The following is a 110,324-nucleotide window of genomic DNA, read 5'->3' as shown; positions in this document are numbered from 1 at the left end:
AGCGGATCGGGATCGGTCTTGGCCTTGCGGATCTTCTTGGCGATGGCGTCGGCGTCGTCGGTCAGGTTGATCCGGCTCATGTCCGAGGGGTCCGATTTCGACATCTTCTTGGTGCCGTCGCGGAACGACATCACGCGGGTCGCCGCGCCCTCGATCACCGGTTCGGTGATGGGGAAGAAATCGACGCCGTAGTCGTGATTGAACTTGGTGGCGATGTCGCGGGTTAGTTCAAGATGCTGTTTCTGGTCCTCGCCCACGGGCACGTGGGTGGCGTGGTAGACCAGGATGTCGGCGGCCATCAGCGCCGGGTAGGCGAACAGGCCCAGCGAGGCGTTCTGCGCGTTCTTGCCGGCCTTGTCCTTGAACTGAGTCATACGCTGCATCCAGCCCATCCGGGCGACGCAGTTGAAGATCCACGCCATCTGGGTGTGTTCGGGCACCTGGCTCTGGTTGAACAGGATCGATTTTTCCGGATCGACGCCGGCGGCGATGAACCCGGCGCAAAGCTCGCGGGTGGCGCGGGCCAGGTCGGCGGGGTCTTGCCAGACGGTGATCGCGTGCAGGTCGACCATGCAGTAGATCGATTCGATGCCCTGTTCCTGGGCGTCGGCAAAGCGCTTGAGTGCGCCGAGATAGTTGCCCAGGTGCAGGTTGCCTGAGGGCTGGATGCCCGAAAACACGCGCGGGGTGAAAGCGGCGTTCGGGGTGGATTGCGTTTGGACCGCATCCGACATGGGTGTATCTCCGTCTGGATTTATCAGTGCGGCTGGCTTACCCATGCCCCAATGCCCCGTCAAGGAGAGCCCGATGAGCAGTGACAATATGAGCCCCGTGAATCCCCTGCCGCCCGTCGTGACGGCACTGTTCCTGGTGATCATCGGGATCGAGGCGGTTCTCCAGCTGGGCGCGCGCGGCATCCTGGGCGGTGCCGACGCGGTGGGCTGGCGGCTTGAGGCGGTGCAGCGCTATGCGTTTTCCGGCGAGATCTTCGATTGGATGGTGGCGAATGGGCGCTGGCCGGCCGAACACGTGATCCGGCTCCTGTCCTACGCCTTGATCCATGTCAGTTTCACCCAGGCGCTTTTCGCCGGGGTGATGGTGCTGGCCCTGGGCAAGATGGTCGGCGAGGTGTTCAGCCAGTTGGCGGTTCTGGCGGTGTTCGTGCTTTCTGCCGTGACCGGGGCGCTGGCCTATGGGCTGCTGGTGGATTCGCGGGTTCCTCTGATCGGGGCGTTTCCCGGCGCCTATGGTCTGATCGGGGCCTTCACTTACCTGCTGTGGCTGCGGCTGGGGCAGCTGGGCGAGACGCAGACACGGGCGTTTTCCCTGATCGGATTTCTGATGGGGATCCAGTTGGTTTTCGGGCTGCTGTTCGGCAGTCAGCCGGATTGGGTCGCCGATATCGGCGGTTTCGTGTCAGGTTTCACGCTGTCGGTCTTCGTCATCCCGGGCGGTTGGCGGCGCATGCGCGACCGGCTGCGCCACCGCTGAGGATCACGATCTGCCGCCCCGGCGCATGGCGCGTTTGAATTCGCCCAGCTGGAAGGCGCCGATGAGGTGGCCGATGGCGAAATAGCCGACGATGCCGAGGACGACCAGAACGGCCAGCGCCGCGTAGCGGATGCCGGCCATGCCGAGAAACGGCGTGAGCAGCACGATGCCCGCCCACAGCAGCGCGCCCATCGCCAGGGAGGCCGCGATGATACGCAGGATCCGGGCGTGGAACCGCGCGTCGAACCGCGCCACGTCGCCGAAACCGCGTGCGCCCATCGACAGCAGTCCGACCATCACCCAGCCGGCAACGGTGGTGGCGATGGCCGCGGCGAGCCAGCCGATGGAGAAGGCCAGCCCGATGGCGATACCCGCATTCACCACCATGGCGACAAGCGCGTACCGGAACGGTGTGCGGGTGTCTTCGCGCGCGAAATAGAGCGGTTGCAGGATTTTCTGCATCACGAAGGCGGGCAAGCCCAGCCCGTAGATCGCCACCGCTTGCGCAATGGCGGCGCTGTCATCGGCGGTGGCCTTGCCGCGTTCGAACAGCACCGACACCAGCGGCAGCGGGATGACGATCAGCGCGACGGCGGCGGGGATGGTCAGGGACAGCGATATTTCGGCGGCGCGGCTCAGCGCGTCGCGCGATCCTTCCTCGTCGTTTTCCTTCAGCCGCCGCGACAGATCGGGCAGCAGCACGATGCCGATGGCGATGCCGACCACGCCCAGCGGCAGCTGGTACAGCCGGTCGGCGGTATAGAGCCAGCCCACCGCGCGGTCGAAGTAGCTCGCCACCTGCTGCCCCACCAGCAGGTTGACCTGCACCACGCCCCCGGCCAGAGCGGCGGGCACCGCGACCCGTACCAGGCGGCGCATGTCCGGCGACCAGCGCGGCCGCATCGGGGTCAGGATGAACCCGGCCCGCTTGGCGGCGATCCAGACCAGCACCATCTGTGCCACCCCGGCGACCGGGATCGTCCAGATTAGTGCCCAGGCGATATCCCACCCGGACACCACCGCCAGGGTCATCGCCCCGATCACCAGCATGTTCAGCAGCACAGGCGCTGCGGCAGCGGCGGCAAACCGGCCATGGGCGTTCAGCACCCCCGACAGCAGCGCGGCCAGCGATATGAACAGGATGTAGGGAAAGGCGATCCGCCCGAACACCACCGCCAGGTCAAACTGGTCCTGTCCGGCAAAGCCCGACGCCAGCCCGAAGATCAGCCAAGGCATGGTCAGCTGCGCCAGCAGCGTCAGCAGGATCAGGATCGACGCCAGCCCGGCAAAGGCTTGGCTGGCGAAAGCGTCGGCATCCTGTTCGCCCTCGCCCGCCAGCCGCTTGGAATATTGCGGGATGAAGGCCATGTTGAACGCCCCTTCGGCAAAGAAGCGGCGGAACATGTTGGGCAGCCGGAAGGCCACGACATAGGCCTCATAGGCCGGGCCGGTGCCGAGAAAGCTCAGGATCATCGCGTCGCGGACGAATCCCAAGATCCGGCTGGCCATGGTCCACATGCCCACGGTCAGGAAGCCGGATACCAGACGGATCGGTTTCACGATCTGGCCCTTTCCGCGCCTTTGTCGATGGCGGCACGGAGTTTCTTTTCGAGCGTCTTGCGGCGCGGTTCGGAATGGAACTTCAGCCCGAACATGTCCTTGACATAGAAGCTGTCCACCACCTGTTCTCCATAGGTTGCGATCACCGCGCTGGCGATATAGACGTTGTTGGCGGCCAGCGTCCGGGTCAGGTCGAACAGCAGGCCGGGCCGGTCGCGGGTATCGACCTCAATGATGGTGTAGATATCCGATCCTTCATTGTCGAAGGTGATCGAGGTCGGCACCCGGAAGGCGCGTTCGCGTTTCTTGATCTTGTCGCGGGACCGCATCGCTTCGGAGGTCTTGATTTCGCCCAGCAGGGTCTTGTGGATCATCTGGGTCAGGCGCGGCAGGCGCGATTCCTCGAACGGATGGCCGTCGGCGTCCTGGATCCAGAACACAGCGGTCGCGTAGCCGTCCTTCGACGTATAGGTGCGGGCGTCGACGACATTGGCCCCGACCAGCGCCAGCGCGCCGGCCAGGCGCGAAAAGATGCCCGGATGGTCGACCAGCGCGAAACAGGCGCGGGTGGCGTCCCGGTCTTCGTCCGGGTGCAGGTCGATGCGCACCTCGTCGGTGGGGATGTCGCGCAGCAGGTTGGCGAAGATCACATGGGTGTTGGTGTCGAGCCCCTGCCAATAGGGCGGGTAATGCCGCCCGGTTTCGGCCCGAAGCGCCGCCGGGTCCCAGCCATCCAGCGCTTCGCGCAGGAGCTTGCGCGCCTCAGCGCCGCGGGTCTTACGGTTAAGCTCCTCAAGCCCGTGTTCCAACGCCACCGCGGTGTCGCGGTGCAGCTGGCGCAGCAGCACGGCTTTCCAGTTGTTCCAGGTGCCGGGACCGACGCCGCGGATGTCGCAGACGGTCAGCACGGTCAGCAGGTCGAGCCGCTTGCGCGTCTTCACCAGCTTGGCGAAATCGCGCACCGTGCGCGGGTCGGAAATATCGCGTTTCTGCGCCATGTCCGACATCAGCAGGTGATAGCGCACCAGCCATTCCACCGTTTCGCATTCGGATTTGTTCAGCCCCAGGCGGGGGGCGACCTTGCGCGCGATCCGGGCGCCGAGGATCGAATGATCCTCGGTCCGGCCCTTGCCGATGTCGTGCAGCAGCAGCGCGACATAGATCACCTTGCGGTTGACGCCTTCCTTCAGGATGCCGCTGACCAGCGGCAGCGATTCCACCAACTCGCCATGTTCGATTTCCGACAGGTTGCGGATGCATTGGATCGTGTGTTCGTCCACCGTGTAATGGTGGTACATGTTGAACTGCATCATCGCCACGATCGGTTCGAATTCGGGAATGAAGGCGGCCAGAACACCCAGTTCGTTCATCCGCCGCAGCGCCCGTTCCGGGTTGCCGTGTTTCAGCATCAGGTCAAGGAAGATGCGGCGCGCTTCCTTGTCGCCCCGCATCTCGTCGTCGATCAGGTGCAGGTTGGCCTTCACCAGCCGCATCGCGTCGGGATGGATCAGCATGCCGGTGCGCAGGCCCTCTTCGAACACCCGCAGCAGGTTCATCTTGTCGGCCAGGAAGGCGTCTTCGTCCTCGACCGCCAGGCGGCCATGGACGACCTTGTAGCCCTTCTTGACCCGCCGGGTGCGGCGGAAAATGCGTTCCAGCAGCGGTTCGCTTTTGACATGCATCGCTTCCAGCTTGGTCAGGAAGATGCGGGTCAGGTCGCCGGTTTCGGTGGCGTGGCGGAAATAGTCCTGCATGAAATGCTCGACCGCGCGGCGCCCGCCCTTGTCCTCGTAGCCCATTCGTTCGGCGACTTCGACCTGCAGGTCAAAGGTCAACTGGTCCGAGGCGCGGTTGGTTAGCAGATGCAGATGGCAGCGCACCGCCCAGAGGAAATCCTCGGCGTCCTTGAAGGTTTCGAATTCCTCCTCGGTGAAAACGTCCAGTTTCACCAGGTCTTCGACTTTCTGCACGTTGTGCAGGTATTTCGCGATCCAGAACAGCGATTGCAGGTCGCGCAATCCGCCCTTGCCTTCCTTCACGTTGGGTTCGACCACGTAACGCTGGCCGCCCTGGCGTTCATGGCGCTGATCGCGTTCGGCCAGCTTCGCCTCGATGAATTCCGGCGCGGTATTGCGGAACAGGTCGGAAGACAACCGGGCCGCCAGTTCGCCTGCCAGCGCCGCGTCGCCGGCCAGGAACCGGTGCTCCAAGAGCGCGGTGCGGATGGTGAAATCCTCGCGCCCGAGCTTCAGGCAGTCGCGGACCGTGCGCGAGGCATGGCCGACCTTCAGCCGCAGGTCCCACAGCAGGTAGAGCATGCTTTCGATCACCTTCTCGGCCCAGTCGGTGATCTTGGTCGGAGTCAGGAACAGTAGGTCCACATCCGAATAGGGCGCCATTTCCCCACGCCCGTAGCCGCCGACCGCGACGAGGCTGAGCCGGTCTTCGGCATCGCCGTCGGGGCGCGGGTGCATGTGCCGCGTCGCCACGTCCAAAGTGGCGATGACGATGCAGTCGGTCAGCCAGGTATAGGCGCGGGTGGTGGGACGGGCGGCAAAGGGATCGGCGCCGAAGGCCTCGGCGATGCGTTTCATGCCGGTTTTTCGCGCGTCCATCAGGATCGGCATCACGGCGGCGCGGATCGCGGCTTCGTCGCCGGCGCTTGCTGCTGCGGCGGCGATCCGCTGCATCACGGCGTCGATATCGAAGATGGCGTTCGCCGGACAGATCATCCTGTCCGGCGGATTTGGAAAGTTGGGCATGTACGATCTTCTGTTCGTTTAGAAGCCGGTTCCGGCGAAGCTGCGGGGGGCCGGATCGATCACCACCACCCGCTTGTTCTGGATTTGAGCGACCGCGAGGCCGCGTTCGTTGGTGCCGTCGCCGAGTAGGCGGAAAATGCCGTTGACGCCCTGGAAACCGGCGCCCTGGGTCAGGGCGCCTGCGGTCAGCGCATCGCTCTGGCCGGACTGGACAAGCGCGCCGATGGCGGCGATGCCGTCATAGGACAGCCCGCCGATCGCATGCGGCGCGGTGCCGAAGGCGGCGGTGTAGCGGCTGGAAAAGCGCTGGGTCATGGTCGGGTCGGGCAGTGCGAACCAGCCGCCCTGAACGCCGGGCAATTCCAGCGTCTGCGGCGGTATATCCCAGCGGGTCAGGCCGATATATTGCGTGGTTTCGGGATCGACGCCGGATTCGTCCAGCAACTGGGTCAGCAGCGGCAGCGCGCCTTCGGTCAGGGCGGTCAGGAATACCGAATCCGCCCCGCCGCGCACCGCGTCGCGGATCGCCGGGATCGCGTCGATGACGCCCTTCTGCGACCGTTCGTAGGGCACCGCGTTGACGAGTGTGGCACCGCTGCGGATGGCCGCGTTTTCGACGGCATTGCGGCCCAGTTGGCCGGCAACGCCATTGTCATGGGCGACCACGATACGGCCCTTGCCCTGCGCGGCGGCAAAGGACACCAGCCGGTCGGCGGTGTTCTGGAAGGTCGGCCCGAGGATGAACAGGTTGCCGCCGGCGATGGTGGTGTTGTTGGAGAAGGACAGCACGTTGACCCCGCGCGAGGCAACGGCGACGGCCGCCGCGTTGGCGGATTCACCGTAAACCGGGCCGAGAATGATCTTGGCGCCGTCATTTACCGCTTTGATCGCCATCGCCCGGGCCTGCGCCGGTTCGCCGGCGGTCGCATAGACCCGCAGGTCGATATTGACCCCGTCGAGGTCCGAGATCGCCAGTCGGGCCGCGTTTTCAAGGCTTTGCGCCAGCAGGTCGTCGCCGCTGTTCTGGCTGCCGCTGGGCACCAGCAGCGCCACCGGCACCGGTGCCGAGGTGTTGATCGAGGGACCGGTGCCGAACCCGGTCGGTTCACATGCGGCAAGAACGATTACGGACAGGAAAACGGCAAGCTGGGCGATTGCCTTGCGGGCGGCTTTGAAAACGGCGAACATAAATGAAATGACTCCTTGGTGACCGGCGGTGAAACCGCCTTGGGTCTTTGCCGGGAATAATAAACACAGTGAGGTTAGGGTCCAGTGGTGAATCTGCAACAGACAAAACTTGCGCCCGGGCTCTACCTGCTGGCGACGCCGATCGGCACCGCCCGCGATATCACGCTCAGGGCGCTTGATATTCTGGCCTCCGCGGATGTTCTGGTGGCCGAGGACACCCGCAGCCTGCGCAAGCTGATGGACATCCATGGCGTGCCCTTGGGCGACCGCCCGGTGCTGTCCTATCACGACCATAACGGCGCCCAGATGCGTCCGCGCCTGCTGACGCTCCTGGAGGAGGGCAAATCGATGGCCTATGCCTCCGAAGCGGGCACGCCGATGGTCGCCGATCCCGGTTTCGATCTGGCCCGCGCCGCGCGCGAGGCAGGCCATCCGGTGACCAGCGCGCCGGGGCCTTCGGCGGTGATCACCGCGCTGACCCTGGCCGGGCTGCCCACCGACCGGTTCTTCTTCGCGGGCTTCCTGCCCAATGCGAAGGGCCAGCGGCGCAGCGCGCTGGAAGCGGTCCGGGACGTGCCGGGAACGCTGGCCTTCTACGAATCCCCGAAACGGGTCGCGGCGATGCTGGCCGATGCGGCCGAGGTCCTGGGCCCCGACCGCGAAGCGGCCGTCTGCCGCGAACTGACCAAGAAGTTCGAAGAGGTGTTGCGCGGCACTCTCGGCGAATTGGCCGAAACCTGCAGGGAACGCAGCCTCAAGGGTGAAATCGTGGTGCTGGTGGACCGTCCGCGTTTACCGAATATTGGCGAATCTGACCTAGAAGTCATGTTGCATACGTTGCTGCAGGACCTCAGCGTGCGCGATGCGTCGGACCGGCTGGCGGCTGAAACCGGGCTGCCGCGGCGCAAGATCTATCAAATGGCCCTGAAGCTGGATCGCAGCTGACAGGAAAGGGTTTCAGATGGCGGTAGATTACGGACGGGAGCCTTTTTCGCCGTCTGCGCAAAAGGCGATGCGCGGGCAGGTGGCCTGTCTTTCGGGCCGGGCGGCCGAAGACCAGGTGGCTTCGGATTACCTGCGGCGCGGATATGTATTGGCAGAAACGCGCTGGCGCGGGCGCAGCGGCGAGGTGGATCTGATTTTTGCCGATGGCGACGGATTTATCTTTGTCGAAGTGAAGAAAAGCCGGTCCTTCGCCCGTGCCGCCGAACGCTTGTCCCCGGCGCAGATGCAGCGGGGACAAGCGTTCGGCGGCCGAGGAATACCTGGCCCATCGCGAACTGTCGCAGATGACCGACCTGCGTTTCGACGTCGCCCTGGTCGATGGCGCAGGCGCGATCGAGGTCCTTGAAAACGCTTTTGGGCATTTCTGATTTGCCCTTTGCGGATGGTTGCGCCATGTAAGTGGCGACATCGACGCGAGGGATGAAGATGAAAATCGCTTTTCAGATGGACCCGATCGGGCCGATCGACATCAATGCAGACAGCACTTTCCGGATCGCCGAGGAAGCGCAGGCGCGTGGACATGAATTGTTCTATTACACCCCCGACTGCCTGTCCTATCAGGAAGGACGGGTGATCGCGCGCGGCTGGCCGCTGACGGTGCGCCGGGTCGAGGGAGATCATTTCTCCCTGGGGGAAGAACAAGAGGTCGACCTGTCCGATTTCGACGTGGTCTGGCTGCGTCAGGATCCGCCCTTCGACATGTTCTACATCACCACCACGCATCTGCTGGAGCGGGTGCACCCGCACACGATGGTGGTCAACGATCCGTTCTGGGTGCGCAACTATCCCGAAAAGCTGCTGGTGCTGGATTTCCCCGACCTGACCCCGCCGACCACCATCGCGCGCGATCTGTTTACCATCCGTGCCTTCAAGGAAAAGCACGGCGACATCATCCTCAAACCGCTTTACGGTAATGGCGGTGCAGGGGTGTTCCGGCTGACCGAAAGCGACCGCAACCTGGCCTCTCTGCACGAGATGTTCACCGGGTTCAGCCGCGAACCGCTGATCGTGCAAAAATTCCTGCCCGATGTCAGCGCCGGCGACAAGCGGGTGATCCTTGTCGACGGTGAACCGGTGGGCGCGATCAACCGGGTTCCGGCGGAAGGCGAAACGCGGTCGAACATGCATGTCGGCGGCCGGCCTGAAAAGATCGGCCTGACCGAGCGCGATCTGGAAATCTGCGCCCGGATCGGGCCGCTTTTGCGTGAGAAGGGACAGATTTTCGTTGGTATCGACGTGATCGGCGATTACCTGACCGAAATCAACGTGACCTCGCCCACCGGTATCCAAGAACTGGAACGGTTCGACGGCACCAACACGGCGCAGAAGATCTGGGAAGCGATCGAGGCCAAGCGCGGTTGATCCACGGCGGCATGGCCGCGAGGATCACCCATCCTGCAGCGACAGGATGCGGTAGCTGATCGCCTCGGCCACGTGATGCCGCCGCACGGTTTCCGACGCTTCGAGATCGGCGATGGTGCGGGCCACCCGCAGCACCCGGTGATAGCCGCGCGCGGATAGGCCGAACCGTTCGGCCACCTTGCCCAGCAGGTCCTTGCCCTCGGCATCCGGGGTTGCGATGCGTTCCAGAAGTTCGCCCTCGGCCTCGGCATTGAGCGTCACGCCCTCGATATCCGTGAAACGGTCGGCCTGCAGCTGCCGGGTGGCGGCGACGCGATCCGCCACCTGCGCCGAACTGTCACCCGAGGGCGGCAGGTCGAGATCGGTATAGGCGACCGGGGGCACCTCGATCCGCAGGTCGAACCGGTCCAGGAGCGGGCCGCTGATCTTTCCCATGTAATCCTCGCCGCAATTGGGGGCACGGTTGCAGGCGCGTCCCGGGTCGGTCAGGTGGCCGCATTTGCACGGATTGGCGGCGGCGACCAGCATGAAGCGGCAGGGGTATTGCACATGGGCATTGGCACGCGACACCATGACGGTGCCGGTCTCGATCGGTTGGCGCAGGGTTTCCAGGACGGTGCGGGGAAATTCGGGAAATTCGTCCATGAACAGAACACCGTTGTGGGCCAGCGAAATTTCCCCCGGTTTCGCGCCGCGCCCGCCACCGACAATGGCCGCCATCGACGCGGTGTGATGCGGTTCGCGGAATGGGCGCACCCGGGAAATCCCGCCCTCGTCCAGCAGCCCGGCCAGAGAATGCACCATCGAGGTTTCCAGCGCCTCGGCGGCGGTCAGCGGCGGCAGCATGCCGGGAATGCGCGCGGCCAGCATCGACTTGCCCGATCCCGGCGGCGGCGATTTCCAGCGCCCGCTTGGCGCGTTCCTGTCCCTTCACATCGCGCAGGCAACGCCCGGTCCGGTCCGGCACCACCTCGCCCGGTTGCGCCGGGGTCAGGGGCGATTGCCCGGTATAGTGGCGTACAACGTCGGCCAGCCCCGGCGCCGCGATCACCTGGCAGGCGCCGACCCACGCGGCCTCGGCGCCCGACGCCTTGGGGCACAACAGCGTTCTGTCTTCCTCGGCCGCGGACATCGCGGCGGGCAGGGCGCCGATCACCGGGATCAGGGTCCCGTCCAGAGACAGTTCGCCCAAGGCGGTGGTGGTTTCGGCGGCATCGGCGGGAATGATTTCCAGCGCCGCCAGCAGCGCCAGCGCGATCGGCAGGTCGAAATGACTGCCCTCCTTGGGCAGGTCGGCGGGCGACAGGTTGATGGTGATCCGCTTCGACGGCAGCGCGATGGCCAGCGATCCGAGCGCGCTGCGCACCCGGTCGCGGGCTTCCGACACCGCCTTGTCCGGCAGGCCGACGATGGCGAAGGCGGGCAGCCCCGGCGTGACGGCGCATTGCACCTCGACCGGGCGGGCAGAAACCCCTTCGAACGCCACCGTGTAGGCCCGTGCAACCATGTAACCCCCGCCTTGAACCGGAAAATCAACGGTAACGGGGCAGCGCTTTAGGATTGGTTAATACGGATTTACCCTGTTCAGGCGCCGGGCCAGACCTTCGTCGGAAGGTCCATCGCGTAGGGCACCGGGTCGTAGGATTTCTCCAGCCCCGCCGCGCGCCAGCTTTGGAACGCGGGATCGGCAAGGGTGGTGGCGACATAGTAGCTGGCAACATCGCCGACCGGCAGGTCATAGCCGGCGATCCGCGCCGCAACCGGCGCATAGAAACAGTCGGCCAGCGAATAGCGCCCGAACAGCCACGGGCCTTCGGCGCCGAAATCCTCGCGCGCCTTGGTCCACAGTAGTTCCAGCCGGTCCAGATCGGCGCGCAGCGTGTCGGACACCGCGAAGCCCGCGTATTGATGCAAAAGCTGCATCGGGCATTCGGCACGCAGGACGGCGAAACCGGCATGCATTTCGGCCGAAATCCAGCGGGCGAAGGCGCGGGCGGCGGGGTCTTCGGGCCACATCTGCAATTCGGGATGGCGGCTGTTCAGTTCTTCCGCGATGGCCTGGGTTTCGCCGATCACCGTGCCCTCGGGGGTTTTCAGAACCGGCACCAGATGGGCCGGCGACAGCCCGGCGAGGTCCTGCTGAAACGTGCTGCTGTAAAGCCCGGCAAGATGGGTCTCATAGGGCAGGCCGAATTTTTCCAGCATCAGCCAGCCGCGCAAGGACCAGCTGGAAAAGCTCTGGTCACCGATATAGAGTTGATAGGACATTCCGTGATCTCCGATAAATGCGGTTCGATCCAGAATAGCCTTTAAAAATATATCACTAAATAAAATATTTGTTCGCGTATTAATCACAAATTTTGATTGAATCTCCGGGCCTGCCAACCCGTCCCGTCCCAGTGCAATTCCGTCAGGGACAGGTTGTCGATCCGGTGAGAAAACGCTTCGTAAGCGCCGATTTTCAGCGCTTGCTGCAACTGTGTCAGGATCACGCCGAAATGGGCGACGGCGACGATGTCACGGCCGGGATTGTCGTTGATCAGCCGTGATACGGCACGATCGACACGCGCGGTCACTTCGTGCCAGCTTTCGCCGCCGGGGGGGCGCACATCGCCGGGGTTTTCCCAGAACGACCGGATATGGGCGGTGTCCTCGACTTCGTCGAACCGCTTCAGTTCCCAGTCGCCGAAATGGATTTCCCGCAGGTCGGGATCGTGCGGCAGCCGTGAACGGTTGCCGGCGATGGCGTCGGCGGTTGCCACGGCCCGGATCAGGTCCGAGGACACCACCAGCGCGTCGCTCGGCAAGGCGGCATCAAGCCGGGCCAGTTGCGCGCTGTTGCTGAGGTCGGCGGGCAGGTCCGACCAGCCGACCATGGTCTTGGCATGGGTAGGGCCGTGGCGGACCCAGAAAAACCGGCTCATGGCAATTGTCCCTTCAGCGCCAGCGGCAGGCCGGCCATCACCGCGACGACAAGATCGGCCTTTTCGGCAATCCGGCGGTTCACCCGGCCCTGCGCATCACGGAACAGACGGGCAAGGGCGTTTTCGGGCACCACCGACATGCCGACTTCGTTCGTGACCACCACGATCGGGGCGCGGCAGGCGGTCAGGGCGGCGATCAAACGGTCCTCTTCCTGTGCCAGTTCCGACTCCGCCAGCAGGTGATTGGACAGCCACATGGTGGCGCAATCAAGCAGAACGATCTGATCGGGACGGGCCTCGGACAGGGGGGCGGCGACGTCCATCGGCGCCTCGACCGTATGCCAATTTTGGCCGCGCTGTCGTTGATGGGCCTGAATCTTGGCCTGCATCTCGTCATCCCAGGGCTGTGCGGTGGCGATGTAGATTCTGTCGTAACCGCTTTGAAACACGAAGTTTTCCGCCCAGGAAGATTTTCCGGACCCAGCCCCGCCAATCACCAAGGTCAGTTTATTCTGCATTTTCCGCACACCTTATTGTGATCTGGCGCATATTGCCGTGCGTATCATTCCCACATGTAATGAAACAAGACGTGGCGCCAAAGCGCCCGATAGATTTGTGGGGGAATTGGAATGGCACTTGATGCACCAAATGACGTCTCCCTGTCCCGCAAGGCCATGAAGGCCGAGCTACTGGACGCGGAAACTGAACGGCAACTGGCCTGTGCTTGGCGGGATCACCGGGACGAACAGGCGCTGCACCGCCTGATCAATGCCTATATGCGGCTGGCGATTTCCATGGCATCGAAGTTCAAGCGCTATGGCGCGCCGATGAATGACCTGATCCAGGAAGCGGGTCTGGGGCTGATGAAGGCGGCGGACAAATTCGACCCCGATCGCGGCGTGCGCTTTTCCACCTATGCCGTCTGGTGGATCAAGGCATCGATCCAGGATTACGTGATGCGCAACTGGTCGATGGTGCGTACCGGGTCGACCTCGTCGCAGAAAACATTGTTTTTCAACATGCGCCGGGTTCAGGCCCAGCTGGAGCGCGAAGCGCAGTCTCGGGGCGAGGAGCTTGACCGGCATCAGTTGCGGCAGGCGATTTCGATGGAAGTCGGCGTGCCCCTGCGTGATGTCGAAATGATGGAAGGCCGCCTGGCGGGATCGGACTTTTCCCTCAACGCGACGCAAAGCGCTGAGGACGAAGGCCGCGAATGGATCGACACGCTGGAAGACGACGGCGCCGACGCGGCCGAAATCATCGAGGATCAGCATGATATCCGGACGCTGCGGCAATGGCTGGTCGACGCGATCGGCAGCCTGAACGAACGCGAGCAATTCATCATCCGCGAACGCAAGCTGAAGGAACCGCCACGGACCTTGGAATCGCTGGGGATCGAACTTGGCCTGAGCAAGGAACGGGTGCGGCAGCTGGAAGCGGCGGCCCTGACGAAGATGAAGAAACGGCTGGAACAGGAAAGCCGCGAGGTGCAAGACTTTCTTCTATGAAGAAACCTTTGCTGTTTGCATTGACCCTGGCCGCGGTATCGGTGCTGCCGGGGACGGCTCCCGCCGGTCCTGTCGAGGACCTGCTGCGGTGGCGTGACGTCGTCATTCTTGGCGAAGTGCATGACAATCCCGCACATCACGAAACTCAGGCGCGTCTGGCCCGAGCGGTTGCCCCCAAAGCGCTTGTCTTCGAAATGCTGAGCCCCGACCAGGCGGGGCGTATCACCGATGACCTGCGCGCCGATCGGGAGGCGCTGGCCGACACGCTTGACTGGGAAAACAGCGGCTGGCCCGATTTCTCCATGTATTATCAGATCATGCAGGCCGCCCCGGAGGCCGCAATCTATGGCGCCGGGGTGCCGCGCGATGCGGCGCGGGCGGCGTTCGAGGCCGGCATCGTGGAAAGCTTCGGGGCCGACGCTGCGTCCTACGGGCTGGACCGGCCATTGCCCGACGATCAGCTTGAGGCAAGGCATGACCTGCAAAGGAAAGCACATTGCGATGCCCTGCCCGAAGACCTGCTGCCGAAGATGGTGGCGCTGCAGCGGCTGCGCGACGCCGAAATCGCCCGCACGACGCTTCGGGCACTGACCGAAACCGGCGGCCCGGTGGTGGTGATCACCGGCAACGGCCATGCCCGGACCGATTGGGCGGTGCCCGCCTATCTGAAACAGCTGCAGCCCGGCCTCGCTCTCTCCTCCATCGGACAGTCCGAGGATGGCAACGATCCCGAAGGCAGTTTCGACGCGGTGATCGACGCACCCTCCGTGGATCGTCCCGATCCTTGCGCTGCGTTCCGTTAAGCCGCTCTTGTCTCTCTTCCGCGACATGCATACTGTCCCGGACAAACGGGATTTGGGGGGATGAAATGCTGAGCGGAAAGCGCATTTTGTTGATCGTCGGCGGCGGTATCGCGGCCTTCAAGGTGCCGGAACTGATCCGCCGGCTGCGCGAACGCGGCGCGGCGGTCACCCCGGTCCTGACCCGCGCGGCGCAGGAATTCGTCACGCCCTTGACCGTGTCTTCGCTGGCGGGGGAAAAGGCCTATACCGACCTGTTCGACCTGACGGACGAGGCCGAGATGGGCCATATCCAGCTGTCGCGCGTGGCCGATCTGGTCGTGGTGGTCCCGGCCACCGCCGACCTGATGGCGAAGATGGCGGGCGGTCATGCCGATGACATGGCCTCGACCCTGCTGATGGCGACCGACACGCCGGTGATGATCGCGCCCGCGATGAATGTGCGGATGTGGCAGCACCCGGCGACGCAGCGTAACCTGGCGGCCCTGCGACAGGACGGCATCACCGTTCTGGGGCCGGACAATGGCGACATGGCCTGCGGCGAATACGGGCCGGGCCGGATGGTCGAACCGATGCAGATCGTCGATGCCATTGCCGGGGCGCTGTCCGCCGGACCGCTGAGCGGCAAGCGGGTGCTGGTGACCTCGGGGCCGACCCACGAACCGATCGACCCGGTGCGTTACATCGCCAACCGGTCCTCGGGCGCGCAGGGCACCGCGATCGCGGCGGCGCTCGCCGCGCTCGGGGCCGAGGTGGTCTTCGTCTCCGGTCCGGCCGACGTGCCGCCGCCCGCCGGTGTCACCGTGGTGCCGGTGGAAACCGCGAACGAAATGCTGGCGGCGGTACAGGACGCGCTGCCCGTCGACGCGGCGGTGTTCGCCGCGGCTGTGGCGGATTGGCGCGTCACGTCCTCCTCCGCGTCGAAGATCAAGAAACAGAACGGTCAATTGCCGGTGCTGGAATTCGCCGAAAATCCCGACATCCTTGCCACCGTCAGCCAGTTGGAAACCGGTCGCCCGGGGCTTGTCGTTGGTTTCGCGGCGGAAACCGACGATGTCATCGCCCATGCCACGGCGAAACGCGCCCGCAAACAGTGCGACTGGATCGTGGCCAATGATGTGCGCCCCGAAACCGGGATCATGGGCGGGGCCGAAAACGCCGTCATCCTGATCCGCGAAGACGGGATCGAGGAATGGCCGAGACTGAACAAGGCCGAGGTCGCCAAACGGCTGGCCATGCGGATCGCAGACAAGTTGGAGGAGACGTGAAATGGTGCAGATAGCGGTCATCTGGGATCAGGGGGCGGACCGTTCTGTCCCCTTGCCAAGCTATGAAACCCCCGGTGCTGCCGGGGCCGATATCCGCGCCAATTTCGCCCCCGATTTCCGCGAAGAGGGCATGACCATCGCGCCGGGGTTCCGCGCGGTGATCCAGACCGGGCTGCGCTTCGAGATCCCCAACGGGTACGAGGTCCAGATTCGCCCCCGTTCCGGCCTGGCGCTGAAACACGGGATCACCATTCCCAACAGTCCCGGCACCATCGACAGCGATTACCGCGGACCGGTGGGGGTGATCCTGCACAATGCCAGCAATCAACCCTTCCACGTCTCTCATGGTGATCGCATCGCGCAAATGATCGTGGCGCCCGTGGTGCAGGCGCAATTCGCCGTCGTCGAGGGGCTGAGCGATACCGAACGCGGCGCAGGCGGGTTCGGTTCGACCGGGCATAGCTGATGCTGTTGATCAGCGTCATGGCGGCGGCGATTTGGGGCATCGGCGCCGCGCTGAAGGCCCCATACGCGCTGCGCGGCGGCATGATCGGGCTGTTGTGGCTGGCCGTTGTGGCGCTGCATCTGGTGCTGCCCGACGGTCACGGGCTGCGCCAATCCACCGGCGGGTCGGCCGCACCCTGGCTGCTGCTGGGCGGCTTCGCCGCGCTGGCCCTGGTTTATCGTCAGGGGTTGGGCTGGGCGCGCAACCGGGCACAGCCGGAACCCGAACCGGAAAAACCCGCCGGCATCTTCAACGAAACAGAACTCAATCGCTATGCCCGCCATATCGTGCTGCGCGAAATCGGCGGGACGGGGCAGAAGAAGCTGAAGAATGCCAAGGTGCTGGTGATCGGGGCCGGCGGGTTGGGATCACCCGCTTTGCTGTACCTGGCGGCATCGGGTGTCGGCACCATCGGCGTGATCGACGATGACGAGGTCGACAATTCCAACCTGCAGCGGCAGGTGATCCACCGCGATACCGATATCGGCATGGCCAAGGTGTTTTCCGCCAAGGTCGCGATGGAGGCGCAGAACCCCTTCGTGGAAGTGCGTCCCTACAAGCGGCGGCTGGAGGCGGAAATGGCGGAAGACCTGTTCGCCGATTACGATCTGATCCTCGACGGCACCGATAACTTCGTCACCCGCTATCTGTCCAACGCAGCGGCCGCGAAACTGGGCAAGCCGTTGATTTCCGGTGCCCTGTCGCAATGGGAAGGGCAGGTCAGCGTTTTCGACCCCGCCACATCCGGCCCCTGCTACCAATGCATTTTCCCCGAAGCGCCCGCGCCCGGGCTCGCGCCGTCCTGCGCCGAGGCAGGGGTGATCGGGCCCTTGCCCGGCGTGGTTGGGGCGATCATGGCGGTGGAGGCGATCAAGCTGATCACCGGCGCCGGCGCCCCCCTGCGTGGCGAGATGCTGATCTATGACGCGCTGTGGGGCGAGACCCGAAAGATCGCGTTGAAGAAGCGCCCCGACTGCCCGGTCTGCGGCGGGCATTAGGGGGCTGGAAGTCGGAAAACATCGGGCCTACCTTGCCCTGCAAAGGAGACCCGTTCATGACCAATCCGCTTCTGTCCCATTGGGACACGCCGTTTGAAATCGCCCCCTTCGACCGCATCAAGGACGAAGATTTCGCCCCCGCCTTCGAAACCGCGCTGGCCCAGCACAACGCCGAAATCGACGCCATCGCGGCCAATCCCGAGGCGCCGACATTCGCCAACACCATCGAGGCGCTGGAAGCGGCGGGTGAGGCGATGGACAAGGTGCTGTCGGTCTTCTTCACCGTCGCCGGGGCCGACAGCAACCCCGAACGCGAAAAGCTGCAGCGCGACTTTTCCCCGAAACTGGCGGCGCATTTCGCGGCGATTTCGTCGAACAAGCCGCTGTTCAAGCGGGTGGCGGATCTCTGGGCGCGCAAGGACGACCTGGGGCTGAGCGAGGAACAGCAGCGGGTGCTGATGCTGACCCATCGCGGTTTCGTCCGCGCTGGCGCTGCACTGGAAGGCGAGGCCGACAAGCGGATGGCCGAAATCAAGGGACGGCTGGCCACCTTGGGCACCCAGTTCACCCAGAACCTTCTGGCGGATGAGCGCGAATGGTTCATGGAAGTGGGCGAGGAGGACCTTGAAGGGCTGCCCGATTTCGTCGTTGGCACGATGCGCGCGGCGGGCAGGGAAAAGGGCGTCGAAGGTCCCATCGTCACCACGTCGCGATCGATCATCACGCCGTTCCTGCAGTTTTCGCCGCGCCGGAACTTGCGCGAAAAAGCCTACAAGGCCTTCGTGGCGCGCGGGGCCAATGGCGGCGATCACGACAACCGTGATATCGCCGCCGAAATCCTGAAGCTGCGCGAAGAACGCGCCAAGTTACTGGGCTACGACAATTTCGCCGCCTACAAGCTGGAAACCGAAATGGCGAAGACACCCGACAAGGTGGAGGAGCTGTTGCTGGCGGTCTGGCAACCGGCCAAGGTGCGGGCAGAGGAAGACGCCAAGGTGCTTGAGGCGATGATGCACAAGGACGGGATCAACGGCGGCCTGGAGGCCTGGGACTGGCATTACTACGCCGCCAAGCGGCGCAAGGCGGAACACGATCTGGACGAGGCGGCGCTGAAACCCTACCTGCAGCTCGACCGGATGATCGAGGCCGCCTTTGCCTGCGCCAACCGGTTGTTCGGGCTGGAATTCAAACCGCTGGACGTGGCGCTTTACCACCCCGACTGCCGCGGCTGGGAAGTCACCCGGAACGGCAAGCACGTGGCGGTGTTCATCGGCGATTACTTCGCGCGCGGGTCGAAGCGTTCGGGTGCCTGGTGTTCGGCGATGCGGGCACAGGCGAAGTTCCCGAAAGTGCAGGCCCCGGTTGTCATCAATGTCTGCAACTTCGCCAAGGCCGACCCGGCGCTGCTGTCCTATGACGATGCGCGCACCCTGTTCCACGAATTCGGACACGCACTGCACCAGATGCTGTCCGACGTGACCTATGAAAGCATCTCGGGCACCTCCGTCGCGCGCGATTTCGTCGAATTGCCCAGCCAGCTTTACGAACACTGGCTGGAAGTCCCTGCGGTGCTGGAAGAATTCGCCACCCATGCCGAAACCGGGGAACCGATGCCCAAGGCGATGCTGGACAAGGTGCTGGGAGCGGCGAATTTCGATCAGGGATTCCAGACGGTGGAATATGTGGCCTCCGCCCTCGTGGACCTGGAATTCCACAAGGGTGCGGCCCCGGTCGACCCGATGACGATGCAGGCTGAGGTTCTGGAGCGGCTCGGTATGCCGAAACAGATCGCCATGCGCCATGCCACGCCGCAGTTCGCTCATGTGTTTTCCGGCGACGGCTACAGTTCGGGCTATTACAGCTACATGTGGTCCGAGGTAATGGATGCCGACGCCTTCGAGGCGTTCGAGGAAGCGGGCGATCCGTTCGACCCGGCAAAAGCCAAGGCGCTGGAAGCCCATATCCTGTCCACCGGCGGCTCGAAGGAGGCCGAGGATCTCTACACCGCGTTCCGGGGCCGGATGCCGGGGGTCGAGGCGCTGCTGAAAGGGCGCGGGCTGGCGGCATGACCCATGCGGATGTGGTCGTCATCGGCGGCGGCATTGCCGGGGTCAGCGCCGCCGCGATGCTGGCCGAACACATGTCGGTTCTGCTGCTCGAAGCGGAACCGCGCACCGGCTATCATTCGACCGGGCGTTCGGCGGCGATCTTCATCCGCAATTACGGCAACGCCACGCTGCGGGCGCTGAACGCGGTATCGGCCCTGTTCATGGAGGCCCCCGAAGGCGTTGCTGACAGTTCGCTGCTGTCGCCGCGCGGCGAATTGCTTCTAGCCGAAGAGGACGAAGTGGATGATCTGGAGGCCTATGTCGCCGGGGCGACCGGCATGGAGATGCTGAGCCCGGCGCAGGCGGTGGAACTGGTGCCGATCCTGCGTCCCGAACGTATCGCGCGGGCCGCCATCGAATGGGACGCGCAGGATATCGACGTCGACCGCATGCTGTCGGGATATCAGCGTCTGTTCACCACGCGCGGCGGCCGGATCGTCACCGGTGCGCCGGTGACGGCGATGCGGCGCAGCGGCGGCATCTGGCAGGTCACCGCGGACGGCACCGATTACGCCGGGCCGATCGTGGTGAATGCCGCCGGGGCCTGGGCTGGTGCGGTGGCGGAAATGGCCGGGGCATCGCCCATCGGTGTACAGCCGATGCGCCGAACGGCGGCGATCCTGCCCGCGCCCGAGGGCCATGACGTGCGCCGCTGGCCGCTGTTCGGCAGCGTCACGGAACGCTGGTATGCCAAGCCGGAGGCCGGCAAACTGATGGTCAGCCCGGCCGACGAGGACCCGGTCGAGCCGCAGGACGCCTGGGCCGACGACATGGTGCTGGCCGAGGGGCTGCACCGTTTCGAACAGGCGGTGACCGTGCCCGTCACCCGGGTCGAACACAGCTGGGCCGGGTTGCGCAACTTCGCCCCCGACCGAACCCCGCTGACGGGTTTCGATGCCCGGGCGGAAGGGTTTTTCTGGCTCGCCGGACAGGGCGGGTATGGCGTGCAGACCGCCCCGGCATTGTCGCGGCTGACCGCGGCGTTGATCGCGGGGCTCCGCCCGGAGGTGACGCGGGAGGTTGTCGCGGCGCTCGATCCGAACCGGTTCTTGCCCCGCTAGCGGGGCAGGGGGCGCCGCCCCCTCTTCGCGCGCGGCGCGCATTCACCCCCGGGATATTTTCGAAAAGAAGAAGCCGCGGTTCGGTCCTGCCGCGGGGGCTGCGGTTAGATCTTCTGGTCGTAGTCGCCGACCAGCGGTTCGGTTTTGATCACCGCGTCGATTTCTTCGAAGATGGCGCGCATTTCCGCTTCGCTGTTGCTGGATTCGCAGACCACCACCAAGTTTGGGGTGTTCGACGAGGCGCGCACCAGCCCCCAGGATCCGTCCTCCAGGATCACCCGGGCGCCGTTCACGGTGACGACCTCCTTGATCGGCTGGCCCGCGAACATGTCGCCGGCATCGGCCTTGGCGACGAGCTTTTCCACCAGCCGGTCGAGCACCGCGTATTTTTCCGTATCGGCGCAATAGGGCGACATGGTCGGCGTCGACCAGGTTTTCGGCAGTGCCTTGCGCAGGTCGGACATCTTCATGTCCGGGTTGCGGTCCATCAGCTTGCAGATTTCCACCGCCACCCGCATGCCGTCGTCATAGCCCCGCCCGATATCGCCTGCGAGGAAATAGTGGCCGGATTTTTCGAACCCCGCCAGCGCGCCCAGGGCATGGACCCGCCGTTTCATGTGGCTGTGACCGGTTTTCCAGTAATCGGCCTTGATGTCGTATTTCTGCAGTTCGGGATCGGAGGCGAACAGGCCGGTCGATTTGACGTCCGCCACGAAGGTCGATCCGGGATAGAGCTTGGCCAGGTCGCGGGCCATGATCACGCCCATCTTGTCGGCGAAGATCTCTTCGCCCTCGTCGTCGACCACGCCGCAGCGGTCGCCATCGCCGTCGAAGCCGAGCGCGAAATCGGCGCCCGACGCCTTCACGCTATCGGCCATGTCGTGCAGCATTTCCATCGCTTCGGGATTGGGATTGTAATTGGGAAAGGTGTAATCGAGCCGGTTATGGCTTTCGACCACCTCGACACCGAGCCGTTCGAAGAGCGCCGGCGCGAAGGCCGAGGCGGTGCCGTTGCCGGTGGCGCAGACGACCTTGAGCTTGCGGGTCATTTTGAAATCGCCGACCAGGTCGTCCATGTATGCGCCGAACACACCATCGACGGTTTCGTATGAGCCGCCCGGTGCCGGTTCGCCGCGGCCTTCCAGCACGATGTCGCGCAATTCGGACATTTCGTCCGGCCCGTGGGTCAGCGGCCGCTGGAAGCCCATCTTCACCCCGGTCCAGCCGTTCGGATTGTGCGAGGCGGTGACCATCGCCACCGCGGGCGCGTCGAGGTGGAACTGGCTGAAATAGGCCATGGGCGTGATGCACGGGCCGATATCCTTAACCCGGATGCCGGCCTGCACCAGCCCGATCACCAGCGCCTGTTTGATCGCCAGCGAATAGTCGCGGTAATCGTTGCCGACTGCGATCACCGGATCGAGCCCGTGCTTGCGCATCTGGGTGCCAATGCCGAGCCCGAGCGCCGTCATCCCCGGCAGGTTGATTTCATCGGGATACTTCCAGCGCGCGTCGTATTCGCGGAAGCCGGTGGGCGTAATCATCGGGTCGCGGAGGAATTCCCAGGTGTTGGGGGTGACGTCGGATTTGGGTTTGGACACGTTAAGGCTCACTTCGGATTTACGAATGCACCTGACTTGTATGCCCAGCATATGGCGGGAATACAACAAACGGGTGGTGATTTTTACGGCAGCAGGCGCGGAGCCGCCTGCCGATTGGGCAGGCGACCGCGCGTTCAGGGGGCGCGGTCAGGACGAAACCTGTTCGCGCAGGATAGACGCAGTGAGCGACACCATCAGGTACACCCCCGACAGCACGAGAAACGCCAAGATGGTGTTTTCGAAAGCGCGCGGATAGGTGGCGTCGTCCGGTGCCACCGGGCGTACCGAGGTTGTCAGGTAGCGCACCTGGCGGTTGGCCTCCAGAGCGGTCTGCTTTTCGTTTTGCAGCGCCGATTGCAGGAACAGGTCCGCCGTGGCCAGATCGGCCTGCGCCATCTGGATCTGCGCCGCCTTGGCCGCCAGGGATGTATCGCCGTTTGCGGCTTCGTTCAGGCGCGATTTCTGCTTTTCCAGTTCCGCCCGCAGCAGCCGGGTTTCGGTTTCCAGCGCCTGCACCTTCGACCGGTTCGGCCGGGCGTTGTTCAGCTGGGTCTGCAATTGCAGATCCTTGTCCTGCAGTTGCATTTCCACGTTGTTGATCAGCGCCCGGATGCTGGCCATTTCGCCCTCGGGATCCAAGAGCGTTCCTTCCTGCAGCTTGACCAGACGTTCCTGCGCTTCGCGGCGTTCTTGTTTGGCCATTTCCAGGCTGGCGCGGGCTTCGCGCATCTGGTCTTCGCGCTTGCGGCGGGACAGTTCGTCGACCCGTTCCTCGGCATAGGAAATCAGGTGTTCGGAAAAGGCGGCGCTGGTCTGCGGATCGGCGGCGATCACTTCCATCCGGACGACGCCCTCGGTCGGGTCATAGCCGATTTTCACGTTGCGCTTGTAGATCTTGTAGGCGGCTTCATCCGATGCATCCGGCGGCAGCCGCTTGATCGGGTCGATATGGTCCTGCGTGTAATGCGCCTTGTAGCCCATGTCCTGATCCAGCCGTTTCATCGCATCGCGCGACATCAGGTAACTTTGCACCGCGATGGCGTCCTGATTGGTGGCGAACTGGGTGCCCGACAACAGCCCGCCCAGGGCCGATCCGCCGGTGGCGTCGGCTTCGAGGATCAGGAATTCCGACTTGGTGGCGTAAAGCGGCGTCGCGACGAAGTAGTAGTACCAGCCGACAAGGAGCGTCGGCAGGAAGATGAAGAAAGCCAGCCGGGTCAAGAGCAGCGTCAGCTTGCGCCGCCGCCGCCGCTCGATGTCCCTCTGGATATCCATGATCTCGGCATTGCGCCGTTCGGCCGGGCTGACCTCGGTCGACGGCAGGGTCTGCCCCTGCGGCGGCACCGTTTGCGGCAGCTGGGTCTTGGCGGGTTTTGCCGGCGGCTTGGCCTGCTGTTCGTTGTCGTTTCCCTGCGGCACGACCAGTTCCAGCATGGTTGAACGCTTGAACGGATCGATCCCGTTGGCGCGCAGCAACCGGACGGCATCGAAATCCGATGTCGGGGCCAGCCCGCGCTTCTGCGCCACGCGCCGGGCCATGCGCAGCTGTTGCCCGGTCAGGCCTTCGTTTCGGATGGCATCGATTTCCTGATCGACGCTGGTTTCCAAGGCAGAGGAAACCAGGCCCTCGATGGTCTTGCCATCGGCCGCGCGTTCGGGCCGTTTCGGGCGGCCGGGAACCTGTGCCTGCGGGCGCCGCGGAACCGGGGCCGCGGCGGTGGCCTGCGACCGGGAGCGGACGTCGGAGAGGTAGCTGCGGGTCGGCTGGCCGGGGGCGGCCGGGCGCGGGGCCGCGTCGGATTGCGGTTCCTGCGGCGCTCCGTCCTGGCGCGACTCGGCCGAGGCGCCGGCCGGGTGGGTGCTGCGCCGGATGCGGAATTTCTTAGCCTTGGGTTTCGTAGTCATAGAGCTGTTTCGCCTCTTCCAAGGTGTCAAACATATGCAGCTTGCCATTCGACAGAACGGCGGCTGAACGGGCAAATTTTTCCAGCGTCGCGGGCTGGTGCGAAACGATGATAACCGTGGTTGTGCGCAGCCTGTCGCGCAGGATGTCACCGGCTTTGCGGTTGAACTCGACATCGGTCGAACCCGGCATGCCTTCGTCGATCAGGTAGATGTCGAAATCCAGCGCCAGCAGCAACGAAAAGGAAAACCGCGCCTTCATCCCCGAGCTGTATGTGCCCAGCGGCTGGTCGAAATATTCGTCCAATCCGCAAAGCCAGCGGCAGAACGCTTCGACATAGTCGGGATCGAGACCGTAAAGCCGGGCGATGTAGCGGCTGTTTTCCATCGCCGAATGCTTGTTGATCACGCCGCCCATGAACCCCAGCGGGAAAGATACCCGGCAGCCCCTGCGGATCTGGCCTTCGTCGGGTTTTTCAAGCCCGGCCATCATGTTGATCAAAGTGGTCTTGCCGGTGCCGTTCGGGGCCAGAATGCCAAGCGATTGTCCCAGTTCCACGCGGAAAGACACGCGGTCAAGGATCACCTTGCGCTGCGTGCCGGTCCAGAAGGACTTGCTGACATTCTCGAATTCGAGCATTTCGCTCCGGCTCTCCTCTCGATCCCCGCTTGGGGCCTTGTTCCGAAACAATGTTACTTGTTCGTTAACGTCTAGGCGCGGGTTTAGCTATAGATATGCCACGGGGGGGGAGGCAAAATTAAGGCCAAATATAGAAAAACCGGCACCTTTTGGCGCCGGTTTCCCAGAATTGTTTCCGTTTTCGGTTCAGAGTTCTTGCTTGCTCACTCGGCAAACCTTGCCTGCGATCACCGAAATGATGGCGGCGGCGAAGCTGAACAAGGCGCCCATCTTCGCGGCGTCCTGAACCGCGCCACCCGGGAAGGCGACCGAGGCCACGAACAGCGACACGGTGAAACCGATCGCGGCGACGCAGCCGATCACCAGAAGGTCGATCGTGCGCATCCCCCGCGGCAGGCCAAGGCGCAGCACATGCGCCCCGAGGATGCCGAAGATCAGGATGCCGACCGGTTTGCCGATCAGCAGCCCGCCAAGCACCAGCCAGGTCGGTTCGGAAATCGACGAAAACTCCACCCCGGCATTGAGTAGGCCGAAGAAGAACAAGATCACCTCGACCGGGTGTTTCAGCGCGTGTTCGATATGGTTCAGCAGGTCGGTCAGGTACTGTTCCGCCTCGCTGAAGATCCCGAAGGCGCGGTCGGCATGCGGAATGGTGGGAACGATCGGCAGCAGGCCCAGAGCAGGGTGAATGCCCGCTTCCTGGAACCCGTACCAGCTGGCCGCGCCGGCGATCAGATAGGGCCAGAAGCCGACCTTCGCGCGCATCCATGTCGATACCGGGCGGTCCTGGTTGCCACGGTCCAGATAGCGCGGCAGCCAGTTCGCCAGCACGAAAACCGCGATCGCCGCGCCCAGTGACAACAAAAGCCATTGCGGTGCCAGGTCGCCCGACGGGTAAAAGATGGCCAGAATGATCAGCCCCGCCGCATCGTCGGCGATCGCCAGCAGCAGCAGGAACCGCACCGCCGGGTGGCCGGCGCCAAAGACCAGCCGGCCGACGAGGTAGGAAAAGGCGATGTCGGTGGCGGTCGGGATCGCCCAACCGTTTTGAACGTCGGTATAGGTGTCGGGCCAGATGAAAAAGGCCATGCCCAGGTAAACCGCGATCGGGCCCAGCATGCCCCCGGCGGTAGCGAAAAGCGGTGTCGCCGCCTTCTTGCCGCGCAGCGATCCGTTCTTCAGGATGATCGCTTCCCAGACTTCCTTGGCGGCGATGGCGAAGAAGAAGGCCATCAGCACGTCGTTGATCAGGTAGTGCAGGGTCAGCGTCCGGTGCCCGTCATGCAGGCTTCCGATCGGGGCATCTTCCCACAGCTTCAAGTGGACGATCTCATGATAGCTGTGCGGGTCGACATTCGCCCAGATCAGGGCGGTTACCGCGCCAAAGATCAACAGTAGCGAGTAGTTGGTCAGAAAGTTCCAGACGCGATACATAAGCTCTCCATGTCCTTGGCCGTGAATTGGCGCGAGAACTAGGCCATTTAGAGCGGGTGAGCAAGGTTGCGACTTGCGAAATTGGTCGAATTTCTTCGCCAGTTCAGAACATTTCGGCTTCTGAGCCACCAGGGCACGCGGCAGCGGGTTTTAGGGCTTAAGGATTGGCCGGATTGCCGGAAGGTGTTGTCGCCATCACGGTGCTGACCGCCCGTTTCAGTTCCGGCAGCAATTCTGTCTCGAACCAGGGGTTCTTGCGCAGCCACCCGGTGTTGCGCCACGACGGGTGAGGCAGCACGAACACTCCCGGCGCATGGGCGCGCCAGTTGCGCACGGTTTCGGTCAGGTTGGTCTTCACCCCCAGATGGTTGCGATGGGCATAGGCGCCGACGAGAATCCTGAGCCGCAGCTTCGGCAGCGCAGCCATCACCCTGTCCTGCCAAGTATGTGCGCAGATCGGCGGCGGCGGCAGGTCGGAACGTTTCGCATTGTAGCCGGGGAAGCAGAAGGCGGCGGGAACACAGGCGATCCGGTCCAGATCATAGAAGTCATCGGAACTGACCCCCATCCAGTCGCGCAGCCGGTCACCGGACCGGTCGAAGAACGGCTTTCGGGCGTCATGCACGCGCATTCCCGGCGCCTGTCCCGCGATCAGAATTCGCGCCGAGGGGCGGAACCACGGCACCGGGCGTGGCGCATGACTGGTCGCGGTGGCCGCGAAACGATCGGCGCAAAGCCGGCAGGCGGCGATTTCCTTTGTCAGCTCCATGCGGTTTTCCTCGGCGGCGGCCCTTCTTGCTGCGGTTTGGTCTTGCCCATAGATGGGGTGCGCGATACCGCAGGGCAACCCGGAGGGAAAAGCGATGACAGAGCTGACTGCACTGGATGCCGCCCATGCGGCGATGGCGGAGAATGAAGGTAACGAGGCCGCGCGCCTGCGGTTCTACGAGCGCTTGGCCGACAGCGAATTGTTCCTGTTGCTGAGCGAGGAACCGGTAGACGAAAACGTGTCGCCGGAACTGTTCGAGCTGTCCGATCATTCCTTCGTGCTGGTATTCGACCGCGAAGACCGGCTGGCGCAATTCGTCGGTGGCCCGGCGCCTTACGCGGCGCTGTCGGGGCGGGTGATCGCCGGGTTGCTGGCCGGGCAGGGCATCGGACTGGGCGTCAACCTCGAAATCGCGCCATCGTCGATCCTGATCCCGCCCGAGGCGGTGACCTGGCTGTCCGAAACGCTGGGCCACGCGCCGGACGAGGCCGAGGCGCGGATTGAGGAAATCGGCCGGCCCTCGGGATTGCCCGAGGAGATGCTGGCGGCGATTGACGCGAAACTGGTCACCGCGACCGGGCTGGCGCATTTGGCCTACCTGGCGGCGGCGACCTACGAGGGCGGGGCGCGCAATCACCTGCTGGCCTTCGTCGACGCGGTGCCGGGCGCCGAGGACGCGCTGGCCAAGGCGGTGTCCGAGGCGCTGACCTTTTCGGGCATCGAGGCCGGGGCGCTGGATGTGAGCTTCGTGCGCGCCAGCGATCCGCTGGCGGCGAAACTGGCGCAATGGGGGCTTCGCTTCGATCTGCCGCAGCCCGAAGAGGTGCAGGAACTGGGCCGGACAGCGCCCGGATCGGACCCGGACAAGCCGCCGATCCTGCGCTGAGCGCGCGCCTGTGGAATGTCAGATGACTTTAATCTTCTCGTCAAAAACTGACCCGAATATGCCATGATGCGCTTGCGGAAAATGTCCGCTATGAGCCCAAAATTGACCGATGCTGCAAAGCGCCTGTATGTCTTCTATTCGAACATTGCATTTAGGTTTTTGCAGCTTTGGTTCCTTTGCCGAAGGGATTTGGGTCATTTAGGATTGTGGCAGTCTCTGACCGCGTTCCAAGGCAAACAATGGAAGCCGTGCAAACAGCATTGTTTGCAAAACGCTTGAGTCTTGGTCATCCTCTGCATCATGGAATTTCTGACCGTCAACCATAGCAGTTTCCTGATCGTGATGTCCTGCGTCGTCGCGCTTGTCGCTGGGTTCACCGGTCTTTCGCTGACCCGCGATCTGTCAGAGAAACCGATGTTTCAGAAAAAGGCTTCGATCGCGCTTGCCGCCGTCGCTTTGGGAGGCGGGATCTGGGCGATGCATTTTGTGGCCATGCTGGGTTTGAAGCTGCCGATTCTGTTCTACTATGATGCAGCGATCACGCTGGTGTCGGCTCTGTCTGCGATCCTTCTTGTTGGCGCGGCCCTGATCCTTTTGCATTTCGCTGACCGCACACCGTTCATCATTTCGCTTGCGGGCGGCATTGTCGGGACAGGCGTTCTGGTCATGCACTACATTGGCATGGCCGGTTTGGAGTTGTGCCGCACCGTCTACGCGACGTCGGGTGTTGTCTATTCTTCCTTTGTGGCCATTGGACTGTGCATTCTTGCCTTCTGGATCGCCTATGGAAAACGCACGAACCGCAACATCGTGCTCGGGACGATTTGCTTTGCGGTTGCGGTGTGCTCCGTGCACTTTCTGGCGATTGCAGAAACCAATTTTGTGCAAGAGCCCAACGTTGCCGAATTTGGCCCCTCCATGAGCAATGAAACCTTGGCGCTTGGTGTGATCTTCTTCAGTTTCGTGATCTTCGGGGCGTGTCTCTGGGTGAGCGTGACTTATCTGGTCGCGCCCGGATCAGAAGAGGAGCGTCAGGAAGCTCAGCCCACACCGGAACTGAAGGCGGATCTACAGATCCCCTGCGAAGCGGACGGCAGCAAGGTCTTTGTCAGGGCAAGGGACGTGATGTTCGTACGTGCCGATGGGCATTACACGCAGATCTATACCAAGCACGAACGGCTGTTCTGTGTCTGGCCTATCACCGTGGCCTCCGAGCGCCTCTTGCCGATGGGATTTTTGCAAACGCATCGCAGCTACATGGTCAACCCTGCCCGTGTCTCCCGTTTTGAACGGACCAAAGACAAGGGGCGCTGTCTGTTCGATGGGGGCGATCTGCCGCCCGCACCCGTGAGCCGTTCCAAACTGAAGGTGGTTCAAGATGTGCTTGCGTCGCAGGGCGGCGCAATTGGTGCGTGAGCGCGCGCATTTCGTGCAAAAGACCTGTGTTTCATTGAATTTCTGATGCCTGCGCATGCCGCTGTATGCAGTCTTTCTCCAATACTGAACATTCGCTTTAGGGAGGAGAGCCGATGATTCCAGCGGCATTTGAATATCACCGTCCTCAGGACATGGCCGGAGTATTGGCTGTTCTTGAGGAGCATGGCGACGACGCACGCGTCATGGCGGGCGGGCACAGCTTGATCCCCATGATGAAACTACGCATGGCCGATGTGCCCCATTTGATCGACCTGCAGGATGTCGGCGGTATGTCGGATATTGACGTCAGCGCCGACACCATTCGGATCGGCGCAATGGTCACGCAGGCCGATATCATCGACCACGCTGGTCTGGCGGATGCCGCCCCGATCCTGCGCGAGGCCGCCCTGCAAATCGCTGATCCTCAGGTCCGTTACATGGGCACCGTCGGTGGCAACGTCGCCAATGGCGATCCGGGCAATGACATGCCGGGGCTGATGCAATGCCTTGATGCGATGTTCACCGTGGTCGGGCCGGATGGCGAGCGTGATATCCCCGCGCGGGAGTTTTACGAGGCCGCCTATATGACCGCACGCGAGGATGAAGAAGTACTGACCGCCGTCACCATCCCCGCGCCCAAGGGTGGCTACGCCTACGAAAAGCAAAAGCGCAAGATCGGGGACTATGCGACTGCTGCTGCCGCAGTGCAGATCGTCAAGGACGGTGGCAATTGCGCCAGCGCTTCCATTGCGATGACAAACCTCAGCGACACGCCGGTTTATTCCGAGGACGCCAGCAACGCGCTGGTGGGCACATCGGTGGATGCCGCCGCAGTTGATGCGGCAGTGGCTGCGATGCTGGGTGATATCGACCCGACCGAGGACAACCGCGGCCCCGTCGCATTCAAGAACCATGTGGCTGGCGTCATCCTGCGCCGCGCTATCGAGCGCGCCTGGTCGCGGGCGTAGGAGAAACACACCATGTCAAAGAAAATGCACATCAAGCTGAACGTGAACGGCAAGGACGAAGAATTCCTGGCCGAACCGCGCGAACTGTTGATCTATACGCTGCGCGAGCGGCTGAACATCACCGGGCCGCACATTGGATGCGAAACATCCCATTGCGGGGCCTGCACTGTCACCATCAACGGCAAGTCCGTGAAATCCTGCACGATGTTTGTCGCTCAGGCCAATGGGGCCGAGGTGACAACAATCGAAGGCATCGGCGGCCCTGATGATCTGCACCCGCTGCAGACCGCGTTCAAAGAGCATCACGGCCTACAGTGCGGCTATTGCACGCCTGGGATGATCACCCGCGCCACGAAATTGCTGGAAGAGAACCCGAATCCGACCGAGGAAGAAATCCGCTTTGGTATGGCGGGTAACCTGTGCCGCTGCACCGGTTATCAGAACATTGTGAAATCCATTCAGGCCGCCGCGGCTGAAATGAATGCAGCCAAGGAGGCCGCGGAATGAAGGACGAAATCACACGCGAAGAACGGGTCGACAACCTCAAGGGTATGGGCTGCTCGCGCAAGCGGGTGGAAGATGCCCGGTTTACCCAAGGCAAAGGCAACTACGTCGATGACATCAAGCTGGACGGCATGCTGTTTGGCGACTTTGTCCGCTCGCCTTATGCGCATGCGCGGATTAAGAATATCGACACGGCTGCCGCGTTGGAAGTGCCGGGCGTTCTGGCCGTTCTGACCGCCGCCGATCTGGAGCCGCTGGGCCTGCACTGGATGCCGACGCTGGCTGGCGACAAACAGATGGTGCTGGCAGATGGCAAGGCGCTGTTTCAGGGTCAGGAAGTGGCCTTCGTCGTGGCCGAAGATCGCTATGCCGCCGCCGACGGCATCGAGTTGGTCGAGGTTGAGTACGAAGAACTTCCCGTGATCGTTGACCCGTTCGAAGCGCTGAAATCCGATGTGGTTCTGCGCGAAGACTTGGTTGGCGAAGATGGGGCCATCCCTGATGGCGCACACGGGCCGCGCAAGCACCCCAACCACATTTTCACATGGGAGGCAGGCGACAAAGACCCCACCGAAGAGGTCATTGCGAATGCAGAGGTCGTGGCCGAAGAGTCCATGTACTATCATCGCACTCATCCATGCCCGCTCGAAACATGCGGCTGTGTGGCGTCGATGGATAAGGTCAACGGCAAGCTGACGCTTTGGGGCACGTTCCAGGCGCCGCATGCGATCCGCACAGTCGTCAGCCTGATTTCCGGCATCGAAGAGCACAACATCCGTGTGATCTCGCCCGATATTGGCGGTGGGTTCGGCAACAAGGTCGGCGCTTATCCGGGCTACGTCTGTTCGGTCGTGGCGTCCATCGTCACGGGCAAGCCTGTGAAGTGGATCGAAGACCGGATGGACAATCTGATGACCACTGCCTTTGCGCGGGATTATCATATGACCGGCAAGATCAGCGCCACCAAGGACGGCAAGATCACCGGGCTGCACTGCCACGTCACTGCCGACCACGGCGGATTTGACGCCTGCGCGGACCCGACCAAGTTCCCGGCCGGGTTCATGAACATCTGCACCGGGTCCTACGACATCCCGACCGCCTATCTGGAGGTCGATGGCGTCTACACCAACAAGGCCCCAGGCGGTGTCAGCTATCGCTGTTCGTTCCGCGTGACCGAGGCTGTGTATTTCATCGAACGCATGATCGAAGTGCTTGCGATTGAGTTGAACATGGACGCGGCAGAGCTGCGGCGGATCAACTTTATCAAGAAGGAACAGTTTCCGTACACAGCGGCCCTCGGCTGGGAATATGACAGCGGCGACTACCACACCGCTTGGGACAAGGCGCTGAAGACCGTCGATTATGACGGGCTAAGGGCCGAACAGGCGCAACGTGTCGAAGACTTCAAGGCAGGGAAAACCCGCAAGTTGATGGGGATCGGGCTTAGTTTCTTCACTGAAATCGTGGGCGCTGGCCCGGTGAAGAACTGCGACATCCTCGGGCTTGGCATGTTCGACAGCTGCGAAATCCGCATCCACCCGACCGGGTCTGCGATTGCGCGACTTGGGACTATTTCGCAAGGTCAGGGCCATGCGACAACCTTCGCGCAGATTCTCGCCTCTGAGATTGGCCTGCCTGCCGACAGCATCACGATCGAGGAAGGCGATACCGACACGGCACCCTATGGCCTTGGCACCTACGGGTCGCGTTCCACCCCTGTTGCGGGTGCTGCGACAGCAATGGCAGGGCGTAAAATCCGCGCCAAAGCACAAATGATCGCGGCCTACCTGCTCGAAGTCCATGACAACGACGTGGAGTTCGATGTGGATCGCTTCGTGGTCAAAGGCGCGCCTGAGAAGTTCAAGACGATGAAGGAAATCGCCTTCGCTGCCTACAACCAAGCCATCCCGGGGATCGAGCCAGGTCTGGAAGCGGTCAGTTACTACGACCCGCCCAACATGACCTATCCGTTCGGAGCATATGTCTGCGTGATGGACATCGACGTTGATACCGGCGTGCCGGAAATCCGCCGCTTCTATGCGCTGGATGACTGCGGGACTCGCATCAATCCTATGATCATCGAAGGACAGGTGCATGGCGGCCTCACCGAAGCGCTTGCCGTCGCATTGGGACAAGAGATTGCCTACGACGACATGGGCAACGTGAAGACGGGTACGCTGATGGACTTCTTCCTGCCGACCGCGTGGGAAGTTCCGAACTACGAAACAGACTTCACCGTGACACCAAGCCCGCATCACCCCATTGGGGCGAAGGGCGTGGGCGAAAGTCCGCACGTCGGCGGCGTGCCATGTTTCTCCAACGCGGTGCAGGATGCGTTCCGCCCGTTTGGCAACCGGCATACCAACATGCCGCATGACCACTGGCGGATTTGGCGCACAGCCAATGAGCTGGGCCTGCACGATTGATCCCAATGATAGGGCGGGATTCTCCCCGCCCTACGGAGCCCCCCATGACTTGGACAGACTTGAAAACGGCCCTTGCGGGCGAAGGCTATGTTGCCTCAGACGATCTGGCTGTGGCACTACAACTTGCCCTGTCGCTCGGCCGCCCATTGTTGCTTGAAGGCGCAGCTGGCGTCGGCAAGACAGAAATTGCGCGCACGTTGTCAGCCGTCAAAGACACCCAGTTGATCCGGCTTCAATGTTACGAGGGTCTCGATGCCGCGCAGGCGATTTATGAATGGAACTACCAACGTCAGCTTCTGAGCATCCGCGCGGCGGCGGAAGGTGGCGAAACGGGCAAGGCTGTCGAAGACCGGATTTTTTCGCGCGACTTCCTGCTGGAACGCCCATTGCTGGCTGCCATTATCCAAGACAAACCACCGGTGTTGCTGATCGATGAAATCGACCGCGCCGATGAAGAATTTGAGGCCTACCTTCTGGAGATCCTTTCCGATTTTCAGGTCTCCATCCCCGAGCTTGGCACTATCAAGGCCACAACACGGCCAATCGTGATCCTGACGTCCAACGGCACCCGGGATCTGTCTGACGCATTGCGCCGCCGCTGCCTTTATACCTACGTGGAATACCCGGACCGGGCAACCGAACTGGCAATCCTCAGGGCCCGCTGTCCCGACGTCGAGACGCGGCTGGCCGATCAGATCGTGGGTTTTGTGCAAAAGCTGCGCGAGGAAGACCTAGAGAAAACCCCCGGCGTGGCAGAGATGCTGGATTTTGCCGCAGCGTTGATGGGCCTCGGCATCGCCGATTTGACCGACAACCCGGCGGTACTGCAATCGACGCTGACGACGATGCTGAAAACCCAAAGCGATCAGGCTCAGATCACGCCAGAGGTGTCGGGGCGCATCGCAGGCAAGGCCGCATGAGCCGTGTGACGAAATTTGCCGGACGTGACCCCGGGCCAGCCGCGCGTGTCGCTGGGTTTATTGCTCATTTGCGCGACAATGGGCTGCGTCTTGGCGTGGCAGAAGCCGATCTGGCGATGACAGTCTTGAGTGAGGTAGATGCCGTCCGTCCCGATGAAAGCCGCCGCGCGCTCCGCGCCGTCTGCACTGGCTGCAAGGAGGAAGCAGAACGGTTTGACGATCTATTCGACAGCTACTGGATGGACATGGGCCGGGTGAGGCAGAAAGTGATCCCGACTCCATCAACGTCCGTCAGCGTTGACGTTCATTCATCACGGGATGCCAAAGGTGAAGACGCAGGTGCCTCCGGATCGACCACTGCCCCTGACGACCATGACGGGGAGGCGGACAGCGATGGGACCGGAAAGTTAATCGCCACCGAACAACGCAACCTCAACCGGCGCGACCTGCGCGACCTTGTCCGGCCCGAAGAAATTGCCGAGGCCGAGGACGTCGCGCGCCGCATCGGGGCCGCTTTGCGCGACAAGCGATCTCGCCGTCGCATTGCCGCGCGCAAAGGCGACAGGCTGCATTTCCGCAGGATCATTCGCAACAGCCTCGCCACCGGCGGGGAGCCGCTGCGCCTGCTGCGAAAGAAGCGCCTGGACCGGACGCGCAAGATCGTAGCGCTTTGTGATGTCTCCGGATCCATGTCCGTCTACAGCCGGGTTTTTCTGGCCTTCCTCGCTGGCCTGATGCGGGCTGATACGGCGGCGGATGCCTATCTGTTCCACACCCGCCTTGTACGCATCACAGAGGCGCTGCGCGACAAGGACGCGATGCGCGCGATTGGCCGGATGTCACTGATGGCCGATGGGTTTGGCGGGGGGTCAAAGATTGGCCCGTCGCTGATGCGTTTTGCCGATACCTATGCCAAACGCTTTGTCGATGGGCGTAGCGTCGTGCTGATCCTTTCGGACGGCTACGACACCGAAGCGCCCGAGATGATCGCTGCTGCTTTGGAAAAGCTACGCAAACGTGGCTGTAAGGTGATCTGGCTGAACCCGTTAAAGGGTTGGGCTGACTACGCACCCGTGGCTGAAGGTATGGCAGCGGCCTTGCCGTATCTGGATGCGTTCAAAGCGGCGAACACCCTGGGTGATCTTGCGTCACTCGAACAAGAGCTGGACAGAGTATGACCCCGTCTGAAATCCTCTCAACCGATCTGGCCGAAGCCGCGCAGGCGCTGCGCGACAAGGACGAACCCTTTGCCTTTGCCACCATCGTGCGCACGGCCGGGTCCACAGCGGCCAAACCGGGTGCCAAGGCTCTGCTCAGCGCAGATGGGACAATTCTGCAAGGCTGGCTCGGCGGCGGCTGCACCCGTGGCGCAGTCAAACGCGCCGCCCTACAGGCGTTGCAAAACGGCACCCCGCAACTTGTGTCCGTTGCACCTGAGGACTTGCTGGCCGAAAAGGGCGTGGTTGCTGGCGACAAAGTAGACGGCACGCGATTTGCCCGCAACGGCTGCCCCTCGCGCGGTACGGTAGACATCTTCATCGAACCCTGCTTGCCGTCACCTCAACTCGTTGTCATGGGCGCATCGCCCGTTGCGCAGGCGCTCAGTGCACTTGCCCCACAGTTTCACTGGTCGGTGTCTTCGACCCCGGGGCAGGACAAGCCGCACCAGCCGTGCTTTGTCGTTGTTGCCACTCAAGGACAAGGCGATCTTGAAGCCCTGAAGGCCGCGCTGAGCGTACAAACGACCTATGTGGCCTTCGTCGGAAGCCGCAGAAAGTACGCCTCACTCGCCGAAAAACTTGCCACCGCCGGATTTGAACAATCCGCTATCGACCGAATTCAGGCCCCGGCTGGCCTTGATTTGGGCGCGGTAACGCCTGAGGAAATCGCCCTGTCCATATTGGCGCAACTGGTCCAGGACCGACGCGCGGCGGTGAAGCAGACCGATGCCTGATGTCACCGCAATCATACTGGCCGCAGGGCTTTCGCGTCGCATGGGAGAGCGGAACAAACTGCTCCTGCCAGTGAGTGACATCCTGATGATCCGGCATATGATTGATACCTACAGCGCTGCGACCGCTGGGCGCGTGGTGGTGGTTACGGGACATCAGGCGACGGAGGTTGAGGCCGCACTCGCAGGCAGTGGCGTCAAGACGGTTTTCAACGCGAACTATGCCCAGGGTCAGCGCACGTCGGTCGCTTGCGGGCTGCGTGCGGCAGGCGATGCGGATAAAGTTCTGATCGGTCTGGGGGGCCAACTGCTTTTGATAGCCCATGATATCCGCGACTTGCTTGCGGCATATGCGGCAGCAGACACTTCGCGTATCTCCATTCCGGCGGTTGATCAGCAACGCGGCAATCCGATCGTGGTTCCCACAAACTTGCGCGCACGGCTTCTTGCGGACCCCAGATCACCGGGCTGTAAAAAGTTCACCCGCGCTCACCCTGAACATGCCCAGTTTCACGCATTGGCCTCACCTGGCTTCAATACGGATGTGGACACACCCGAGGCCTTTGCCGCGCTCAAGGCAGGCAAGCTGGAGGAAATCACATGAAAGCCATTCGAAAGATCGCCGCACGTCTGCGCCGAAAATTCGCGCTCACGCCCGAACAGGCCGACCATCTGGCCACCATCAAATTTCCCTGTTGCTAAAAAGGACATCCCATGGAACTGGCAGACGAAATCGTCATCAACGCACCAAAAGAGCAGGTCTACGCAGCGCTCAACGACCCTGAGGTTCTCAAGCAATGCATTCCCGGCTGTGAAGAGTTGATCAAGTACTCAGACACCGAACTAGAGGCAAAGGTCGTTCTGAAAGTCGGGCCAGTGAAGGCCAAGTTCAGCGGTGACGTGCAACTTGACACCGCAGGCGCGCCGGATGCGTTTTCGCTGACCGGGCAGGGTAATGGCGGTGCGGCTGGACACGCTAAGGGCGGAGCAGATGTAACGCTCACAGCCGACGGGCCAGACACGACGATCCTGCGCTATGAGGCAAAGGCTGACATCGGCGGAAAGCTGGCCCAACTGGGCAGCCGCCTGATCCAAAGCACCGCGAAAAAGCTGGCGGCCAAATTCTTCAAATCCTTCGCTGATGTGGTCAATGAAGACGCAACCGCCTAGCGATCTCATCTACGCTGAGCACGCGTCAGACACCATTGTAAAGGGGGCTGAGCTTGCACAAGCATCTCGACCCTTTGCTTTGATCACACCTCTGGCAATCGAGGGCGGGGCCGCCCGAGAATTGGGCTCGCTTGCGCTTGTGGAGGGAACGGGTCAGATGACAGGCTACCTGTAAAATGGGTGTATTGACCGCGACATTCAGCATCACGCAGTAGAAGCTCTGCAGTCAAAGCGCAAGAAACTGATCCGATATGGTGATGGGGGTTCCCCTATGCGGACCTGAAACTGCCCTGTGGCGGTGCCCTGACCGTTCTGATTGACCCCCCAACGGACACAGAGGCGATCGTACAGACCGCCGCCCGCTTCGCCGCACACCAGACGGTGACGCTGACGTTTCACGGGCAGGATGACACACAGGCAGAATTGTCGCGGATCTTCATCTACGCCCCATGTCATCGTTTGGTGCAGGCAGGGCGCGGCGCGATTTTTCGGTCCATAGAGCAGATTGGCCACGCAATGTGCTATGACGTGCAACTGCTTTCACCCGACACCGAAGACCTTGCTGCGATTGGCCATCTGGCGAGCACCGCACCAACGCACCTGACAACCCCCGACACTGTACATGAACTGGACATGTTTGATGCCCATTCCGCGTTCCTGACATTATTTCATGACCACGACTGGAAACCCTGGCTGTTATGCACTGCACTCAAAACATCAGCGCGCTTTATTGGAAGTCTGGGAAGCCGCCGCGCCCATGACCTGCGACGAGAATCTCTTCGCCAACTGGACATCCCTGAGGAGAGCCTGGCTCGATTGCGAGGACCCATTGGCTTGCTGCCGTCCTTGCGGGATGCTTCATCAACCTCAGTATCGGCAATGGCTGAAATAGTGGCGGCATTTTAAAATACTGCCTCGCAACCTCGTGCTGTGCGAATGGGGAAAGCAGACATTGGGTCAACTTGAGCAAATGGCCGCTTCGTCCCGCATAGCCGACAATGGGCTAGAAATGCCTGACGTTTGGGATTTGCATGCCTGACGCGGCGCATTGGAAGGATTCAGAAAATCTGGCTGATCGAGGTAACGGTTCGTGCTGTTCGACATCGCCGCACCTTGCGGCGCACCTCGCGACGCCGCCCGTCAGGGCGGAGGCGCCTCAATAGCCCAGTTCGCGGTCGACCAGGTGCAGGAAGGGTTCCCCCGCCTCGCCGCGGCGGATGTTTTCGGCGATCACTTCCGAGGCGGTGTCGGGCCGGGTTTCCGAAGCGATGTGCGGCGTCACCGTGACGCTGGGGTGACCCCAGTAGCGGTGATCGGCGGGCAGCGGTTCGACCCGGAACACATCGAGCGTCGCATGACCGATCTGCCCGGTGCCAAGCGCGTTCAGCAACGCCTCGTCATCGATCAGCTGGCCGCGGCCGGGATTGATCACCATCGCGCCCTCGGGCATCCAGCCGATGCTTTCGGCATTCAGCACGTTTTCCGTGGCCGCGGTGAAGGGCAGCAGCAGCACCAGGATATCGGCCTTTTCCAGCGCCTCTTTCAGTCCGTCTTCGCCATGATGGCAGGCGATGCCGTCGATCCGTTTCGGGCTGCGGCTCCAGCCGCTGACCGGGAAGCCGAGCCCGGCCAGAGCCTGCGCACAGGCGCTGCCCAGCTCGCCCAGCCCCAGCACAGTCACCCGCCGGTCGCGCGCCAGGGGCGGTACCTTGGGCAGCCAGTCGCCGTCCTGGTGGCGCAGGTTGAAATCGATGTCCAGGTGGTGGCGCAGCACATGGCCGGTTACCCATTCCATCATGCCCTGCCGCAACCCGAAATCGACCATCCGTGCCAGCGGGATCTTCAGCGTTTCGTTGCCGGTGATCGCCTCGACCCCGGCCCAGAGGTTCAGCACCGCCTTGGCGCGGCTGTAGGGGGTGAAATCCTGCAGCCAGCTGGACGGCGCATAGACGATGTAATCCACCTCTTCGGGCGGCATATCGCGCGACAGTACGGCGTCGACCCCGGCCGCCCGGATCGCCTTGTCCAGCGGGTCCTTGTAGATGTCCCACTGGGTTTCGTCATGGGCGAACAGGACGTTGACGGTCATCTTTTACCTCGGTCTGTGAATATGCGCGCTCTGAACCAACCCGAAAGCGGCCAGAAGCACAAGCATCGCCGACCCGCCATAGCTGACCAGCGGCAGCGGCACCCCCACCACCGGCGCCATTCCCATCACCATCGACATGTTGACGGAAAAGAACAGGAAGAAGGTCACCGCGATGCCCAGCGTCAGCAGCGACGAAAACCGGTCCTTGTTCGACAGCGCCGAAGAAATGCAGAAGACGATGATTAGCAGGTACAGCGTCAGCAGCGAAAAGGCGCCAAGGAAGCCGAATTCCTCGGCCAGGGTGGTGAAGATGAAATCGGTATGTTTTTCAGGCAGGAAGTTCAGCCGCGACTGCGTTCCCTGCATGAAACCGCGTCCGGCCCAGCCGCCCGAGCCAAGCGCGATCTTGGACTGGGTGATATGATATCCCGCGCCCAGCGGATCGCTCGATGGATCGAGGAAAGTATCGATCCTCCTGTACTGGTAATCCTTCAACAGCTGCCAGGCGGTGCCACGGGATTGGAACACGGCGGTGACCAATCCCACCGCCATGCCGATCACGGCGGCGAAATAGCCCCAATGCACGCCGGCAAAGAACATCATCGACGCCCCGGCGAAGACCAGCAGCAGCGAGGTGCCCAGATCGGGCTGTTTCAGCACCAGGAAGGTGGGCAGCATGATCAGAACCACCGGCACCACGACCCAGACCGGCCGCGACACCCGTTTTACCGGCAGCCAGTCGTAATAGGCCGCCAGCAGCATCACCAGCGTGATCTTGGCCAGTTCCGAAGGCTGCAGCCGCATGAAGCCAAGGTCGATCCAGCGTTGCGCCCCCATGCCGACGGATCCGAACAGTTCCACGAAGATCAGCAGCAACAGTGATCCCAGATAGGCGACCCCGGCCACGTTGCGCCAAAACCAGATCGGCACCATCCCGATGATCACCATCACCACCATGCCGAGAGCAAAGCGTTTCATCTGCGGTTCGGCCCAGGGCGTGAAGGACCCGCCCGCCACCGAATAGAGCATCAGGAAACCGAAGCCTGCCACCGCCGTCAGCAGCAACGCCAGCGGCCAGTTGAGATACAGCAGTTTGCGCAGGCCCGTCGGGACGCTCTTGACGGTATATTCAAGATAGCTCATGCGCGGTCCCGCCCGTTGTCGAGGATCTCGTGCCGCTCGCGGCGCAGCCTTTCCTGCTGCGCCTTGACCCGGGACCGGTCGGCTTTGGGATAGGCTTCCAGGGGCGGATCGCCGTCATAGAGCGCCTGCAGCGTAACGTCGCGCGCGATCGGGGCCGCCGCCGTCGATCCGCCGCCACCATGTTCCACCACCACCGCGACCGCGAATTTCGGATCGCGGAAGGGGGCGAAGTTCACGAACAGGGCGTGGTCGCGACGTTCCCAGGGCAGGTCCTTGTTGCGGGTTACACCGCGGGCGCGTTCGGCTGCGGTGATGTTGCGGACCTGGCTGGTGCCGGTCTTGCCGGCCATGCGGAAGGCGTCTTCGATGATGCGCGAGCGATAGGCGGTGCCGCGGCGGTTGTTCGATACCTCGTACATCGCCTTGCGCACGTCCCGCAGCAGCCCGTTGCCGACATTCAGCGGATCTCCGCCGCGAATTGGTTGCTCGATCCCGTCGATGGTCTTGATCAGTCGCGGTTCTACCGCGCGTCCGGTCGCCAAGCGGGCGCTCATCACCGCCAGCTGCAAAGGCGAGGCCAGCACGAAGCCCTGCCCGATCGCGGCATTGGCGGTGTCGCCGACCAGCCATTGCTGATCGTAGGTTTCCTGTTTCCACGCCTTGGTGGGCGCGCGGCCTCGCGCCACCGCCGACATCGGGATGTCGAAGCGTTGCCCCAGCCCCAACTGCTGCGCAATGGCCGAGATTTTTTCGATCCCGACCCGCATGGCGATGTCGTAATAATAGACGTCGCAGCTTTCCCTGAGCGAGGTTTCCAGGTCGACATGGCCGTGACCGACGCGTTTCCAGCAATGGAAGCGCCGATTGGAAATTTCGACATGGCCGGGGCAGTAAACGGTTTCTTCCGGCGTGATCACCCCGGCATCCAGCGCCGCCAGCGCGGTCACCATCTTGAAGGTCGACCCGGGCGGGTACAGCCCCTGAACCGTCTTGTTGGCGAGCGGCCGATAGGGGTTTTCGGTCAGCGCCTTGTAATCGGCCACCGAAATGCCGCGCACAAAAAGGTTCGGGTCGAAGGACGGCGCCGAAGCGCAGGCCAGGATATCGCCGCTTTCGCAATCCAGAATGACCACGGCGGCGCTTTCCTGACCCAGCCGGGCCTGAACGTAATTCTGCAACCGGTGATCGAGGGTCAGTTGCAGGTTGGTGCCGGGCTGGCCTTCGCGCCGGCTCAATTCGCGCATTTCCCGGCCCGCCGCGTTGACTTCGATCCGCTTGGCACCGGCCTTGCCGCGCAACTGGTCTTCCAGCTTGGCCTCGATCCCGACCTTGCCGATCTGGAACCGGGGAATGCGCAGCAACTGGTCGGGGTCGTCGATCTTGGACAGGTCGTAATCGGACACCGGGCCAACATAGCCGGTGACGTGGGCGAAATCCCGGCCCAGCGGGTAATGCCGCGACAGGCCGACCTCGGGCGTGATCCCGGGCAGGGCCGGGGCGTTGACCGCGACGCGGCTGATCGCTTCCCAGCTCACGCGGTCGGCGATGGTCACCGGCAGGAACGGCGCGCTGCGCTTCATTTCGACCAATGCGCGGTTGAGGTCCTCTTCCTCCAGTTCGACCAGCGCCGACAGGCGGCGGATCACCTCGTCCACGTCGCCGGCATCTTCGCGCACCATGGTCAGCCGGTAGCTGGGTTCGTTCTTGGCGATGACCGCGCCGTGACGGTCGAAGATTTCGCCGCGCGCCGGTGCGATCAGGCGGATATTGATCCGGTTTTCCTCCGCCAGCAGGCGGAATTCATCGGCCTGATCGACTTGCAGATAGCGCATCCTGAGCGCCAGCAAACCGCCGAAACCGATCTGCGCGCCGCCCAGAAGAAGGGCGCGGCGGCTGATCCTGCGCGCGCTGTCGGCGCTTTCGCGGGTGGAACGCTTCATAGCCCGGCCCTCAACGCTTCGGCGTCATTGGCGGCGATCCGGCGCACCCCGAACAGCGAATGCGACACTGCAGCGACCAGCGGATAGGCGATGATCGTCATGATCAGTTGCACCAGCGTCAGCCCCATCGGCGATTGCGGGATCAGCAGAACGGCCAGCACCATGCGGTCGCTCAGCATCAGCACGATCAGCATCACCGAAACCGTCAGCCATTCCACGAGGAAGGTCTGGTCTCGCAGGCTGCGCGATCGCCTTTTCAGCGCTTCGACGGCCAGCACGGTCAGCGCCGCCAGCAGGCCGGGAGGACGCTGGAACAGAAAATCGCCGAGCAGGAAGTTGGAGGCGACCAGAAAGGCGGGCAGGTAATCGGGGCGGCGTACGGCCCAGGCGAAGGTGATCAGGATCAGCAGATCCGGTCCGGTCCAGCGCCGCGGCGTGGTTTCCAGCGGCAGGAGCTGAAAGAAAATGATCGCCAACGCCAGCAAGACGTAGGCCAGCCGCATTCCCCATCGCCGCGTGGTCAGCGCCTCACTCATCGCTGGCGCCCTCCAGCGTGACATCTTCATCCTGCAGGCCGGCTCCGGCGGTGGCCAGCGGCGCGCCTTCGGGGATGATCAGGGCGCCGGTTTCGGTGATCGCCTCGGTTCCCGGGTTGCGCAGAACCCGCAGGAATTCCAACCGTTCGTAATCTGCGGCCAGGCGCACGCGCATGCGCCCGTCGGGATCCTTCGCGACCTGACCTACAAGCAGCCCCGACGGGAACACTCCGCCGTCTCCCGATGACACTACCCGGTCGCCGGGGCGTACCAGATCGGGGTCTTCGAGGAAGGTGATCGGCGGCGCGGCGGTATTGTCGCCCATGATCATCGCCTGCTGGTCCGAGGGCTGGATCGTCACCGGGATGCGGCTTGAGGTATCGGTCAGCAGTATCACCCGCGACGTGGTCTGGCCAACGCCGGAAATCCGGCCCACCAACCCGATCCCGTCCATCGTGGCCCAGCCGTCGACGATTCCGTCGCGCGCGCCCACGTTCAGTAGCACCGATTGCCGGAACGGCGATCCGCTGTCCGCCAGCACCACGCCGGTGACATAGGTCAGCCGCGGGTCCAGACGCACGTTGTTCAGATCCAGCAGCCGCGCGTTTTCCTGTTCCAGCTGCAGCGCGGCCTCTTTCCAGGCCTTCATCTGTTGCAATTCACGGCGCAATTCGCGGTTCTGGTCGACGATGCGCTGATAGGACTGGAAATCGCGGATCAGGTTCACCGCGCCGGTGACCGGCGCCATCGCCCAGTCGAAGCTGGGCACCACCTTGTCGATCACCTGCGCGCGGAACCGTTCCACCCGCGGGCTGTCGATGCGCCAGACCAGGAACACCCCGATCAGGCACAGGACCAGCAGCCCTGTCAGCAACCGCTTCAGGGGGCCGAGATAGTCTTCGCCCTGTGATCTGTCTTTCGCCAAGCTTTCCCCTTTTCAGGAAAAGGTGGGGGCGTCAGCTGTCGTAGTCAATCGCGTGACGCAGTTGCTTTTCGTATTCCAGCGCCTTGCCGGTGCCCAGTGCCACGCAGTTGAGGCTCTCGTCCGCGATCGACACCGACAGTCCGGTCGATTCACGCAGCGCCAGGTCGAGATCGCCCAGCAAAGCGCCGCCACCGGTCAGCATCACGCCCCGGTCGACGATATCGGCGGCCAGGTCGGGCGGGGTCGCTTCCAGCGCGGTCATCACCGCTTCGCAGATCTGCTGCACCGGTTCGGACAGGGCCTCGGCCACCTGGGCCTGGCTGATCTCGGTTTCCTTCGGCACCCCGTTCAGCAGGTCGCGGCCGCGGATCTGCATCGACGCGCCGCGCCCGTCATCGGGCATCCGGGCGGTGCCGATGGTGGTCTTGATCCGTTCGGCGGTGCTTTCGCCGACCAGAAGGTTCTGGTTGCGGCGCAGGTAGTTGATGATCGCCTCGTCCATCCGGTCGCCGCCGACGCGGACCGAGCGGGCATAGACGATGTCGCCCAGCGACAGCACGGCCACCTCGGTGGTGCCGCCGCCGATATCGACGACCATCGACCCGGTCGGGTCGGTGATCGGCATGCCGGCGCCGATCGCGGCAGCGATCGGTTCGGCGATCAGCCCGGCGCGGCGGGCACCGGCCGACAGCACCGACTGGCGGATGGCGCGCTTTTCGACCGGGGTCGCACCGTGGGGCACACAGACGATGATTTTGGGTTTCGAAAAGGTCGACCGGCGGTGCACCTTGCGGATGAAGTGCTTGATCATTTCCTCGGCGACGTCGAAATCGGCGATCACGCCGTCGCGCATCGGCCGGATCGCCTCGATCGATCCGGGCGTCCGGCCCAACATCAGCTTGGCGTCCTCGCCCACTGCCAGCACCTTCTTGACGCCATCCTTGACATGATAGGCGACCACCGACGGTTCGCTGAGGATGACGCCCCGGCCCTTGACGTAAACCAGCGTGTTTGCCGTGCCCAGGTCGATCGCCATGTCTGACGAAAACAGGCCTGGCAGTTTGTCGATGAATGCCATGCAGATGCTGCCCTTCGGTGTTTATCCCCTCGTTGCTTCCGCGATTCTCCGAGCGGGAAGCAGATGTTGTTATAGGGGCAGGGGGCGAAATGGAAAAGGCCGATGGGGCCGAAATCAGCGCCTTTTTGCCAAGCCCGCCCGGTTTGCGGTCAAAGCGCGATTGCCTTGCCCCCGCCGCAGGTCTTATCAGCAGCGCAAAGGAAGGTCCCGACATGCTGTCCTATCAACATATCTATCACGCCGGAAACCTGGCGGATGTGCAGAAGCACGCGCTGCTGGCCCGGATGCTGCAATACATGACCGCGAAGGACAAGCCGCTGAGCTACTTCGAAACCCATGCCGGGCGCGGGCTCTATGCGCTTGACGCGGCCGAGGCGGTGAAGACCGGCGAGGCGGCGGCGGGAATCGACGCGGTCGAGGCCATGGGATGGTTCGGTGCGGATCATCCCTATAGCGAAGCGCTGGCGAAGGTCCGGGCGGCGCATGGCCTGCGCAGCTACCCCGGATCGCCGCTCTTGGCGGCGCAGCTGCTAAGGCCGCAGGACCGGATCACGCTGGCCGAACTGCATCCGCGCGAATTCGAGGCGCTGGAACGGGCCATGCAGGGCACCGGCGCGCGCTGTATGAAGCAGGACGGTTTCAAGATGTTGATGGCCCAGACCCCGCCCGAGCCCCGGCGCGGGCTGGTCCTGATCGATCCCAGCTACGAACTGAAAAGCGATTACTACGCGCTGCCGGGCTTCATCGCCAAGCTGCACCGCAAATGGAACGTGGGCGTGATCGCGCTGTGGTATCCGATCCTGACGGGCGGGGCGCATCAGCAGATGCTGTCGGCGCTGGAGGCGCAGAACCTGCCCGGCGCGCTGCGCCACGAAGTGCGGTTCGGACCTGCGCGCGAGGGGCACCGGATGATCGGGTCGGGCATGTTCATGGTCAACACGCCCTATGGCACGCAGGACGAGGCCGACAGGCTGACGGCGCTGTTCGAAAAGCTTTGAGGGGGCGCCTCAGGTGGTTGCTTCGGCCCCCATCGCGTCCAGCTTGATCAGCAGCGCCTTGACCTGGGCATCCAGCGCGCCGCGCGCCTGGTCGATGACAGCGACATAGCTTCCCAGCACAGGTTTCAGCGCCGGGACCTTCGCCGCGATCGGATCGGCATAGACATAAAGCGCCCAGAACGCCGCCGCGATCAGCAGCGCCAACAGGAAACCGTTGCGGAAACCGCTGCCTTTTTTCGCGATGAGTTCGGGCGTGCCGACGGGGGTGTCGTAATCGTCCGCCTCGGCCGGGCGGCGGTCGGACGCTGCGCGCAGCGAGGAATTGATTTCATCGATGTCGGGCAGCAGGTCGCGGCGCGAAGCGGCCTCGTCCCCGGGTTCGGCTTGCGTTTCGGGGGCGGCAACCTCGGGTTCGCCCTTCATCCGCGCCATACGTTCGCGGGCCTGCCGCGCCCGGCGGGAAGATTCGTCCTCGGGTTCGGCCAGGCCCAGGTCGGGCTGGCTTTCCAATCCCGCGCCGCGTTCTGCTTCGCGCGCACGCGCTTCGCGCTCGGCCTCTTCGCGCAGAACCTCGGCGATGGAGGGGTCGAGCTGCCGCCGTTGCGGTGCCTCGGCGGCCGGTTCAGGTTCCGGGGCCGTTTCGTGTTCGTGGTCGGGTTCCGGGGGCATGCCTTGCGCGTCCGTACCGGCAAGATCGGTTTCGGGCAGCTCCAGATCGTCGGGTGCCGCCGCGGCATCGTCGGGATGGTGCTGGAACCAGGTATGGCCGCAATTGGAACATTGCACGTCGCGTCCCGTCTCAGGGATCACGCTATCGGGCACTTCGTATTGTGCCCCGCAATTCGGGCATATAAGCCGCATTTCGCCCCCTTTTACCCCGCTCCCCGGGGTGCCTTGTCGGGGCTGACTATATGGCGGAACATGGGTGTCGAAAAGTGCAAAGCTTAACAGAGCTTTGCTGCATTGCATCTGGACCTCGTGTCGTGCAGAAAAAGGCAGCGTTCAATGGGGGCAGCGGTGATCGAGTTAGAAAACGTGGCGTATAGTTACGGCGGTGGCGAACTGCTGAGCGACATTTCCCTAAAATTGTCGCCCGGGTCGTTCCATTTCCTGACCGGACCCTCCGGCGCTGGCAAAACCACCTTCATGAAACTGTGCTACGGCGCTTTGTTGCCGACCGCCGGCCACGTGCGTCTGTTCGACCGTGACGTGCGGCTGATGGACCGGGACGAGATCGCGCTCAACCGCCGCCGGATCGGGGTGGTGCATCAGGATTGCCAGTTCCTCGACCACCTGCCGCTGCACGAAAACATCGCCCTGCCGCTGACCGTGTCGGGGCGCGACAATATCGACGAACTGGCCAATCTGAAGGAACTGATGGCATGGGTCGGGCTGAAATCCCGCGCCGAGGCGTTGCCGCCGGAACTGTCGGGCGGCGAACGGCAGCGCGCCGCGCTGGCCCGCGCGGTGATCATGTCGCCCGACGTGGTGCTGGCAGATGAACCGACCGGCAACATCGACTGGGACATGTCGCAGCGGCTGCTGCAGCTGCTGGTCGAACTGAACCGGATGGGCAAGACGATCATGGTCGCCACGCACGACCTGAACCTGATCCGCGCCGCCAAGGGGCAGGTGTCCGCACGGGTTCTCAGGATCGCGAACCGGCGAGTGCAGCTGGCGGGGGCGGACCTATGAAGATCATGGCGCGGTTCACTTCGCTTGTCGTCGGCGATGCGCAGGCCGACCGGGTGGTGCCGCCCAGCGGTTTCACTGCCAACCTGACCACGTTCAGCGCCGCCGCGATGGCGTTCCTGGCGGTGTTCGCGCTGGCTCTGTCGCTGGCGTCCGGGCGGCTGGCCGATCGCTGGAGCAACGACTTGGCGCGCTCATCGACGCTGCGGATTTCCGCGCCGGCCGATCAGATGGATGCGCAGGTGGCTGCGGCGCTGCGGGTGCTGGAAACCACGCCGGGCGTGGCCACCGCGAAGGCGCTGAGCGAAGAAGAACAGCGCGCGCTGCTGGAGCCGTTCTTCGGTCCCGACCTGCCGCTGGACACCTTGCCGATCCCGCAACTGATCGAGATCGACGAGACCGCACAGGGTTACGACGCCGCCGGACTGCGGCTGCGGCTCGCAGCCGAGGTGCCCGGCGCGGTTCTGGACGATCACACCCGCTGGCGCGAACCGCTGGTGCGGGCCGCGTCGCGGCTGCGGCTCTTGGGCTGGACCGCCTTCCTGCTGATCGGCGGCGCGATGGCGGCGATGATCACGCTGGCGGCGCAGGCGGCGCTGTCGGCCAACGGGCAGGTGATTTCGGTGCTGCGGCTGGTCGGCGCGCAAGACAGCTATATCGCGGGCGCCTTCGTGCGCCGCTTCACCCTGCGCGGCTTCACCGGTGCGGTTGTGGGCATGATTGCGGGCCTCGTTGCCATCACCCTGCTGCCCGCCGCGCAGCAGGAGGGTGGGTTCCTGACCGGTCTGGGCTTTCAGGGGGGCGCTTGGTTTTGGCCGCTGCTGATCCCGGTCGTCGCCGCCGGTGTCGCCTTTGCCGCCACCCGTGCCGCGGCGCGCCGCAAACTGAGGGAGTTGCCCTGATGGCCCAGAGAATTGCCCATGCCTGGCAATGGCTGCACAGTCTGGTCTTCGTGATCCAGATGTATGCGATGATGGGGATCATGGGGGTTGTGTTCTTCCCCGCAGCACTTCTCACCCATCATGGCGCCCGGTTCGCGGCCAAGCTCTACTGCCGATGGGTGCTGTGGACGGCGCGCTGGATGGTGGGCCTGCGTGGCGAAATCCGCGGCGAAATACCCACCGGCGAAGTGATGGTGGCGGCTAAGCACCAGTCGTTCTTCGACATCATCCTGATCTTCAACGCGCTGCCGGCGGCGAAATTCATCATGAAGCGTGAATTGCTCTGGACCCCCGTGATCGGCCAATACGCCTATCGCATCGGCTGTATACCGGTCGATCGCGGCAAGCGTGGCGCGGCGATCAAGAAGATGGTCAGGGATGTGGCCAAGGGCACGCAGCGACCCGGCCAGCTGGTGATCTATCCGCAAGGCACCCGCGTCGCCGCCGGCGCGTTCAAACCCTACAAGGTCGGCACCGCGATCCTGTCCGAGGAACTGGGCCAGGATTGCGTGCCGACGGCGACCAATGTCGGCGTGTTCTGGAAACGCACCGGAATCTATCGCAAGCCGGGGCTGGCGGTGGTGGAATTCCTGCCGGCGATCCCGCAGGGATTGGTGCGCGAGGAGTTTATGGCGCGGCTGCAGGAGGAGGTGGAAACCGCCTCCGACGCATTGATGAGGGAGGCGGGGTTCGATCCGGATGCAGTGGATTGAGGATATCGACGCGCTCGAGGCGCTGTATGGCGAACCGGGCGAGGCGTCGCTGAAAAAGGTGGCGCGGCGGATGACGCCGGAATACCGGCGCTGGATCATGGCGTCGCGGTTCTGCGTGATCTCGACCGTGGGGCTCGAAGGGGCTGATGGCAGCCCGCGCGGCGACGACGGCCCGGTGGTCCTGGAACTCGACGAACTTACGCTGGCGCTGCCCGACTGGCGCGGCAACAACCGGATCGACACCCTGCGCAATATCGTGCGCGACCCGCGCATCGCGCTGATGTTCCTGGTGCCGGGATCGTCCAACGCCGTGCGGGTCAATGGCGAAGCGCGGGTGACGGCGGATGCCGGTCTGATCGCGAGGTTCGACCGCGACGGCAAGGCCCCGCGTTCGGTGATCGTGATCCGGATTCAGGAAATCTACACCCAATGCGGCCGCGCGATCCTGCGGTCGCGCCTGTGGTCGGGCGAAGACGAAAGCGCCGACCTGCCGACGGTGGGGCAGATCCTGTCGGCGATGACCGAAGGCGATTTCGACGGCGACAGTTACGACCGCGACTGGGCCGGGCGCGCCGCGCAGACGATGTGGTGAGGGCCGTCCCCTTTTAAGTCTCTGAGGCGCGGCGCAGATTCCCCCAAGGGCCACGAGCCGGGCCATTGTGTCGCCTCGTGACGCCGCGTCTTGCGTTGACCCGGCCCCGCGATTGTCCAACCCTCGCCCGCGCAGAAGGCGACAGGGAGGACAGGATGGAACTGGAACAGGCCATGAAGGGGCGGCGCAGCATTCGCGGGTACAAACCCGATCCGGTGCCGCGTGAGCTTCTGGAGGAAATCATCGCGCTGGCCAGCCGCGCGCCGTCGTCGATGAACACGCAGCCGTGGCACTTTCATGTGCTGACCGGCGAACCGCTGGAACGCGTGCGGCAGGGCAATTCGGAAAAGATGCTGGCCGGGGTACCGCCACAGCGGGAAATTCCCGATCACGGCACCTATGAAGGCGTCCACCGGGAACGGCAGGTGGAAATCGCCAAGCAGCTCTTTGCCGCGATGGGGATCGCCCGCGAAGACAAGGAGATGCGGCAGGACTGGGTGATGCGCGGGTTCCGCCAGTTCGACGCGCCGGTGTCGATCGTGGTGACCTTCGACAAGTCGGCGCAGATGCACGGCACCATCGCCCATTTCGATCTGGGCGCGGTTACCTTCGGTCTGGTGCTGGCGGCGTGGGACCGGGGGCTGGGAACGGTGATCAACGGGCAGGGCATCATGCAATCGCCCGTGGTCCGCGAGGTGGCGCAGATCCCCGACGATCAGGTGATCATGACCTGCGTAGCCCTCGGCTGGCCGGACGAGGAATTCCCGGCCAACGCGGTGGTATCACGGCGCCGCCCGGTTTCGGAAATGGCGCGCTTCATCGGCTTCCCCGAATGACGGGGCAGGCGTCGGGGGCGCAATGGTGAAAATCCAGCCCCCCGATGCCCTTTCCGGCTCAGTCGAAACGCAGTTTCAAGCTACCGTAAAACAACAACAGGAAACAGATCGCCGCCGCAACGAGGTAAGGCGCGTGCAGCGCCGCGATCCGTCCCAGTCCCGGTTCCAGCGCTCCGGCGCCAAGCGCGCCCAGGGGCATTGCCCCCCAGCCGAAGAAACGGTAGACCGAATTGACACGGCCCAGAAGCTCGCCCGGAATGCGCCGTTGGCGGTAGCTGACGGTGACCACGTTCCACAACATGCCGCCCGCTGCCTCGAGGAACAGGGCGATCCCGGTCACGGCGACCGAACTGAACAGGCCCAGGAGAAGTTGCAGCAGCATGAAGGCAAACAACGCCAACAGCAGGCTGGCCCGGATACCGATCCGCCGGATGATCATCGGAGCGGTCAAGCCGCCCAGCACCCCGCCCGCCGCGCCGCAGGTCAGCAGCAGGCCATACCCCGCCGCAGAAAGCCCCAGAACCTCCTGCGCGTAAAGCACCAGAATGGTCATCGCGCCGATGAAGACCGCGTTGATCGCGGCCAGCATCAGCGCCAGCCGCAGGATGTCCCGATTCCGGCGCATCCAGCCCAGCCCTTCCAGAAGCGCCGGCCAGAACCGCAGCCCGGTACGGGGCCGCGACGGCGGCAAGGCGACCAGCCAGATCAATCCCGCCGATAGCGCGAAGGTGGCCGCGTCGAGCCCGAAGGGCAGCGCGATCCCGGCGGCAATCAGCACCCCGGCAAGCGGCGGGCCGATGAATTGGCTGGCCACTTGTTCGGCGCTCCACATCTGACCATTGGCCCGTTCCAGATCGTCGTGGGCAACGACGCTGGGCAGAACGGTCTGGGCGGCGTTGTCGCGGATCACTTCGGCGGAGCCGAGCAGGAATGACAGTGCCGCGAGCGTCAGGATCATCCCCGGACCGCTGTCTTCGGGCAGCGGCAGGGCGGTGGTGGACAGAACCATGCCGACGATACAAAGCGTCAGTGCCAGCCGGACAATATCCGCGCGCAGCATCAATTGCCTGCGATCGGCACGGTCGGTCCAGACACCGGCGGGCAGGGCGAACAGGAACCAGGGCAGACGCTGCGCCGTCGCGACCGTTGCGATCAGCAGCGGGTCGCGGGTCAGCAGCGTGGCAAGCCAGGGCAGGGCGACGCTGGATACCCCGTCGCCGAGGTTGGACACGGCGCTGGCCGAGAAGATCAGCCGGTAATTGCGGTTCGACTTCAGCAGAATATGCGGCATGAAAAATTCCTTTTCTGGTAGAATGGGAAAATTCCGATGCGCTGCAAGAGTGAAATCTCCGATCGTTCACCCGAGCCTGCACTGCCATTCGGACAGCCCCGAGCTCGAAACAGCGGCGCCCGGCGCCGCCGGGCAGCGCCCGACTGCCCATAAGGGCAGGCGCTTCGGTGATGTTCGCGCGATACTGAAACGAAGGAAGTGGCGGTGCGATAAAGTGGCAAGCAATGACGTTGGGGCTCCCACCCGCGGTCGGGGGCTGCCCTCTGTAGCGCTTTGCGGGTGCGGTTTTGGCAGGCGCAAAACGAAAAAGGCCACCCGGGAGGGTGGCCTTGGTGATCTCAACTGCGAAACGATCAGACGTGGATCGCGCCGTCGCCGCAGGCCAGCGCCGCTTCGCGCACCGCTTCCGAGAAGGTCGGGTGGGCATGGCAGGTCAGCGCCACGTCCTCGGCCGAGGCGCCGAATTCCATCGCCACGCAAATCTCGTGGATCAGGTCGCCCGCCGACGGGCCGATGATGTGGCATCCCAGCACGCGGTCGGTTTCGGCATCCGCCAGCAGTTTCACGAACCCTTCGCCCTGGAACACGGCCTTGGCGCGGGCGTTGCCCATGAAGGGGAACTTGCCGATCTTGTAGGCGCGGCCTTCTTCCTTCAGTTGCTGTTCGGTCTTGCCGACGCTGGCGACTTCGGGCGCGGTATAGATCACGCCGGGGATAACGTCGTAATTCACGTGGCCCGCCTTGCCGGCGATGACCTCGGCGCAGGCCATGCCTTCGTCCTCGGCCTTGTGGGCCAGCATCGGACCGTCGATGGCATCGCCGATGGCGTAGATGCCGGGAACGTTGGTGCGCCAGTGGCCATCGGTCTGGATCTGACCGCGCGGCGAGGTTTCAACGCCGAGCGCGTCGAGCCCGAGGCCGTCGGTGAACGGCTTGCGGCCGGTGGCGACCAGCACCACGTCGGCGTCGAGCGTGGCCTCGCTATCGTCCTTGCGCAGCTTGTAGCTGACCTTGGCCTTGGTCTTGGTCGCGTCGACCTTCTGAACGGCGGCCCCCATGACGAATTTCAGCCCCTGCTTCTTCAGCATGCGCTGGAAGGTTTTCTGCACCTCGGCGTCCATGCCCGGGGTGATCTGGTCGAGGAATTCGACCACGGTGACCTCGGAGCCGAGCCGGGCATAGACCGATCCCAGTTCCAGCCCGATCACACCGGCGCCGATCACCACCAGTTTCTTCGGCACCTTCGGCAGTTCCAGTGCGCCGGTGGAGCTGACAACGACCTTTTCGTCGATTTCCACGCCCGGGATCGAGGAGGCTTCGGACCCGGTGGCGACGATGATGTTCTTGGCCTCGTGGGTTTCGTCGCCGACCTGCACCTTGCCGGCGGCAGGGATCGAGGCCCAGCCCTTGATCCAGTCGACCTTGTTCTTCTTGAACAGGAATTCGATGCCCTTGGTGTTGCCCGCGACCACGTCGTCCTTGTAGGCCAGCATCTGTTTCCAGTCGACCTTGGGCGCGGCGCCCTTCAGCCCCATCTTTTCGAAATTGTGTTCCGCCTCGTGCAACTGGTGCGACGCGTGCAGCAGCGCCTTGGACGGGATGCAGCCCACGTTCAGGCAGGTGCCGCCGAGGGTGCCGCGGCCTTCGACACAGGCGGTTTTCAAGCCCAGCTGGGCGCAGCGGATCGCGGCCACGTAGCCGCCGGGACCGGCGCCGATTACGATTACGTCATATTGTGCCATTGGGTGTCTCCGTCAGGTCTTGAGATCGGTGTTTCAGTTGTACGGGCGGGACGGGGGGCTGTCTGCCCCCCACGGCCCTGGCGGGCCTCCCCCCGAGGATATTTTCGAAAAGAAGAAGTCATGAGGCCTTCCTGGTCCAGGCGCGGCGCTGCCCGGGGGTCAGGAGCGCGGCGCGGCGATCACTGAACCAGTCCTGGCAGGCGCGTTCGGCCGCGGCGGTTTGCGGGTCGCCGCGCAGCGCCTTGAGCCGGCGTTCGGTGTCGGGCCAGTGGCGCAGGATGGCGCGGTCTTCGACATCGTTACGGTTGGCGCGGCGGTGCCAGTTGGACCCTATGTGGTATTTGGTGTCGCCCCGTTTGCCCTGACCATCGCCACGGTCGTTCTTCATCAGGAACAGGTCCTGTGACTTTACCGCGTAGTGGTTGATCCGGGCGTTGCGCGCGCGGCAGGCCACGTCATGCGGACGGAAGCGGGAAGATTTCTTTTGCTGCAGGCTCCGGTTCGACAGCGGTTCTGCGTCCGGGGTGAGGACAACCGGGTCCTCGACCAGCGGATCGAGCGGGTTGTGATCGGTGGCGCGCGCGAAGCTGGCAACGCGGAACAGGCATTTGGATTTCGTCACCCCCGGTTCGGGAGCGGGTTCGGAACGAGTGAAGCGTTGCAGAACGGAATCGCCGGGGGTCCAGTCGGTCAGGCCGCTGTCGCCGAAGGTGCGCCAGCAGATCGGGATCACGTCGGCGCGGCCGAGTTGTCCGAGCAGGTCGTCGATGGTGCCGCGGCCCAGATCGATCCGCAGGAATTCGTCGCTGTCGATATGCAGGCACCAGGTGAAGCTTTGCGCGCGCAGCCATGCCAGCGCCAGGTCCATGCCGTGATCCTGCGGGCTGGCGCCTGCGGGCACGGTCTGGCGGATATGGGTGATCTGACCGAGAGCGGCCAAGCGGTCGAGCAGCGCGTCAGAGCCGTCGGTGTTGTCGTTGCTGACGATCAGGATCGCGTCGAAGCCCAGCCCCTTGTGATAGGCGATCCATTCCAGCACGAAGAGACCTTCGTTGCGCATGCAGGAGACGAGGGCGGTTTTTTCAGGAGACATCTCAACCTGCCCTTCTGGCGGATCCATCCGGCAACCCACGGCAGACGATCCAATGAATTACAAGAAAAAGTACAGCAAGCACCGTTGATGGATCCAGCAGCAGGCCTGATCCAAAGGTTTGGCCGTCCGAGAGAAAATGCAACAGAATGTTATACCCCAGAACCCCAAATCCGAATGAATATATGATCTTGCCAAGGGTATGGGCGCGTTCTGGAACGTACGCGATTCGCGATAAGAAAAGGCCAGTGATTGCGATTGGTGCAAGCAATGGGAACATTATCATCAATGCAGGCAGAACCGGCTGCTCTGCCTTTAAAGTCAATACGCTATACGTGAGGAAAGCAACCTGAGAAATGATCAAGGTTGTCGCCCAAAGGATTGCTCGGTTTCGACCTTTCCGCATGGTTGAACCTGATTTCCTCATTCACATCGGAGCAAGGCGGGCCGAAGCCCGCCCACCCGCGTTTTCCGTAGCCTGGGCTTCAGTCCGGCAACGGCTTACAGATCCATCAGCAGGCGGCGCGGGTCTTCCAGCGCTTCCTTGACGCGCACGAGGAAGGTCACTGCGCCCTTGCCGTCGACGATGCGGTGATCGTAGGAAAGCGCCAGGTACATCATCGGGCGGATCTTGATTTCGCCGTTGATGACCATCGGGCGGTCCTGGATCTTGTGCATGCCGAGGATACCCGACTGCGGCGGGTTCAGGATCGGCGAGGACATCAGCGACCCGTAGACGCCGCCGTTGGAGATGGTGAAGGTGCCGCCCTGCATTTCGGCCATGGAAAGCTTGCCGTCGCGGGCGCGCTTGCCCTTCTCGGCGATCGCCTTCTCGATCTCGGCAAAGGACATCTGGTCGGCGTCGCGGATCACCGGAACGACAAGCCCCTGCGGGGTGCCCGCGGCGATGCCCATGTGGACGAAGTTCTTGTAGACGATGTCGGTGCCGTCGATTTCGGCGTTGACCTCGGGAACCTCCTTCAGCGCGTGGCAGCAGGCCTTGGTGAAGAAGGACATGAAGCCCAGGCGGACGCCGTGCTTCTTCTCGAACAGGTCCTTGTATTCCTTTCGCAGCGCCATGCATTCGGTCATGTCCACCTCGTTATAGGTGGTCAGGATCGCGGCGGTGTTCTGCGCGTCCTTCAGGCGGCGGGCGATGGTCTGGCGCAGGCGGGTCATCTTGACCCGTTCCTCGCGCGCGGCGTCATCGGCGCTGACCGGGCCGCGCGGCATCGCGGCCGGGGCCGCGGGCGCGGTGGCGGCGGGGGCAGCCGCCGCGGCGGCGACGGCCTTGGCCACGTCCTGCTTCATCACCCGACCGTCCTTGCCGGTGCCGGTCACGGCGTCGCGCGCGATGCCCGCTTCTGCCATCGCCTTCTTGGCCGAGGGCGCGTCCTCGACGTCCTTGCCTGCGGCCGGGGCCGCGGCGGGCGCGGCTTCTGCGGCGGGGGCGGCTGCGACAGCCGCGCTGGCGCCGGAGGAGATCACCGCCAGCTTGGCGGATGCGTCGACGGTGGTGCCTTCACCGGCCACGATTTCGGCCAGGACGCCGGCGGCGGGGCTGGGAACTTCGACCGATACCTTGTCGGTTTCCAGCTCGCACAGCATTTCGTCCTGCGCAACGGTGTCGCCGACCTTCTTGAACCAGGTCGAAACGGTCGCTTCGGTCACCGATTCACCAAGCGATGGCACCATCACGTCGACCGGTTTGGCGGCGGCGGCGGCGGGGGCAGCCTCGGCCTTCGCCGCAGGTGCGGGGGCCGGGGCGGCGGCGCCTTCGGTGATGTTTGCCAGCAGGGCGTCAACGCCCACGGTGGCCCCTTCGGCGGCGACGATTTCGGCCAGGGTGCCGGCGGCGGGGCTGGGGACTTCGACGGTCACCTTGTCGGTTTCCAGTTCACACAGCATTTCGTCGGCGGCAACAGCATCGCCCGGTTTCTTGAACCAGGTGGCAACCGTCGCTTCGGTAACGGATTCGCCGAGGGTGGGGACACGTACTTCGGTCGTCATCGGTTATTTTCCTTCGATGGTCAGCGCGTCGTTGACGAGCTGTTGTTGTTGGGCTTTGTGCTGGCTTGCCAGACCGGTTGCGGGCGAGGCCGAGGCGGGCCGGCCGGCATAGGTCGGGCGGGTATGCTTGGCGCCGATCCGGGTCAGAACCCATTCGATATTGGGTTCGATGAAGGACCAGGCCCCCTGGTTTTTCGGTTCTTCCTGACACCAGACCATTTCGGCGTTCTTGAAACGGTCCAGTTCCTTCACCATGGTCATGGCCGGGAACGGATAGAACTGTTCGACCCGCATCAGGTAAACGTCATCCAGACCGCGCGCGTCGCGTTCTTCCAACAGGTCGTAATAGACCTTGCCCGAACACAGCACGACGCGTTTGATCTTGTCGTCTGCCACCAGTTTCAGATCCGAATGGCCCTTTTCGGCGTCATCCCACAGCACCCGGTGGAACGACGATCCGGTCAGGAAATCCTCGGCGTCGGAAATGCACATCTTGTGACGCAGCAACGATTTCGGCGTCATCAGGATCAGCGGTTTGCGATAGGTCCGGTGCAACTGGCGGCGCAGGATGTGGAAGTAGTTCGCCGGCGTGCTGCAGTTGGCCACGATCCAGTTGTCACCGCCGCACATGGTCAGGAACCGTTCCAGGCGGGCCGAGCTGTGTTCCGGCCCCTGGCCTTCGAAACCGTGCGGCAGCAGGCAGACCAGGCCGGACATGCGCAGCCACTTGGCTTCGCCGGAGCTGATGAACTGGTCGAACATGATCTGCGCGCCGTTGGCGAAATCGCCGAACTGCGCTTCCCACATGGTCAGCGCGTTGGGTTCGGCCAGCGAATAGCCGTATTCGAAGCCCAGCACCGCGTATTCCGACAGCATCGAGTCGATGACCTCGTAGCGGGCCTGCCCTTCGCGGATGTGGTTGAGCGGGTAGTAACGTTCCTCGGTTTCCTGGTTCACCAGGCCCGAATGGCGCTGTGAGAAGGTGCCGCGGGTCGAATCCTGGCCCGCCAGGCGGACCGGATAGCCTTCGGTGAGCAGCGACCCGAAGGCCAGCGCCTCGCCGGTCGCCCAGTCAAAACCGGTGCCGGTTTCGAACATCTTCTTCTTGGTGTCGAGAAGACGGCCGACGGTTTTATGCAGCGGGAAACCATCGGGAGCGCGGGTCAGCGCCTCGCCGACCTGTTTCATGGTTTCCTCGGAAATCGCGGTCTGGCCGCGCTGGTATTTGTCGCGTTCCTGCTTGTCCAGGTGCGACCAGCGGCCATCGAGCCAGTCGGCCTTGTTCGGCTTGTATTCCTTGCCGGCCTCGAACTCTTCGTTCAGGTGCGACTGGAACGCGGCCTTCATGTCCTCGATTTCACCTTCCGGGATCAGCCCGTCCTTGACCAGACGCTCGGTATAAAGCTGCAGCGTGGTCTTGTGCCGCTTGATCTGGTTGTACATCAGCGGGTTGGTGAACATCGGTTCATCGCCCTCGTTATGGCCGAAGCGGCGATAACAGAAGATGTCGATGACCACGTCCTTGTGGAATTTTTGGCGGAATTCGGTCGCCACCTTGGCGGCGTGCACCACCGCTTCGGGGTCGTCGCCGTTGACGTGGAAGATCGGCGCTTCCACCATCAGCGCGATATCGGTCGGGTAGGGCGAGGAGCGCGAGAAATGCGGCGCGGTGGTGAACCCGATCTGGTTGTTCACCACGATATGGATGGTGCCGCCGGTCTTGTGGCCGCGCAGGCCCGACAGGCCGAAACATTCCGCCACGACGCCCTGGCCGGCAAAGGCCGCATCGCCGTGCAGCAGCACAGGGATCACCGTGTGGCGTTCGGGGTCGTTGTTCTGATCGGTCTTGGCGCGGGCCTTGCCCAGAACCACCGGGTTCACCGCTTCGAGGTGCGAGGGGTTGGCGGTCAGCGACAGGTGCACCTTGTTGTTGTCGAATTCACGGTCCGACGAGGCGCCGAGGTGGTATTTCACGTCGCCCGATCCGTCCACGTCCTCGGGCTTGAAGCTGCCGCCCTGGAATTCGTTGAAAATGGCGCGATAGGGTTTTTCCAGCACGTTCGCCAGAACCGACAGGCGGCCGCGGTGCGGCATGCCGATGACGATTTCCTTGGCGCCGAGGTTGCCGCCGCGCTTGATGATCTGTTCCATCGCCGGGATCAGCGCTTCGCCGCCGTCGAGGCCGAACCGCTTGGTGCCCATGTATTTCACATGCAGGAACTTCTCGAAACCTTCCGCCTCGACCAGCTTGTTCAGGATCGCCTTGCGGCCTTCGCGGGTGAAGGTGATTTCCTTGTCGAAGCCTTCGATCCGTTCCTTCAGCCAACCGGCCTGTTCGGGATCCGAGATGTGCATGTATTGCAGCGCGAAAGTGCCGCAATAGGTGCGTTTCACGATATCCATGATCTGGCGCAGCGATGCGATCTGCAGGCCCAGCACGTTATCGATGAAGATCGGCCGGTCCATGTCGGCATCGGTGAAACCGTAGGAGGCTGGGTCGAGTTCGGGATGCGGGGTCTGGTCCTGCATGCCCAGCGGGTCCAGGTCGGCCACCAGGTGGCCGCGGATCCGGTAGGCGCGGATCAGCATCAGTGCCCGGATCGAATCCAGCACCGCGCGCTTGACCTGCTCGTCGGAAATCTCGAGTCCCTTTTCGGCGGCCTTGGCGGCGATCTTCTGGCCTGCGTCCTTGGCTTCCTTGACCGGGGCGGCGGGCCATTGCCCGTCCAGCGCGGCGGTCAGATCGTCATTGGGGGTCGGCGGCCAGTCGGCGCGCGCCCAGGACGGGCCCTGCGCTTCGGCCTTCACGTCCATTTCCGCGTCGCCCAGCTGGCGGAAGAATTCCTGCCACGCCTCGTCCACCGCGTTGGGATCGCTGGCGTAGCGGGCGTAAAGCTGTTCGAGGTATTCCGCGTTCTGCCCCTGCATGAAGCTGGAGGCGTGGAAGATATCGTTGGGTGATTGTTCGGTCATGGGTTCACCTATTGTGGGTTGGGACCGTATGCATTTTGGGCGTTGTCGATTGTGATCCGGTGTATCAGCCTTAAGGGGCCGCACTGCCCGACGGATATTTGATTGCGGGCGCGCTGACGCACTGCCCGCATTTCGCGCGGGGCATGGGGCGGGGTGTATTTACGCGGGTTCTGTCCGTGTCGCGGGTCATATCGCCCCTCCTGTGCGGGTCGTGTCTTCCGGGTCCAGCGCGTAACCGCCAAGGGTGAACATCCAGGCGAAAGCACGGCGCACCGCGGCGGCGGTGGCATCGTCGTACCACTCGGCCAGGGAACGGCTGTCATCGTCGCGGTGCTGGGTTTTAAGCCGGGGAATGTCCTGCGGGGCTGGAGCCTTGATGCAGGCCGCGAAGCGGGCCAGGTCCTCGGCCAGGTGCTCGAAGCGCAGTACGTCCGTCAGCACCAGGTCGTCGCCGATATGGCAGATGCGGTAGTCGCGTTGCGCGGCCTGGTCGGGGTTGGCGCAGGTCCGCCCGGCAAAGTCGCGGAACCGCGCGATCTGCTCGGCCTTCGGGGCCTGACGGGCGTCGCGCTGGAAGAAGAAGAAGGCCGACAGCATCTTATCGAAGGGATTACGGATGCAAGCCACCCGCGCATAGCGGTCCCAGGCCGCGCCTAAGAGGTCGCGCACTTCGGCGGCGGTCATGTGGTTGTACCAGGTCGGCCGTGTGCCGGTGGCAAGGGCGCCGCGGGCGCCCACAATCCCCTGCTCTGACGTCAGCATGTCGGTGGTATGGCTGGGCACATGGCCCGCAGGCATGCAGAGTGGTTCCAGCGCCACCTCGGCCGAGGTCCCGGCGGTCTTGCCCGTCTTGAGATAGACGAACCCATGCGCGTGCGAGACCAGCGTCATGAGGTGGCCTCCGCGTGTCTGGCTGTGATGGCTGTCTCGCGCATTGCGGTCGTCCTTATGTTTCTGGGCGGCTGTCCAAAGGATCCGGGGCCGCCCCGCGCCCCTCGGATGGCCCGGACCCGAAGGACCGGGCCGTCTCACCGGCCTCAGCCGATCTCAATCGCCTTCTGCACGGCTTCGCCTAGGGTGGCGGGGCTGTCGGCGACAACGATACCGGCGGATTTCATCGCCTCGATCTTGTCTTCCGCACCGCCCTTGCCGCCGGCGACGATGGCGCCTGCGTGGCCCATGCGGCGGCCCGGAGGTGCGGTGCGCCCGGCGATGAAGCCCGCGCAAGGCTTCCAGCGGCCCTTCTTCTTCTGTTCCTTCAGGAACTCGGCCGCTTCTTCTTCTGCCGAACCGCCGATTTCACCGATCATGATGATCGACTGGGTTTCGTCGTCGTCCAGGAACATGTCCAGCACGTCGATATGTTCGGTGCCCTTGATCGGATCGCCGCCGATACCCACCGCCGAGGACTGGCCCAGGCCGATGTCGGAGGTCTGCTTGACCGCCTCATAGGTCAGGGTGCCGGAACGCGACACGACGCCGACCGACCCGCGCTTGTGGATGTGGCCGGGCATGATGCCGATCTTGCAAGCGCCGGGGGTGATGACGCCGGGGCAGTTCGGCCCGATCAGGCGCGATTTGCTGTCTTCCAGCGCGCGCTTCACCTTCATCATGTCCAGCACCGGGATGCCTTCGGTGATGCAGACGATCAGTTCCATTTCCGCGTCGATCGCTTCGAGGATCGAGTCGGCCGCGAAGGGCGGGGGAACATAGATGACGGATGCGTTGGCTTCGGTCTTGGCCTTGGCTTCGTGCACCGAGTTGAAGACCGGCAGGCCCAGGTGTTCCTGGCCGCCCTTGCCGGGGGTCACGCCGCCGACCATCTTGGTGCCGTAAGCGATCGCCTGTTCGGTGTGGAAGGTGCCTTGCGAGCCGGTCAGGCCCTGACAGATCACCTTGGTGTTTTCGTCTACGAGGACTGCCATTTTGGCGTTCTCCCTATTTTAAGCCCATACTGGGCAATGGTTTTCCGATGAAGGTGGAGATCACGGGCGTTTCCGACCCAAATGTCACCTTCTTGAAGTATTCACGTTCATCATCCGTCAGTTTCGGGTGAACGGATGCGCCCGGGGTGTGCCGGAACCAAACGCGCATGTAGGTCAAGTGATGTGCCTGAGATGCGTCGACCGAGCATTCCGCATGGGCAGCGACATTACCTCTTTCAGTGGTTGCACTTGCATTCGGAAAGATGACTCTCCGATCCTCGACTGTTTCACTTAAGACGGCTTTGAGACCGACGAAACTCGGATCGCCCAGAGTGACCTGGGTGACGTTTTCACCTTTCTCCAGAACTGTCCTGGTGATCTCCTCAGCACAGGATCGGCATATAGGATCGAGATAACCCGGGCAGGCCGACGTTGTATAGGTATCAGCCCCGGCGCTTTGCGCCGCGGCCAACACCGATGCCACCATCAGAACCTGCCGGTTCATACCTTCACCCCTTCACCGCTTTCACGATCTTCTCGGCGCCGTCGCTGAGGTTGTCAGCGGCGATCACGTTCAGACCAGAGGTGTTGATGATTTCCTTGCCGGCTTCCACGTTGGTGCCTTCCAGACGGACGACCAGCGGGACCTGCAGGCCGACTTCCTTCACCGCGGCGACCACGCCTTCGGCGATGACGTCGCAGCGCATGATGCCGCCGAAGATGTTGACCAGGATGCCTTTGACGTTCGGGTCCGAGGTGATGATCTTGAACGCCTCGGTGACCTTTTCCTTGGTGGCGCCGCCGCCCACGTCGAGGAAGTTGGCCGGTTCCGCGCCGTAGAGCTTGATGATGTCCATGGTGGCCATCGCCAGGCCCGCACCGTTCACCATGCAGCCGATCTCACCGTCCAGAGCGATGTAGTTCAGGTCGTATTTCGACGCCTGCAGTTCCTTCGGATCTTCCTCGGTTTCGTCGCGCAGTGCGGCGATGTCGGCGTGGCGGTAAACCGCGTTGCCGTCAAAACCCAGCTTGGCGTCCAGCACCTTGAGGTTGCCTTCGTCGGTCACGATCAGCGGGTTGATTTCCAGCATTTCCATGTCCTTCTCGACGAAGGCCTGGTAGAGCTGACCCATCAGCTTGACGCATTGCTTGACCTGCGCGCCGGCCAGACCCAGCGAGAAGGCGATGCGGCGGCCGTGGAACGGCATGTAGCCGGTGGCCGGGTCGACCGAGAAGCTGAGGATCTTTTCGGGGGTCGAAGCCGCGACTTCCTCGATGTCCATGCCGCCCTCGGTCGAGCAGACGAAGGAAATCCGGCTGGTAACGCGATCGACCAGCAGCGCCAGGTACAGTTCGCGTTCGATGCCGGACCCGTCTTCGATGTAGATCCGGTTGACCTGCTTGCCCGCCGGGCCGGTCTGATGCGTGACGAGGGTGCGGCCCAGCATCTTCTTGGCTTCCTCGGCGGCTTCTTCCACCGACTTGGCCAGGCGCACGCCGCCCTTTTCGCCGGCGTCGGCTTCCTTGAAGGACCCCTTGCCGCGGCCGCCTGCGTGGATCTGTGCCTTGACCACCCAAAGCGGGCCGTCGAGTTCACCGGCGGCGGTTTTTGCGTCTTCGGCCTTCAGGACGACACGTCCTTCCGATACCGGGGCGCCGTATTCGCGAAGCAGTGCTTTCGCCTGATACTCATGAATGTTCATGAAACTGTCCCGTCTTGCTACGATTGGGTTCGGTCTGACACAGGCCAACGCGATGTTTAATCGTTTTTTTAGGCGCGGACGGGTTTTGATGAAGATTTCTGCAATTTGTGATCACACGCGCAAAAAGCGTGATCACAAACGCGCAGATAGTGTTTGCAGTGATTCGCGGAGCGCCAAATTTATTCAAAAAACGAAGATTATCAGGTTAAGTTTTTTGCCGCTGAAGCAAGAAACGCGGCCCATTCACGTTTATCGATGATGGTTGCCCGCGCCTGCGGGTCGCGTTTTACAAAGAGGGGTAGCGGATTGCGCTGACGGTTCGCGTGAAAAAGTCGGGCCTCATCATCCGGATGAGGCCCGCCTGTGTTGCTTTTAAATGCGGGCTTGGTTTGTCGCCATAGGCGTGCCGGCCCCCGTGCTTTTTCCCCGCCACAAGAGGGCGAGCGCGGCCAGCCCCAACGCCCATTCAATGGCGGTGACTGTGGCGAGCGTCGCGTCCGGCGCCCCGTCAAAACCGATGCTGACAAAGCGGCCCAGCCCGTAACCCAAATAGGCCAGGGCGGACAGCAAAAGCGCAAGTTCGATGTGGCGGCCGCGCAGCGCGGACCAGAGCACAAATAGGCCGGACACCAGCAGGACCATCCCGCCCGAGCGCAGATCGGAACGCAGAAGGGTCATATCGGGCAGGGAATGCCCCGAACTGGAATACATCATATCCGGCGCGAAGCTGAGCATTAGGCCAACCAGCATCAGGACGGCCGCGGACAGAAAGAGGAAGGGCTTTATGAATTTTGTCATGGCAAGAACTTTCTTTGACACGGTGTAAGATTTCTGTTTAGACGACTTAAAATCTTACACTGTGTCAAGTTAAAATCTTACATCATGTCAAATAAACGAGAAAAAACCCGCCATCTCCTTCTGGATACGGTCCTTTCTTTGTTACTGGCCCCCGAGGGGTCGCCCTTGCGGATGATCGATGTGGCCAAGGCGGCAGGGGTCACCCGGCAAACGGTCTATGCCCATTTCTCCAATCGGTCCGAAATGCTGATCGCTGCGATTCTGCATTTCGGCGACCAGTTGGATATCGACGACCGGCTGGCCCCCAGCCGTGCCGCACCGGACGGACGCAGCCGCCTCACGGCCTACACCCGGGCCATGCTGGAATTCTTCCCTGCGATCTACCCGCTGAAACAGTCGTTGATGCGAATGGGGGGCAGCGATGAAGAGGCCAAGTCGGCCTGGGAGGATCGCATTCGCGCGATGAAGGAAGGCTGCGCGGCGGCGGTCCGTGCGCTCAAATCCGATGGCGTCTTGCTGGATCATCTATCCGAGGCGCGGGCGACGGATCTCTATTTCACGCTGCTGAACATGGACGGATGGGCCCATTGCGTGTTGGAAAACGGCTGGCCGGAAGCGGACTATCTGGCCGAAATGCAGAGGGTGACCCATCTGGCGTTGGTGAAACCCTGAACTGAAGGCCGCAAACGACAAAAGGGACCGGCGAACCGGACCCTTTCGAAATGTCTTGCTGATGATCTGACGCTTATGCCAGCGACGGATCGATTTCCTTACAAGCGGCGACCAGGCCTTTCACGGCGTCGACCGACTTGTCGAACATGACCTGTTCTTCCTTGTTCAGCTTGATGTCGACGACCTTTTCGATGCCGCCGGCACCGATCACGGTCGGCACGCCGACATACATGTCCTTGACGCCGATTTCACCGTCGCAATAGGCGGCGCAGGGCAGGACGCGCTTCTGGTCCTTCAGGTACGCTTCGGCCATTTCGATCGCTGCGGTGGCGGGCGCATAGAAGGCCGAACCGGTTTTCAGCAGGCCGACGATTTCGGCGCCGCCGTCACGGGTGCGCTGCACGATGGCGTCCAGCTTGTCCTGGGTGGTCCAGCCCATTTCGACCAGGTCGGGCAGCGGGATGCCGGCGACGGTCGAATAGCGTACCGAGGGAACCATGGTGTCGCCGTGGCCGCCCAGAACGAAGGCGGTGACGTCTTTCATCGACACCTTGAATTCCTCGGCCAGGAAGTGGCGGAAGCGGGCCGAATCCAGCACGCCAGCCATGCCGCAGACCTTGTTCGCGGGCAGGCCCGAGAACTGCTGCAGTGCCCACACCATCGCGTCGAGCGGGTTGGTGATGCAGATCACGAACGCGTCGGGAGCGTTGGCGGCGATGCCTTCGCCGACCGACTTCATCACTTTCAGGTTGATGCCCAGCAGGTCGTCGCGGCTCATGCCGGGCTTGCGAGGCACGCCGGCAGTCACGATGCAGACGTCTGCGCCCGCGATGTCGGCGTAATCCTGAGTGCCCTTCAGCGAGGCGTCAAACCCTTCCGAGGGGCCCGACTCGGCGATATCGAGCGCTTTGCCTTCGGGGGTGCCTTCGGCGATGTCGAACAGAACGACGTCACCGAGTTCTTTCAGGGCTGCGAGGTGGGCAAGGGTGCCACCGATCTGTCCTGCGCCGATGAGGGCAATCTTGGGTCTGGCCATGGAATTTATCTCCGGTCCGTTGAGAAATCGCGCATGGGGTAGACCCTTACGATCATTCACGCAAGGGCGCTACGATGCGGCGACGGGATTTTTGTGACTGTCATATGACGATTTTTGCAGATAAATCAGGAGCGATAGCGCGAACAGCGGGGATTTGGGAAATGCAGTTGGACTTGGCCACTTTGGCGATTGCTGCCGCTGCCGTGGTGTTCGCCGGTATTTCCAAGGGCGGTTTCGGGTCGGGGGCGGCGTTCGCCTCGGCGGCGATTCTGGCCGTCGTGATGGAACCGGGACAGGCCATCGGCATCATGCTGCCGCTGTTGATGCTGATCGACGTGTCGACCCTGCGTCCCTACTGGAAAAAGTGGAGCTGGCCCGAGGCCCGCGTGCTGATCGTCGGATCGGTGCCGGGGATCGTTGCGGGCGGATGGCTGTATCAATCTGTGGACGCTGACGTGTTCCGTATCCTGATCGGCGGCATCGCGGTGGCTTTCGTGGCGTGGCAACTGGCGCTGAGGCTGAAACTGATCGGCGCGCCCAAGCGGGCGATGCCGGTCTGGGGCGGGACGATCGCCGGGGCGGTGGCGGGTTTCACCAGCTTCATCAGCCATGCGGGCGGGCCACCGGCGGCGGTTTACCTGCTGTCGCGGGGCCTGGGCAAAACGCCCTATCAGGCGACCACCGTTCTGACCTTCTGGGCGGTCAACCTGGCCAAGTTCGTGCCCTATTTCCTGCTGGGAATCTTTTCGGTGCAGACCTTCATGGCCGATCTTGTGCTGGCGCCCTTCGCGCTGCTTGGCGCGTGGATCGGGGTGCGGCTGCATTATCGCATCCCGGAGCGTGCGTTTTTCAGCCTGACCTACGTGTTGCTGATCCTGACCGGGGCGAAACTGATCTGGGATGGGGTGACGTGAACGGGCCGATCTTCTGAGGCCAAGTCGGTGCGCGCGTTGCGCCCTCAGATTCGAGTGCCCTGGGCGGACCGCGCCTCGGCCCGTTTCTGATAGGCCTGACCGCTGGCCAGCAGGCAGCTCAAGCCGGTCGGCAGGGTGGCGAGGATGGTCCAGGTGCCGGTGTCGGTCGAGGCGAAAATCTCGATCACCCGGTTGTTCGATCCCAGTCCGATGGATTGCCGGGTTTCGCCGTAGCGGTCCGCCAATTGCGCGATCACCTGATCGCGGGGCGCGCAGCGGTTGGCGGTTTGCGCTTGCGCCGCGCCCGCCAGCACCAGCGCGGCGAAGGCGAGCGTGAAGACCTTGGTTGTCATCGTCATCCCCTTTCAATTTGGCCTGATCCGGTGCGCAAAGCCTGCCGGTCCGGCGCTGAAGACGTGGTTAACGTGACGTCCCGCGCCGCAGCGCCGTTACGTATTTCTGCGATGCGGCAAAAATCTGCTTGAAGTTTTTGGTAAAAAATGCCCAATTCCGCGCAAGATTGTTGCGAGGAGATGAAAATGGACATGACCGCCCGCCCGTATCGTTCGGTTCTTTATATTCCCGGGTCCAAGGACCGGGCGCTGGACAAGGCGCGGGGCTTGCCGGTGGATGCGATCATCTTCGATCTCGAAGACGCGGTGACCCCCGACGCCAAGGTCGAAGCGCGCGCCACGCTGAAGGCGGCGCTGGATCAGGGCGGTTACGGCAGCCGGGCCAAGATCATCCGGATCAACGGGCTTGATACCGAATGGGGCAAGGGCGATGTCGAAGCGCTGCGCGACGCCGATGCCGACGCTTTCCTGCTACCCAAGGTGGACAGTGCCGCCGATGTGCAGGCGCTGGCCGATCTGCTGGGCAACGGCAAACCGATCTGGGCGATGATGGAAACCCCGTTGGGGATCATGAACGCGCTGGAAATCGCCGCCCATCCGCAACTGGCGGGTTTCGTCGCGGGCACCAACGATCTGGCCAAGGAACTGAACTGCCGGTTCCGCGCCGACCGTTTGCCGATGCAGATGGCGCTGCAGACGATCCTGATGGCGGCGCGGGCGCATGGCGTGGTGGCGATCGACGGTGTCTACAACCAGTTCAAGGATGACGAGGGGCTGAAGGTAGAATGCGATCAGGGCCGTGACCTGGGTTTCGACGGCAAGACGCTGATCCACCCGGCGCAGGTCGAGGTGACCAACGCCGCCTTCGCGCCGTCCGAGGCCGAGATTGACCTTGCCAAGCGCCAGATCGCAGCGCTGGAAGAGGTCGAAGCGGCAGGGCAGGGCGTTGCGGTGGTCGACGGCAAGATCGTCGAAAACCTGCATGTCGAAACCGCGAAAAAGACCCTCGCCAAGGCCGCAGCTATTGCCGAACTGGCCAAATAAGGCACATTAGCGCCCAGAGAACCAAATGGAACGGAGGTCTCCATGATCTGGCTTATTCTGGGCGTGCTGCTGTGGTCGGGCGCGCATTTGTTCAAACGACTGGCGCCCGAACTGCGCGCCTCCTGGGGCGAAAAGGCCAAGGGGCCGATCGCCTTGCTGTTGCTGCTGTCGCTGGTGCTGATGGTGGTCGGATACCGCACCGCAGACGGCGCGGTGTACTGGGGCCGCACCCCTATACTGGCCGGGATCAACAACCTGCTGATGCTGCTGTCGATCTACCTTTTCGCCGCCTCGGGGATGAAAACCCGCCTCACCGCCAGGATCCGCCATCCGCAGCTGGCCGGGGTCAAGGCTTGGGCCCTGGGGCACCTGCTGGTGAACGGCGACGTGCCGTCCTTCATCCTGTTCGGCGGCATGCTGATCTGGGCGGTCCTTTCGGTCATTCAGATCAACAGCATGGAGCCGGAGTGGAAGAAACCGACCGAATTTTCCACCGGCAAGGAAATCGGCGCTGCGGTCGGAACCGTGGTGGTGTTCGGCGCGATCGCCATGATCCACACCTGGCTTGGCTATAACCCGTTTGGATGAGACCCATGAAGATTTATCGTTTTCTGACCGCTGACGACACCTCGGCCTTCTGCCACAAGGTGACCGAGGCCCTGAACAAGGGCTGGGAATTGCACGGTGACCCGACCTATGCCTTCGATGCCGCCAATGGCGTCATGCGCTGCGGTCAGGCGGTGACCAAGGATGCGCCCGGCGAATACCATCCCGAACTGAAACTTGGAGAACTGTGATGGCGAAGACCAATCCGGGCCGCTTTTTCGAAGACTACAAGCTGGGCGATGTGATCGCCCACGCGGTGCCGCGTACCGTGGGCGAAGGAGAACGGGCGCTCTATCATGCGCTCTATCCGGCCCGTCACGCGCTGTATTCCTCGGATGAATTCGCCCGCGATTGCGGTCTGGCCGAAAGCCCACTGGACGATCTGGCCGCCTTCCACGTGGTGTTCGGCAAGACGGTGCCGGACGTGTCGCTGAACGCGGTTGCCAATCTTGGATATGCCGAGGGCAAGTGGCTGCAGCCGGTTTATCCCGGCGACACGCTGCGTTCGGTGTCCGAGGTGATCGGGCTGAAGCAGAATTCCAACGGCAAGTCGGGCGTCGTCTATGTCCGCACCCGCGGCATGAACCAACTGGGCGAGGTGGTGCTGGATTACGCCCGCTGGGTGATGGTGCGCAAACGCGACCTTGATGCGCCGGCGCCGGAAACGGTGATCCCCGAGCTGAAGAAGGTGATCCCGGTCGAGGAACTGGTGATCCCCGAAGGGCTGGATTTCTCAAACTACGATTTCACCCTGGCCGGCGAACCGCATCGCTGGGGCGATTACGAAGTGGGCGAAAAGATCGACCATGTCGACGGCGTCACCATCGAGGAAGCCGAACACATGATGGCGACCCGCCTGTGGCAGAACACCGCCAAGGTGCATTTCGACGCCACTTTCCGTCCCGATGGGCAGCGGTTGATCTATGGTGGTCACGTGATTTCGATGGCCCGTGCGCTGTCGTTCAACGGGCTGGCCAACGCGCAGATGATCGTTGGTCTAAACGGCGGTGCCCATGCCAACCCCTGTTTCAGCGGCCTGACGGTGAAGGCGTGGTCCGAAGTTCTGGACAAGGCAGAGACATCCGCGCCCGGCGTCGGCGCCATCCGCCTGCGCCTGGTCGCCACCAGCGGGGGGGAACCGTTCCGGCTGAAGGGCGAGGACGGCAAATACCTGCCCGAGGTTCTGCTGGATATCGATTACTGGGCTTTGATGCCGATGTGACCGGCCTTCAAGCTGGCCTGCCTGATTTCTCTTATGATCGGCCCCACCTTCCGGTGCGGGCCGATTTCCATTTCAGGCGGGCGTGACGGTGCCGCCGATAGCGTGATCACGCTCTCGGGGCGCCCAAGGCGGAAGCGGAGCAGCCCGTGCCGCCGCAATTCCGGTCAAGTGCCGTGCCAAGCCGCGCCATGTGCGGCTCATCACGGCAGGAAATCGTAATGTGCGGCGATGCTTCGCCCGTCGCGGAATCGAGGAAAAACCCGATTATTTCGATAAGATATATTTGTGATCACGCCGGGTTTCGCCGTGATCACAAAGGTAAAATTTTCCCTCTTTTCTGCGGGGTTTAGCGCAATCGCTACCCCCGTTGCGCGTGACACGGGCAAAAAAAACAGTAAGAAAGAGGCTAAGTAAGGGAACCCTGAAAGGATCTGATATGGCTGATGTGAAAAAGGCCGAGCGCCCGCTTTCCCCGCACATCCAAATCTATCGCCCCCAGCTGACTGCAATCACGTCCATTCTGACGCGAATTACCGGAAACGCCCTGATCGTCAGCGCGGTTCTGGTTGTGTGGTGGTTGCTGGCCGCGGCGACGAGCGCTGAATACTATGCCCTGGCTGATGCCGTGATGACCTCGTGGTTCGGCGACCTGGTCATGACCCTGTCGGTGCTGGGGCTGTGGTATCACTACCTCGCGGGCCTGCGTCACCTTTATTTTGACGCCGGTCACGGGCTGGACATCCCCACCGCTGAAAAGCTGGGCTGGGCCTGCCTGATCGGATCGGTCGCGCTGACCGTCCTGACCCTCATCATCGTATAACCGGAGCCGAGCCATGCGTTACCTGACCGCCCGTAAACGCGCCGAGGGCAAAGGCGCTTCCCATACCGGGACCGAACACCACTGGTACATGACCGTCAGCGCCGTCGGTCTGGCCTGTATCGTCCCGCTTTTCATCTTCATCTTCGGCCGCGCGCTCGGGTCTTCTCACGAGGAAGTGCAGGCGATCTTTTCGCGCCCGTTCACCGCGGTTCTGACCGCTCTGGTCCTGCTGGTCGGCCTGCGCCACTTCGCGAAAGGCGCGCAGATGATGATCGAAGACTATGCGCAAGGTACCACGCGCAAGTTGCTGGTGATGTTCGTGATCGGCCTGTCCTACGTGGTGACCGGCTTCGGTCTGTTCGCCCTGGCCAAGATCGCGCTCTGAAGGAATTAGGAAAATGGCTGCATACAAATACGAAACGCACGAATATGACGTGGTTGTCGTCGGCGCCGGCGGCGCGGGTCTGCGGGCCACGCTGGGCATGGCCGAACAGGGGCTGCGCACAGCTTGTGTGACCAAGGTTTTCCCGACCCGGTCGCACACCGTGGCGGCACAAGGCGGCATCGCCGCCTCGCTCAGCAACATGGGCCCGGACAACTGGCAATGGCACATGTACGACACCGTCAAGGGGTCGGACTGGCTTGGCGATACCGACGCGATGGAATACCTCGCGCGCGAAGCGCCCAAGGCGGTTTACGAACTGGAACATTACGGCGTGCCGTTTTCGCGCACCGAAGAGGGCAAGATCTACCAGCGTCCCTTCGGCGGCCACACTACCGAATTCGGTGAAGGCCCACCGGTGCAGCGCACCTGCGCCGCCGCCGACCGGACCGGCCACGCGATCCTGCACACGCTGTACGGCCAGTCGCTGAAGAACAACGCCGAATTCTACATCGAATATTTCGCCATCGACCTGATCATGTCCGATGACGGTCAGTGCCAGGGCGTGGTGTGCTGGAAACTCGACGACGGCACCTTCCACGTGTTCAACGCCAAGATGGTGGTGCTGGCGACCGGCGGGTACGGCCGGGCCTTCTTCTCGGCTACCTCGGCGCATACCTGCACCGGTGACGGCGGCGGCATGGTGGCACGTGCCGGGCTGGCGCTGCAGGACATGGAATTCGTTCAATTCCACCCGACCGGCATCTACGGGTCCGGCTGCCTGATCACCGAGGGCGCCCGCGGCGAAGGCGGTTACCTGACCAACTCCGAAGGCGAACGGTTCATGGAGCGCTATGCGCCCCAGTACAAGGACCTGGCGCCGCGCGATTACGTGTCGCGCTCGATGACGATGGAAATCCGTGAAGGCCGCGGCGTCGGCGAACATGGCGATCACATCCACCTGAACCTGTCGCACTTGCCCGCCGAAGCGCTGGCCGAACGTCTGCCGGGCATTTCGGAAAGTGCCAAGATCTTCGCCGGTGTCGACGTTACCAAGGAACCGATCCCGGTCCTGCCCACCGTGCACTACAACATGGGCGGTATCCCGACCAATTACTGGGGCGAGGTTCTGAACCCGACCGCGGACAATCCCACCGCCGTCGTGCCCGGCCTGATGGCTGCGGGCGAAGCCGGCTGCGCCTCGGTGCACGGCGCCAACCGTCTGGGCTCGAACTCGCTGATCGACCTTGTGGTGTTCGGCCGCGCGGCCTCGATCCGCGCCGGTCAGGTGGTTGACCCGAACGCGCCGAACCCGGTTCTGAACCAGGCGTCGATCGACAAGGCCTTTGAGCGGTTCGACGGTCTGCGCAACGCCAATGGCGGCATCCCGACCGCGGAACTGCGGCTGGAAATGCAGCGCACAATGCAGTCGGACGCGGCGGTGTTCCGCACCGACAAGACCCTGAAGGAAGGGGTCGAAAAGATGACTGCGGTTGCCGCCAAGATGGACGATCTGAAAGTGACCGACCGGTCGCTGGTCTGGAACAGCGACCTGATGGAAACGCTGGAACTGGCCAACCTGATGCCGAACGCGCTGGCCACCATCGTCGGAGCCGAGGCGCGCAAGGAATCCCGCGGCGCCCACGCGCACGAGGATTACCCGGATCGCGACGACAAGAACTGGCGGATCCACACCGTGTCCCGCGTCGAGGGCAACAAGGTCGATCTCAGCTATCGTCCGGTGATCCTCGATCCGCTGAGCACCGAAGACGAAGGCGGCATCTCGCTGGAGAAGATCGCGCCGAAAGCGCGGACCTTCTAAGGGGCGGCGATGGACCGGCAGCAGCAAAAACACCTGCGCAAGGCCTTTCAGGTCGCCGGACCCAAGGTCCGGCGCCACCTGCGGCCGCTGCTGCCGCAAACCGCGGTCAGCTTCGCGGGGGTGGAGCTGCTGGTCAATCCGCGGGACAATTTCACCGAACAGTGCATCTGGCTGAACGGTGAACCGCCCGAGGCGCAATCGCTGCAAGCTCTGACCGACATCGTGAGGGGAAAGCGGGCGCTGGTGCTGGATATCGGCGGCAACTGCGGCGCCTTCGCGGTGCCGCTGGCGCGCGCCGCCGGTGCGGGATCGCGGGTGATCGCTTTCGAACCCAACCCGGTGATGCTGGGGCGGCTGGGCGAAAACGTGCGCCGCAACGGCCTTGGCGACGTGGTGCGGATCGAAGGCTGTGCTCTTGGTGCCGAGGAAGGCGAGGCCAAGCTGATGCTGAGCGCCGGAAATTACGGTCAGGCATCGCTGCGCGGTGTCGGCAAGGGCAAGGCCGACGGCACCGTGTGCGTGCCGGTCCGGCCGCTGGCCCCCTATATGAAGGGCGCGGACGACTATGATGTCTGTGTCATCAAGATCGACGTCGAAGGGTTCGAGGATTCGGTTCTCGGCCCGTGGCTCGATCAGGCGGGCGAGGCTGACATGCCCGATGCCATCCTGATCGAAACCGAACATGCCGCGGAGTGGGGCGGCGACCTGATCGGGCGGATCACATCCGCCGGGTATGCGCCCCGGTTCGAAGGCGAAGGAAATACACTGTTTGTCCGCGATGCGGGCCGACTGAGCGATTAACGGCGGCGTCGTCCGCAGAAGTAGGAGAAGCGACAATGGTCCAACTGACGCTCCCCAAGAATTCCCGCGTCCGTACCGGGAAGACCTGGCCCAAACCCGAGGGCGCGACGAACGTGCGCAAGTTCCAGATCTATCGCTGGAATCCCGATGACGGCGAAAACCCCCGGGTCGACACCTATTTCGTCGACATGGACAAATGCGGCCCGATGATCCTGGACGCGCTGATCAAGATCAAGAACGAGATCGATCCGACCCTGACCTTCCGGCGGTCCTGCCGCGAAGGCATCTGCGGGTCCTGCGCGATGAATATCGACGGCATCAACACGCTGGCCTGTATCTACGGCATGGACGAGGTCAAGTCGGACACGGTCAAGATCTACCCGCTGCCGCACATGCCGGTGGTCAAGGACCTGATCCCCGACCTGACCCACTTCTATGCGCAGCACGCGTCGATCATGCCGTGGCTGGAAACCAAGACCAACCGGCCCGCCAAGGAATGGAAGCAGTCGATCGAGGACCGCAAGAAACTCGACGGCCTCTATGAATGCGTGATGTGCGCCAGCTGCTCGACCTCCTGCCCGAGCTACTGGTGGAACGGCGACAAGTATCTTGGGCCGGCAGCGCTTCTGCACGCCTATCGCTGGATCATCGACTCGCGCGATGAAGCCACCGGCGAACGGCTGGACGATCTGGAAGATCCGTTCAAGCTGTATCGCTGCCACACCATCATGAACTGCGCCAAGACCTGCCCGAAAGGTCTGAACCCGGCCAAGGCGATTGCCGAGATCAAGCGCATGCTGGTGAACCGCACGGTCTGACCGGGCGCAAATCCAGTGCTTTGAAAGGGCCCGCCACGACGCGGGCCTTTTTCTTTTCCCGGTCATCGGTCACCCCGTCAAACCTGCAAATGCTGCATGGCGGCACGGCGCGAATGGTAGATGTCATTTTCCGCACAATGTTTAATTTCAGCGTCACGGGGGGAACGTCAGAGAACCGAGGCAATGATGTCCGATACCGCACAAACCCAAGAAGCACGGTCCCGCGAAGCGCTGGAAGCCCTGGAACAGGCCTATGCCTACTACATCCCGGAAGAAGCCGTGAACGGCAGCGACGAAGATTTCGTGGAATATTACGAATACGCCGCAGCGGCCTGAGGCCGCCCGCACGGCAAGAGCAAAAGGCGCGTCCCTCCGAGGGCGCGCTTTTTCTTTACGCGAGGTCCGGGTTTGCGGAAACCCCCGTCCCGCTTAGCCTGACGGCGGGAGGATACGCCATGGTCGATGTCATCGTCGTGGGCGCCGGACTGGATGGGCAGCGCCGGCTTCGACCGGCCCGAGGATGCCAACCCCCGCAGGGTGGCCGAGGCCTATGTCGATTTCGCGGCGGGCGAGATGCGGCCTTGGCTGAAAAGTCTCGGCATGCGCTGGTTCCCGGTGGTCGGCTGGGCCGAACGGGGCGGATCGCTGGCCGACGGTCATGGCAATTCGGTGCCGCGTTTCCATATCACGTGGGGCACCGGGCCTGGGGTGGTCGCGCCGTTCGAACGGCTGGTGCGGGCAGCGGCGGACGACGGGCGGCTCAGCTTCGGTTTCCGTCACCGGGTGACCGACCTGATCGTGGCAAACGGCGCGGTGGCCGGGGTCGCCGGCGAGGTTTTGCGCGCGGATACGGCAGCACGCGGGCAGTCGACCAATCGCGACGTGACCGGAAGGTTCGAACAGCGCGCCGGGGCGGTGATCGTGACCTCGGGCGGGATCGGCAGCAATCACGCCATGGTGCGCGCCAACTGGCCCACCGACCGTCTGGGACCCGCCCCCGATCGGATGGTGGCCGGGGTGCCGGACTATGTCGACGGACGGATGCAACAGATCGCCAAGGCCGCCGGGGCCGGGGCGATCAACGAAGACCGGATGTGGCATTACACCGAAGGGCTGGCGAACTGGGATCCGATATGGCCCAATCACGGCATCCGTATTCTGCCCGGGCCCAGTTCGGTCTGGTTCGATGCTCTGGGGCAGCGGATGGAGGCCCCCTGCCTGCCCGGTTTCGACACGCTGGCGACGCTGAAGCGCATCCTGTCGACCGGACATGACCACAGCTGGTTCATCCTGACCCAGAAGATCATCGAAAAGGAATTCGCGCTGTCGGGCAGCGAACAGAATCCGGATCTGACGGCGGGCAAGTGGTCGGCGGTGATCCGGGCGCGGCTGGCGGGCAAGGGCGCGCCCGCCCCGGTCGAGGCGTTCAAGACACATGGCGAGGATTTCGTCGTCGCCGATACCCTGAGCGATCTGGTTGCGGGCATGAACCGGCTGACGCCTGACGCGCCTGTCGACCTCGCCCGGATCGCGGCGCAGATCGAGGCGCGCGATGCCCAGATCGACAACGAGTTCGCCAAGGATGCGCAGATCATCGCCATCCGGCAGGCCCGTGCCTATCGTGGCGATCGTCTGATCCGCACCGCCAAGCCGCACAAGATCCTCGATCCCGGCAACGGGCCGCTGATCGCGGTGCGGCTGAACATCCTGTCCCGGAAATCGCTGGGCGGATTGCATACCGATATCAACGGCCAGGTGCTGCGCCCGGACGGTTCGCCCTTTGACGGGCTGTTCGCCGCCGGGGAGGTCGCGGGCTTCGGTGGTGGCGGCTATCACGGTTACAACGCCCTGGAAGGCAGCTTTCTGGGCGGCTGCATCTTTTCCGGGCGCGCCGCGGGGCGGGCCGTCTGAGCTTTTCTTCGGCGCCGGAATTTGCGAAGCAGGGCCATGCCTATCCTTGGTCTGTTGCTGGCCTTCATCCTGGTCATGATCCTGTCGAACCGTCGCACGCGCCATTGTAAATGGCGCGCCGACCGGCGTCACGACCGCGAAGGGCAAAGCTGTTACCGTTGCATGGTTTGCGGTGTGGAGCGCTTTACTTCGGACGGCAAGCCGCCCAAGGATTGTCATGCGGAAACCCCGCCGCCATCCCTTTGAAACCGCAGGTGTGACATGACCGATATTCCCGCCGATGCCGAAACCCGCCGCGCTGTCGCGCCGGTGATCTGCTATCCCAATGACACCTTGCCCAAGGTGGATCTGGCGCTGTACCGGGGCGCCCGCGAAGGCGCGCGGAAGGTCGACGAGGTGCTGGTGCCGCCACGCGAGGCGATGGCATTCAGGGTGGCGGCAGGGCAGTTTTTCCGCGTTTCCTCGGTCGAAGGGCCGCAGGTTGGCGACCTGAACCTGTGGAATGCGCATGACCTGTCGGAACGGTTCTATTCCGGCAAGACGCGGGCGTTGCACGGCACCCATCTGAGCACCGGCGAACGGATGTGGTCGGCCTTCCCGTTTCTGCGACCGATGGCGACGATCACCGAAGACACGCTTGGCTGGTACGGGATCGACGGCTATGGCGGGTCGGTGCATGACGTGATCGGCACCCGCTGCGATCCCTACACCCATAACTTGCTGTCGGGCGGGCAGTATCACCATTGCTGTCATTCCAACCTGACACGGGCATTGGCCGATGCGACGGGTATGACCTTGGCCGAGGCCGAACCGCATGTGCACGACGTCCTCAACGTCTTCATGTGCACCGGGTTCACCCGCGATACCGGGCAGTATTTCATGAAGGCCAGCCCGGTGCGTCCGGGCGATTACCTCGAGTTCTTTGCCGAGATCGACCTGCTGGGGGCCCTGTCCGCCTGTCCCGGCGGCGATTGTTCCTCGGAGCATTCCAGCGACGAGGCCGCCTGCTATCCGCTTCTGGTGGAAGTTTTCGCCCCCGAAGAAGGGGCATTGCAGGGCTGGTCGCAGCCGGGGACAAACGGATACGACAGGACGCACGGACGGTAAGGGCACGCCGAAACGGGACGGCTTCGCCCACGCGGCGGCTAATCCGTCAAAGGTCGGGCGCCGACAGGGCTGACAGAAAAGCGGCGCGGACAAGGACTGTCCGCGCCGCTGAATGTTTCAGGTCTTCTTTTGCTTCTGTAGCTCAGAACACCATTTCGACGAACAGGTTGCCGCGATGCTCTTCGTAACCCGAGGACAGCGCCCCGTTGTAGCCGAGACCGACGCGCGTGGTTTTCCCGCTCTGGTTCGAAAGCGTCCAGGACACTCCCGCGCCGAGGTCCAGCCAGTTATCGTCCAACCCGTCAACGGGGGCGGCGAAGGTCGGCAGGTTGCTTCCCGAGAAGCTGGTCGACACGGTCATGTCGTCGCCGCTCCGGGCAGCCCATGCCGCGTAGCCGAAGGCCTTGAAGTTGCCGCCGTTCTTGGTGGCGCCTTGGGTTTCGCCGCGAAGGCCGAGGCGCGCGACGGTGACCTCTGCATCCTGTGCGCCGATATCGAGGTTGTAGAGCCCGGCACCGGTTTCGCTGAAGCCATCAACCGAGATCTTGTAATACTCGGCCGATGCCATCGGACCGAAGGACATTGCACCCTTCTGCATCATCCAGTCAGCCCCGAGCGATGCGAACACGGTTTCGCCATTGGTGCTTCCGGTGGCCGTCTGGTTGACCGTGCCGAAAGTGATGTTGCGCGTCGAATCGTAGGACAGGTCCTGATATCCGGCTGCCGCCTGAACGCGAACACCGCCGACATTGAACCGGGTGAAGCCGGCAATGGTATAGGCCTCTGCATCCAGCGATCCGCGCCCGGCCATGATGCTGGCCTCGCCCTGCTGGGCGCCGAACATCAGGCCCGCAGTGACGTTTTCATTGAGCGCGCGTTCGAAACCGCCATGGAAGCTGAAGCTCGAGGTGGAGAAACCGGCATTGTTCGCGGTGCGGTCGTAATCTGCCGATGTGCCGCCGATCTTGACGAAGGCGCGGGTGCCATCGCCGACGCTCCAGTTGCCGGCCCCCCTGGAGGGTTGCTCGTTCGCGCCTTGTCCCAGTTCGCCGCCGTTCAGCGCGGCGATGGATTCGGACCCGAAGGAATAGGCAAGGCCGCTATAGGCCCCCAGGAAGCTGTAGCCGACGCTTTCCAAGGCGAGCTGCTGTTCGGCAGCGGTCGGCAGCGCCTCGATTGCGGCGAGCGCGCCCAGATAGCCGGGATCGGCATTGAGGAACGGCACGTTGGCGGCATCAAGTGTGGCGGCCATGCCAAACTGGAAGTCGGTCGCGCTGACTTCGACGATCGGTGCGAAGGTCGGTACGATGCGCAGGGTGAATTCGCCCAGGGCAATATCGCCGACATCCAGGTTGAAGTTCAGGTTGACGTTCGAAAGGTCTTCGATCGGCAGAACCTCGAACACGTCCCCCGCTTCCATCAGCGCCGCGATATTGGCGGGAATTTCGTCACCGCTCGCATAGGACAGGTCGGCAACTGTGACACCCAGAACGTCGGCCAGATCGGCCAGCCGGGCAGCAAGGTCGGTGGCATCGGCATTCATCGACCCCCAAACCCAGTTGCCGGCCCCGCCGTTGGCGCGATGGTCGTACCAGGCGATCAGGGCGTCTTCATCCGTGGTGTCGGCCACCACTTCGTCCCAGAACATCCCGTCGGGAAGCATCGTGCGCGCCAGCAGGGAATCGCCGAACAAGTCTAAATGGTCTGCGTTGGTCAGGTTCGCGCCGCTCAGAACGGTGAGGTCGGTGTTCGACGTCAGTTCGAAACCGGCGCGTTCGGGGCTGAAAAAGCCGATATCGCCTTCCTGTCCGCCGTCGCCGAACAATCCGTCGGGGAACCAGGACCGCTGCAGCGGCGCCTGTCCTTCGGTGCCGACCAGGAACGGCCAGTCGATGGCGTTCGCTTCGCTCAGCGTGACCAGGTTGTCGAACAGCACCGCGGACGCGGGATTGGACGGGTCCATCGCCACGAAATCGTCGCCGGTGCCGGTGCCGAGCTGAAGCTGGAAGCTCTGGATCCGAGCGCCCGTCGTGTTGGAGGTTTTACCGTAGTTGAAATACTCGGTAATCCCGCTGCTGTCCGCAGTCGAGAAAACGAGGTCCAGCGCCCCGTTACCGGTCATGAAGGTCTTGAAGCGGTTGCCGGTGCCGGGGCCTTCGGCGCAGCCAGCGCCGGGCTGGCTGGAACGGAGACAGTTCAGCACGCCGCTGGGGGAAAATTCGTTGCCGACGAAGTCGTCGTTGTTGATGTCCCCGGTGACGGCGAAGATGCCGGGGTCGACGACGCCCTCATCTTCATCGGCAAGAACGAAGCCGAAACCGAACGGGCCGGTGAAGCCTTCGATCGTTCCCGCATTGATTGCAGTTGATGCCATGAGACCCGCAGTCAAGGAAACGACTGCCGCGATAGGCCGGATTAAAGTCACAATAAGCCTCCATTCTGATAGGCGTGAGATCAGCTGTCCTATGCCGATCCATTTTTTAGATTATTTTCCCGAAATTTTGTGCAAATTCGGTATGATTGTTCGTTAAGCGCATTACTGCCCGGGAAGGTATTTGGTCCCTAGCGACCCTTCAAGCGGAAAAGCGCAGCGCGTCATCCGCAAAGCATTTCAAAAAAAGAATGTTTCCCCAATGCAACAATAGGCTGTTTGCATACCTGTTTTACAAGGCTTCTTCGGGCGCATTGATATGGATCAAGTTTTCGACTTAAAAAATGGACAAGGCGCAAATTTCGGCGCCAGAATACGACATCTTCCCTGCGCCCCAAGCGGGGTCAGATGAAACTTGGGGCGTGGCCAAGACAGGCATGTCGGCGGCGCAATTTTCGGGGACAGCGGAGAGGACATTTTCCAATAGAGGCGCGAGACACATGATGACCGCATCTGGCAGTGGCGTAACGAAGCCGCCGACAGCGCGGTCAAATGTTCGCCAACGCTGCGGCCGGTTTCCAAGGCATCACCGGATCAAGGTTGCCGGGAAAATCGCGTCGGCCGGCAGCCTTGGTTCTGTTCCGAACACCTTGGATGTTTCGGAGAGGATAGGGGACCTATCAGCTGTCGTGGATGTAGTGAAGCCGGTTGAAAATCTTGCGCCACGCGGCGACCTCGGCGGCAAGGTTTTCGGGCGCGTTCGAATGCAGCGCGGTCGTGATCAATCTGGCCAGTTCCGGCATGTGCTCGGGCGTCATGCCCCAGCGGACAAGTTCCGGCGTGCCGATGCGCAGCCCGTTCAGGTCGCCGTCCACCTCGGCGATGGGCAACCCGATGCCGCAGGCCAGGAATCCCGCCTTGCGCAGTTTTTTCGAGGCCGCCTGACCGCCGCCGAACCCGGCCGCTTCCAGCGCGAATTGATGCGACGTGGTTGCGCCCTTGTCGGCGGCAAAGACCGGCAGGCCCTGATCGCCAAGCGCGCGGGCCAGCGCCCGGGCGGTGTCGATCATCGACCGGGCATATCCGGTGCCGTGATCGCGCCAGTCCAGCATGGTCATCGCCAGAGCGGCGGATTTGGCGGCGTCGAAATTGGCGGTCATGCCGGGGAAGGCGATGGCGTCGAGCCGCTCAGCGATATCCGCATCGTTGCTGACGATCAGCCCGGAAGGCGGGCCGCCGAGCGATTTGTAAGTGCTCATCGTCATCAGGTGCGCGCCCTGGTCAAGCGGGCTGGGCCAGGCTTGGCCCGCGATGATGCCGCATTGATGCGCCGCGTCGAACAACACATGCGCGCCGACCTTGTCGGCGATGGCGCGGATATCGGCGACCGGATGGGGGAACAGGTTCAGGCTGCCGCCGATGGTGATGATCCGGGGCCGGACCCGTTCGGTCAGCGCTGCCAGCCCGTCAAGATCGACGCTGTAGCCGTCGGCATCGACTGGGGCGGCGTGGCTTTGCAACCCGTAAAGCCCGGCGCAGCCCGCCGCGTGATGGGTGACATGGCCGCCGATGCTGGCGGGCGGAGTGATGATCGCATCGCCCGGTTTGGCCAGCGCCATGAAGCCGTAAAGGTTGGCGATCGCGCCCGACGGCACCCGGATTTCGGCATATTTGGCACCGAAGATTCCCGCGCAAAGTTCGGCCGCGATCACCTCGATTTCCTCGATCGCTTCCAGCCCCATTTCGTACTTGTCGCCGGGGTAACCAAGCGACGGACGGGTGCCTAGCCCCGAGGCCAGCAAGGCCTCGGCGCGCGGATTCATCACGTTGGTCGCGGGGTTGAGGTTGAAGCAGTCGCGTTCGTGGATTTGCCGGTTGGTTTCGGCAAGGGTTTCCAGACGGGCGGCCAGACCGGCGCTTGCCCTGACCGCGGTGTCGTTGGCGATGCGCTGTACAAGGGTTTCAGCCTGCGGCGGGACCCAGTTGCGTTTCGTGAGATGGGGCATTGGTTCGATTCCTGAGTGGCGTTTCGCTCAGAAAATCGCGGCGGGGGACTTTGCGCAAATCAGTTTTCATATATTCTTGGCCTAGAAAAACTAGGTCTTCGCCATGTCCGTCCATCCTCCACGCCCCTCGGGGCCGCCCCTGAACGCCCTGCGCGCCTTTGAAGCCGCAGCAAGGCTTGGCGGATTTTCCCGCGCCGCCGACGAATTGTGCGTCACCCCCGGCGCGGTGGCGCAGCAGGTCAAGGCGCTGGAGGACTGGGCGGGGGTCGCCCTGTTTGACCGGCAGGCGCAGGGGGTGGTGCTGAACGACATGGGCCGGCAGGTGCTGCCGTTGGCGACCCGCGCCTTCGATCAGGTCGCTGCCATGGTGCAGGAGTTGCGCGCGGTGGCCAGCCCCAACCGGTTGCATATCGCGGCCTTGCCGGCAGTGGCGCAACTGTGGCTGTCGCCGCGCCTGCCGGGGCTGCGGCGGGCGCTGCCGGATCTGGAAATATCGGTCACGGCGATGGAGCAGCCGCCCAACCTGGAGCGCGACCCCTTCGACATGACGCTGTTCTTCGGCGACCCGGCGGAGGGCGAGCAGATTGCCGATGACGTGATCCTGCCGGTCTGCGCGCCCGCCCTGGCGGGCTGTCTGGCCGAAGTTGCCGATCTGGCCAGGCTGAATTGCCTGTCCGACAGCGCCTGGGCGGGGGACTGGCCACTTTGGTTGCAGCAGGCTGCCGGGGCAGAGGCCCCGACCCTGCGCGGGCCGGTGTTTTCGCTTTACGCGCTGGCGGTGCAGGAAGCGGTCAACGGGGCGGGCGTGTTGATGGGGCACCGCTGCCTGATCGAGCGCGATCTGCGCGAGGGCAGGCTGGTGGCGCCCTTCGATCAACCGGTCGCCACCGGAAAGGCGCTGATCATGCAGCTGCGCCAGCCGGTGCGGACCCCGCTGGCGCGGCTGGCGGCGGCGTTACGCGAAAGCCGCCTCTAGCGCGATTTCCACCATGTCGCCGAAAGATTTCTCGCGATCTTCCGAAGGCAAGGCTTCGTGGCTGATCAGGTGGTCGGACACGGTCAGCACGGCCAGCGCCCGCACCCCGTAACGCAGGGCGAGATTGTAAAGCTCGGCGGCTTCCATCTCGACGCCAAGGATGCCATGGCGGATCATCTGTTCGTTCAGGTCGGGCCGTTCATCGTAGAAGACATCGGCCGAATAGATGCCGCCGACATGCGTAGCGACGCCCTTGGCCTCGGCCGCGCCGGCGGCGGCCTTCAGCAGCGACCAGTCGGCCGAAGGGGCGAAGTTCAGTTCCCTGAAAATGCCGGTCGATGGCGTCGAGATCGACGAGGCGGTCATCGCCAGGATCACGTCGCGCAGTTTCACCTTGTCCTGCATGCCGCCGCAGGACCCGATACGGATAAGGGTTTTCGCGCCGTAATCGCGGATCAGTTCATTGGCGTAGATCGACAGTGACGGCATCCCCATGCCCGACCCGTGGATGGTCACCGGGTTACCCTTGTAGCTGCCGGTGTATCCCAGCATCCCGCGCACTTCGTTCACCAGCCTGGGGTCGTCGAGAAAGGTTTCCGCCGCCCATTTGGCTCGATACGGATCGCCGGGCAGCAGCACGGTTTCAGCGATCTCTCCGGGTTTTGCGCCGATATGAATGGTCATGGGGTGTCCTAGCGCTGGTACTTGATGAAGGGCGTGAGGGTGCCGATCCGATCATAGAGCTGACGGGCGTTATGGTTGAAGTCCTGTGTCAGCCAGTAAACCGTGGGGGTGCCGTTTTCATCCGCGGCTTTGTAGACCGCTTCGATCAGCGCCCGGCCGATGCCCTGGCCGCGAACCTCCGGATCGGCATAGAGGTCCTGCAGGTAACAGACATCCTCCACCCGCCAGTTGTGCGCGTGATAGATATAGTGAACCAGACCGACGGCTTTGCCATCAAGCTCGGCCAGCAGCGCTTGCTGCTGTGTCCGTTCGGGATCGACCAGCCGGGCGAAAGTGGTCTTGTGAACCTCTTCGGGCAGGCTGCTTTCGTAAAATACCAGATAGGCGGACCACAGCCGCCGCCATTCCGTTTCGTCCTCGGCTTTCAGGGGGCGTATGTTCAAGCTCATTCGGATACCTCGCTCTTTCCGGACTACAATGAGGAAGTCGTCAGGTCATGACAACAAAGGCTCAAAAGGGACGTGGAGGAAACCGTGGATGGCATTTCAAATTGTGGCGAAATTTCAATACGCAATTTCCCCTGGTGTTGTAGTGTGGGGACGTCGAGGGCGCAATCTAGGAGGCCCCGCGTGCCGCAAACAGATCATTCAGACATTTCCGAAGTAATCAAAGCTCAATTGGATTTCGCGCGCGACATTTCAGAAATGATGCTGGCGGCCACCGAACGCCAGCAACAGGCGCAAATGGCGCAGCAGGAGAAGCTGTCTCAATTGTGTCAGTCCATACTTTCCGGTTCCTGAATTTACATTTCGACGGGGGAATTATTCATGCCCGACAAGGCCGATGCGGAAACAAGAAAAGAAACCGACGCTCCGTCACAGGCTCCCGATGCCGGTAAGTACTCGGATGTCAAAGTGCTGGCGGATGCGCCGGCGATGGCGATGGGGTCAATCTACTAGACGCTGTCCCATTCCACCGGCCTCCTGTTCGCCAATGCGGTGAGCACGCAGCAGCAGAACGCGATCATTTCTCAGGCGGCGACGACCCTGGGTGTCTCGTTCCTGCTTGGGGGAACGAATTCGGAGCAAGATTCGATGAAAGGTAAGAAGTAATGGCATTTCCAACCTCCGTGAACGATCAGATTACCGACGCCGTGACGCAGTCCAACGTCAAGATCCTGTCCGAAGCGCCGTCGATGGCCATGGGGTCTATGTACCAGTCGGCCGCACATTCTTCGGGCATCCTGATGGAAAACGCGGTCGCCAGTCAGCAGGCCGGGGCGACATTGCTGCAGGCGGTTGTGTCCAGTGCAGTCAAACACCTGATGGAAGGAAGACCGTCCTGATGGCATGGCCAACCAATGTGAACGGCAAGATCACCGACGCGGTGACGCAATCCGCCCTGATGGCCCTGGGAACCGCGCCGGCAACGGCGCTGGGCGCGCAGCAGCAGGTCTGGGCGCATGCCATGGGGCTGGGGTTTGAAAATGCGGTTGCGCGGCAGCAGGCGGGACAAACCCTGGCGGAGGCGTTTCTCGCGGTTGTCGTTACGGATGCAAAAGGGCAATGAAATGAGCGATCCGACATCGACTGAGGGGGCGTCGCCCGACGACAATACGATTCTGAATTCTCAGGCGCTGCGGGCGGCCGAGGAATTGCGGCAACTGGTTGCGGACGACCCGGACAAACTCGCCGGCGCCGGGCTGGCGCTGGCGATCGCACAGACGGCGTCCATCGCGCTGCAGGATGCTGCCGATCATATGCGGCGGGTTCAGATCCTGACCGAAGCCTCCTACGCGAATGCGCTGTGCAGCCCCGATGGGGCCGCCGATGCGCAAGGCGTGATCGATGCGGCGGCAAAGGCATCTCTGGCGGCCTCCGACCTGCTGTCGAAGACGGGGGATGCGGCATTGGAAATGCTCGACAAGCTGGCGGCGGCGGCGAAATGAACGTTCCGTGGCGGGGCGGCCCGCCACGGTCAGATATCAAGGCCGGATGTGAAAGCCCGAAAGCGTATCATCGTGCCGGGTCGCTTCGGTCTGGACATCGATGACCGAGGCCGCACCGGGCCCGTCCCACAAGTCATCGATCATGCGGTGCACGGCGTTTTCGTCGCCGTCGAACAGGGCACTGACAGATCCGTCATCGTTGTTGTTGCGAACCCATCCGGACAGGCCCAGGGTCTTGGCGCGTGATTGCGTCCAGGCGCGGAAGGCGACGCCCTGTACATTTCCGGTGACGCGGGCTTTCATGGCAAGGTGGTTCATGATCTCCCCTCCTTTTCAGGTCAACAGGGTAGGCCCGGACGGGTGAGTCGGGCAAGCGCCGCAGGGGGCGGTCATGCGATCTCTTCGGGCCGGTCGGAACGGTGCCGGGACCGGGGGCGGCGCGATCTGTGTTATCTTTCCCCATATCAACGGCATTCACCGGAGGGATCGCAGATGATTATGCGCATTTTTCAGGTCGTCACCCGACCCGGCAAGGAAGAGGAATTCGGCAAGTTCTTCAACGAAACGGCCATACCATTGATGAAAAGCACCAAGGGGATCGTCAGCGTTCTGCCTGGCGCGCCGCGCCCCGAAAGCCCCAGGGAATTCAGTTTCGTGATGATTTGGGAAAGTCTGGACGCGCTGAAGGCGTTCGTGGGCGACGATTACGCAAACCCGCATGTCGACCCTGCCGAGGCCGACCTCGTGGAATCCAGAACGATCCGGCACTATGACCTGGTCGAGGCCTAGCGGCGCCCGGCATCGTGGCTGATCGCAGGGCTTGCCGCACCGCCGAACGGTGCGGCAAGCCGTGGATTATTCCGCCGCCACGGCCTTCGGGTCGACCAGCGTCACGATGTCCTTCATGATCGCGTTCAGTTCGAAATCCTTCGGCGTGTAGACCTTGGCAACGCCCATTTCCCGCAACCGCACCGCATCGTTGTCGGGAATGATACCGCCGACGATGACGGGCACATGACCCAGACCGGCGGCGCGCATCCGATCCATCAGGTCCTCGACCAGCGGCATGTGCGATCCCGACAGGATCGACAAGCCGACCACATGCGCCCGGCTTTCCTGCGCCGCCTTGACCAGTTCCTCGGGCGTCAGCCGGATGCCTTCGTAATCGATGTCCATGCCGCAGTCGCGAGCGCGGAAGGCGATCTGTTCGGCGCCGTTGGAGTGGCCGTCGAGACCCGGCTTGCCGACCAGGAATTTCAGCCGCCGGCCCAGCTTGTCGCTGACCGCATCGATCGCTTCGCGGATATCTTCCAGGCCCTCGGTCTTGTTGCTGACCGATTTCGACACGCCGGTCGGACCGCGATATTCGCCGTAAACCGCGCGCATTTGCGCCGCCCATTCACCGGTCGTCACCCCGGCCCTGGCCGCTTCGATCGATGCGGGCATGATGTTGTCGCCTGCGGTCGCCGCGGCGCGCAGATCGGCCAGCGCCTTGTCGACCGCCGCCTGATCGCGTTCGGACTTCCAGCCGTTCAGACGTTCGATCTGTTCGGCCTCGACCGCCGGATCGACGGTCATGATGCCGCCGTCGCCGGTCATCAGCGGCGATGCTTCGCCCTCTGTCCACTTGTTCACGCCGACCACGATGGTGTCGTTCTTCTCGATCCGGTTCAGCCGCTCGGCGTTGGATTCGACCAGCCGCCCCTTCATGTATTCGATCGAGGCCACCGCCCCGCCCATGCCGTCGAGATTGGCCAATTCGTGCCGCGCGCCGTCCTTCAGCGCCTCGACCTTGGCGTCGACCGCCGGGTTGCCGTCGAACAGGTCCTCGTATTCCAGCAGGTCGGTTTCATAGGCCATGATCTGCTGCATCCTGAGCGACCATTGCTGATCCCACGGGCGCGGCAGGCCCAAGGCCTCGTTCCACGCGGGCAGTTGCACGGCGCGGGCGCGGGCCTTCTTCGACAGCGTCACCGCCAGCATTTCGATCAGGATGCGGTAGACGTTGTTTTCCGGCTGCTGTTCGGTCAGGCCCAGAGAGTTGACCTGCACCCCATAGCGGAAGCGGCGGAATTTCGGGTTGTCGACGCCATAGCGTTTTTCACAGATCTCGTCCCACAGGTCGACGAAGGCGCGCATCTTGCACATCTCGGTGACGAAACGGATGCCCGCGTTCACGAAGAAACTGATGCGGCCGACCATGGCCGGGAAATCCTCGGCCGGAACGCGCGGGCGCAATTCGTCCAGCACCGCCTGCGCGGTGGCCAGCGCGAAGGCCAGTTCCTGTTCCGGCGTCGCGCCCGCTTCCTGCAGGTGGTAGGAACAGACGTTCATCGGGTTCCATTTCGGCACGTTCGAATAGCAATATTCGGCCACGTCCGCGATCATCTTCAGCGACGGTTTCGGCGGACAGATATAGGTGCCGCGCGACAGGTATTCCTTGATCAGGTCGTTCTGCACCGTGCCCTGTAGTTTGCTGACATCCGCGCCCTGTTCCTCGGCCACCGCGATGTAAAGCGACAGCAGCCAAGGCGCCGTGGCGTTGATCGTCATCGAGGTGTTCATCTGTTCCAGCGGGATTTCGTCGAACAGCGCCCGCATGTCGCCCAGGTGGCAGACCGGCACACCGACCTTGCCGACTTCGCCCTTGGCCAGAACATGATCGCTGTCATAGCCGGTCTGGGTCGGCAGGTCGAAGGCCACCGAAAGACCGGTCTGCCCCTTGGACAGGTTCGAACGGTAAAGCGCGTTCGAGGCTTTGGCGGTCGAATGGCCCGCATAGGTGCGGAACAGCCACGGGCGGTCTTTGTGCGTCTCGGTCATGGCAACCTCGTGAATCAGGGTGGGCAATAATCTTTCGTTCGGCCGTTGATACTTGGAATTTTATGGCGCTGTCAATTCGCCGCAGTGCGGCATTTCCGAATTATTGCGCCTCGCGATTTACCGCACCGGAAAACCGGGCCATGCTGGCGGCATGACCACCACAGTTGAAATGCCGCTTTGGGCTCTTGTGCTGCTGATTGCATTTGCCGCGGTTACCTTCGCGTCGCATTTCCTGTTCCCGTCGGTGCGCTGGTTCTTCCGAAAGCGGATGGAACGGCTGGTGGCGCGGCTGAACACGCGGCTTACCCGGCCGATCGAACCGTTCAAGCTGGCCCGGCGCTATGACATGATCCAGCGCCTGATCTACGATCCCGATATCGGTCGGGCGATCACCGATCACGCCGCTAGCGAAGGCATCCCGGAAAACGTCGCATTCGAACATGCCCGGCGCTATGCGCGTGAAATCGTGCCGGCGTTCAGCGTCTGGACCTACTTCAGTTTTGCCGCGCGGTTGGCGCGTTGGCTGTCCCGGAGTTTCTATTCCATCCGGGTGATCAACCTGGACGGCGAACGGATCGAAAAGCTCGACACCGAAGCGACGGTGGTTCTGGTGATGAACCATCGCAGCAATATGGATTATGTTCTGCTGACCTATCTGGCCGCGCCGCGCGGTGCGCTGAGCTACGCAGTGGGCGAATGGGCGCGTGTCTGGCCGCTTAGTCGGCTGATCCGCGCCTTGGGCGCCTATTTCATCCGGCGTCGGGATGGCAATCCTCTCTATCGTGAAATACTGGCGAAATACATCTACCTGGCGACCCGCGCAGGGGTCACGCAGGCGGTTTTCCCCGAAGGCGGGCTAAGCCAGACCGGTCGCTTGTCGGCACCTAAACTGGGTATTCTGAAGTATATCGTGGAAGCGCACGACCCCGATGGCCGCGATGTGATTTTTTTGCCGGTGGCGCTGAATTACGATCACGTTCTGGAAGATACCACGTTGCTTGCCGCCGCCCGGAAATCAGAGCGCCGGTTTCGGGTGCCGCTGCGGTCGGTTCTGGCCGGGGTGCTGAAAGTGATCCGGATGGGGCAGGCGGGGCGCAGGCGGCGCTATGGATACGCCGGTGTGAGTTTCGGGCAGCCGTTGTCGCTTTCCGGGTTCGACGGCGATGTTCAGGCGCTGGCAGACGAAATGATGCGCCGGATCGCGGCGGAAATACCGGTGCTGCCGGTGCCGGTCATCGCGCATCTTCTGCTGAGCGAAGGCGCAATGGACCGGGTGGCGCTGGAACTGCGGATGAAGAAACTGGTGGCGGGGATCGATCGTGCAACGGTTTACTGGTCCCGCGACAATGCTGGGCTGGCGGTGGAGCAAGCCCTGACGCTGCTGCAACAGCGCAATCTGATCCGGATGGAAGGCGAAACGATCATCCCGGCAGAGCGGGAAATGCCGCATTTGCGCTACTATGCGGCTTCGGTAGAGCATCTTTTTCGCTCCTGCAGCACAGAGAGCTCGGATTTTTCTGCGCCTGCGAGGTCATAAAATTACAAAATCATCCTAATGTGGATTGCATTGTTGCGCGGCCATCTTTATCTCTCAGGGCAGATAGCGCGATTCTGCATCGCGGCATGACCTATAAATGGAGGCAAGGATGGCTCTGGATACCGAAACGGGGATCGCCCCCTACGACGCGCCTGAAAAGGACCTTTACGAGATCGGTGAAATGCCCCCGCTGGGCTATGTGCCGAAAAAAATGTACGCTTGGGCGATCCGTCAGGACCGTCACGGCGAACCGGACAAATCTTTCCAGGTCGAGGTCGTCGATACCTGGAAAATCGACAGCCACGAAGTGCTGGTCCTCGTGATGGCGGCGGGCGTGAACTACAACGGCGTCTGGGCCGGGCTCGGCGTTCCGATTTCGCCCTTCGATTCGCACAAGCATCCCTATCACGTCGCAGGGTCCGACGCGTCCGGCATCGTCTGGGCCGTTGGCGACAAGGTGAAGACCTGGAAAGTGGGCGACGAAGTCGTGATCCACTGCAACCAGGACGACGGCGACGACGAGGAATGCAACGGCGGCGACCCGATGTTTTCGCCGACCCAGCGGATCTGGGGCTATGAAACCTATGATGGGTCGTTTTCGCAGTTCACCCGGGTACAGGCACAGCAGCTGATGCGCCGTCCCAAGCACCTGACCTGGGAAGAAAGCGCCTGTTACACGCTGACGCTGGCCACCGCCTACCGGATGCTGTTCGGCCATCACCCGCACGAACTGAAGCCGGGCCAGAACGTTCTGGTCTGGGGGGCCTCGGGTGGGCTGGGATCCTTCGCGATCCAACTGGCCAATGCCGCCGGCGCCAACGCGATCGGGGTGATCTCGGACGAGGACAAGCGCGATTTCGTGATGTCCCTGGGCGCCAAGGGCGTGATCAACCGCAAGGATTTCGATTGCTGGGGGCAGCTGCCCACGGTGAACACACCCGAATACAATGCATGGCTGAAAGAGGCGCGCAAATTCGGCAAGGCGATCTGGGATATCCTGGGCAAGGGCGTGAGCGTCGACATGGTGTTCGAACATCCCGGCGAAGCGACGTTCCCGGTATCGACCCTGGTGGTGAAAAAAGGCGGCATGGTCGTGATCTGCGCCGGTACCTCGGGGTTCAACTGTACCTTTGACGTCCGTTATATGTGGATGCATCAGAAGCGTCTGCAGGGATCGCATTTCGCGCATCTCAAGCAGGCGTCGGCGGCGAACAAGCTGATGATCGAACGCCGGATCGATCCCTGCATGTCCGAGGTTTTCCCGTGGGCGGAAATCCCCGATGCGCACCTGAAGATGCTGCGCAACGAACACAAGCCCGGCAACATGGCGGTGCTGGTTCAGGCCCCGAAAACCGGGTTGCGCACCTTCGAGGACGTGCTGGAAGCGGGCAAGAAGTAATCCCGTCTTTTCAGACCGAAAGCATCGAACCGCGGCGTCTTGGGCGCCGCGGTTTCGCCTTTCATGCCTAGCCCTTTGCGTGGCCCCGATATAGGGTCACGCCATGACTGTTCCAGCGCTGCAATTTTCCCATGATCAGGCCGAAGCCTATGACCGTATCGCCGAGGCGCTGCGTTCGGTTGGTGTCGATCTGCAAGACGGAACCCTGACACCGCCGCAGGAGGGCAAGACACGGGTTCTGGCCGTCACCGGCAAGGCCGGATCGGGCAAGACGTTGCTGCTGGCGGAGCTTTACAAGGCATTGGAAGCGGCGGGCGTCGACGTGGTGTCGGGCGACTACGAAGGCCGCAAGCGCAAGGACCGGCGCACGTTGGCGATCCTGGCGCCGACCAACAAGGCGGCGAGCGTTTTGCGGAACCGCCGCGTGCCCGCCACCACCATCCACCGCATCCTCTACACGCCTGTCTACGACCCGGAATACGAAAAGATCGCCGAATGGCTGGCGGGCAACGGCGAAAAACCCGAAATCGAGGGGCTGACCGACGAGGCGCTGGAGCGCGCTTCCGGCTTTTACCAGCTGCACAAATCGATCCCCGGCGCTTTGGCGACGGCGGGGTTGCGGGGCAGCGATTTCATCACCGGCTGGAAACGGCGCGACGATCCGCTCGATATCGGGTTTGTCGATGAATCCTCGATGCTTGATGACAAGCAGTTCGCGGACCTGAAGGAAATCTTCCCCACCCTGATCCTGTTCGGCGACCCGGCGCAGCTGGCCCCGGTCGGGCAATCGGGCAAGATGGTGTTCGACACGATGCCGGAACCGGCGGTGTTGAACCTGCACCGCATTCACCGGCAGGAGGCCGACAACCCGATCCTCGATCTTGCCCATGCGCTGGCCGACCCCGAGGTCGGGTTCGAGGATTTCGAACGGCTGGTCGAACAGACCGCGCGCAAGGACGAACGCGTCGTCTGGGCGCAGCGGGTGGAGGTCGACCTGATGGCCCGTTCCCCGGTTCTGGTCTGGCGCAACGCCACGCGCATCCGGCTGATCAACGCGTTCCGGAACGTCTATGAGGCGCCCGAGGACGAATTGCTGGTGGGCGAACCGCTGATCTGCGACGGTATCGAATTGCCGCTGAAGCACCGCAAGAAACGGCTCGACCTGGAAGCGCGCGGCCTGATCAAGGGGGCGCAGGTCATCTATCTGGGCCGGGGGCGCAAATCGGGATTTTCCCGGTTGCACGTGATGGGGGCCGAGGACCCGCAGGTTTCCGCCGCCTCGATCGTGAAGATCGAAAAACCGGACGAGGAAGAACCCTTCATCCCCTTCGCCGCCCGCATGGGCGCGGTGTTCCTGCATGGCGCCGCGGTGACGATCCACAAGGCGCAGGGGTCGCAATGGCGCGACGTGCAGGTATTCGCCCCCGATCTTTACGCCGCATCGCGGATGGGTCGGGTCGAGGCCGGGCAGCCCTTGTGGAAACGTCTGGCCTATGTTGCCATCACCCGGGCCGAGGAACGGCTGCACTGGGTGGTGCGGGCGCGGCTGTCGAAGCCCAGCGGGCCGCTCAGGGTCGATGACCTGAAAGTGGCCCCGGCGCCGCTGGCCCTGCAACTGGAGGAGGGAGAGGCATGAAAACCATCGTCATCACCGGCGCCAGCGCCGGGATCGGCGCCGCCTGCGCACGGCTGTTTCTGGATCGGGGCTGGCGCGTCGGGTTGCTGGCGCGGCGGCGCGGGGCGTTGGAATAGGTAGCGGGTGGCAATGAAAATGCCGTCATCCTGCCCTGCGACGTGACCGACCCCGACAGCGTCGAGGCCGCCTTCGACAGTTTCGTCGATCAGGCCGGGCGTCTGGACGTGCTGTTCAACAATGCGGGCATGTTCGGGTCCGCCGCGCCGATCGACGAAATCAGCGTCGAGGAATGGCGGCAGGTGCGGTCGGTGAACCTCGACGGGATGTTCCTGTGCGCCCGCGCGGCTTTCGCCCGGATGCGGGCGCAAAATCCCCAGGGCGGGCGGATCATCAACAACGGGTCGATCAGCGCCCATGTGCCGCGCGAAGGATCGGTCACCTATACCACGACCAAGCACGCGATCACCGGGCTGACCAAGACGCTGTCCTTGGACGGGCGCGCCTACGACATCGCCTGCGGCCAGAGCGATATCGGCAATGCGCGGACCGAGTTGCTGGAAGGCATCATCGCCAAGAACCCGGACAACCCGCCTCCGACGATGGCGGTCGAGGATGTCTCCAAGGCGGTGCTTCAGATGACCGAACTGGGGCCCGAGGCGAACGTGCAGTTCATGACGCTCATGGCGACCAAGATGCCCTTTATCGGGCGCGGCTGAGCAGTCTGCGACAGGCAGGCCAAGACCCGGTTTGAGCTACCCGTTGCGGATCAGCCGAAACGCCGTCGAGGCGCCCCAGCCCGCCAGCACCGCGATGATGATCGACAGCAGCCCGTAAACCGGTGCTTGTTCATGCGCCAGATTGTAGAGGAACCGTTCCAGGCCCACCTTGTGCACATCGATGACGGTTTCGAAATGCGAAACCACGCTGCCGCTGCGGGTCAGGAAAATCCGTGCCCTGTAATCGCCTTCGGTCAGGTTCGACGGCAGCGCGATCGAGGTCCGGAACAGCGTCTGCTGGTCGACGGCCACCGCGTTTTCCAATTGCTGGTAACTGCCGTTTTCCTTCTGGATACGGATCAGTGCCTTGGTAAAGTCCTGAGTGTTGCCGAATTCCACCGTGCGGCTGACCGTTTGGATGGCACGGTCCACGGTGATGTCGTAGCGTTCGTTTTCGATCCGGTCCAGCACCTGGTCCAGCGGCCCGCTGGAGGCGACAGCATAAAAGGCCGGGGCGCTTTCGACCTGCAGTTCGGCGGTATTGACCCAGATGCCGAAGCGGCGGTCCTTGCGCCGCACCGTGATCGGCGCCGAAGGCCCCTCGATGGCGATGATGACCTCAAGCGGGACCTCGGGGATCGGCGTTTCGCGCTTGATCGCGCCGAAGATCAGCATGTCGGACCCGTCGAAACGCGCGGTGATCGCCACTTCGCTCTGCGACAGGCCAAGCACGATTTCTTCTTCCGCAATGGCCTGCAGCGGGATCACGGAGATGAAAAGGAGGAGCAGGAAACGGATCATTCCACGTCCTCCACCTTGGCCAGAGAATAGATCTCGTTCGGTTCGATCAAGAGTTCCAGCGCGATCTTGCCGCAGACAGCCAACACCAGGAGCGCCAGCAGAACCCGCAGCATTTCGGCCCGCAGCTTCACCCCGATCCCGGTTCCGACCTGCGCCCCGACAACGCCGCCGATCAGCAGGAACAACGCCAGCGGCAGGTCCACCGTGTGGTTGGTGATCGCGTGCAAGAGCGTGGTGAACCCTGCGACGAATATGATCTGGAACAACGAGGTGCCTACAACCACCTTGGTCGGCATGCCTAGGATATAGATCATCGCCGGCACCATGATGAAGCCGCCGCCCACCCCCATCACGGCGGCCAGCAACCCGACGGCGAATCCCACCAGAAGCGGCGGGATCGACGATATGTAAAGCCCCGAGGCGCGGAACCGCATCTTGAAGGGCAGGGCGTGGACCCAGTTGCGCTGCTTGCGTTTTTTCGGCACCACGCCGCCCGCTTTGCGGGCGCGCTGGATGGCGCGAAGGCTTTCGATGAACATCAACCCGCCGATGATGCCCAGGAACACGACATAGCAAAGCCGAACCAGCAGATCGACTTGCCCCAGGGATCTGAGATAGTTGAAGATCACCACCCCGAACGCCGACCCCACCAGCCCCCCGGCCAGCAGCACGTACCCCATTTTCAGATCGACGGTCTTGCGTTTCAGATGCGCCAACAGGCCGGACACCGACGAGGCCACGATCTGGTTGGCCGAGGTCGCCACCGCCACGGTGGGCGGGATGCCGATGAAAAACAGCAGCGGCGTGATCAGGAACCCACCGCCGACGCCGAAAATGCCCGACAGGATGCCCACGATGCCGCCCAGCCCCAAAAGCAGGAAGGCATTGACCGAAACTTCGGCGATGGGCAGGTAGATATTCATGCCCGTTCCTAGCTCGACGCCCGCTACGTAATCAAGCGTGCTGCGCCGCAATATCCTGTATCAACGGTCCGGTGTGCCCCGAAGGGCATATCAGATTTGTGACACAGCATAGCAGAATGGAATACTGCGGGTCTCTAGCGTTCCTTCACATAGGGTTCGCCGCCGGCGCGCGGCGGGATCGCCTTGCCGACGAAACCGGCGAGGATCACCACGGTCAGGATATAGGGCAGCGCGTCCATCACCTGCACCGGGATCACCACCCCGCCCAGATCGATGTTCTGATACCGCAGGGCGACGGCCTGCAGCAGGCCGAACAGCAGGGTCGACGACAGCGCGTACCACGGCCGCCACTTGGCAAAGATCAACGCCGCCAGCGCGATGTAACCGCGTCCCGCCGTCATGTCCTTGACGAAGCCCGCCTGCAGCGCGGTGGCCAGATAGGCCCCGGCGATGCCGCACAGGATGCCGCAGATCGCCACCGCCGCATAGCGCAGTCCCACCACCGACACGCCCGCGGTATCGACCGCGGCCGGGTTTTCCCCCACCGCGCGCAGCCGCAGCCCGAAACGGGTCCGGTACAGCACCCACCAAGTCGCCGGCACGCAGAGGAAGGCGACATAGACCAGGATCGTGTGGCCAGAGATCAGGTCATGGTAAAGCGGCCCGATCACCGGCACCGGGTGCAGCGTGTCGGCCAGCGGCAAGGTGATCGGTTCGAACCGCGCGCCCCCGATCAGCGACGGTGTGCGGCCACCCTGCTTGAACCAGTCCTGCGCGATCAACACCGTCATCCCGGCGGCGAGGAAATTGATCGCCACCCCCGAAATCAGCTGATTGCCCCGGAAGGTAATCGACGCCAGCCCGTGCAGCCCCGCTAGCACCATCGAACTGCCGATCCCGGCCAAGAGGCCCAGCCAGACCGATCCGGTCAGATAGGCCACTGCGGCCGAAAAGAAGGCGGCAAGAAGCATCTTGCCTTCCAGCCCGATATCGAAGATGCCCGCGCGCTCGCTGAACAGACCGGCAAGGCAGGCCAGCAGCAGCGGGGTGGCAAGGCGAACGGTTGAATCGAGAACCTGCAAAAGCGTAAGATAATCCATCGCTCAACCCTCCGTCTTGCGCAGCGCCAGGAACATCCGTTCCAAAGGTATCCGCACCATGTTGTCCAATGCCCCGGTAAACAGGATCACCAGCGCCTGGATCACCACGATCAGTTCGCGCGGGATATTGGTCCACAAGGCCAGTTCCGCCCCGCCCTGATAAAGGAAGCCGAACAAGATCGCCGCGAGGAACACCCCGAACGGGTGATTGCGCCCCATCAGCGACACCGCGATGCCGATGAAACCGGCGCCCTCGACCGCGTTCAGCACCAGCCGTTCGGCTTCGCCCATCACGTTGTTGATCGCCATCATCCCGGCCAGACCACCGGAAATCAGCATCGCCAGCATGGTGATCTTGAACGGCGAAATACCGGCATAGCGCGCACCGCTTTCGGATTTGCCGAAAGCACGGATTTCATAGCCCAGCCGTGTCCGCCAGATCAGCGCCCAGACCCCGAAACAGGCCAGCACCGCGACGATCAGGCTGATATTGGCGGGGGCCGATTTGGAAAAGCTGATGCCGAACGGAGCCAGCAGTTCATGCAGCGTCGGCAGGTTGGTGGCGGCGGGGAATTTCGCCGTGGCCGGGTCCATCGCGCCCTTGGGGCGCAGCAGGTTGACCAGGACGTAGTTCAGCAGCGCCGCGGCGATGAAATTGAACATGATGGTGGTGATCACGATATGGCTGCCGCGCCGGGCCTGAAGGTAGGCCGGGATCGCCGCCCAAGCGGCGCCGAACAGGGCCGAGGCCGCGATCGCGCCGAGAATGGCGATGGACCAGTGCGGCCAGGGTACGAACAGGCAGATCAGCGCGACGCCCAGCCCGCCCAGCATCGCCTGACCTTCGCCGCCGATATTGAACATGCTGGCATGAAACGCCACCGCCACCGCCAGGCCGGTGAACATGAAGTTGGTGGCGTAATAAAGCGTATAGCCCCAGCCATAGGTCGATCCCAACGCGCCGGTCACCATCAGTTTGACCGCCGCCACCGGGTCTTCGCCGATCCCAAGGATCACCAGCGCCGACAGGATCGCGGCGAGGATCAGTGAAATCAGCGGGATCAGCACCACGTCGGCCCATTTCGGCATGATGTCCATCAGGCAGCCCCCCCATTTGCCACGCCCGCCATCAACAGGCCCAGTTCCTGCGCATTGGTGTCTTCGGGCAGGCGTTCGCCCATGATCATGCCGTCGAACATCACCGCGATGCGGTCCGACAGGCTCATGATCTCGTCCAGTTCGACGCTGACCAGCAGGATCGCCTTGCCCTCGTCGCGCAGGGCGATGATCTGTTTGTGGATGAATTCGATGGCGCCGATATCGACGCCGCGAGTGGGCTGACCCACCAGCAGCAGGTCGGGATTGCACTCGATTTCCCGCGCCACCACGATTTTCTGCTGATTGCCGCCGGAAAAGTTCTTCGCCGGCAATGACGGATCTGGCGGGCGCACATCGAACTTTTCCATCTTGCGCGCGGTGTCGGCGCGCAGCGCCGCGTTGTCCATGAACAACGCGTTCTTCTGATAGGCAGGATCGTGGTGATAACCAAAGCCGACGTTTTCCCAGGCCTGGAAGTCCATGATAAGCCCTTCGCTCTGGCGATCCTCCGGCACATGGGCGATGCCGCGGGCACGGCGCGATTGACCGTCCGAATGCTTGCCGGTCAGGTCGATTTCCGCACCGTTCACCCGGATCGTGCCTTGGGCGGCGCTCACACCGCCCAGCACTTCCAGCAATTCCGACTGGCCGTTGCCGGCGACCCCGGCAATGCCGAGGATTTCGCCGGCGCGGATGTTCAGCGATATGCCCTTTAGGCGTTCCACGCCGCTGTCGTCGGTCACCTGCAGGTCTTCCACCTCCAGCACCGTCTTGCCCGGTCGTGCCGGGGCTTTCTCGACCCTGAGCAGAACCTTGCGCCCGACCATCAGTTCGGCCAGTTGCTCGGGGCTGGTTTCGGCGGTTTTGACCGTCGCGGTCATTTCCCCGCGCCGCATCACCGAAACCGTGTCGGTGATGTCCATGATCTCGCGCAGCTTGTGGGTGATCAGGATGATAGTCTTGCCCTCTTCTCGCAGCCGGGCAAGGATGCGGAACAGCTGATCGGCCTCGGTCGGGGTCAGGACCCCGGTCGGTTCGTCAAGGATCAGGATATTGGCCTGACGATAGAGCGCCTTGAGAATCTCCACCCGCTGCTGATGGCCGACGGAAAGGTTTTCGATCAGCGCGTCGGGATCGACATGCAGTTCGTATTCCTGTTCCAGCCGCCGCAATTCGCGCCGCGCCTTGCCCAGAGAAGGGCGCAACAGCGCCCCATCTTCGGCCCCCAGCACGATGTTTTCCAGAACGGTGAAATTCTGCACCAGCTTGAAATGCTGGAACACCATGCCGATCCCGGCGGCGATGGCGGCCTGGCTGTCGGGGATGGCGGTTTTCTGCCCCTTGATGAAAATCTCGCCGGCATCGGCTTTGTAGAATCCATAGAGGATCGACATCAGCGTCGATTTGCCAGCGCCGTTTTCGCCGATGATGCCATGGATGGTCCCCGGCTGCACCGCGATCGATATGTCCTTGTTGGCCTGAACCGGCCCGAACGCCTTGGAAATGCCTTTCAGTTCGATTGCCGGTGAGGTCATTCAGGCTCCCCCAGTCCCGCGAAGCCGATCAGACGGGCCGCTTTGCCGTCGTCATTCAGATCGATCATGTATTGTCCGTATTGCGTTGTGCCGTCGGCCATTTCGAAGGCGATGGTGGCGCGGTAGTGGCCTTTGGTTTCACTGAGAGCAGCAACCCGGGCCGTCGCTCCGGGGGCGTATTGAGTATACATCGCGACATAGGCGATCAGCGCATCGGCCCCGGTGATCGTTTCCGGCGTACGCGGGTCGGCATAATAGAACGGATCTGAAAGCGCGCCTCGCAACGCCTCCGCCCGCGTCCCCGCATCCGGGTCGCCCCAGGCCGCGAAGAAGGTTTCAATCGCCTGCGTCATGCGAAATCCCCCTATCGGTAAGGGCCGCACCGCCTTGGCACGGCCCCTGTTGTCGTTAAATTTTCACCTGATGGTGGATTACATCGGACAAGTGTTGTCGGCCATGTAATCATGCACGGTCAGGGCGCCGTTGGCGATCTGCGCCTTGGCCCCGTCCACTGCCGATTTCATGTCATCCGACACCAGCGACGTGTTGTGTTCGTCGAGCGCATAGTCGATGCCGCCGTTGGCCACGCCCATTACGTTGAAGCCGGTTTCCATGTCGACGCCCGCTTTCAGCGCGTCGTAAACCGCGTTGTCAACGCGCTTCATCATCGAGGTCAGGACCTTGCCCGGGTGCATGTAGTTCTGGTTGCTGTCGACACCGATCGACAGGATGTCTTCGTCCGCGGCGGTCTGCAGCACGCCAACGCCGGTGCCGCCGGCTGCGGCATAGACCACGTCGGCACCCTGGGAAATCTGCGCCTTGGTCAGTTCCGATCCCTTCACCGGGTCGTTCCAGGCGGCGGGAGTGGTGCCGGTCATGTTCTGGATCACCTTGGCATCGGGGTTCACCGCCTTCACGCCCTGCACGTAACCGCAGGCGAATTTGCGGATCAGCGGGATATCCATGCCCCCGATGAAGCCGACGGTGCCCGATTTCGATGCCAGCGCGGCCATCATGCCGACCAGGTAGGACCCTTCATGTTCGTTGAACACGACCGAGCGTACATTCGGCTGATCCACCACCATGTCGATGATGGCGAATTTGGTGTCCGGATAATCGGGAGCCACTTCGGACAGAACGTTGCCGAAGGCAAAGCCGGTCATCACGATCGGATTGGATCCGGCTTCGGCGAAGCGGCGAAGTGCCTGTTCCCGCTGTGCTTCGGATTGCAGTTCGATCTCACGGAAGCTGCCGCCGGTTTCCTCGGCCCAGCGGGAGGCACCGGAAAAAGCGGCCTCGTTGAAGGACTTGTCGAACTTTCCGCCGAGGTCGAAAATCAGGGCCGGTTCGGCAAGGACGGCGCCGGCGCTCAGTGCGACGGCCGCGGCTGCGCCAAAGAGATTCTGCATGAGACTCATAATATTCTCCCATAGATTTTTTATTTGCAGCTGCGTGAAAAGACGGCCGCACAAGAGCAGATTTGATCTGTCCGGACGGATTTAGGACGCAGCGCCGAGAAAGCGTCAATATCAAACAGGCGAAAATCTTTTACTCGACGGTCAATTCACGGATGACCTCGCGTCATGATCCATGCCGCGACCCGGGATCCGTCGGTTTGCCGATAATAATTCGGCCGTTCTGCCGTCTTGGCATAGCCGTTTGCCCGGTAAAGGGCGATGGCCGGCAGGTTGTTTTCCGCCACTTCGAGGAAAAACGTCTCCGCCCGCCTGCGCAGAGCTTCGTCATGGTAGAGCTGCAGCACCATGCGCCCCTGTCCCTGCCGCTGATACGCCGGGTCGGTGGCAAGCGTCAACAACTCGGCCTCGCCCGCAATCACCCGGCCCAGGGCAAAGGCGTGATCGGTCTCGACCAGAAAAACGTGGGGCGAGGCCAGGAGATCGCGGAATTCCGCTTCCGACCACGGGCGCTGCGTGGTGAAGGCCGCGCGGTGCAGACGGGCCAGCGCCTCAGGCGTCATCGGGCAGGATCACCGGTGCCGGGTCGCGCGGCGGCGCAGCGTCGGCGGCCTTGATGTAGAGCGGGGCAGGGGGGAGAGGGTTGGGATCGGAAAGGCGGGATTGGGCTATTTTCGCGATATTCGGGGCCAGTTTGTCTGTATCGGGCGTCGCTAACGGGACGTCTTGCATGATTTCCAAAAGCTCATCGCTCGATGCGAGATAAGGCGCTTGCCCTTCCGGCGCGAGATAGGCTTGGCCGCGCGGACCGGGCACAGCGGGGATCGCGACATGATCGAGATCCAGTGCAATGGCCTCGAAGCTGTTCACGCCGATCGCCGGGATGTCCAGCGCCAGCGCCAGCCCGCGCGCGGCGGAAACAGAAATGCGGATGCCGGTGAAATTGCCCGGTCCCACGCCGACGCCGATGGCGTCCAGATCGGCCCAGTTCACGCCGCCTTCGGCCAGCACCTGTTCCAGCAGGGGAAACAGCCGTTCCGCCTGTCCCCGGCCCATGTCTTCGGCCCGCGCCGCGATTACCCGGTCGCCCGACAGCAAAGCGGCCGCGCAATGCGCGGCCGATGTGTCAAAGCCCAGGATCAGTGGTTCAGACGGCAACGGGGCGTACCTCGGTCACTTCGGGGATGTAGTGGCGCAGCAGGTTTTCGATCCCCATCTTCAGCGTCAGGGTCGAGGACGGGCAGCCGGCGCAGGCGCCCTGCATATGCAGGTAAACGACGCCGCGGTCGAAGCCGTGGAAGGTGATGTCGCCACCATCCTGCGCCACGGCGGGGCGCACGCGTGTATCCAGGAGTTCCTTGATCTGGCCGACGATCTCGGAATCAGGGCCGTCGTGATCGGCATGGCCTGAGGCGGCTTCGCTATCGCCCGCCATCACCGGCTGACCGGATTGGAAATGCTCCATGATCGCGCCCAGGATGCCGGGTTTGATATGATCCCACTCGACATCTTCGGACTTGGTGACGGTCACGAAATCGCCGCCGAAGAAAACGCCGGTCACGCCGTTGACGGCGAAAATCCGTTGCGCCAGCGGCGATGCGCCCGCCGTTTCCGCCGAAGGGAAATCAGCAGTGCCGGTGCCAAGCACGGCCTGCCCGGGCAGGAATTTCAAAGTGGCCGGATTCGGCGTGGATTCGGTTTGAATAAACATCGCGGGAACACCTTTCTGATTAACTCAGGATATGCGCCTCGCATGGCCATGTGTCAAGGTTTGGAATGATTCTAAATGTATCTGGCGGCGGGCGCGGAGGGTATTTCCCCTCAGGTGATCGCCTCCAGCCGTTCCTTGGACAGGTCGCCCGGCACGATGGTGATCGGCACCGGCAAGGTGCCCGCGCTGCGGCTCAGCTGGGTGACCAGCGGCCCCGGCCCCTTCTTGTCGGTGCCTGCGCCGAGAACCAGCACACCGATTTCGGGATTCTCCGCGATCTGGCTCAGGATTTCGGTGACCGCTTCACCTTCCCGGATCACCAATTCGGGGTTGATGCCCTGTCGGTCGCGCATCCATTTAGCGAAGACCTCGTAGTGGACCTCGATCCGTTCGCGCGCTTCTTCGCGCATGATGTCGCCGACGCCGATCCAGTGATTGAATTCCTCGGGCGCGATCACCGACAGGATTTGCACTCCGCCGCCGGTCTTCGCCGCGCGCATCGCCGCGAACCGCATCGCGTTCAGGCATTCGCGGCTGTCATCCAGTATGACCAGGAACTTACGCATCACTTTCCCCCCGTTCCGCGCGATCATGGCGCAGCCGGATTGTTCTGGCAACCAAGCTGTGAAACGGGTCAGCTGCAGATGGCCGCGGCGGTGGCGCCGAATTCCTTGTAGCGCAGCCAGAACCGTTCATTGGATCGGCTGTCGGATTGGCGGACTTCCTGCGCCTTGTGCGGGTCGCGGAAAAACTTGGCGGCGCGGCGCTGATCCGAGCGGCTGAGCGTCTGGTTCGCCACATGCTGGATGCAGCGGCACAGTGCCCAGCTTTTCTGTTGCCGTGGCGACGCCATGCAGGCGCGGTCGATCGGCCCGGCTTGCGCGCTGTCGATGCCCAGCGGGGCGAACATCGCCGCAAGACATGCGGCCCAAAGGATGCGTTTCATTTCTCTGCCTCGATCCGTTCGGCGGGGGGGTGTTTTCACCTTTTCCTGACCGCCGCACATGTTACCTTCTGATTAAATTATGCCCGAGCGCGGCGATGATTTCAATTGCGCCCCTGCCGCAGGGGACAAGGAGGATGGGATGACGAAACTGTTGAGCGTACTGTTGTTGCTGCCGGTCATGGCCTGGGCGGAAGATCGTCCGGTGAATATCGGCAAGGAGGTCCCGTCGGTCACGGTGCCCGTGCCGGGGGGCGAGGCCGAGATCCGCCGCATTCCGGACAATGCCAACCAGCTGACCGGCGACTGGGCGCGCACCTCGCGCCCGTGTCCGCCGTTCTGCATTCAGCCGATGACGCCCGCCCCAGGCGTCACCACCATCGGCGAACTGGAACTGATGGAAATGCTGCAGGACCCCGAGGTCGTGGTGATGGACAGCCGCACACCGGAATGGTTCGCCGGAGGGTCGATTCCGGGCGCGATCAACGTGCCCTATACGCAGGTGATCGACCGCCTCGGCGATCTGGGCTGCGAAGTGGATTTCGACGGTTATGTCTGCGAAGCCCCGAAACGGGTGGCCCTGTTCTGTAATGGCAACTGGTGCGGCCAGTCGCCCACCGCGATCCGCAACATGATCGAAGCGGGCTTCCCAGCCGATCATATCTCCTATTATCGCGGCGGCATACAGGCCTGGCGCCTGTTGGGGCTGAGCGTGACCGGGGAATAACGGATGCGGCTGATCTTGTTGGGTGGGTTTCTTGTGCTGGCCGGCTGCGGTGTGCCGCTGGTGCCCTTCGTGTGAAACCGGGCGCTGCGCACAAGGCTAGTCCGGACGCTCCCGGCACAACGCGCGCAGCTCCGTCTTGGCCTGTTCCAGGATCTTTCTGCGTTCCGGGTCGAGATCGCGGCCGGCCCGGTTGATGTAGAAGTTCAGTATGGACATCGCCGATTGCAGCACCGTGCCCTTGCGCCGGGGGCTTTCCTCGGCCGCGCGTTTCAGCGACGCCGCGATGCGTTTCGGATCGTCCCAGGTGAAGACACCTTTTTCGAGGTCTAGCGCATGGCTGGTTTCGGTGACCTTCCGCGACCATTTCCGCGCGTCTCCGACCATGGTCAACGGCCCAGGAACAGGCGGATCAGGCCCAGCAGGAGGGACAGCGCGACCGACACCAGTACCGCGCTGGTGACCGGTATACAGAGCCGGAAGTTTTCCCGCTCGATCACGATGTCGCCCGGCAGCCGCCCAAGGCCAAGCCGCGTCAGCGGCCCCCAGAACAGGCCGAGCAGGATCAGGACGAGGCCAAGCAGGATCAGCAGGCGGGACATGGATAAAGGGTAGCGGGCGACGCCGCCGCTGTCGAGCGGGGGCACTGCGCCGCCTCGGGCCCGGCGGCCCGCCGTCCCCGACAGACCGGTCGCGGCGTGCTAGTGCACGCAGATCGAACCGTGTTCTGCATCCTGCATCAGCTTGTCGAAATCGCGGCCTTTCATTTCGATCAGGGTTCGGTGATCGCCGGCTTCGAACCAGACCTTGTCGAGCCCCGACAGGCTGTTGTCGACGATGGTGTCCAGGTCGTAAGCCGCGCCAACCGGCGGTGCGGCGCCGGGGCTGCAATCGTCGAACAGGTCTTCCAGTTCGCTTTCCGGGGCCAGGCCGATGGGGTGGTGGATCATCGACTGCAGCCGCGACAGGTCGAGCTGATGATTGGCCGGCAGCACCGCCAGCATCGGACCGTCCTCCTTGTGGATCAGCACCGATTTGGCCAGGTGATCGCCGGGCACATGGGCCATTAAGGCGTTTTCCAGCGCGGTGGCGGCGTAGCGGTGGGTCAGTATTTCGAAGGGCAGGCCGCTGGCCTGCAGATGATGTTCGAGACGGGCAGAAAGTGACATGGCGTCCTCCGGTTCAGGGGGCGCCCCGGCCGCGGGCCTTGGGCGGCGCGACCAGCGCGCCTTTGTCGAGTGATGCGCCAGTCTGCCCCCGATCGGGTGAGTCGGGCAAGGGGAGTGCGTGTTTCGTGATCCGGCAGGCAGGCGGGGCATTGGGCCGGCACGCTCACCTCGCGCGGGCATTGATGTGGAACCCGTCGCCGTCTCTTGCGCTGCGCCATCGCCGGGCCGCCCGTCGCACCGTAGGTGCGCTGCGCATAGATCGGCTCTCCTGCGGCGAGACGGCACGGCGATTGGGTGAGGTTGGCGCATCGTTTGGAGGGTCTGCGGGACGTAGGGATAAACTGCCATATCGCAAGTACCGGATCGCCGCATCGCCGCCCGGCGATGGCGCGGCTTGGGATTGGGGGAGGTGCGTGAACGGTGCGTGAGGGATTCTAGTTGAGAGGTCGGGTGGATTTACAGCCCAACGATTGGAGTAGGGTGTAGGAAGGGATGGTGGGTGGAAAGCTCACTCTACGGCTTAGCAAAAACATTTCCATAAATTCATATTGACTCCATTATTGATAATTTATAACCATAAATATGAAATTATGGAGCAAGGGAAATGCCAACTATTGAAATAACAGAACACGATTTTTTACGACTTCAGCGCTACGCTGAGCCACTTGTGGATACAGCAACAACAGCGTTCACCAAGGTGCTTGATATGTTGGAGAGTATTAATGCTGCCGAAGAAGCTGTTCCATCGATGTCTGAAAAGAATGGCAGAAAAGTCGAAGTCTTCGGAGCTGGTTCTATCCCTCCACTAAGACATGCAAAATTGATGGCAGGTTCTTTCCGGGGCAAGTCGCCAGATAAAGCAACTTGGGACGCAATGGTGCGTCTGGCACTGGAAACTCTTTTTTCGGAGTATGGCGACGTCCAGATGTTGCGTGGAACCTCTGGGGCAAATGTGGTGCAGGGTCAAAAGACTGACGAGGGATATAAATATCTCCCAGATTTGGGCTTTTCGTATCAAGGCGTTTCCGCGGAGGATGCGGTCGAAATCATAGTTCGGTCGGCAAGGGTGCTGAATGCGAACGCCTGGATTGATTTCGTTTGGAGGAATAAGGCTGATGCATTTCGTCCCGGGGAACAGGGCCGTATTGAAATCTAACGCTTGGAGCGCTTCTTCACACCACCCCTTTGCCCCGGCCGTCCCGCCGTTGAGCGCCCACGCGCGGCGCCGGCGGCTTCCACCGCGTCCTCGATGACCGATTGCCGCGCCAGCGGGTCGTCGGACACCGCCAAGTCGACCGCTTCCAGCCGCTTGATCTCGTCGCGCAGCCTTGCGGCTTCCTCGAATTCCAGGTTTTCGGCGGCCTTGCGCATCTCGGTGCGCAGCCCGTCCAGATGCGCCTCCAGGTTGGCGCCGTGCAGCGGCTTGTCGACCTTGGCGGTGACGCGGCTCTGATCGGTATCGCCCTTGTAGAGCCCGGCGAGGATATCCTCGACATTCTTCTTCACCGTCGCGGGGGTGATGCCGTGTTCCTCGTTATAAGCGATCTGTTTCACCCGGCGCCGTTCGGTTTCCGCCAGCGCCCGTTCCATCGACCCGGTGATCCGGTCGGCATACATGATGACCCGGCCCTCGGCATTCCGCGCGGCGCGGCCGATGGTCTGGATCAGCGAGGTTTCCGAACGCAGGAAGCCTTCCTTGTCGGCGTCCAGAATGGCCACCAGCCCGCATTCGGGAATGTCGAGACCCTCGCGCAGCAGGTTGATGCCGATCAGCACGTCGAAGGCCCCCAGACGCAGGTCGCGCAGGATCTCGATCCGCTCGATCGTGTCGATGTCGCTGTGCATGTAGCGCACGCGGATGCCCTGTTCGTGCATGTATTCGGTCAGGTCCTCGGCCATCCGCTTGGTCAGCGTGGTGACCAGCGTGCGGAACCCGTTGGCGGAAACCTTGCGCACCTCGTCCAGCAGATCGTCCACCTGCATTTCGACGGGGCGGATTTCCACCTCGGGGTCCAACAGGCCGGTCGGGCGGATCACCTGTTCGGTGAACACGCCGCCGGTCTGTTCCAGTTCCCACGCGGCGGGGGTGGCCGAGACGAAGACCGATTGCGGCCGCATCGCGTCCCATTCCTCGAACTTCAGCGGGCGGTTATCCATGCAGGACGGCAGCCGGAATCCGTGTTCGGCCAGCGTCATCTTGCGCCGGAAGTCGCCTTTATACATGCCGCCGATCTGCGGCACGCTGACATGGGATTCATCGGCGAAGACGATGGCGTGGTCGGGGATGAATTCGAACAGGGTGGGCGGCGGTTCGCCCGGGGCGCGGCCCGTCAGGTAGCGCGAATAATTCTCGATCCCGTTGCAGACGCCGGTCGCCTCCAGCATTTCCAGATCGAAATTGGTGCGCTGTTCCAGCCGCTGCGCTTCCAGCAGCTTGCCTTCGCCGACCAGCTGATCGAGCCGCTGGCGCAGTTCCTTCTTGATGCCCTGGATGGCCTGTTGCATCGTCGGTTTCGGCGTCACGTAGTGCGAATTGGCGTAGACCCGGATGCGGTCGAACGTGTCGGTCTTTTCCCCCGTCAAAGGATCGAATTCGGTGATCGCTTCCAGCTCTTCGCCGAAGAAGCTGAGTTTCCAGGCCCGGTCCTCAAGGTGGGCGGGCCAGATTTCCAACACGTCGCCGCGCACCCGGAACGATCCGCGCTGGAACGCTGCGTCATTGCGGCGGTATTGCTGGGCGACCAGATCGGCGATGATCTGGCGTTGGTCATATTCGTTGCCCGCGATCAGGTCCTGAGTCATCGCGCCGTAGGTTTCCACCGACCCGATACCGTAGATGCAGCTGACCGAGGCGACGATGATCACGTCGTCGCGTTCCAAGAGCGCCCGGGTGGCCGAGTGGCGCATCCGGTCGATCTGTTCGTTGATCTGGCTTTCCTTCTCGATATAGGTGTCCGAACGCGCGACATAGGCCTCGGGCTGGTAGTAGTCGTAGTAGGACACGAAATATTCCACCGCGTTGTCGGGGAAGAAGCCCTTGAATTCGCCGTAGAGCTGGGCCGCCAGCGTCTTGTTCGGGGCCAGGATGATGGCGGGCCGCTGCGTTTGCTCGATCACCTTGGCCATGGTGAAGGTCTTGCCGGTGCCGGTGGCGCCCAGCAGCACCTGATCGTGTTCGCCGTTCACGACGCCCTCGGACAGTTCGGCGATCGCGGTGGGCTGGTCGCCGGCCGGGTCGAAATCCGTCTTCATCACGAAGCGCTTGCCGCCTTCCAGCTTGTCGCGGTTTTTCACGTCCGGGGCGGGGGCGTGCATCATCGGTGCCGTTTTGTCGGAATGGGCATAGGGCATGGGACTCTCCGGTGGTTGCAGACCAATTTGATCGCTTTTTGTTCTCTTTCAACCCCATTTCGCCTGATCCGGCAGAATTGCCGGTTCCCAACCTGTCCGCGGGGAGGAGATGTCAAGGACGTATATATTGACGGCCTTGGGAAAGTTGCCGGGTGGCGGCGGCAATTGAAACAATGTTGCGCGGTATTGCCAAAAGGTGTCTTTGAGCTGTATCATTTGAAAATAAGAGGCATGCTTGGCTGCCGGCTGGACCGCGACATACCTACCCCTCACTCCCCGTGGTTCTTCTGGCAGCCAACGCTGTTTTCTTTGCTCCCTCTGAAGATGCAACCAGGCACGCGAGGTGCGGTTTTTCCCGGCCCTGCTTTGGTTCCCGCTCTTGCAAAAATGCGTCGTATTCAGGATAAGACGGCAAAGCAGAGGAGTCGCGGATGCGCGCACGTATTTACCAACCCGCCCGCAACGCCATGCAATCGGGCATGGCCAAGACCCGTCAATGGGTTCTGGATTACGAACCGGCCGAAGCGCGGGACATCGACCCGCTGATGGGCTGGACGTCCAGCGCAGATACCCAAACTCAGGTCAGGCTGAAATTCGACAGCAAGGATGCGGCGCTGGAATACGCCCGCGAACATGGGCTGGACGCGGTCGTGATCGAACCCCACAAGCGCAAACCGAATGTGCGCGCGGGCGGCTATGGCGAAAACTTCGCAACCAACCGCCGGGGTGTGTGGACCCACTGAGTAGCAAATCGCGATCAAGTTGGCGCGGAAACGTGCTCAAGGTCCGGCGGAACAACGTGATTTTCTACAAACAGGGCGCCCGATGGGCGCCTTTCCTCTATCTGGAGCAAGCGTGATGGCCGGACCGGATTTCCTCCTGAACGGTGATGAACCGGGGCGTACGACCGTGCTCCTGGCCCATGGCGCCGGTGCGCCGATGGATACCCCTTGGATGACGACGGTCGCCGAAGGTCTCGCTGCCCATGGCCTACGGGTCGCACGGTTCGAATTCGCCTACATGGCCGGTCGCCGCACGGGCGGACCCAAACAGCCGCAGCCGAAGGCCGAAAGGATCGTGCCCGAATACCTCGCGGCTATTGACGCGCTCACCTGCGACGGCCCGCTGATCATCGGGGGGAAGAGCATGGGGGGCAGGATCGCCAGTATGATCGCCGATGACCTCTGCAAGCAGGGGCGGATTGCAGGCCTCGTCTGCCTCGGCTTCCCCTTCCACGCGCCGAACAAGCCGGACACCATGCGCGGGCAGCATCTGGCCGAAATGTCCTGCCGCACCCTTATTTGTCAGGGCACCCGGGACCGGTTCGGCAAGCTCGAAGAGGTCGAAGGTTACGAACTGTCGCCTCAGGTGCAGCTATGTTGGCTGGAAGATGGCGATCACGATCTGAAGCCGCGCAAGAAGGTCACCGGCCTCGGCATCGAGGACCACCTCGCAACGACCTGTTTGGCAATCGCAGACTGGTGTGTTTCCGTACAGGCGGTGTAAACTGTCCGAGGGCGGCGGGAAGTTGAACTCCCCCAGTGATCGGCTTCGTCAAGGGCGGTTACTGAATTCAGGGCGACCGGCAAAAAATCTTCTTTGATCGTGCCTGACCTCGCTCTTCGGTTTCGATGCCATACATGTAAGCATGTGGCGACGACGCGCCATGGCGTGTTTTCGCAACTGTGTAATCGTCTGTCGCCAACTTGGCGCTTGATACATTTCGCGACAAAAAATCTTGGGAAATCCGAAGACGGCTGGACTATGAGGATGCGCATGACCGAACTACCCCATATCCTCGTGGTGGA

Annotated in this window: 113 protein-coding genes and 3 pseudogenes (1 of these 116 running past the window's edge); 60 read left to right on the top strand and 56 right to left on the bottom strand. The window is 62.9% G+C overall.

What is annotated here, in order from left to right:
- Positions 1-734: the 5' portion of a tryptophan--tRNA ligase gene (trpS, locus tag IT775_RS07580; RefSeq protein ID WP_212700486.1), read on the bottom strand. The gene continues 313 nt to the left of window position 1, outside the view; only the first 734 of its 1,047 coding nucleotides appear in the window; it begins with the start codon at positions 732-734; its stop codon lies off the left edge, out of view.
- Between the two features lie 73 nt (positions 735-807).
- Between trpS and IT775_RS07575 the strand changes: the two genes are divergently transcribed.
- Positions 808-1,491 carry a rhomboid family intramembrane serine protease gene (locus IT775_RS07575; protein WP_212700485.1) on the top strand — a complete coding sequence of 228 codons (684 nt, stop codon included), beginning with the start codon at positions 808-810 and terminating at the stop codon, positions 1,489-1,491.
- Between the two features lie 3 nt (positions 1,492-1,494).
- Here IT775_RS07575 and murJ read toward each other — a convergent pair whose 3' ends face one another.
- Genes murJ through IT775_RS07560 form a run of 3 tightly spaced genes read right to left on the bottom strand, consistent with a single transcriptional unit; the run spans position 1,495 to position 7,001 of the window.
- Positions 1,495-3,051, bottom strand: a complete 1,557-nt coding sequence (murJ, locus tag IT775_RS07570) for a murein biosynthesis integral membrane protein MurJ (RefSeq protein ID WP_212700484.1) — start codon at positions 3,049-3,051, stop codon at positions 1,495-1,497.
- Positions 3,048-5,813, bottom strand: a complete 2,766-nt coding sequence (locus IT775_RS07565) for a [protein-PII] uridylyltransferase (protein WP_212700483.1) — start codon at positions 5,811-5,813, stop codon at positions 3,048-3,050. The genes murJ and IT775_RS07565 overlap by 4 nt, the downstream gene beginning before the upstream one ends.
- Positions 5,814-5,831: 18 nt before the next feature.
- Entirely contained in the window at positions 5,832-7,001 is a 1,170-nt protein-coding gene (locus tag IT775_RS07560) for a penicillin-binding protein activator (RefSeq protein ID WP_212700482.1), read from the bottom strand.
- Between the two features lie 87 nt (positions 7,002-7,088).
- Between IT775_RS07560 and rsmI the strand changes: the two genes are divergently transcribed.
- The 4 genes and pseudogenes from rsmI (at position 7,089) to gshB (ending at position 9,368) form a co-directional block, all read left to right on the top strand.
- A complete protein-coding gene (rsmI, locus tag IT775_RS07555; RefSeq protein ID WP_212700668.1) occupies positions 7,089-7,946 on the top strand; it encodes a 16S rRNA (cytidine(1402)-2'-O)-methyltransferase in 858 nt (285 codons plus the stop codon).
- Between the two features lie 16 nt (positions 7,947-7,962).
- A pseudogene (locus IT775_RS21565) lies at positions 7,963-8,178 on the top strand (YraN family protein); the annotation flags it as partial.
- Between the two features lie 22 nt (positions 8,179-8,200).
- On the top strand, positions 8,201-8,374 hold the full coding sequence (locus tag IT775_RS21560) for a PDDEXK family nuclease (RefSeq protein WP_343231121.1): 174 nt from the start codon (positions 8,201-8,203) through the stop codon (positions 8,372-8,374).
- A gap of 58 nt (positions 8,375-8,432) precedes the next feature.
- The gene (gene gshB, locus IT775_RS07545; protein ID WP_212700481.1) at positions 8,433-9,368 is read left to right on the top strand and encodes a glutathione synthase; all 936 of its coding nucleotides are present in this window, start codon (positions 8,433-8,435) and stop codon (positions 9,366-9,368) included.
- 24 nt (positions 9,369-9,392) lie between these two features.
- Here the strand turns inward: gshB and IT775_RS07540 are convergent.
- The 4 genes and pseudogenes from IT775_RS07540 to cobU form a co-directional block, all read right to left on the bottom strand.
- Positions 9,393-10,875, bottom strand: a pseudogene (locus IT775_RS07540) (YifB family Mg chelatase-like AAA ATPase).
- Between the two features lie 77 nt (positions 10,876-10,952).
- Positions 10,953-11,636, bottom strand: a complete 684-nt coding sequence (locus IT775_RS07535) for a glutathione S-transferase (protein WP_212700480.1) — start codon at positions 11,634-11,636, stop codon at positions 10,953-10,955.
- 83 nt (positions 11,637-11,719) lie between these two features.
- A complete protein-coding gene (locus tag IT775_RS07530) occupies positions 11,720-12,292 on the bottom strand; it encodes a histidine phosphatase family protein (RefSeq protein WP_212700479.1) in 573 nt (190 codons plus the stop codon).
- Positions 12,289-12,810: a bifunctional adenosylcobinamide kinase/adenosylcobinamide-phosphate guanylyltransferase gene (cobU, locus tag IT775_RS07525; protein ID WP_212700478.1), complete on the bottom strand. Its 522-nt coding sequence runs from the start codon at positions 12,808-12,810 to the stop codon at positions 12,289-12,291. The genes IT775_RS07530 and cobU overlap by 4 nt, the downstream gene beginning before the upstream one ends.
- 111 nt (positions 12,811-12,921) lie before the next feature.
- Here cobU and IT775_RS07520 point away from each other — a divergent pair, with 111 nt between their 5' ends.
- The 7 genes from IT775_RS07520 to IT775_RS07490 all read left to right on the top strand — a co-directional run bounded on the left by IT775_RS07520 (position 12,922) and on the right by IT775_RS07490 (position 20,540).
- Positions 12,922-13,800 carry an RNA polymerase factor sigma-32 gene (locus IT775_RS07520; protein WP_212700477.1) on the top strand — a complete coding sequence of 293 codons (879 nt, stop codon included), beginning with the start codon at positions 12,922-12,924 and terminating at the stop codon, positions 13,798-13,800.
- A complete protein-coding gene (locus IT775_RS07515; RefSeq protein ID WP_212700476.1) occupies positions 13,797-14,603 on the top strand; it encodes a ChaN family lipoprotein in 807 nt (268 codons plus the stop codon). The genes IT775_RS07520 and IT775_RS07515 overlap by 4 nt, the downstream gene beginning before the upstream one ends.
- A 65-nt stretch (positions 14,604-14,668) precedes the next feature.
- Positions 14,669-15,868, top strand: coding sequence for a bifunctional phosphopantothenoylcysteine decarboxylase/phosphopantothenate--cysteine ligase CoaBC (gene coaBC, locus IT775_RS07510; RefSeq protein WP_212700475.1), 1,200 nt, complete (start codon positions 14,669-14,671; stop codon positions 15,866-15,868).
- A gap of 1 nt (position 15,869) precedes the next feature.
- Positions 15,870-16,334 (top strand): dUTP diphosphatase, encoded by a 465-nt coding sequence (gene dut / locus IT775_RS07505; RefSeq protein ID WP_212700474.1) that lies wholly within the window; start codon positions 15,870-15,872, stop codon positions 16,332-16,334.
- Positions 16,334-17,371: a HesA/MoeB/ThiF family protein gene (locus IT775_RS07500; protein WP_212700473.1), complete on the top strand. Its 1,038-nt coding sequence runs from the start codon at positions 16,334-16,336 to the stop codon at positions 17,369-17,371. Before dut ends, IT775_RS07500 begins: the two co-directional genes overlap by 1 nt.
- Positions 17,372-17,427: 56 nt before the next feature.
- Complete coding sequence (locus tag IT775_RS07495) at positions 17,428-19,440, top strand: M3 family metallopeptidase (RefSeq protein ID WP_212700472.1); 2,013 nt, start codon at positions 17,428-17,430, stop codon at positions 19,438-19,440.
- A complete protein-coding gene (locus IT775_RS07490; RefSeq protein ID WP_212700471.1) occupies positions 19,437-20,540 on the top strand; it encodes an NAD(P)/FAD-dependent oxidoreductase in 1,104 nt (367 codons plus the stop codon). The genes IT775_RS07495 and IT775_RS07490 overlap by 4 nt, the downstream gene beginning before the upstream one ends.
- Positions 20,541-20,644: 104 nt before the next feature.
- Here IT775_RS07490 and IT775_RS07485 read toward each other — a convergent pair whose 3' ends face one another.
- The 5 genes from IT775_RS07485 to IT775_RS07465 all read right to left on the bottom strand — a co-directional run bounded on the left by IT775_RS07485 (position 20,645) and on the right by IT775_RS07465 (position 26,886).
- The gene (locus tag IT775_RS07485) at positions 20,645-22,141 is read right to left on the bottom strand and encodes a phosphomannomutase/phosphoglucomutase (protein ID WP_212700470.1); all 1,497 of its coding nucleotides are present in this window, start codon (positions 22,139-22,141) and stop codon (positions 20,645-20,647) included.
- A gap of 147 nt (positions 22,142-22,288) precedes the next feature.
- Positions 22,289-24,046: a KpsE/RkpR family capsule polysaccharide export protein gene (locus IT775_RS07480; protein WP_212700469.1), complete on the bottom strand. Its 1,758-nt coding sequence runs from the start codon at positions 24,044-24,046 to the stop codon at positions 22,289-22,291.
- Positions 24,024-24,683: an ABC transporter ATP-binding protein gene (locus IT775_RS07475; protein ID WP_212700468.1), complete on the bottom strand. Its 660-nt coding sequence runs from the start codon at positions 24,681-24,683 to the stop codon at positions 24,024-24,026. Before IT775_RS07475 ends, IT775_RS07480 begins: the two co-directional genes overlap by 23 nt.
- Before the next feature lie 186 nt (positions 24,684-24,869).
- Positions 24,870-26,117, bottom strand: a complete 1,248-nt coding sequence (locus IT775_RS07470) for a Na+/H+ antiporter NhaA (RefSeq protein ID WP_212700467.1) — start codon at positions 26,115-26,117, stop codon at positions 24,870-24,872.
- 157 nt (positions 26,118-26,274) lie between these two features.
- The gene (locus tag IT775_RS07465; protein WP_212700466.1) at positions 26,275-26,886 is read right to left on the bottom strand and encodes a uracil-DNA glycosylase family protein; all 612 of its coding nucleotides are present in this window, start codon (positions 26,884-26,886) and stop codon (positions 26,275-26,277) included.
- 94 nt (positions 26,887-26,980) lie between these two features.
- On the opposite strand from IT775_RS07465, the gene IT775_RS07460 reads away from it, so the two are divergent.
- From IT775_RS07460 to IT775_RS07410, 11 genes are all read left to right on the top strand, one after another.
- Complete coding sequence (locus IT775_RS07460) at positions 26,981-27,772, top strand: SseB family protein (protein ID WP_212700465.1); 792 nt, start codon at positions 26,981-26,983, stop codon at positions 27,770-27,772.
- A gap of 300 nt (positions 27,773-28,072) precedes the next feature.
- Positions 28,073-29,188 (top strand): MHYT domain-containing protein, encoded by a 1,116-nt coding sequence (locus IT775_RS07455; RefSeq protein ID WP_212700464.1) that lies wholly within the window; start codon positions 28,073-28,075, stop codon positions 29,186-29,188.
- Between the two features lie 113 nt (positions 29,189-29,301).
- The gene (locus IT775_RS07450; RefSeq protein ID WP_212700463.1) at positions 29,302-30,156 is read left to right on the top strand and encodes an FAD binding domain-containing protein; all 855 of its coding nucleotides are present in this window, start codon (positions 29,302-29,304) and stop codon (positions 30,154-30,156) included.
- A gap of 12 nt (positions 30,157-30,168) precedes the next feature.
- A complete protein-coding gene (locus IT775_RS07445; protein ID WP_212700462.1) occupies positions 30,169-30,663 on the top strand; it encodes a (2Fe-2S)-binding protein in 495 nt (164 codons plus the stop codon).
- Positions 30,660-33,086, top strand: a complete 2,427-nt coding sequence (locus IT775_RS07440; protein WP_212700461.1) for an aerobic carbon-monoxide dehydrogenase large subunit — start codon at positions 30,660-30,662, stop codon at positions 33,084-33,086. The genes IT775_RS07445 and IT775_RS07440 overlap by 4 nt, the downstream gene beginning before the upstream one ends.
- 44 nt (positions 33,087-33,130) lie before the next feature.
- On the top strand, positions 33,131-34,006 hold the full coding sequence (locus tag IT775_RS07435; RefSeq protein WP_212700460.1) for an AAA family ATPase: 876 nt from the start codon (positions 33,131-33,133) through the stop codon (positions 34,004-34,006).
- Positions 34,003-35,184, top strand: coding sequence for a vWA domain-containing protein (locus tag IT775_RS07430; RefSeq protein ID WP_212700459.1), 1,182 nt, complete (start codon positions 34,003-34,005; stop codon positions 35,182-35,184). Before IT775_RS07435 ends, IT775_RS07430 begins: the two co-directional genes overlap by 4 nt.
- A complete protein-coding gene (locus IT775_RS07425) occupies positions 35,181-35,960 on the top strand; it encodes an XdhC family protein (RefSeq protein ID WP_212700458.1) in 780 nt (259 codons plus the stop codon). The genes IT775_RS07430 and IT775_RS07425 overlap by 4 nt, the downstream gene beginning before the upstream one ends.
- Positions 35,953-36,561 carry a nucleotidyltransferase family protein gene (locus IT775_RS07420; protein WP_212700457.1) on the top strand — a complete coding sequence of 203 codons (609 nt, stop codon included), beginning with the start codon at positions 35,953-35,955 and terminating at the stop codon, positions 36,559-36,561. Before IT775_RS07425 ends, IT775_RS07420 begins: the two co-directional genes overlap by 8 nt.
- Positions 36,562-36,671: 110 nt before the next feature.
- Positions 36,672-37,127, top strand: coding sequence for an SRPBCC family protein (locus IT775_RS07415; protein WP_212700456.1), 456 nt, complete (start codon positions 36,672-36,674; stop codon positions 37,125-37,127).
- Positions 37,128-37,508: 381 nt separating this feature from the next.
- Positions 37,509-38,033 carry an XdhC family protein gene (locus tag IT775_RS07410; RefSeq protein WP_212700455.1) on the top strand — a complete coding sequence of 175 codons (525 nt, stop codon included), beginning with the start codon at positions 37,509-37,511 and terminating at the stop codon, positions 38,031-38,033.
- Positions 38,034-38,283: 250 nt separating this feature from the next.
- Here the strand turns inward: IT775_RS07410 and IT775_RS07405 are convergent, their stop codons facing one another.
- The 6 genes from IT775_RS07405 to IT775_RS07380 are packed head-to-tail and all read right to left on the bottom strand — an operon-like array spanning position 38,284 to position 44,838.
- Positions 38,284-39,216 carry a 2-hydroxyacid dehydrogenase gene (locus IT775_RS07405; RefSeq protein ID WP_212700454.1) on the bottom strand — a complete coding sequence of 311 codons (933 nt, stop codon included), beginning with the start codon at positions 39,214-39,216 and terminating at the stop codon, positions 38,284-38,286.
- A 3-nt stretch (positions 39,217-39,219) separates the two neighbouring features.
- The gene (gene rodA / locus IT775_RS07400) at positions 39,220-40,359 is read right to left on the bottom strand and encodes a rod shape-determining protein RodA (protein ID WP_212700453.1); all 1,140 of its coding nucleotides are present in this window, start codon (positions 40,357-40,359) and stop codon (positions 39,220-39,222) included.
- A complete protein-coding gene (gene mrdA, locus IT775_RS07395) occupies positions 40,356-42,299 on the bottom strand; it encodes a penicillin-binding protein 2 (RefSeq protein WP_212700452.1) in 1,944 nt (647 codons plus the stop codon). Before mrdA ends, rodA begins: the two co-directional genes overlap by 4 nt.
- On the bottom strand, positions 42,296-42,835 hold the full coding sequence (locus IT775_RS07390) for a rod shape-determining protein MreD (RefSeq protein ID WP_212700451.1): 540 nt from the start codon (positions 42,833-42,835) through the stop codon (positions 42,296-42,298). The genes mrdA and IT775_RS07390 overlap by 4 nt, the downstream gene beginning before the upstream one ends.
- Complete coding sequence (mreC, locus tag IT775_RS07385; RefSeq protein WP_212700450.1) at positions 42,828-43,760, bottom strand: rod shape-determining protein MreC; 933 nt, start codon at positions 43,758-43,760, stop codon at positions 42,828-42,830. Before mreC ends, IT775_RS07390 begins: the two co-directional genes overlap by 8 nt.
- Before the next feature lie 31 nt (positions 43,761-43,791).
- Positions 43,792-44,838 carry a rod shape-determining protein gene (locus IT775_RS07380; protein WP_212700449.1) on the bottom strand — a complete coding sequence of 349 codons (1,047 nt, stop codon included), beginning with the start codon at positions 44,836-44,838 and terminating at the stop codon, positions 43,792-43,794.
- Between the two features lie 212 nt (positions 44,839-45,050).
- Between IT775_RS07380 and IT775_RS07375 the strand changes: the two genes are divergently transcribed.
- Entirely contained in the window at positions 45,051-45,836 is a 786-nt protein-coding gene (locus IT775_RS07375; RefSeq protein WP_212700448.1) for a 23S rRNA (adenine(2030)-N(6))-methyltransferase RlmJ, read from the top strand.
- 9 nt (positions 45,837-45,845) lie between these two features.
- Here IT775_RS07375 and IT775_RS07370 read toward each other — a convergent pair whose 3' ends face one another.
- Positions 45,846-46,697: a zinc-ribbon domain-containing protein gene (locus tag IT775_RS07370; RefSeq protein WP_212700447.1), complete on the bottom strand. Its 852-nt coding sequence runs from the start codon at positions 46,695-46,697 to the stop codon at positions 45,846-45,848.
- Between the two features lie 156 nt (positions 46,698-46,853).
- Here IT775_RS07370 and IT775_RS07365 point away from each other — a divergent pair, with 156 nt between their 5' ends.
- The 5 genes from IT775_RS07365 to IT775_RS07345 all read left to right on the top strand — a co-directional run bounded on the left by IT775_RS07365 (position 46,854) and on the right by IT775_RS07345 (position 50,610).
- Positions 46,854-47,531, top strand: a complete 678-nt coding sequence (locus IT775_RS07365) for a cell division ATP-binding protein FtsE (protein WP_212700445.1) — start codon at positions 46,854-46,856, stop codon at positions 47,529-47,531.
- Positions 47,532-47,536: 5 nt separating this feature from the next.
- Positions 47,537-48,430, top strand: a complete 894-nt coding sequence (locus IT775_RS07360) for a cell division protein FtsX (RefSeq protein ID WP_373050142.1) — start codon at positions 47,537-47,539, stop codon at positions 48,428-48,430.
- A complete protein-coding gene (locus tag IT775_RS07355; RefSeq protein ID WP_218958561.1) occupies positions 48,430-49,182 on the top strand; it encodes a lysophospholipid acyltransferase family protein in 753 nt (250 codons plus the stop codon). Before IT775_RS07360 ends, IT775_RS07355 begins: the two co-directional genes overlap by 1 nt.
- The gene (locus tag IT775_RS07350; protein ID WP_212700441.1) at positions 49,169-49,774 is read left to right on the top strand and encodes a pyridoxamine 5'-phosphate oxidase family protein; all 606 of its coding nucleotides are present in this window, start codon (positions 49,169-49,171) and stop codon (positions 49,772-49,774) included. The genes IT775_RS07355 and IT775_RS07350 overlap by 14 nt, the downstream gene beginning before the upstream one ends.
- A gap of 155 nt (positions 49,775-49,929) precedes the next feature.
- Positions 49,930-50,610, top strand: coding sequence for a nitroreductase (locus tag IT775_RS07345; RefSeq protein WP_212700440.1), 681 nt, complete (start codon positions 49,930-49,932; stop codon positions 50,608-50,610).
- Between the two features lie 58 nt (positions 50,611-50,668).
- Here IT775_RS07345 and IT775_RS07340 read toward each other — a convergent pair whose 3' ends face one another.
- The 11 genes from IT775_RS07340 to IT775_RS07290 form a co-directional block, all read right to left on the bottom strand.
- Positions 50,669-51,901 (bottom strand): MFS transporter, encoded by a 1,233-nt coding sequence (locus IT775_RS07340; RefSeq protein WP_212700439.1) that lies wholly within the window; start codon positions 51,899-51,901, stop codon positions 50,669-50,671.
- Positions 51,902-52,254: 353 nt separating this feature from the next.
- Entirely contained in the window at positions 52,255-53,643 is a 1,389-nt protein-coding gene (lpdA, locus tag IT775_RS07335) for a dihydrolipoyl dehydrogenase (RefSeq protein ID WP_212700438.1), read from the bottom strand.
- Between the two features lie 118 nt (positions 53,644-53,761).
- The gene (locus IT775_RS07330) at positions 53,762-54,736 is read right to left on the bottom strand and encodes a glycosyltransferase family 2 protein (protein ID WP_212700437.1); all 975 of its coding nucleotides are present in this window, start codon (positions 54,734-54,736) and stop codon (positions 53,762-53,764) included.
- A gap of 1 nt (position 54,737) precedes the next feature.
- On the bottom strand, positions 54,738-55,097 hold the full coding sequence (locus IT775_RS07325; protein ID WP_212700436.1) for a hypothetical protein: 360 nt from the start codon (positions 55,095-55,097) through the stop codon (positions 54,738-54,740).
- 137 nt (positions 55,098-55,234) lie between these two features.
- Positions 55,235-56,743: a 2-oxoglutarate dehydrogenase complex dihydrolipoyllysine-residue succinyltransferase gene (gene odhB / locus IT775_RS07320; RefSeq protein WP_212700435.1), complete on the bottom strand. Its 1,509-nt coding sequence runs from the start codon at positions 56,741-56,743 to the stop codon at positions 55,235-55,237.
- 3 nt (positions 56,744-56,746) lie between these two features.
- Complete coding sequence (locus IT775_RS07315) at positions 56,747-59,716, bottom strand: 2-oxoglutarate dehydrogenase E1 component (protein ID WP_212700434.1); 2,970 nt, start codon at positions 59,714-59,716, stop codon at positions 56,747-56,749.
- Between the two features lie 186 nt (positions 59,717-59,902).
- The gene (locus IT775_RS07310; RefSeq protein ID WP_212700433.1) at positions 59,903-60,607 is read right to left on the bottom strand and encodes a sulfotransferase family 2 domain-containing protein; all 705 of its coding nucleotides are present in this window, start codon (positions 60,605-60,607) and stop codon (positions 59,903-59,905) included.
- A gap of 146 nt (positions 60,608-60,753) precedes the next feature.
- Entirely contained in the window at positions 60,754-61,641 is an 888-nt protein-coding gene (gene sucD, locus IT775_RS07305; RefSeq protein WP_212700432.1) for a succinate--CoA ligase subunit alpha, read from the bottom strand.
- 13 nt (positions 61,642-61,654) lie between these two features.
- Positions 61,655-62,146 carry a hypothetical protein gene (locus IT775_RS07300; RefSeq protein WP_212700431.1) on the bottom strand — a complete coding sequence of 164 codons (492 nt, stop codon included), beginning with the start codon at positions 62,144-62,146 and terminating at the stop codon, positions 61,655-61,657.
- 4 nt (positions 62,147-62,150) lie between these two features.
- Entirely contained in the window at positions 62,151-63,344 is a 1,194-nt protein-coding gene (gene sucC / locus IT775_RS07295) for an ADP-forming succinate--CoA ligase subunit beta (protein WP_212700430.1), read from the bottom strand.
- Positions 63,345-63,716: 372 nt separating this feature from the next.
- Positions 63,717-64,142 (bottom strand): DUF4345 domain-containing protein, encoded by a 426-nt coding sequence (locus IT775_RS07290; RefSeq protein ID WP_212700429.1) that lies wholly within the window; start codon positions 64,140-64,142, stop codon positions 63,717-63,719.
- A 171-nt stretch (positions 64,143-64,313) separates the two neighbouring features.
- Between IT775_RS07290 and IT775_RS07285 the strand changes: the two genes are divergently transcribed.
- Positions 64,314-64,814, top strand: a complete 501-nt coding sequence (locus IT775_RS07285; protein WP_281414347.1) for a TetR/AcrR family transcriptional regulator — start codon at positions 64,314-64,316, stop codon at positions 64,812-64,814.
- 73 nt (positions 64,815-64,887) lie between these two features.
- On the opposite strand, the gene mdh is transcribed toward IT775_RS07285, so the two are convergent.
- On the bottom strand, positions 64,888-65,850 hold the full coding sequence (gene mdh, locus IT775_RS07280) for a malate dehydrogenase (protein ID WP_212700427.1): 963 nt from the start codon (positions 65,848-65,850) through the stop codon (positions 64,888-64,890).
- A 161-nt stretch (positions 65,851-66,011) separates the two neighbouring features.
- Here mdh and IT775_RS07275 point away from each other — a divergent pair, with 161 nt between their 5' ends.
- Positions 66,012-66,764, top strand: a complete 753-nt coding sequence (locus IT775_RS07275; RefSeq protein WP_212700426.1) for a sulfite exporter TauE/SafE family protein — start codon at positions 66,012-66,014, stop codon at positions 66,762-66,764.
- A 44-nt stretch (positions 66,765-66,808) separates the two neighbouring features.
- On the opposite strand, the gene IT775_RS07270 is transcribed toward IT775_RS07275, so the two are convergent.
- Together IT775_RS07270 and IT775_RS07265 are read right to left on the bottom strand one after the other, a co-directional pair.
- Positions 66,809-67,123 (bottom strand): hypothetical protein, encoded by a 315-nt coding sequence (locus tag IT775_RS07270; protein ID WP_343231116.1) that lies wholly within the window; start codon positions 67,121-67,123, stop codon positions 66,809-66,811.
- Positions 67,120-67,311, bottom strand: a complete 192-nt coding sequence (locus tag IT775_RS07265) for a hypothetical protein (RefSeq protein WP_212700425.1) — start codon at positions 67,309-67,311, stop codon at positions 67,120-67,122. Before IT775_RS07265 ends, IT775_RS07270 begins: the two co-directional genes overlap by 4 nt.
- Here IT775_RS07265 and IT775_RS07260 point away from each other — a divergent pair.
- From IT775_RS07260 to IT775_RS07200, 13 genes are all read left to right on the top strand, one after another.
- Positions 67,304-68,161, top strand: coding sequence for an HpcH/HpaI aldolase/citrate lyase family protein (locus IT775_RS07260; RefSeq protein ID WP_212700424.1), 858 nt, complete (start codon positions 67,304-67,306; stop codon positions 68,159-68,161). The genes IT775_RS07265 and IT775_RS07260 overlap by 8 nt on opposite strands.
- Positions 68,162-68,203: 42 nt before the next feature.
- Positions 68,204-68,749: an NnrU family protein gene (locus tag IT775_RS07255; protein ID WP_212700423.1), complete on the top strand. Its 546-nt coding sequence runs from the start codon at positions 68,204-68,206 to the stop codon at positions 68,747-68,749.
- A gap of 5 nt (positions 68,750-68,754) precedes the next feature.
- Entirely contained in the window at positions 68,755-68,958 is a 204-nt protein-coding gene (locus tag IT775_RS07250) for a DUF1737 domain-containing protein (RefSeq protein WP_212700422.1), read from the top strand.
- Positions 68,958-69,989, top strand: a complete 1,032-nt coding sequence (locus IT775_RS07245) for a MaoC family dehydratase (RefSeq protein WP_212700421.1) — start codon at positions 68,958-68,960, stop codon at positions 69,987-69,989. The genes IT775_RS07250 and IT775_RS07245 overlap by 1 nt, the downstream gene beginning before the upstream one ends.
- Positions 69,990-70,425: 436 nt before the next feature.
- Positions 70,426-70,809: a succinate dehydrogenase, cytochrome b556 subunit gene (sdhC, locus tag IT775_RS07240; RefSeq protein ID WP_212700420.1), complete on the top strand. Its 384-nt coding sequence runs from the start codon at positions 70,426-70,428 to the stop codon at positions 70,807-70,809.
- Between the two features lie 13 nt (positions 70,810-70,822).
- Entirely contained in the window at positions 70,823-71,194 is a 372-nt protein-coding gene (gene sdhD, locus IT775_RS07235; RefSeq protein WP_212700419.1) for a succinate dehydrogenase, hydrophobic membrane anchor protein, read from the top strand.
- A gap of 13 nt (positions 71,195-71,207) precedes the next feature.
- Positions 71,208-73,013, top strand: coding sequence for a succinate dehydrogenase flavoprotein subunit (sdhA, locus tag IT775_RS07230; protein ID WP_212700418.1), 1,806 nt, complete (start codon positions 71,208-71,210; stop codon positions 73,011-73,013).
- A 9-nt stretch (positions 73,014-73,022) separates the two neighbouring features.
- Complete coding sequence (locus IT775_RS07225; RefSeq protein WP_212700417.1) at positions 73,023-73,814, top strand: FkbM family methyltransferase; 792 nt, start codon at positions 73,023-73,025, stop codon at positions 73,812-73,814.
- Between the two features lie 35 nt (positions 73,815-73,849).
- The gene (locus tag IT775_RS07220) at positions 73,850-74,632 is read left to right on the top strand and encodes a succinate dehydrogenase iron-sulfur subunit (protein WP_212700416.1); all 783 of its coding nucleotides are present in this window, start codon (positions 73,850-73,852) and stop codon (positions 74,630-74,632) included.
- A 186-nt stretch (positions 74,633-74,818) separates the two neighbouring features.
- Positions 74,819-74,968 (top strand): hypothetical protein, encoded by a 150-nt coding sequence (locus IT775_RS07215; RefSeq protein ID WP_212700677.1) that lies wholly within the window; start codon positions 74,819-74,821, stop codon positions 74,966-74,968.
- Positions 74,969-75,094: 126 nt separating this feature from the next.
- Entirely contained in the window at positions 75,095-76,543 is a 1,449-nt protein-coding gene (locus tag IT775_RS07210; protein WP_212700415.1) for an FAD-binding dehydrogenase, read from the top strand.
- A gap of 36 nt (positions 76,544-76,579) precedes the next feature.
- On the top strand, positions 76,580-76,789 hold the full coding sequence (locus IT775_RS07205; RefSeq protein ID WP_212700414.1) for a hypothetical protein: 210 nt from the start codon (positions 76,580-76,582) through the stop codon (positions 76,787-76,789).
- Positions 76,790-76,804: 15 nt separating this feature from the next.
- Positions 76,805-77,650: an urea carboxylase-associated family protein gene (locus tag IT775_RS07200; protein WP_212700413.1), complete on the top strand. Its 846-nt coding sequence runs from the start codon at positions 76,805-76,807 to the stop codon at positions 77,648-77,650.
- 142 nt (positions 77,651-77,792) lie between these two features.
- On the opposite strand, the gene IT775_RS07195 is transcribed toward IT775_RS07200, so the two are convergent.
- Together IT775_RS07195 and IT775_RS07190 are read right to left on the bottom strand one after the other, a co-directional pair.
- Complete coding sequence (locus tag IT775_RS07195) at positions 77,793-80,024, bottom strand: choice-of-anchor F family protein (RefSeq protein WP_212700412.1); 2,232 nt, start codon at positions 80,022-80,024, stop codon at positions 77,793-77,795.
- 677 nt (positions 80,025-80,701) lie between these two features.
- The gene (locus tag IT775_RS07190; protein ID WP_212700411.1) at positions 80,702-82,027 is read right to left on the bottom strand and encodes a serine hydroxymethyltransferase; all 1,326 of its coding nucleotides are present in this window, start codon (positions 82,025-82,027) and stop codon (positions 80,702-80,704) included.
- A 103-nt stretch (positions 82,028-82,130) separates the two neighbouring features.
- On the opposite strand from IT775_RS07190, the gene IT775_RS07185 reads away from it, so the two are divergent.
- Entirely contained in the window at positions 82,131-83,003 is an 873-nt protein-coding gene (locus IT775_RS07185; protein ID WP_212700410.1) for a LysR family transcriptional regulator, read from the top strand.
- Here the strand turns inward: IT775_RS07185 and deoD are convergent.
- Together deoD and IT775_RS07175 are read right to left on the bottom strand one after the other, a co-directional pair.
- Positions 82,983-83,687: a purine-nucleoside phosphorylase gene (gene deoD, locus IT775_RS07180; RefSeq protein WP_212700409.1), complete on the bottom strand. Its 705-nt coding sequence runs from the start codon at positions 83,685-83,687 to the stop codon at positions 82,983-82,985. The two genes, IT775_RS07185 and deoD, sit on opposite strands and share 21 nt — an antisense overlap.
- 8 nt (positions 83,688-83,695) lie before the next feature.
- On the bottom strand, positions 83,696-84,136 hold the full coding sequence (locus IT775_RS07175; RefSeq protein ID WP_212700408.1) for a GNAT family N-acetyltransferase: 441 nt from the start codon (positions 84,134-84,136) through the stop codon (positions 83,696-83,698).
- A 180-nt stretch (positions 84,137-84,316) separates the two neighbouring features.
- On the opposite strand from IT775_RS07175, the gene IT775_RS07170 reads away from it, so the two are divergent.
- From IT775_RS07170 to IT775_RS07145, 6 genes are read left to right on the top strand one after another with little or no spacing between them, the layout of a single operon-like run.
- Positions 84,317-84,487, top strand: a complete 171-nt coding sequence (locus IT775_RS07170) for a hypothetical protein (RefSeq protein WP_212700407.1) — start codon at positions 84,317-84,319, stop codon at positions 84,485-84,487.
- 27 nt (positions 84,488-84,514) lie between these two features.
- Entirely contained in the window at positions 84,515-84,646 is a 132-nt protein-coding gene (locus IT775_RS07165) for a RebB family R body protein (protein WP_212700406.1), read from the top strand.
- A 3-nt stretch (positions 84,647-84,649) separates the two neighbouring features.
- On the top strand, positions 84,650-84,799 hold the full coding sequence (locus IT775_RS21650) for a RebB family R body protein (RefSeq protein ID WP_373050728.1): 150 nt from the start codon (positions 84,650-84,652) through the stop codon (positions 84,797-84,799).
- Positions 84,799-85,032 carry a RebB family R body protein gene (locus tag IT775_RS07155; RefSeq protein WP_212700404.1) on the top strand — a complete coding sequence of 78 codons (234 nt, stop codon included), beginning with the start codon at positions 84,799-84,801 and terminating at the stop codon, positions 85,030-85,032. Before IT775_RS21650 ends, IT775_RS07155 begins: the two co-directional genes overlap by 1 nt.
- Positions 85,032-85,256: a RebB family R body protein gene (locus IT775_RS07150; protein WP_212700403.1), complete on the top strand. Its 225-nt coding sequence runs from the start codon at positions 85,032-85,034 to the stop codon at positions 85,254-85,256. Before IT775_RS07155 ends, IT775_RS07150 begins: the two co-directional genes overlap by 1 nt.
- Before the next feature lies 1 nt (position 85,257).
- The gene (locus IT775_RS07145; protein ID WP_212700402.1) at positions 85,258-85,635 is read left to right on the top strand and encodes a hypothetical protein; all 378 of its coding nucleotides are present in this window, start codon (positions 85,258-85,260) and stop codon (positions 85,633-85,635) included.
- 36 nt (positions 85,636-85,671) lie between these two features.
- Here IT775_RS07145 and IT775_RS07140 read toward each other — a convergent pair whose 3' ends face one another.
- The gene (locus IT775_RS07140) at positions 85,672-85,953 is read right to left on the bottom strand and encodes an acylphosphatase (protein WP_212700401.1); all 282 of its coding nucleotides are present in this window, start codon (positions 85,951-85,953) and stop codon (positions 85,672-85,674) included.
- A gap of 174 nt (positions 85,954-86,127) precedes the next feature.
- Between IT775_RS07140 and IT775_RS07135 the strand changes: the two genes are divergently transcribed.
- Positions 86,128-86,424 (top strand): antibiotic biosynthesis monooxygenase family protein, encoded by a 297-nt coding sequence (locus IT775_RS07135; protein WP_212700400.1) that lies wholly within the window; start codon positions 86,128-86,130, stop codon positions 86,422-86,424.
- A gap of 66 nt (positions 86,425-86,490) precedes the next feature.
- Here IT775_RS07135 and IT775_RS07130 read toward each other — a convergent pair whose 3' ends face one another.
- Entirely contained in the window at positions 86,491-88,458 is a 1,968-nt protein-coding gene (locus IT775_RS07130; protein ID WP_212700399.1) for a protein meaA, read from the bottom strand.
- Positions 88,459-88,609: 151 nt separating this feature from the next.
- On the opposite strand from IT775_RS07130, the gene IT775_RS07125 reads away from it, so the two are divergent.
- From IT775_RS07125 to IT775_RS07110, 4 genes and pseudogenes are all read left to right on the top strand, one after another.
- Entirely contained in the window at positions 88,610-89,995 is a 1,386-nt protein-coding gene (locus IT775_RS07125; RefSeq protein ID WP_212700398.1) for a 1-acyl-sn-glycerol-3-phosphate acyltransferase, read from the top strand.
- A gap of 109 nt (positions 89,996-90,104) precedes the next feature.
- Complete coding sequence (ccrA, locus tag IT775_RS07120) at positions 90,105-91,394, top strand: crotonyl-CoA carboxylase/reductase (protein ID WP_212700397.1); 1,290 nt, start codon at positions 90,105-90,107, stop codon at positions 91,392-91,394.
- A 103-nt stretch (positions 91,395-91,497) separates the two neighbouring features.
- Positions 91,498-93,030 (top strand): ATP-dependent DNA helicase, encoded by a 1,533-nt coding sequence (locus IT775_RS07115; RefSeq protein ID WP_212700396.1) that lies wholly within the window; start codon positions 91,498-91,500, stop codon positions 93,028-93,030.
- Positions 93,027-93,746, top strand: a pseudogene (locus IT775_RS07110) (SDR family oxidoreductase). The gene IT775_RS07115 and the pseudogene IT775_RS07110 overlap by 4 nt, the downstream one beginning before the upstream one ends.
- 36 nt (positions 93,747-93,782) lie before the next feature.
- On the opposite strand, the gene IT775_RS07105 reads toward IT775_RS07110, so the two are convergent.
- The 12 genes from IT775_RS07105 to IT775_RS07050 all read right to left on the bottom strand — a co-directional run bounded on the left by IT775_RS07105 (position 93,783) and on the right by IT775_RS07050 (position 103,275).
- The gene (locus IT775_RS07105) at positions 93,783-94,547 is read right to left on the bottom strand and encodes a TIGR02186 family protein (RefSeq protein ID WP_212700395.1); all 765 of its coding nucleotides are present in this window, start codon (positions 94,545-94,547) and stop codon (positions 93,783-93,785) included.
- A complete protein-coding gene (locus IT775_RS07100; RefSeq protein WP_212700394.1) occupies positions 94,544-95,470 on the bottom strand; it encodes a sulfite exporter TauE/SafE family protein in 927 nt (308 codons plus the stop codon). The genes IT775_RS07105 and IT775_RS07100 overlap by 4 nt, the downstream gene beginning before the upstream one ends.
- A gap of 134 nt (positions 95,471-95,604) precedes the next feature.
- On the bottom strand, positions 95,605-96,570 hold the full coding sequence (locus IT775_RS07095) for an ABC transporter permease (RefSeq protein ID WP_212700393.1): 966 nt from the start codon (positions 96,568-96,570) through the stop codon (positions 95,605-95,607).
- Positions 96,571-96,573: 3 nt separating this feature from the next.
- Complete coding sequence (locus tag IT775_RS07090; protein WP_212700392.1) at positions 96,574-97,668, bottom strand: ABC transporter permease; 1,095 nt, start codon at positions 97,666-97,668, stop codon at positions 96,574-96,576.
- Positions 97,668-99,203: an ABC transporter ATP-binding protein gene (locus IT775_RS07085; RefSeq protein WP_212700391.1), complete on the bottom strand. Its 1,536-nt coding sequence runs from the start codon at positions 99,201-99,203 to the stop codon at positions 97,668-97,670. Before IT775_RS07085 ends, IT775_RS07090 begins: the two co-directional genes overlap by 1 nt.
- The gene (locus tag IT775_RS07080; RefSeq protein WP_212700390.1) at positions 99,200-99,556 is read right to left on the bottom strand and encodes a hypothetical protein; all 357 of its coding nucleotides are present in this window, start codon (positions 99,554-99,556) and stop codon (positions 99,200-99,202) included. Before IT775_RS07080 ends, IT775_RS07085 begins: the two co-directional genes overlap by 4 nt.
- Positions 99,557-99,634: 78 nt before the next feature.
- Positions 99,635-100,621 carry a BMP family lipoprotein gene (locus IT775_RS07075; RefSeq protein WP_212700389.1) on the bottom strand — a complete coding sequence of 329 codons (987 nt, stop codon included), beginning with the start codon at positions 100,619-100,621 and terminating at the stop codon, positions 99,635-99,637.
- Between the two features lie 146 nt (positions 100,622-100,767).
- Complete coding sequence (locus IT775_RS07070) at positions 100,768-101,181, bottom strand: GNAT family N-acetyltransferase (protein ID WP_212700388.1); 414 nt, start codon at positions 101,179-101,181, stop codon at positions 100,768-100,770.
- Positions 101,171-101,776 carry a tRNA (adenosine(37)-N6)-threonylcarbamoyltransferase complex dimerization subunit type 1 TsaB gene (gene tsaB, locus IT775_RS07065; RefSeq protein WP_212700387.1) on the bottom strand — a complete coding sequence of 202 codons (606 nt, stop codon included), beginning with the start codon at positions 101,774-101,776 and terminating at the stop codon, positions 101,171-101,173. Before tsaB ends, IT775_RS07070 begins: the two co-directional genes overlap by 11 nt.
- Entirely contained in the window at positions 101,766-102,329 is a 564-nt protein-coding gene (locus tag IT775_RS07060) for a NifU family protein (RefSeq protein ID WP_212700386.1), read from the bottom strand. The genes tsaB and IT775_RS07060 overlap by 11 nt, the downstream gene beginning before the upstream one ends.
- Before the next feature lie 110 nt (positions 102,330-102,439).
- A complete protein-coding gene (locus tag IT775_RS07055) occupies positions 102,440-102,895 on the bottom strand; it encodes a universal stress protein (protein ID WP_212700385.1) in 456 nt (151 codons plus the stop codon).
- A 68-nt stretch (positions 102,896-102,963) separates the two neighbouring features.
- Positions 102,964-103,275, bottom strand: a complete 312-nt coding sequence (locus tag IT775_RS07050; RefSeq protein WP_246525401.1) for a hypothetical protein — start codon at positions 103,273-103,275, stop codon at positions 102,964-102,966.
- Positions 103,276-103,414: 139 nt separating this feature from the next.
- Between IT775_RS07050 and IT775_RS07045 the strand changes: the two genes are divergently transcribed.
- Positions 103,415-103,999 (top strand): rhodanese-like domain-containing protein, encoded by a 585-nt coding sequence (locus IT775_RS07045; protein WP_212700384.1) that lies wholly within the window; start codon positions 103,415-103,417, stop codon positions 103,997-103,999.
- Positions 104,000-104,095: 96 nt separating this feature from the next.
- On the opposite strand, the gene IT775_RS07040 is transcribed toward IT775_RS07045, so the two are convergent.
- From IT775_RS07040 to IT775_RS07030, 3 genes are all read right to left on the bottom strand, one after another.
- Positions 104,096-104,383 carry a DUF3175 domain-containing protein gene (locus IT775_RS07040; protein WP_212700383.1) on the bottom strand — a complete coding sequence of 96 codons (288 nt, stop codon included), beginning with the start codon at positions 104,381-104,383 and terminating at the stop codon, positions 104,096-104,098.
- A 2-nt stretch (positions 104,384-104,385) separates the two neighbouring features.
- The gene (locus tag IT775_RS07035; protein ID WP_212700382.1) at positions 104,386-104,598 is read right to left on the bottom strand and encodes a DUF2905 family protein; all 213 of its coding nucleotides are present in this window, start codon (positions 104,596-104,598) and stop codon (positions 104,386-104,388) included.
- Positions 104,599-104,697: 99 nt separating this feature from the next.
- Complete coding sequence (locus IT775_RS07030; protein WP_212700381.1) at positions 104,698-105,165, bottom strand: aminoacyl-tRNA deacylase; 468 nt, start codon at positions 105,163-105,165, stop codon at positions 104,698-104,700.
- Between the two features lie 604 nt (positions 105,166-105,769).
- Between IT775_RS07030 and IT775_RS07025 the strand changes: the two genes are divergently transcribed.
- Positions 105,770-106,321, top strand: coding sequence for a T4SS efffector SepA family protein (locus IT775_RS07025; RefSeq protein ID WP_212700380.1), 552 nt, complete (start codon positions 105,770-105,772; stop codon positions 106,319-106,321).
- Here the strand turns inward: IT775_RS07025 and uvrB are convergent.
- Entirely contained in the window at positions 106,318-108,516 is a 2,199-nt protein-coding gene (gene uvrB, locus IT775_RS07020) for an excinuclease ABC subunit UvrB (protein WP_281414346.1), read from the bottom strand. The two genes, IT775_RS07025 and uvrB, sit on opposite strands and share 4 nt — an antisense overlap.
- 431 nt (positions 108,517-108,947) lie before the next feature.
- Here uvrB and IT775_RS07015 point away from each other — a divergent pair, with 431 nt between their 5' ends.
- Positions 108,948-109,259: an ETC complex I subunit gene (locus IT775_RS07015; RefSeq protein ID WP_212700379.1), complete on the top strand. Its 312-nt coding sequence runs from the start codon at positions 108,948-108,950 to the stop codon at positions 109,257-109,259.
- 115 nt (positions 109,260-109,374) lie between these two features.
- A complete protein-coding gene (locus IT775_RS07010) occupies positions 109,375-110,022 on the top strand; it encodes an alpha/beta family hydrolase (protein ID WP_212700378.1) in 648 nt (215 codons plus the stop codon).
- The last annotated feature ends 302 nt before the right edge of the window (positions 110,023-110,324 follow it).

The sequence above is a fragment of the Thalassovita aquimarina genome (genome assembly GCF_018219815.1).
Classification (GTDB): Bacteria; Pseudomonadota; Alphaproteobacteria; order Rhodobacterales; family Rhodobacteraceae; genus Thalassobius; species Thalassobius aquimarinus.
Note: the sequence above shows the minus strand (reverse complement) of the source record. Positions and strands in the feature narration are given on the sequence as shown.

What these genes read in the sequence shown, in the direction of transcription:
- IT775_RS07370 (WP_212700447.1), bottom strand. Translation starts at nt 46,697, where the DNA reads ATGCGGCTTATATGCCCGAATTGCGGGGCACAATACGAAGTGCCCGAT.
- IT775_RS07340 (WP_212700439.1), bottom strand. Translation starts at nt 51,901, where the DNA reads ATGCCGCATATTCTGCTGAAGTCGAACCGCAATTACCGGCTGATCTTC.
- IT775_RS07300 (WP_212700431.1), bottom strand. Translation starts at nt 62,146, where the DNA reads ATGAACCGGCAGGTTCTGATGGTGGCATCGGTGTTGGCCGCGGCGCAA.
- IT775_RS07200 (WP_212700413.1), top strand. Translation starts at nt 76,805, where the DNA reads ATGACCGATATTCCCGCCGATGCCGAAACCCGCCGCGCTGTCGCGCCG.
- IT775_RS07010 (WP_212700378.1), top strand. Translation starts at nt 109,375, where the DNA reads ATGGCCGGACCGGATTTCCTCCTGAACGGTGATGAACCGGGGCGTACG.
- uvrB (WP_281414346.1), bottom strand. Translation starts at nt 108,516, where the DNA reads ATGCCCTATGCCCATTCCGACAAAACGGCACCGATGATGCACGCCCCC.
- IT775_RS07380 (WP_212700449.1), bottom strand. Translation starts at nt 44,838, where the DNA reads ATGGCATTCATCGACAAACTGCCAGGCCTGTTTTCGTCAGACATGGCG.
- IT775_RS07255 (WP_212700423.1), top strand. Translation starts at nt 68,204, where the DNA reads ATGATCTGGCTTATTCTGGGCGTGCTGCTGTGGTCGGGCGCGCATTTG.
- cobU (WP_212700478.1), bottom strand. Translation starts at nt 12,810, where the DNA reads ATGCAGAATAAACTGACCTTGGTGATTGGCGGGGCTGGGTCCGGAAAA.
- IT775_RS07130 (WP_212700399.1), bottom strand. Translation starts at nt 88,458, where the DNA reads ATGACCGAGACGCACAAAGACCGCCCGTGGCTGTTCCGCACCTATGCG.
- IT775_RS07515 (WP_212700476.1), top strand. Translation starts at nt 13,797, where the DNA reads ATGAAGAAACCTTTGCTGTTTGCATTGACCCTGGCCGCGGTATCGGTG.
- IT775_RS07535 (WP_212700480.1), bottom strand. Translation starts at nt 11,636, where the DNA reads ATGTCCTATCAACTCTATATCGGTGACCAGAGCTTTTCCAGCTGGTCC.
- IT775_RS07445 (WP_212700462.1), top strand. Translation starts at nt 30,169, where the DNA reads ATGTCAAAGAAAATGCACATCAAGCTGAACGTGAACGGCAAGGACGAA.
- IT775_RS07470 (WP_212700467.1), bottom strand. Translation starts at nt 26,117, where the DNA reads ATGTATCGCGTCTGGAACTTTCTGACCAACTACTCGCTACTGTTGATC.
- IT775_RS07250 (WP_212700422.1), top strand. Translation starts at nt 68,755, where the DNA reads ATGAAGATTTATCGTTTTCTGACCGCTGACGACACCTCGGCCTTCTGC.
- IT775_RS07465 (WP_212700466.1), bottom strand. Translation starts at nt 26,886, where the DNA reads ATGGAGCTGACAAAGGAAATCGCCGCCTGCCGGCTTTGCGCCGATCGT.
- dut (WP_212700474.1), top strand. Translation starts at nt 15,870, where the DNA reads ATGGTGCAGATAGCGGTCATCTGGGATCAGGGGGCGGACCGTTCTGTC.
- IT775_RS07355 (WP_218958561.1), top strand. Translation starts at nt 48,430, where the DNA reads ATGGCCCAGAGAATTGCCCATGCCTGGCAATGGCTGCACAGTCTGGTC.
- IT775_RS07100 (WP_212700394.1), bottom strand. Translation starts at nt 95,470, where the DNA reads ATGAATATCTACCTGCCCATCGCCGAAGTTTCGGTCAATGCCTTCCTG.
- IT775_RS07060 (WP_212700386.1), bottom strand. Translation starts at nt 102,329, where the DNA reads ATGTTTATTCAAACCGAATCCACGCCGAATCCGGCCACTTTGAAATTC.
- IT775_RS07080 (WP_212700390.1), bottom strand. Translation starts at nt 99,556, where the DNA reads ATGACGCAGGCGATTGAAACCTTCTTCGCGGCCTGGGGCGACCCGGAT.
- IT775_RS07310 (WP_212700433.1), bottom strand. Translation starts at nt 60,607, where the DNA reads ATGACGCTGGTCTCGCACGCGCATGGGTTCGTCTATCTCAAGACGGGC.
- IT775_RS07575 (WP_212700485.1), top strand. Translation starts at nt 808, where the DNA reads ATGAGCAGTGACAATATGAGCCCCGTGAATCCCCTGCCGCCCGTCGTG.
- IT775_RS07105 (WP_212700395.1), bottom strand. Translation starts at nt 94,547, where the DNA reads ATGATCCGTTTCCTGCTCCTCCTTTTCATCTCCGTGATCCCGCTGCAG.
- IT775_RS07530 (WP_212700479.1), bottom strand. Translation starts at nt 12,292, where the DNA reads ATGAGCCGGTTTTTCTGGGTCCGCCACGGCCCTACCCATGCCAAGACC.
- IT775_RS07430 (WP_212700459.1), top strand. Translation starts at nt 34,003, where the DNA reads ATGAGCCGTGTGACGAAATTTGCCGGACGTGACCCCGGGCCAGCCGCG.
- IT775_RS07420 (WP_212700457.1), top strand. Translation starts at nt 35,953, where the DNA reads ATGCCTGATGTCACCGCAATCATACTGGCCGCAGGGCTTTCGCGTCGC.
- coaBC (WP_212700475.1), top strand. Translation starts at nt 14,669, where the DNA reads ATGCTGAGCGGAAAGCGCATTTTGTTGATCGTCGGCGGCGGTATCGCG.
- IT775_RS07425 (WP_212700458.1), top strand. Translation starts at nt 35,181, where the DNA reads ATGACCCCGTCTGAAATCCTCTCAACCGATCTGGCCGAAGCCGCGCAG.
- IT775_RS07565 (WP_212700483.1), bottom strand. Translation starts at nt 5,813, where the DNA reads ATGCCCAACTTTCCAAATCCGCCGGACAGGATGATCTGTCCGGCGAAC.
- IT775_RS07045 (WP_212700384.1), top strand. Translation starts at nt 103,415, where the DNA reads ATGACGAAACTGTTGAGCGTACTGTTGTTGCTGCCGGTCATGGCCTGG.
- sucC (WP_212700430.1), bottom strand. Translation starts at nt 63,344, where the DNA reads ATGAACATTCATGAGTATCAGGCGAAAGCACTGCTTCGCGAATACGGC.
- sdhD (WP_212700419.1), top strand. Translation starts at nt 70,823, where the DNA reads ATGCGTTACCTGACCGCCCGTAAACGCGCCGAGGGCAAAGGCGCTTCC.
- IT775_RS07150 (WP_212700403.1), top strand. Translation starts at nt 85,032, where the DNA reads ATGGCATGGCCAACCAATGTGAACGGCAAGATCACCGACGCGGTGACG.
- IT775_RS07345 (WP_212700440.1), top strand. Translation starts at nt 49,930, where the DNA reads ATGGAACTGGAACAGGCCATGAAGGGGCGGCGCAGCATTCGCGGGTAC.
- IT775_RS07175 (WP_212700408.1), bottom strand. Translation starts at nt 84,136, where the DNA reads ATGAGCTTGAACATACGCCCCCTGAAAGCCGAGGACGAAACGGAATGG.
- IT775_RS07275 (WP_212700426.1), top strand. Translation starts at nt 66,012, where the DNA reads ATGCAGTTGGACTTGGCCACTTTGGCGATTGCTGCCGCTGCCGTGGTG.
- IT775_RS07210 (WP_212700415.1), top strand. Translation starts at nt 75,095, where the DNA reads ATGTCATCGTCGTGGGCGCCGGACTGGATGGGCAGCGCCGGCTTCGAC.
- IT775_RS07025 (WP_212700380.1), top strand. Translation starts at nt 105,770, where the DNA reads ATGCCAACTATTGAAATAACAGAACACGATTTTTTACGACTTCAGCGC.
- IT775_RS07270 (WP_343231116.1), bottom strand. Translation starts at nt 67,123, where the DNA reads ATGACGATGACAACCAAGGTCTTCACGCTCGCCTTCGCCGCGCTGGTG.
- IT775_RS07405 (WP_212700454.1), bottom strand. Translation starts at nt 39,216, where the DNA reads ATGACCGTCAACGTCCTGTTCGCCCATGACGAAACCCAGTGGGACATC.
- IT775_RS07050 (WP_246525401.1), bottom strand. Translation starts at nt 103,275, where the DNA reads ATGAAACGCATCCTTTGGGCCGCATGTCTTGCGGCGATGTTCGCCCCG.
- IT775_RS07450 (WP_212700463.1), top strand. Translation starts at nt 29,302, where the DNA reads ATGATTCCAGCGGCATTTGAATATCACCGTCCTCAGGACATGGCCGGA.
- IT775_RS07205 (WP_212700414.1), top strand. Translation starts at nt 76,580, where the DNA reads ATGCCTATCCTTGGTCTGTTGCTGGCCTTCATCCTGGTCATGATCCTG.
- IT775_RS07455 (WP_212700464.1), top strand. Translation starts at nt 28,073, where the DNA reads ATGGAATTTCTGACCGTCAACCATAGCAGTTTCCTGATCGTGATGTCC.
- IT775_RS07440 (WP_212700461.1), top strand. Translation starts at nt 30,660, where the DNA reads ATGAAGGACGAAATCACACGCGAAGAACGGGTCGACAACCTCAAGGGT.
- IT775_RS07140 (WP_212700401.1), bottom strand. Translation starts at nt 85,953, where the DNA reads ATGAACCACCTTGCCATGAAAGCCCGCGTCACCGGAAATGTACAGGGC.
- sucD (WP_212700432.1), bottom strand. Translation starts at nt 61,641, where the DNA reads ATGGCAGTCCTCGTAGACGAAAACACCAAGGTGATCTGTCAGGGCCTG.
- IT775_RS07220 (WP_212700416.1), top strand. Translation starts at nt 73,850, where the DNA reads ATGGTCCAACTGACGCTCCCCAAGAATTCCCGCGTCCGTACCGGGAAG.
- IT775_RS07560 (WP_212700482.1), bottom strand. Translation starts at nt 7,001, where the DNA reads ATGTTCGCCGTTTTCAAAGCCGCCCGCAAGGCAATCGCCCAGCTTGCC.
- IT775_RS07245 (WP_212700421.1), top strand. Translation starts at nt 68,958, where the DNA reads ATGGCGAAGACCAATCCGGGCCGCTTTTTCGAAGACTACAAGCTGGGC.
- IT775_RS07085 (WP_212700391.1), bottom strand. Translation starts at nt 99,203, where the DNA reads ATGACCTCACCGGCAATCGAACTGAAAGGCATTTCCAAGGCGTTCGGG.
- IT775_RS07225 (WP_212700417.1), top strand. Translation starts at nt 73,023, where the DNA reads ATGGACCGGCAGCAGCAAAAACACCTGCGCAAGGCCTTTCAGGTCGCC.
- IT775_RS07185 (WP_212700410.1), top strand. Translation starts at nt 82,131, where the DNA reads ATGTCCGTCCATCCTCCACGCCCCTCGGGGCCGCCCCTGAACGCCCTG.
- ccrA (WP_212700397.1), top strand. Translation starts at nt 90,105, where the DNA reads ATGGCTCTGGATACCGAAACGGGGATCGCCCCCTACGACGCGCCTGAA.
- rodA (WP_212700453.1), bottom strand. Translation starts at nt 40,359, where the DNA reads ATGAGCTATCTTGAATATACCGTCAAGAGCGTCCCGACGGGCCTGCGC.
- mrdA (WP_212700452.1), bottom strand. Translation starts at nt 42,299, where the DNA reads ATGAAGCGTTCCACCCGCGAAAGCGCCGACAGCGCGCGCAGGATCAGC.
- IT775_RS07145 (WP_212700402.1), top strand. Translation starts at nt 85,258, where the DNA reads ATGAGCGATCCGACATCGACTGAGGGGGCGTCGCCCGACGACAATACG.
- IT775_RS07070 (WP_212700388.1), bottom strand. Translation starts at nt 101,181, where the DNA reads ATGACGCCTGAGGCGCTGGCCCGTCTGCACCGCGCGGCCTTCACCACG.
- IT775_RS07190 (WP_212700411.1), bottom strand. Translation starts at nt 82,027, where the DNA reads ATGCCCCATCTCACGAAACGCAACTGGGTCCCGCCGCAGGCTGAAACC.
- IT775_RS07075 (WP_212700389.1), bottom strand. Translation starts at nt 100,621, where the DNA reads ATGAGTCTCATGCAGAATCTCTTTGGCGCAGCCGCGGCCGTCGCACTG.
- IT775_RS07035 (WP_212700382.1), bottom strand. Translation starts at nt 104,598, where the DNA reads ATGTCCCGCCTGCTGATCCTGCTTGGCCTCGTCCTGATCCTGCTCGGC.
- IT775_RS07040 (WP_212700383.1), bottom strand. Translation starts at nt 104,383, where the DNA reads ATGGTCGGAGACGCGCGGAAATGGTCGCGGAAGGTCACCGAAACCAGC.
- IT775_RS07195 (WP_212700412.1), bottom strand. Translation starts at nt 80,024, where the DNA reads ATGGCATCAACTGCAATCAATGCGGGAACGATCGAAGGCTTCACCGGC.
- IT775_RS07350 (WP_212700441.1), top strand. Translation starts at nt 49,169, where the DNA reads ATGCAGTGGATTGAGGATATCGACGCGCTCGAGGCGCTGTATGGCGAA.
- IT775_RS07315 (WP_212700434.1), bottom strand. Translation starts at nt 59,716, where the DNA reads ATGACCGAACAATCACCCAACGATATCTTCCACGCCTCCAGCTTCATG.
- IT775_RS07290 (WP_212700429.1), bottom strand. Translation starts at nt 64,142, where the DNA reads ATGACAAAATTCATAAAGCCCTTCCTCTTTCTGTCCGCGGCCGTCCTG.
- IT775_RS07095 (WP_212700393.1), bottom strand. Translation starts at nt 96,570, where the DNA reads ATGGATTATCTTACGCTTTTGCAGGTTCTCGATTCAACCGTTCGCCTT.
- deoD (WP_212700409.1), bottom strand. Translation starts at nt 83,687, where the DNA reads ATGACCATTCATATCGGCGCAAAACCCGGAGAGATCGCTGAAACCGTG.
- IT775_RS07415 (WP_212700456.1), top strand. Translation starts at nt 36,672, where the DNA reads ATGGAACTGGCAGACGAAATCGTCATCAACGCACCAAAAGAGCAGGTC.
- sdhA (WP_212700418.1), top strand. Translation starts at nt 71,208, where the DNA reads ATGGCTGCATACAAATACGAAACGCACGAATATGACGTGGTTGTCGTC.
- IT775_RS07360 (WP_373050142.1), top strand. Translation starts at nt 47,537, where the DNA reads ATGGCGCGGTTCACTTCGCTTGTCGTCGGCGATGCGCAGGCCGACCGG.
- IT775_RS07030 (WP_212700381.1), bottom strand. Translation starts at nt 105,165, where the DNA reads ATGTCACTTTCTGCCCGTCTCGAACATCATCTGCAGGCCAGCGGCCTG.
- IT775_RS07500 (WP_212700473.1), top strand. Translation starts at nt 16,334, where the DNA reads ATGCTGTTGATCAGCGTCATGGCGGCGGCGATTTGGGGCATCGGCGCC.
- IT775_RS07260 (WP_212700424.1), top strand. Translation starts at nt 67,304, where the DNA reads ATGGACATGACCGCCCGCCCGTATCGTTCGGTTCTTTATATTCCCGGG.
- IT775_RS07390 (WP_212700451.1), bottom strand. Translation starts at nt 42,835, where the DNA reads ATGAGTGAGGCGCTGACCACGCGGCGATGGGGAATGCGGCTGGCCTAC.
- IT775_RS07155 (WP_212700404.1), top strand. Translation starts at nt 84,799, where the DNA reads ATGGCATTTCCAACCTCCGTGAACGATCAGATTACCGACGCCGTGACG.
- IT775_RS07460 (WP_212700465.1), top strand. Translation starts at nt 26,981, where the DNA reads ATGACAGAGCTGACTGCACTGGATGCCGCCCATGCGGCGATGGCGGAG.
- IT775_RS07165 (WP_212700406.1), top strand. Translation starts at nt 84,515, where the DNA reads ATGCCCGACAAGGCCGATGCGGAAACAAGAAAAGAAACCGACGCTCCG.
- mdh (WP_212700427.1), bottom strand. Translation starts at nt 65,850, where the DNA reads ATGGCCAGACCCAAGATTGCCCTCATCGGCGCAGGACAGATCGGTGGC.
- IT775_RS07475 (WP_212700468.1), bottom strand. Translation starts at nt 24,683, where the DNA reads ATGCTCGAATTCGAGAATGTCAGCAAGTCCTTCTGGACCGGCACGCAG.
- IT775_RS07495 (WP_212700472.1), top strand. Translation starts at nt 17,428, where the DNA reads ATGACCAATCCGCTTCTGTCCCATTGGGACACGCCGTTTGAAATCGCC.
- IT775_RS07490 (WP_212700471.1), top strand. Translation starts at nt 19,437, where the DNA reads ATGACCCATGCGGATGTGGTCGTCATCGGCGGCGGCATTGCCGGGGTC.
- IT775_RS07265 (WP_212700425.1), bottom strand. Translation starts at nt 67,311, where the DNA reads ATGTCCATTTTCATCTCCTCGCAACAATCTTGCGCGGAATTGGGCATT.
- IT775_RS07480 (WP_212700469.1), bottom strand. Translation starts at nt 24,046, where the DNA reads ATGACTACGAAACCCAAGGCTAAGAAATTCCGCATCCGGCGCAGCACC.
- IT775_RS07330 (WP_212700437.1), bottom strand. Translation starts at nt 54,736, where the DNA reads ATGTCTCCTGAAAAAACCGCCCTCGTCTCCTGCATGCGCAACGAAGGT.
- IT775_RS07285 (WP_281414347.1), top strand. Translation starts at nt 64,314, where the DNA reads ATGATCGATGTGGCCAAGGCGGCAGGGGTCACCCGGCAAACGGTCTAT.
- IT775_RS07135 (WP_212700400.1), top strand. Translation starts at nt 86,128, where the DNA reads ATGATTATGCGCATTTTTCAGGTCGTCACCCGACCCGGCAAGGAAGAG.
- gshB (WP_212700481.1), top strand. Translation starts at nt 8,433, where the DNA reads ATGAAAATCGCTTTTCAGATGGACCCGATCGGGCCGATCGACATCAAT.
- odhB (WP_212700435.1), bottom strand. Translation starts at nt 56,743, where the DNA reads ATGACGACCGAAGTACGTGTCCCCACCCTCGGCGAATCCGTTACCGAA.
- IT775_RS07090 (WP_212700392.1), bottom strand. Translation starts at nt 97,668, where the DNA reads ATGGACATCATGCCGAAATGGGCCGACGTGGTGCTGATCCCGCTGATT.
- IT775_RS07125 (WP_212700398.1), top strand. Translation starts at nt 88,610, where the DNA reads ATGACCACCACAGTTGAAATGCCGCTTTGGGCTCTTGTGCTGCTGATT.
- IT775_RS07015 (WP_212700379.1), top strand. Translation starts at nt 108,948, where the DNA reads ATGCGCGCACGTATTTACCAACCCGCCCGCAACGCCATGCAATCGGGC.
- IT775_RS07520 (WP_212700477.1), top strand. Translation starts at nt 12,922, where the DNA reads ATGGCACTTGATGCACCAAATGACGTCTCCCTGTCCCGCAAGGCCATG.
- IT775_RS07375 (WP_212700448.1), top strand. Translation starts at nt 45,051, where the DNA reads ATGCTGTCCTATCAACATATCTATCACGCCGGAAACCTGGCGGATGTG.
- IT775_RS07435 (WP_212700460.1), top strand. Translation starts at nt 33,131, where the DNA reads ATGACTTGGACAGACTTGAAAACGGCCCTTGCGGGCGAAGGCTATGTT.
- lpdA (WP_212700438.1), bottom strand. Translation starts at nt 53,643, where the DNA reads ATGGCACAATATGACGTAATCGTAATCGGCGCCGGTCCCGGCGGCTAC.
- IT775_RS07215 (WP_212700677.1), top strand. Translation starts at nt 74,819, where the DNA reads ATGTCCGATACCGCACAAACCCAAGAAGCACGGTCCCGCGAAGCGCTG.
- IT775_RS07055 (WP_212700385.1), bottom strand. Translation starts at nt 102,895, where the DNA reads ATGCGTAAGTTCCTGGTCATACTGGATGACAGCCGCGAATGCCTGAAC.
- IT775_RS07115 (WP_212700396.1), top strand. Translation starts at nt 91,498, where the DNA reads ATGACTGTTCCAGCGCTGCAATTTTCCCATGATCAGGCCGAAGCCTAT.
- sdhC (WP_212700420.1), top strand. Translation starts at nt 70,426, where the DNA reads ATGGCTGATGTGAAAAAGGCCGAGCGCCCGCTTTCCCCGCACATCCAA.